Annotated in this window: 92 protein-coding genes, 2 pseudogenes and 1 riboswitch; of the genes and pseudogenes, 48 read left to right on the forward strand and 46 right to left on the reverse strand. The window is 63.6% G+C overall.

What is annotated here, in order from left to right:
- Nucleotides 1-2,432 (forward strand): autotransporter outer membrane beta-barrel domain-containing protein (locus tag LB515_RS23910; RefSeq protein WP_224709167.1); only part of this gene is annotated, 2,432 nt, incomplete at its 5' end.
- A 186-nt stretch (nucleotides 2,433-2,618) separates the two neighbouring features.
- Here the strand turns inward: LB515_RS23910 and LB515_RS23915 are convergent.
- Entirely contained in the window at nucleotides 2,619-3,629 is a 1,011-nt protein-coding gene (locus tag LB515_RS23915; protein WP_224709168.1) for a zinc-dependent alcohol dehydrogenase family protein, read from the reverse strand.
- Nucleotides 3,630-3,727: 98 nt separating this feature from the next.
- Here LB515_RS23915 and LB515_RS23920 point away from each other — a divergent pair, with 98 nt between their 5' ends.
- On the forward strand, nucleotides 3,728-4,657 hold the full coding sequence (locus LB515_RS23920) for a LysR family transcriptional regulator (RefSeq protein WP_224709169.1): 930 nt from the start codon (nucleotides 3,728-3,730) through the stop codon (nucleotides 4,655-4,657).
- A gap of 116 nt (nucleotides 4,658-4,773) precedes the next feature.
- On the opposite strand, the gene LB515_RS23925 is transcribed toward LB515_RS23920, so the two are convergent.
- Nucleotides 4,774-5,157: an SgcJ/EcaC family oxidoreductase gene (locus LB515_RS23925; RefSeq protein WP_140631592.1), complete on the reverse strand. Its 384-nt coding sequence runs from the start codon at nucleotides 5,155-5,157 to the stop codon at nucleotides 4,774-4,776.
- A gap of 34 nt (nucleotides 5,158-5,191) precedes the next feature.
- Between LB515_RS23925 and LB515_RS28365 the strand changes: the two genes are divergently transcribed.
- Both LB515_RS28365 and LB515_RS23935 read left to right on the forward strand, forming a co-directional pair.
- A complete protein-coding gene (locus tag LB515_RS28365; protein WP_411969165.1) occupies nucleotides 5,192-5,410 on the forward strand; it encodes a VOC family protein in 219 nt (72 codons plus the stop codon).
- A gap of 83 nt (nucleotides 5,411-5,493) precedes the next feature.
- Nucleotides 5,494-5,865 (forward strand): hypothetical protein, encoded by a 372-nt coding sequence (locus LB515_RS23935; RefSeq protein WP_224709170.1) that lies wholly within the window; start codon nucleotides 5,494-5,496, stop codon nucleotides 5,863-5,865.
- A 149-nt stretch (nucleotides 5,866-6,014) separates the two neighbouring features.
- Here the strand turns inward: LB515_RS23935 and LB515_RS23940 are convergent, their stop codons facing one another.
- From LB515_RS23940 to LB515_RS23955, 4 genes are all read right to left on the reverse strand, one after another.
- Complete coding sequence (locus LB515_RS23940; RefSeq protein WP_095768310.1) at nucleotides 6,015-6,773, reverse strand: slipin family protein; 759 nt, start codon at nucleotides 6,771-6,773, stop codon at nucleotides 6,015-6,017.
- Nucleotides 6,770-8,134, reverse strand: a complete 1,365-nt coding sequence (locus LB515_RS23945) for an NfeD family protein (protein ID WP_224709171.1) — start codon at nucleotides 8,132-8,134, stop codon at nucleotides 6,770-6,772. The genes LB515_RS23940 and LB515_RS23945 overlap by 4 nt, the downstream gene beginning before the upstream one ends.
- Nucleotides 8,135-8,349: 215 nt before the next feature.
- Nucleotides 8,350-8,655 (reverse strand): hypothetical protein, encoded by a 306-nt coding sequence (locus tag LB515_RS23950; protein WP_095768308.1) that lies wholly within the window; start codon nucleotides 8,653-8,655, stop codon nucleotides 8,350-8,352.
- 284 nt (nucleotides 8,656-8,939) lie between these two features.
- Complete coding sequence (locus tag LB515_RS23955) at nucleotides 8,940-10,373, reverse strand: MFS transporter (protein ID WP_224709172.1); 1,434 nt, start codon at nucleotides 10,371-10,373, stop codon at nucleotides 8,940-8,942.
- Between the two features lie 132 nt (nucleotides 10,374-10,505).
- Between LB515_RS23955 and LB515_RS23960 the strand changes: the two genes are divergently transcribed.
- Both LB515_RS23960 and LB515_RS23965 read left to right on the forward strand, forming a co-directional pair.
- On the forward strand, nucleotides 10,506-11,435 hold the full coding sequence (locus LB515_RS23960; protein ID WP_224709173.1) for a LysR family transcriptional regulator: 930 nt from the start codon (nucleotides 10,506-10,508) through the stop codon (nucleotides 11,433-11,435).
- A 468-nt stretch (nucleotides 11,436-11,903) separates the two neighbouring features.
- On the forward strand, nucleotides 11,904-12,131 hold the full coding sequence (locus LB515_RS23965; RefSeq protein ID WP_095768306.1) for a hypothetical protein: 228 nt from the start codon (nucleotides 11,904-11,906) through the stop codon (nucleotides 12,129-12,131).
- An 81-nt stretch (nucleotides 12,132-12,212) separates the two neighbouring features.
- Here LB515_RS23965 and LB515_RS28215 read toward each other — a convergent pair whose 3' ends face one another.
- The gene (locus LB515_RS28215) at nucleotides 12,213-12,335 is read right to left on the reverse strand and encodes a hypothetical protein (RefSeq protein ID WP_263483512.1); all 123 of its coding nucleotides are present in this window, start codon (nucleotides 12,333-12,335) and stop codon (nucleotides 12,213-12,215) included.
- An 835-nt stretch (nucleotides 12,336-13,170) separates the two neighbouring features.
- Between LB515_RS28215 and LB515_RS23970 the strand changes: the two genes are divergently transcribed.
- A complete protein-coding gene (locus tag LB515_RS23970; RefSeq protein ID WP_224709174.1) occupies nucleotides 13,171-15,165 on the forward strand; it encodes an acyltransferase family protein in 1,995 nt (664 codons plus the stop codon).
- A 378-nt stretch (nucleotides 15,166-15,543) separates the two neighbouring features.
- Here the strand turns inward: LB515_RS23970 and LB515_RS23975 are convergent, their stop codons facing one another.
- Nucleotides 15,544-15,897, reverse strand: coding sequence for a cupin domain-containing protein (locus tag LB515_RS23975; RefSeq protein ID WP_095768304.1), 354 nt, complete (start codon nucleotides 15,895-15,897; stop codon nucleotides 15,544-15,546).
- A 252-nt stretch (nucleotides 15,898-16,149) separates the two neighbouring features.
- Here LB515_RS23975 and LB515_RS23980 point away from each other — a divergent pair, with 252 nt between their 5' ends.
- The 4 genes from LB515_RS23980 (at nucleotide 16,150) to LB515_RS23995 (ending at nucleotide 18,807) form a co-directional block, all read left to right on the forward strand.
- A complete protein-coding gene (locus tag LB515_RS23980; RefSeq protein WP_095768303.1) occupies nucleotides 16,150-16,461 on the forward strand; it encodes a hypothetical protein in 312 nt (103 codons plus the stop codon).
- 152 nt (nucleotides 16,462-16,613) lie between these two features.
- On the forward strand, nucleotides 16,614-16,943 hold the full coding sequence (locus tag LB515_RS23985; RefSeq protein ID WP_095768479.1) for a hypothetical protein: 330 nt from the start codon (nucleotides 16,614-16,616) through the stop codon (nucleotides 16,941-16,943).
- A 145-nt stretch (nucleotides 16,944-17,088) separates the two neighbouring features.
- Nucleotides 17,089-17,421 carry a hypothetical protein gene (locus tag LB515_RS23990; protein WP_224709175.1) on the forward strand — a complete coding sequence of 111 codons (333 nt, stop codon included), beginning with the start codon at nucleotides 17,089-17,091 and terminating at the stop codon, nucleotides 17,419-17,421.
- Between the two features lie 105 nt (nucleotides 17,422-17,526).
- Complete coding sequence (locus LB515_RS23995; RefSeq protein WP_224709176.1) at nucleotides 17,527-18,807, forward strand: DUF763 domain-containing protein; 1,281 nt, start codon at nucleotides 17,527-17,529, stop codon at nucleotides 18,805-18,807.
- Between the two features lie 100 nt (nucleotides 18,808-18,907).
- Here LB515_RS23995 and LB515_RS24000 read toward each other — a convergent pair whose 3' ends face one another.
- From LB515_RS24000 to LB515_RS24010, 3 genes are all read right to left on the reverse strand, one after another.
- Nucleotides 18,908-19,504 (reverse strand): DUF6456 domain-containing protein, encoded by a 597-nt coding sequence (locus tag LB515_RS24000; protein WP_224709177.1) that lies wholly within the window; start codon nucleotides 19,502-19,504, stop codon nucleotides 18,908-18,910.
- A gap of 121 nt (nucleotides 19,505-19,625) precedes the next feature.
- A complete protein-coding gene (locus LB515_RS24005) occupies nucleotides 19,626-20,459 on the reverse strand; it encodes a GcrA cell cycle regulator (RefSeq protein WP_224709178.1) in 834 nt (277 codons plus the stop codon).
- Between the two features lie 113 nt (nucleotides 20,460-20,572).
- Nucleotides 20,573-20,971, reverse strand: coding sequence for a hypothetical protein (locus LB515_RS24010; RefSeq protein ID WP_141245380.1), 399 nt, complete (start codon nucleotides 20,969-20,971; stop codon nucleotides 20,573-20,575).
- 205 nt (nucleotides 20,972-21,176) lie between these two features.
- Here LB515_RS24010 and LB515_RS24015 point away from each other — a divergent pair, with 205 nt between their 5' ends.
- Nucleotides 21,177-21,809 (forward strand): helix-turn-helix transcriptional regulator, encoded by a 633-nt coding sequence (locus LB515_RS24015; RefSeq protein WP_095768299.1) that lies wholly within the window; start codon nucleotides 21,177-21,179, stop codon nucleotides 21,807-21,809.
- A 191-nt stretch (nucleotides 21,810-22,000) separates the two neighbouring features.
- Here the strand turns inward: LB515_RS24015 and LB515_RS24020 are convergent, their stop codons facing one another.
- Nucleotides 22,001-22,288 (reverse strand): hypothetical protein, encoded by a 288-nt coding sequence (locus tag LB515_RS24020; protein ID WP_224709215.1) that lies wholly within the window; start codon nucleotides 22,286-22,288, stop codon nucleotides 22,001-22,003.
- Between LB515_RS24020 and LB515_RS24025 the strand changes: the two are divergent.
- From LB515_RS24025 to LB515_RS24035, 3 genes and pseudogenes are all read left to right on the forward strand, one after another.
- A pseudogene (locus LB515_RS24025) lies at nucleotides 22,268-25,369 on the forward strand (tetratricopeptide repeat protein); the annotation flags it as partial. The gene LB515_RS24020 and the pseudogene LB515_RS24025 sit on opposite strands and share 21 nt — an antisense overlap.
- A 17-nt stretch (nucleotides 25,370-25,386) precedes the next feature.
- Nucleotides 25,387-26,199, forward strand: coding sequence for a tetratricopeptide repeat protein (locus tag LB515_RS24030; protein WP_224709179.1), 813 nt, complete (start codon nucleotides 25,387-25,389; stop codon nucleotides 26,197-26,199).
- 89 nt (nucleotides 26,200-26,288) lie between these two features.
- On the forward strand, nucleotides 26,289-26,933 hold the full coding sequence (locus LB515_RS24035) for a hypothetical protein (RefSeq protein ID WP_224709180.1): 645 nt from the start codon (nucleotides 26,289-26,291) through the stop codon (nucleotides 26,931-26,933).
- Between the two features lie 119 nt (nucleotides 26,934-27,052).
- On the opposite strand, the gene LB515_RS24040 is transcribed toward LB515_RS24035, so the two are convergent.
- The 4 genes from LB515_RS24040 to LB515_RS24055 all read right to left on the reverse strand — a co-directional run bounded on the left by LB515_RS24040 (nucleotide 27,053) and on the right by LB515_RS24055 (nucleotide 30,563).
- Nucleotides 27,053-28,066: an ABC transporter substrate-binding protein gene (locus LB515_RS24040; RefSeq protein ID WP_224709181.1), complete on the reverse strand. Its 1,014-nt coding sequence runs from the start codon at nucleotides 28,064-28,066 to the stop codon at nucleotides 27,053-27,055.
- Complete coding sequence (locus LB515_RS24045) at nucleotides 28,063-28,836, reverse strand: ABC transporter ATP-binding protein (RefSeq protein WP_224709182.1); 774 nt, start codon at nucleotides 28,834-28,836, stop codon at nucleotides 28,063-28,065. Before LB515_RS24045 ends, LB515_RS24040 begins: the two co-directional genes overlap by 4 nt.
- Nucleotides 28,833-29,627, reverse strand: coding sequence for an ABC transporter permease (locus LB515_RS24050; RefSeq protein ID WP_411969166.1), 795 nt, complete (start codon nucleotides 29,625-29,627; stop codon nucleotides 28,833-28,835). The genes LB515_RS24045 and LB515_RS24050 overlap by 4 nt, the downstream gene beginning before the upstream one ends.
- 327 nt (nucleotides 29,628-29,954) lie before the next feature.
- Nucleotides 29,955-30,563 carry a Ykof family thiamine-binding protein gene (locus tag LB515_RS24055; protein WP_224632127.1) on the reverse strand — a complete coding sequence of 203 codons (609 nt, stop codon included), beginning with the start codon at nucleotides 30,561-30,563 and terminating at the stop codon, nucleotides 29,955-29,957.
- Nucleotides 30,554-30,666, reverse strand: a riboswitch (TPP riboswitch). Its footprint overlaps the gene before it by 10 nt.
- 198 nt (nucleotides 30,667-30,864) lie before the next feature.
- On the opposite strand from LB515_RS24055, the gene LB515_RS24060 reads away from it, so the two are divergent.
- Entirely contained in the window at nucleotides 30,865-31,209 is a 345-nt protein-coding gene (locus tag LB515_RS24060) for a hypothetical protein (protein ID WP_224709184.1), read from the forward strand.
- A gap of 541 nt (nucleotides 31,210-31,750) precedes the next feature.
- Here the strand turns inward: LB515_RS24060 and LB515_RS28370 are convergent.
- From LB515_RS28370 to LB515_RS24085, 5 genes are all read right to left on the reverse strand, one after another.
- A complete protein-coding gene (locus LB515_RS28370; RefSeq protein WP_224610324.1) occupies nucleotides 31,751-31,942 on the reverse strand; it encodes a dihydrofolate reductase family protein in 192 nt (63 codons plus the stop codon).
- Between the two features lie 24 nt (nucleotides 31,943-31,966).
- Nucleotides 31,967-32,140, reverse strand: coding sequence for a hypothetical protein (locus LB515_RS24070; protein WP_224610326.1), 174 nt, complete (start codon nucleotides 32,138-32,140; stop codon nucleotides 31,967-31,969).
- Between the two features lie 232 nt (nucleotides 32,141-32,372).
- The gene (locus LB515_RS24075; RefSeq protein ID WP_224529611.1) at nucleotides 32,373-32,627 is read right to left on the reverse strand and encodes a DUF2934 domain-containing protein; all 255 of its coding nucleotides are present in this window, start codon (nucleotides 32,625-32,627) and stop codon (nucleotides 32,373-32,375) included.
- 108 nt (nucleotides 32,628-32,735) lie between these two features.
- The gene (locus LB515_RS24080) at nucleotides 32,736-32,945 is read right to left on the reverse strand and encodes a hypothetical protein (RefSeq protein WP_095768291.1); all 210 of its coding nucleotides are present in this window, start codon (nucleotides 32,943-32,945) and stop codon (nucleotides 32,736-32,738) included.
- A gap of 128 nt (nucleotides 32,946-33,073) precedes the next feature.
- Nucleotides 33,074-33,373 carry a DUF1236 domain-containing protein gene (locus LB515_RS24085; protein ID WP_224709185.1) on the reverse strand — a complete coding sequence of 100 codons (300 nt, stop codon included), beginning with the start codon at nucleotides 33,371-33,373 and terminating at the stop codon, nucleotides 33,074-33,076.
- A 214-nt stretch (nucleotides 33,374-33,587) separates the two neighbouring features.
- Here LB515_RS24085 and LB515_RS24090 point away from each other — a divergent pair, with 214 nt between their 5' ends.
- The gene (locus LB515_RS24090) at nucleotides 33,588-33,938 is read left to right on the forward strand and encodes a DUF982 domain-containing protein (RefSeq protein ID WP_095768289.1); all 351 of its coding nucleotides are present in this window, start codon (nucleotides 33,588-33,590) and stop codon (nucleotides 33,936-33,938) included.
- Between the two features lie 203 nt (nucleotides 33,939-34,141).
- On the opposite strand, the gene LB515_RS24095 is transcribed toward LB515_RS24090, so the two are convergent.
- Both LB515_RS24095 and LB515_RS24100 read right to left on the reverse strand, forming a co-directional pair.
- Nucleotides 34,142-34,363 (reverse strand): hypothetical protein, encoded by a 222-nt coding sequence (locus LB515_RS24095; protein ID WP_140541743.1) that lies wholly within the window; start codon nucleotides 34,361-34,363, stop codon nucleotides 34,142-34,144.
- Nucleotides 34,364-34,578: 215 nt separating this feature from the next.
- Nucleotides 34,579-34,878, reverse strand: a complete 300-nt coding sequence (locus LB515_RS24100; protein WP_224529617.1) for a DUF1236 domain-containing protein — start codon at nucleotides 34,876-34,878, stop codon at nucleotides 34,579-34,581.
- Nucleotides 34,879-35,128: 250 nt separating this feature from the next.
- On the opposite strand from LB515_RS24100, the gene LB515_RS24105 reads away from it, so the two are divergent.
- Nucleotides 35,129-36,022: a DUF1236 domain-containing protein gene (locus tag LB515_RS24105; RefSeq protein WP_224709186.1), complete on the forward strand. Its 894-nt coding sequence runs from the start codon at nucleotides 35,129-35,131 to the stop codon at nucleotides 36,020-36,022.
- A 285-nt stretch (nucleotides 36,023-36,307) separates the two neighbouring features.
- Nucleotides 36,308-36,655 (forward strand): exopolysaccharide production repressor protein, encoded by a 348-nt coding sequence (locus LB515_RS24110; protein ID WP_224529620.1) that lies wholly within the window; start codon nucleotides 36,308-36,310, stop codon nucleotides 36,653-36,655.
- Nucleotides 36,656-36,951: 296 nt separating this feature from the next.
- Here LB515_RS24110 and LB515_RS24115 read toward each other — a convergent pair whose 3' ends face one another.
- Both LB515_RS24115 and LB515_RS24120 read right to left on the reverse strand, forming a co-directional pair.
- Nucleotides 36,952-37,359 (reverse strand): hypothetical protein, encoded by a 408-nt coding sequence (locus tag LB515_RS24115; protein ID WP_140845421.1) that lies wholly within the window; start codon nucleotides 37,357-37,359, stop codon nucleotides 36,952-36,954.
- 348 nt (nucleotides 37,360-37,707) lie between these two features.
- Complete coding sequence (locus tag LB515_RS24120; RefSeq protein WP_224607803.1) at nucleotides 37,708-38,202, reverse strand: cytochrome b; 495 nt, start codon at nucleotides 38,200-38,202, stop codon at nucleotides 37,708-37,710.
- Nucleotides 38,203-38,445: 243 nt separating this feature from the next.
- Here LB515_RS24120 and LB515_RS24125 point away from each other — a divergent pair, with 243 nt between their 5' ends.
- Nucleotides 38,446-38,988, forward strand: coding sequence for a J domain-containing protein (locus tag LB515_RS24125; protein WP_224529647.1), 543 nt, complete (start codon nucleotides 38,446-38,448; stop codon nucleotides 38,986-38,988).
- A gap of 635 nt (nucleotides 38,989-39,623) precedes the next feature.
- Here LB515_RS24125 and LB515_RS24130 read toward each other — a convergent pair.
- The 5 genes from LB515_RS24130 to LB515_RS24150 form a co-directional block, all read right to left on the reverse strand.
- A complete protein-coding gene (locus tag LB515_RS24130) occupies nucleotides 39,624-40,466 on the reverse strand; it encodes a hypothetical protein (RefSeq protein WP_224709187.1) in 843 nt (280 codons plus the stop codon).
- Nucleotides 40,467-40,790: 324 nt separating this feature from the next.
- Nucleotides 40,791-41,042 (reverse strand): hypothetical protein, encoded by a 252-nt coding sequence (locus LB515_RS24135; RefSeq protein ID WP_224548515.1) that lies wholly within the window; start codon nucleotides 41,040-41,042, stop codon nucleotides 40,791-40,793.
- Between the two features lie 520 nt (nucleotides 41,043-41,562).
- Nucleotides 41,563-41,979, reverse strand: coding sequence for a TadE/TadG family type IV pilus assembly protein (locus LB515_RS24140; protein ID WP_224529651.1), 417 nt, complete (start codon nucleotides 41,977-41,979; stop codon nucleotides 41,563-41,565).
- Nucleotides 41,969-42,418 carry a TadE/TadG family type IV pilus assembly protein gene (locus LB515_RS24145; protein WP_224548500.1) on the reverse strand — a complete coding sequence of 150 codons (450 nt, stop codon included), beginning with the start codon at nucleotides 42,416-42,418 and terminating at the stop codon, nucleotides 41,969-41,971. The genes LB515_RS24140 and LB515_RS24145 overlap by 11 nt, the downstream gene beginning before the upstream one ends.
- On the reverse strand, nucleotides 42,415-43,665 hold the full coding sequence (locus LB515_RS24150; RefSeq protein ID WP_224709188.1) for a pilus assembly protein TadG-related protein: 1,251 nt from the start codon (nucleotides 43,663-43,665) through the stop codon (nucleotides 42,415-42,417). Before LB515_RS24150 ends, LB515_RS24145 begins: the two co-directional genes overlap by 4 nt.
- Nucleotides 43,666-43,945: 280 nt before the next feature.
- On the opposite strand from LB515_RS24150, the gene LB515_RS24155 reads away from it, so the two are divergent.
- Nucleotides 43,946-45,163, forward strand: coding sequence for a TadE/TadG family type IV pilus assembly protein (locus LB515_RS24155; protein WP_224709189.1), 1,218 nt, complete (start codon nucleotides 43,946-43,948; stop codon nucleotides 45,161-45,163).
- A gap of 39 nt (nucleotides 45,164-45,202) precedes the next feature.
- On the opposite strand, the gene LB515_RS24160 is transcribed toward LB515_RS24155, so the two are convergent.
- Together LB515_RS24160 and LB515_RS24165 are read right to left on the reverse strand one after the other, a co-directional pair.
- Nucleotides 45,203-45,433, reverse strand: a complete 231-nt coding sequence (locus tag LB515_RS24160; RefSeq protein WP_140845461.1) for a hypothetical protein — start codon at nucleotides 45,431-45,433, stop codon at nucleotides 45,203-45,205.
- Between the two features lie 72 nt (nucleotides 45,434-45,505).
- Nucleotides 45,506-45,739 (reverse strand): polymerase, encoded by a 234-nt coding sequence (locus LB515_RS24165; protein ID WP_140845413.1) that lies wholly within the window; start codon nucleotides 45,737-45,739, stop codon nucleotides 45,506-45,508.
- A 380-nt stretch (nucleotides 45,740-46,119) separates the two neighbouring features.
- Here LB515_RS24165 and LB515_RS24170 point away from each other — a divergent pair, with 380 nt between their 5' ends.
- The 4 genes from LB515_RS24170 (at nucleotide 46,120) to LB515_RS24185 (ending at nucleotide 50,362) form a co-directional block, all read left to right on the forward strand.
- On the forward strand, nucleotides 46,120-46,500 hold the full coding sequence (locus LB515_RS24170) for a cupin domain-containing protein (RefSeq protein WP_140845412.1): 381 nt from the start codon (nucleotides 46,120-46,122) through the stop codon (nucleotides 46,498-46,500).
- Between the two features lie 270 nt (nucleotides 46,501-46,770).
- Nucleotides 46,771-48,033, forward strand: coding sequence for a DNA polymerase IV (gene dinB / locus LB515_RS24175; RefSeq protein ID WP_224709190.1), 1,263 nt, complete (start codon nucleotides 46,771-46,773; stop codon nucleotides 48,031-48,033).
- Nucleotides 48,034-48,257: 224 nt separating this feature from the next.
- The gene (locus LB515_RS24180; protein WP_224529665.1) at nucleotides 48,258-49,496 is read left to right on the forward strand and encodes a patatin-like phospholipase family protein; all 1,239 of its coding nucleotides are present in this window, start codon (nucleotides 48,258-48,260) and stop codon (nucleotides 49,494-49,496) included.
- Between the two features lie 161 nt (nucleotides 49,497-49,657).
- Nucleotides 49,658-50,362 carry an SDR family oxidoreductase gene (locus LB515_RS24185; protein ID WP_224529669.1) on the forward strand — a complete coding sequence of 235 codons (705 nt, stop codon included), beginning with the start codon at nucleotides 49,658-49,660 and terminating at the stop codon, nucleotides 50,360-50,362.
- A 38-nt stretch (nucleotides 50,363-50,400) separates the two neighbouring features.
- Here LB515_RS24185 and LB515_RS24190 read toward each other — a convergent pair whose 3' ends face one another.
- On the reverse strand, nucleotides 50,401-50,631 hold the full coding sequence (locus LB515_RS24190; protein WP_095768274.1) for a hypothetical protein: 231 nt from the start codon (nucleotides 50,629-50,631) through the stop codon (nucleotides 50,401-50,403).
- Nucleotides 50,632-50,788: 157 nt separating this feature from the next.
- The gene (locus LB515_RS24195; protein WP_224709191.1) at nucleotides 50,789-51,232 is read right to left on the reverse strand and encodes an SRPBCC family protein; all 444 of its coding nucleotides are present in this window, start codon (nucleotides 51,230-51,232) and stop codon (nucleotides 50,789-50,791) included.
- 572 nt (nucleotides 51,233-51,804) lie between these two features.
- On the opposite strand from LB515_RS24195, the gene LB515_RS24200 reads away from it, so the two are divergent.
- The 3 genes from LB515_RS24200 to LB515_RS24210 are packed head-to-tail and all read left to right on the forward strand — an operon-like array spanning nucleotide 51,805 to nucleotide 56,300.
- Complete coding sequence (locus tag LB515_RS24200; protein WP_224709192.1) at nucleotides 51,805-53,229, forward strand: family 16 glycosylhydrolase; 1,425 nt, start codon at nucleotides 51,805-51,807, stop codon at nucleotides 53,227-53,229.
- 12 nt (nucleotides 53,230-53,241) lie between these two features.
- Nucleotides 53,242-54,987: a type I secretion system permease/ATPase gene (locus LB515_RS24205; RefSeq protein ID WP_224709193.1), complete on the forward strand. Its 1,746-nt coding sequence runs from the start codon at nucleotides 53,242-53,244 to the stop codon at nucleotides 54,985-54,987.
- Nucleotides 54,984-56,300: an HlyD family type I secretion periplasmic adaptor subunit gene (locus tag LB515_RS24210; RefSeq protein ID WP_224709194.1), complete on the forward strand. Its 1,317-nt coding sequence runs from the start codon at nucleotides 54,984-54,986 to the stop codon at nucleotides 56,298-56,300. The genes LB515_RS24205 and LB515_RS24210 overlap by 4 nt, the downstream gene beginning before the upstream one ends.
- A gap of 116 nt (nucleotides 56,301-56,416) precedes the next feature.
- Here the strand turns inward: LB515_RS24210 and LB515_RS24215 are convergent, their stop codons facing one another.
- Genes LB515_RS24215 through LB515_RS24230 form a run of 4 tightly spaced genes read right to left on the reverse strand, consistent with a single transcriptional unit; the run spans nucleotide 56,417 to nucleotide 61,474 of the window.
- Nucleotides 56,417-58,195, reverse strand: a complete 1,779-nt coding sequence (locus LB515_RS24215; RefSeq protein ID WP_224709195.1) for an ABC transporter ATP-binding protein — start codon at nucleotides 58,193-58,195, stop codon at nucleotides 56,417-56,419.
- The gene (locus tag LB515_RS24220; RefSeq protein ID WP_224709196.1) at nucleotides 58,192-59,211 is read right to left on the reverse strand and encodes a glycosyltransferase family 2 protein; all 1,020 of its coding nucleotides are present in this window, start codon (nucleotides 59,209-59,211) and stop codon (nucleotides 58,192-58,194) included. Before LB515_RS24220 ends, LB515_RS24215 begins: the two co-directional genes overlap by 4 nt.
- A complete protein-coding gene (locus LB515_RS24225) occupies nucleotides 59,208-60,317 on the reverse strand; it encodes a glycosyltransferase family 2 protein (protein WP_224709197.1) in 1,110 nt (369 codons plus the stop codon). The genes LB515_RS24220 and LB515_RS24225 overlap by 4 nt, the downstream gene beginning before the upstream one ends.
- A gap of 2 nt (nucleotides 60,318-60,319) precedes the next feature.
- Nucleotides 60,320-61,474: an acyltransferase family protein gene (locus LB515_RS24230; protein WP_224709214.1), complete on the reverse strand. Its 1,155-nt coding sequence runs from the start codon at nucleotides 61,472-61,474 to the stop codon at nucleotides 60,320-60,322.
- 458 nt (nucleotides 61,475-61,932) lie between these two features.
- Here LB515_RS24230 and LB515_RS24235 point away from each other — a divergent pair, with 458 nt between their 5' ends.
- The 4 genes from LB515_RS24235 to LB515_RS24250 are packed head-to-tail and all read left to right on the forward strand — an operon-like array spanning nucleotide 61,933 to nucleotide 65,939.
- Nucleotides 61,933-62,811 carry an ABC transporter permease gene (locus tag LB515_RS24235; RefSeq protein WP_224709198.1) on the forward strand — a complete coding sequence of 293 codons (879 nt, stop codon included), beginning with the start codon at nucleotides 61,933-61,935 and terminating at the stop codon, nucleotides 62,809-62,811.
- Nucleotides 62,808-63,650: an ABC transporter permease gene (locus LB515_RS24240; RefSeq protein WP_224709199.1), complete on the forward strand. Its 843-nt coding sequence runs from the start codon at nucleotides 62,808-62,810 to the stop codon at nucleotides 63,648-63,650. The genes LB515_RS24235 and LB515_RS24240 overlap by 4 nt, the downstream gene beginning before the upstream one ends.
- Nucleotides 63,647-64,789 (forward strand): ABC transporter substrate-binding protein, encoded by a 1,143-nt coding sequence (locus LB515_RS24245; protein ID WP_224709200.1) that lies wholly within the window; start codon nucleotides 63,647-63,649, stop codon nucleotides 64,787-64,789. Before LB515_RS24240 ends, LB515_RS24245 begins: the two co-directional genes overlap by 4 nt.
- The gene (locus LB515_RS24250; RefSeq protein WP_224709201.1) at nucleotides 64,782-65,939 is read left to right on the forward strand and encodes an ABC transporter ATP-binding protein; all 1,158 of its coding nucleotides are present in this window, start codon (nucleotides 64,782-64,784) and stop codon (nucleotides 65,937-65,939) included. Before LB515_RS24245 ends, LB515_RS24250 begins: the two co-directional genes overlap by 8 nt.
- Nucleotides 65,940-65,971: 32 nt before the next feature.
- On the opposite strand, the gene LB515_RS24255 is transcribed toward LB515_RS24250, so the two are convergent.
- Nucleotides 65,972-66,313: a hypothetical protein gene (locus LB515_RS24255; protein WP_224529709.1), complete on the reverse strand. Its 342-nt coding sequence runs from the start codon at nucleotides 66,311-66,313 to the stop codon at nucleotides 65,972-65,974.
- Between the two features lie 188 nt (nucleotides 66,314-66,501).
- Between LB515_RS24255 and LB515_RS24260 the strand changes: the two genes are divergently transcribed.
- The 5 genes from LB515_RS24260 to LB515_RS24280 all read left to right on the forward strand — a co-directional run bounded on the left by LB515_RS24260 (nucleotide 66,502) and on the right by LB515_RS24280 (nucleotide 70,588).
- A complete protein-coding gene (locus LB515_RS24260) occupies nucleotides 66,502-66,747 on the forward strand; it encodes a DUF1127 domain-containing protein (protein ID WP_181174876.1) in 246 nt (81 codons plus the stop codon).
- Between the two features lie 237 nt (nucleotides 66,748-66,984).
- On the forward strand, nucleotides 66,985-67,563 hold the full coding sequence (locus LB515_RS24265; RefSeq protein ID WP_224529713.1) for an OsmC family protein: 579 nt from the start codon (nucleotides 66,985-66,987) through the stop codon (nucleotides 67,561-67,563).
- Nucleotides 67,564-67,620: 57 nt separating this feature from the next.
- Nucleotides 67,621-68,847, forward strand: coding sequence for a flavin-containing monooxygenase (locus LB515_RS24270; protein ID WP_224709202.1), 1,227 nt, complete (start codon nucleotides 67,621-67,623; stop codon nucleotides 68,845-68,847).
- Nucleotides 68,848-68,858: 11 nt separating this feature from the next.
- The gene (locus tag LB515_RS24275) at nucleotides 68,859-70,136 is read left to right on the forward strand and encodes an NAD(P)/FAD-dependent oxidoreductase (RefSeq protein WP_224548435.1); all 1,278 of its coding nucleotides are present in this window, start codon (nucleotides 68,859-68,861) and stop codon (nucleotides 70,134-70,136) included.
- Nucleotides 70,133-70,588 (forward strand): MaoC family dehydratase, encoded by a 456-nt coding sequence (locus tag LB515_RS24280; protein WP_224632104.1) that lies wholly within the window; start codon nucleotides 70,133-70,135, stop codon nucleotides 70,586-70,588. Before LB515_RS24275 ends, LB515_RS24280 begins: the two co-directional genes overlap by 4 nt.
- Before the next feature lie 19 nt (nucleotides 70,589-70,607).
- On the opposite strand, the gene LB515_RS24285 is transcribed toward LB515_RS24280, so the two are convergent.
- From LB515_RS24285 to LB515_RS24305, 5 genes are all read right to left on the reverse strand, one after another.
- Complete coding sequence (locus LB515_RS24285; RefSeq protein ID WP_224709203.1) at nucleotides 70,608-72,161, reverse strand: alpha/beta fold hydrolase; 1,554 nt, start codon at nucleotides 72,159-72,161, stop codon at nucleotides 70,608-70,610.
- Between the two features lie 185 nt (nucleotides 72,162-72,346).
- Nucleotides 72,347-73,303, reverse strand: a complete 957-nt coding sequence (locus LB515_RS24290; protein ID WP_224548411.1) for a DMT family transporter — start codon at nucleotides 73,301-73,303, stop codon at nucleotides 72,347-72,349.
- Nucleotides 73,304-73,407: 104 nt separating this feature from the next.
- Nucleotides 73,408-73,689: a hypothetical protein gene (locus LB515_RS24295; protein WP_224709204.1), complete on the reverse strand. Its 282-nt coding sequence runs from the start codon at nucleotides 73,687-73,689 to the stop codon at nucleotides 73,408-73,410.
- A 213-nt stretch (nucleotides 73,690-73,902) separates the two neighbouring features.
- Nucleotides 73,903-75,096, reverse strand: a complete 1,194-nt coding sequence (locus LB515_RS24300; protein WP_224709205.1) for an NAD(P)/FAD-dependent oxidoreductase — start codon at nucleotides 75,094-75,096, stop codon at nucleotides 73,903-73,905.
- Nucleotides 75,097-75,113: 17 nt separating this feature from the next.
- A complete protein-coding gene (locus tag LB515_RS24305; RefSeq protein WP_224709206.1) occupies nucleotides 75,114-76,433 on the reverse strand; it encodes an aspartate aminotransferase family protein in 1,320 nt (439 codons plus the stop codon).
- Between the two features lie 556 nt (nucleotides 76,434-76,989).
- On the opposite strand from LB515_RS24305, the gene LB515_RS24310 reads away from it, so the two are divergent.
- Together LB515_RS24310 and LB515_RS24315 are read left to right on the forward strand one after the other, a co-directional pair.
- Nucleotides 76,990-77,871: a hypothetical protein gene (locus LB515_RS24310; protein WP_224709207.1), complete on the forward strand. Its 882-nt coding sequence runs from the start codon at nucleotides 76,990-76,992 to the stop codon at nucleotides 77,869-77,871.
- Between the two features lie 57 nt (nucleotides 77,872-77,928).
- Nucleotides 77,929-78,699 (forward strand): hypothetical protein, encoded by a 771-nt coding sequence (locus LB515_RS24315; protein ID WP_224709208.1) that lies wholly within the window; start codon nucleotides 77,929-77,931, stop codon nucleotides 78,697-78,699.
- A 33-nt stretch (nucleotides 78,700-78,732) separates the two neighbouring features.
- Here the strand turns inward: LB515_RS24315 and LB515_RS24320 are convergent, their stop codons facing one another.
- Nucleotides 78,733-79,713, reverse strand: a complete 981-nt coding sequence (locus tag LB515_RS24320; RefSeq protein WP_224610370.1) for a GlxA family transcriptional regulator — start codon at nucleotides 79,711-79,713, stop codon at nucleotides 78,733-78,735.
- Between the two features lie 301 nt (nucleotides 79,714-80,014).
- On the opposite strand from LB515_RS24320, the gene LB515_RS24325 reads away from it, so the two are divergent.
- The 9 genes and pseudogenes from LB515_RS24325 (at nucleotide 80,015) to LB515_RS24360 (ending at nucleotide 92,191) form a co-directional block, all read left to right on the forward strand.
- Entirely contained in the window at nucleotides 80,015-80,875 is an 861-nt protein-coding gene (locus LB515_RS24325; protein ID WP_140845386.1) for an FAD binding domain-containing protein, read from the forward strand.
- Nucleotides 80,875-81,351: a (2Fe-2S)-binding protein gene (locus tag LB515_RS24330; RefSeq protein ID WP_095768250.1), complete on the forward strand. Its 477-nt coding sequence runs from the start codon at nucleotides 80,875-80,877 to the stop codon at nucleotides 81,349-81,351. The genes LB515_RS24325 and LB515_RS24330 overlap by 1 nt, the downstream gene beginning before the upstream one ends.
- A 3-nt stretch (nucleotides 81,352-81,354) precedes the next feature.
- Nucleotides 81,355-83,619: a xanthine dehydrogenase family protein molybdopterin-binding subunit gene (locus tag LB515_RS24335; RefSeq protein ID WP_224709209.1), complete on the forward strand. Its 2,265-nt coding sequence runs from the start codon at nucleotides 81,355-81,357 to the stop codon at nucleotides 83,617-83,619.
- Between the two features lie 167 nt (nucleotides 83,620-83,786).
- The gene (locus tag LB515_RS24340; RefSeq protein WP_095768248.1) at nucleotides 83,787-84,032 is read left to right on the forward strand and encodes a MoaD/ThiS family protein; all 246 of its coding nucleotides are present in this window, start codon (nucleotides 83,787-83,789) and stop codon (nucleotides 84,030-84,032) included.
- Between the two features lie 984 nt (nucleotides 84,033-85,016).
- Nucleotides 85,017-85,193: a hypothetical protein gene (locus LB515_RS24345; protein WP_224548393.1), complete on the forward strand. Its 177-nt coding sequence runs from the start codon at nucleotides 85,017-85,019 to the stop codon at nucleotides 85,191-85,193.
- Nucleotides 85,194-85,196: 3 nt separating this feature from the next.
- Nucleotides 85,197-85,559 carry a hypothetical protein gene (locus LB515_RS24350; protein ID WP_224709210.1) on the forward strand — a complete coding sequence of 121 codons (363 nt, stop codon included), beginning with the start codon at nucleotides 85,197-85,199 and terminating at the stop codon, nucleotides 85,557-85,559.
- 173 nt (nucleotides 85,560-85,732) lie between these two features.
- Nucleotides 85,733-85,913, forward strand: a pseudogene (locus tag LB515_RS28375) (MoaD/ThiS family protein); the annotation flags it as partial.
- A gap of 97 nt (nucleotides 85,914-86,010) precedes the next feature.
- On the forward strand, nucleotides 86,011-90,309 hold the full coding sequence (locus tag LB515_RS24355) for a hypothetical protein (RefSeq protein WP_224709211.1): 4,299 nt from the start codon (nucleotides 86,011-86,013) through the stop codon (nucleotides 90,307-90,309).
- Nucleotides 90,293-92,191, forward strand: coding sequence for a hypothetical protein (locus LB515_RS24360; protein WP_224709212.1), 1,899 nt, complete (start codon nucleotides 90,293-90,295; stop codon nucleotides 92,189-92,191). Before LB515_RS24355 ends, LB515_RS24360 begins: the two co-directional genes overlap by 17 nt.
- A 226-nt stretch (nucleotides 92,192-92,417) precedes the next feature.
- Here the strand turns inward: LB515_RS24360 and LB515_RS24365 are convergent, their stop codons facing one another.
- Nucleotides 92,418-92,840, reverse strand: coding sequence for a DOPA 4,5-dioxygenase family protein (locus tag LB515_RS24365; RefSeq protein ID WP_224709213.1), 423 nt, complete (start codon nucleotides 92,838-92,840; stop codon nucleotides 92,418-92,420).
- Between the last annotated feature and the right edge of the window lie 122 nt (nucleotides 92,841-92,962).

The following is a 92,962-nucleotide window of genomic DNA, read 5'->3' on the forward strand; positions in this document are numbered from 1 at the left end:
GTGGCTTTGTGGCGTTCGGCAACGGCGTTGGCACGGCGACGGTCGACGGCGCTGGCTCGACCTGGACCAACACCGGCGACCTTGATGTCGGCGAATTCGGCACGGGCACGCTGACGATTTCGAACGATGGCACAGTCAGTAATGACTCTGGAACTATTGGCGCGCAAGCGGGCTCGATCGGTGCGGTGACCGTGGATGGCACGGGCTCGACCTGGACAAACAGCTTGAGTCTCGCTGTCGGGTCTGCTGGCGCTGGCACGCTGAACGTCTTGAACGGCGGTGGGGTGGGTGGCGACTCAGGCTATATTGGCTTTTCCTTAGGTTCTGCTGGCGCGGTAACGGTAAGCGGCGCCGGCTCGACCTGGACCGCCGGCTTGGAGCTTTTAATCGGCGGCTCCGGCACCGGAGCGCTAACGATTTCGAACGGCGGGGCGGTAAGCAGTGGCGGTGGCTTTGTGGCGTTCGGCAACGGCGTTGGCACGGCGACGGTCGACGGCGCTGGCTCGACCTGGACCAACACCGGCAACCTTGATGTCGGCGAATTCGGCACGGGCACGCTGACGATTTCGAACGGCGGTGCGGTTTCGGTCGGCGGCATCGTGACCATTGCCAGCCAGGCAGGCTCAATCGGCACGCTCAATTTCGGTGGCGTAGCCGGAGCGGCGGCATCGGCGACCGGCATACTCAATGCTGCGGCTGTCCAGTTCGGCGCAGGCACCGGTGCGATCAACTTCAACCACACCGACACGAACTACACCTTCGCGTCGGCGATCGGCGGTGCCGGCACGATCAACCAGATCGCCGGCAACACGAATCTCACCGCCGATTCTAGCGCCTTCACCGGCGCGACCAATGTGAGCGGCGGGCGGCTGGCCGTGAACGGTTCGCTGGCAGATTCGCTGGTGACGATCTCGGGCGGCATACTTGGCGGCAACGGCACGGTGGGCGGCATCGCGGCGCACTCGGGAGGCACCATCGCGCCGGGCAATTCGATCGGCACGCTCAGTGTCGCGGGCAATATCGACCAGGCGGCTGGTTCGATCTACCAGGTCGAACTGACTTCGACCGGCCAGTCCGATCTTATCCACGCGACCGGCGCAGCGACGATCGCCGCCGGATCGGTCCTCGACGTGGTCAAGACGGATGCCGCGCCTTACGTAGCGGGCACGCATTACACGCTGCTGCAAGCCGACGGTGGCGTCGCCGGAAACTACTCGCTCACCGGCGATATCGGCACGGCTTTCCTCGGCCTCGTCGACAGCTATGACGCCAATCACGTCTATCTCGATGTGGTCCAAAAGACCTTCGCTCAGGTTGGCCTGACGCCGAACCAGATCGCCACCGGCGGTGGCGCCGAAAGCCTGGGGGCTGGCAATCCGCTCTACGACGCAATCGCCGTACTGCCGACAGAGGCAACCGCCCAAGCGGCTTTCGACCAGCTCTCGGGAGAGATCCATGCCTCGGCCAAGGGGATGTTGCTGGAGGACAGCCGCTTCATCCGCGACGCCGCCACCAGGCGGATCAGCGCTGCGTTCGGCGATGCCGACGCAGCCGCATTGCCGGTCATGGCCTATGGTGAGGGCGGCCCCGAAATGGTCGCGGCCGACACCGATCGCTTCGCGGTCTGGGGCCAAGCCTTCGGCTCGTGGGGACATACCGGCAGCGACGGCAATGCCGCCGCCTTCGATCGTTCGACCGGCGGCCTCCTGGTCGGCGCCGATAGCCTAGTCGGGGACTGGCGCGTCGGTGCCATCGGCGGCTACAGCCATTCGACCTTCGACGCTGACGCTCGCCGTTCCAGCGGCGCCGGCGACAATTACCATCTCGGGCTCTACGGGGGCACTAACTGGGGCGCCATCGCCTTCCGCACCGGCGTCGCCTACAGTTGGAACAGCATCTCGACAAAGCGCGCGGTTGCCTTCAATGGCTTCGCCGATCAACTGTCGGCCGACTACCACGCCGGCACGGCACAGGTGTTCGGCGAACTCGCTTACAAGGCCGATGCCGGGCGCTTCAAGTTCGAGCCCTTCGCCAATCTCGCCTATGTCAGCGTGGACACCGACGGCTTCACCGAGAAAGGTGGCGGTGCAGCCCTGACCAGCGCAAGTTCAACCACCAACGCGACCTTCACCACGCTCGGGCTACGCACCTCGACCGGCCTGACGCTTGGCAACATCGAGGCGACCGCGCGTGGCACGCTCGGCTGGCGCCATGCATTCGGCGATGTCACGCCGACTTCGACTTTCGCCTTCGCCAGCGGCGATGCCTTTGCCATCGCCGGCGTACCTGTCGCCAGGGACAGCGTGGTGATCGATGCCGGTTTCGACCTGCCGATCTCGGCCAATGCCACGCTCGGCCTGTCCTACACCGGTCAGTTCGGCTCCCATACCGCCGACAACGGCGCCAAGGCCAACCTCCACCTCAAGTTCTGACGGCGAAAGGTGAGAAGGATCGGGTAGCATGAGAACGCTCGGTCGACCGAGCGCCCCTGCCGGCCGAATACGGCAAGGGCTCGGGCGGCGACGCGGATTGAAAACTCCCACATCTCCTGTCAGAGAAGTCGGCTTCAGGGAGATCGGCAGATTCATCGCTTTCGCCCACTCCAGCATCGGCTCTTCCTACCAATCCAAGCCGAACACCAGCTTGCCGAAATGCAGGCCGCCGGCGGCCATGTAGGTGTAGGCTTCGGTCGCCTCGTTTTGTGAAAACACCTTGTCGACGACCGGCTCGATCCGGGCGGCGCCGATGGCACGGGCGGCGTCGCGCAGGTCCGAGACCGATCCGGTGTTGTTGCCCACCACCTTCAGCGCCTTGATGATGATCGGCAGCAGATTGACCGTGGCCTCGGCGCCGGTGACAAAGCCGATGGTGAACAGCGTGCCGCCGGGCGCAGTGGCGTTGACGGCGCGCGCGAAGGTGGCGGTGCCGCCGGTCTCGACGACGAGGTCGGCGCCGAGGCCATCGGTCAGTTCCAGCACCTTGCCGTCCCAATCCGGTGTCGCGCGGTAATTGATCAGGTGATCGGCGCCGAGCGCCTTGGCCCGCTCGAGCTTCTCGTCCGAGGACGACGTGATGATGACGGTGGCCCCGGCCGCCTTGGCGAGCTGCAGGGTGAAGATCGAGACGCCGCCCGTGCCGAGCAGCACGACGACCGAGCCCGGCCCGACATCGGCGGCGCGGATGGCGTTCCACGCGGTGGTGCCGGCGATCGGCAAGGTCGAGGCCGCCCCGAAGGAGAGATGCGCCGGGACCGGCACGACCGAGTTGGCTGGCAGCGCGACATATTCGGCCAGCGACCCGGGCAATGAGATGCCGCGCATCTGCGTCATCTCGTGGGGACGCGGCCGGCCGCCGATCCAGCGCGGCTTGGCGTGGGCAACAACGCGGTCGCCAGTTTTGAATGTCGTCACGCCCTCGCCCAGCGCGACGATCTCGCCGGCGCCGTCGGCCACGGGAACGAGCGGAAAGACCGGGCCGGGATAATTGCCGCTCGCAACGGCGACATCGACGAAGTTCAGGCTCGCCGCACGCTGGCGGATCAGCACCTCGCCGCGTTGCGGTTCGGGCGTGGGGATGCTGGCGGCGCGGAAGGCGTCGAGCCGGGGTTGGCTGAGTTCGATGGCTTTCATGGGTTCACTCCGTGCGTGGTCGATGGACGATTGAGCGAACCTAGCTGCTGCGCTACTACTCGATAATCGTTGGACTTTGCATTTGAGTATTGCAAATCATGCAGCAATCAGTTGAGCCCTCCGCCCTTGCCGAAATGGCGGCCTTCGCGGCCGTCGCCGAGGCGCGCTCCTTCACCAGGGCGGCAGCGAGAGTCGGGCGCGACGCGACCATCCTGTCGCGCCGTCTCCAATCGCTGGAAGAGCGGCTGGGGGTGCGGCTGCTCCACCGCACCACGCGCAGCGTGTCGCTTACCGAGGCGGGCGCGGAATTCCTGTTGCGCGTGCGCGCCATCCTGGCCTCGGTCGACGAGGCCGAGGCGGCCGCATCGGCGCATGCCGCCGGCGGGCCGCGCGGCCTGCTCAAGCTGGCGCTGCCGGGGACCTTCGGGCGCATGTGGATCGGGCCGCTCTTGCCGCAATTCCTGGCGGAGTTCCCCGAGGTCCACATCGAGGCAGAGTTCTCCAACCGCTTCGCCGATCTCGTCGCCGAGAATTTCGACGTCGCCGTACGGCTGGGAAGCCTTGAGGACTCGCGTCTGGTGGCGCGCAAGGTGGCGACGCGGCGCCGGCTGCTCTGCGCCGCGCCCTCCTACCTCGCCAGAAGAGGCAGGCCGGAGACGCCGCAGGCGCTGCTGGAGCACAGCTGCCTGGGCTTCTCAGGCTTCCAGACCTTTCCCGCCTGGGAGATGACCGACCGCGAGGGCCGGCGCGTGCGCATCGAGGTTTCAGGGCCGTTGGTCAGCGACGACGCCGAGGTGCTGGTCGAGGCCGCCGTGCAGGGCGTCGGCCTGATGATGAGCACCGACTGGCTGGTCGGGCGCGAGCTCGCCGACGGCCGGCTGGTGCCGATCCTGGAGGACTGGACACTTGCCGACGAGGGCGCGGTCTATGTCGTCATGCCCTCGGCCAAGGGTCAGGCCGCCAAGACCCGCGCCTTCGCCGACTGGATCGGCAAGCGCTTCGCGCCTGAGCCGCCGTGGCGAAAGTAAGCGCGAGTTAGCCGGGCATTCGCGCCGGCGATCCCGAACGCCGCGTTCGCAGGACAAGGTTTCTCGCTCCAGAAGGGGATAGCCAGAAGGGGACAGGCAGTTCCGGCGGCCGCGCCCTACCCTTTTGCCGCCAGCAAATTCGCATCCCGCGCCAGCCGCCAGCGGCCGTCATTCTCCTTGCGCAGCAGCGTCAGCGTATAGCCGGACCGCCGCACCGGCTCGCCGCCGGGCGGTGTCGCCGTCATATCGATGCGGTTGCGGATATAGGCCCAGTCGCCGAGCAGATTGAGCTCGACGATCTCGCTATCACCGTCGATCTTGGTCTCGCCCATGCTCCTGGAGGCCGCGGCGAAGGCTTCCTTGCCGAAGGGCTCCTTGCCGGGAACCATGAAGACGACATCGTCCGTCATCAGACCAAGCACGGTCTCCAGATCGCCTTTCCGGCTCGCCGCCATCCAGGTCTCGACCACCTGGCGGATCGCGGTTGCGTCATCGGTCATCGCTTTACCTCCTTGCAATCGTCGGCGGTCGGATTTGTCGTCAATACCTGGTGCCATCGCCGTCGCCGGCAACGCCGCGGACGAACCCGAGCGCTATCGCCCGCGTCTTGCGACGAAGGAGGTCGCCCGGTTGCGCATGGCAGGCCTAAACTTCCGCAATGAAATCGTGACGAGGCCGGGCGGCTCGCAGATCTTGCTGGTCGACTCTTCCGGCAATCTGCTGGAATTGTTCGAGCCGGCCAAGAGCACTTAAGCGAGATCCATTCAGGAGAGATTGGCCGCTCGCCGACTTTCGCCAATCTCTATATGATGCCCGCCACGGTGGGGGGATCGACTATGAAAAGCGCACTGGCAATCGTCACACTTGCCCTTCTAGCCACCCCTTTCGCCCATGCCGCGCCTTGCGCCTGGTCCGCCCGGATGGAGGAGGACGAAGGCGGCAGGGTGATGACGGCTTCGGTGTGCGGCGGGCCGAAGGGCGATGCGCATCTGATGCTGGCCTGCTTCGATAAGCCGGTGCTGAGCTATGATCTCGGCGCCGCGGGCGGGCAGCTGGAGCCCGGCATCGGCGGATCCTTCACCTTCAAGGCCGGCGGCAAGAGCGTGACCAAAAAGCTCGAGCTCGAGGCGATGTACAATTACTTCACGGCAGACCTGTCCGGCCCTTCCGACCCGTTGCTGGCGCTGCTGCGGGGAAGGGCGAGGTGACGATCTCGGCCGACAAATACCGCACGGCGAGCTTTCCGCTGAAAGGCTCAGGTGCTGCGATCGGCAAGGTGCTGGCAGAATGCGGCAAGGGTTCGGGCGGCGAGGCTGATTGACTCTACCGACGAGGGAAGACCGGCAGCGTCAATGCCTCATTTGCCCTGGCCCTTCATGAACTGCCCGAGCAATTCCACCGGCAGCGGGAATACCACCGTGGACGAGCGCTCGCCGGCGATGTCGTGCAGGGCCTCGAAATAGCGCAGCTGCATGGCCTGCGGCTCGGCCGCAAGCATCCGGCCGGCCTCGACCAGCTTCGCCGCCGCCTGCTGCTCGCCGTCGGCGTTGATCACCTTGGCGCGGCGCAGCCGCTCGGCCTCGGCCTGCTTGGCGATGGCGCGGATCATGCTTTCATTCAGGTCGACATGCTTGATCTCGACATTGGAGACCTTGATGCCCCAGGCATCGGTGCGCTGGTCGAGTATCTCCTGGATGTCGCTGTTGAGCTTGTCGCGTTCGGCCAACATCTCATCGAGCTCGTGCTTGCCGAGCACCGAGCGCAGCGTGGTCTGCGCCAGCTGGTTGGTCGCGGCCATGAAATCCTCGACCTGGATGATTGCCCGCTCGGCGTCGACGATGCGGAAATAGAGCACGGCATTGACCTTTACCGAGACGTTGTCGCGCGAGATGACATCCTGCGGCGGCACGTCCTGCACCACCACGCGCAGATCGACCCGCACCATCTGCTGGACGAACGGGATGAGGATGATGAGGCCAGGGCCTTTGACCCCGGTGAAGCGGCCGAGCGTGAAGACCACGCCGCGTTCATATTCCCTCAGGATGCGGATGGCGGCCGCCAGGAAGATGATCACCAGCAGCGCAATGATGAGATAGGCCACGTAACCGACCATCATTTCACTCCGCTGTTGCTCGCATCGCGACGCCGCACGGTCAGCACGAGGTCGCTGACGTCGGTCACTTCAACGCTGTCGCCGGGTGCGACGGGTTCGTCGGCTCTCGCCCGCCAACGCTCGCCCAAAGCCAGCACATGGCCCTCGCCGCCCTGCCAGTCGATGATCTCGACGGGCAGGCCGCGCATCGCCTCGCCGCCGACGCGCGGCGGGTTCCTGCGCGCCGCCCAGACATAGGTTCCGGTGAGCAGCGCCAGCCCGAGCGTCAGCACGGCGGCGGGGCCGATGACCGCCCACGACATGGCAAAGCCCGGCCCTTCGATCCTGAGCAGCATGGCCGAGCCGAGCAGGAAAGCGGCGACGCCGCCCAACCCCAGCACCACGGTGGGGTTGAAGGCCTCGATGATCAGGAAGGCGATGCCGAGCAGCATTAGCGCCAGGCCGGTATAGTTGATCGGCAAGAGGTTGAGCGCATAGAGCCCGAGCACCAGGCAGATGGTGCCAATGACGCCGGGCGCCACGGCGCCCGGGCTGGTGAACTCGAAGACGAGGCCATAGACGCCGACCAGCATCAGGATGACGGCGGTGTTCGGGTCGGTGATGACGGAGAGCAGCCGTATGAACCAGCCAGGCTCCAGCGTCTCGACCGGCAGCCCTTTCGTCGCCAGCACTTTCTTGGCGCCGGCGACATCGACGGTGCGCCCGTCGGCAAGCTGCAGCAACTCGGTAGCGTCGCGGGCGACGAAGTCGATGACATGCTCCTGCAGGGCGGCGTTGGCCGACAAGCTCGCTGCCTCGCGCACCGCCTTCTCGCCCCAGTCGCCGTTGCGGCCGCGCATCTCGGCGAGCGAGCGGATGAGCGCGACCGCGTCATTGGTCACCTTGGCCATCATCTCGTCGCCGGGCGGCTCGGCGACGCCCTTCTGGTTCTTGTCCTTGTCGCCGCCCGGCAGCGACGGCAGCCCGCCTATCTCGACCGGCGTCGCCGCGCCCAGATTGGTGCCCGGCGCCATCGCCGCGACATGGGTTGCGTAAAGAATGTAGGTGCCGGCGCTCGCCGCATGGCCGCCGGCCGGCGCGACGTAGCCGATGACGGGCACGGGCGAGGCCAGAATGTCGGCGATCATCTCGCGCATCGAGGTGACCAGGCCGCCCGGCGTGTCGAGCTGAAGGATGAGCACTTCGGCGTTGCGTTGAGCAGCAGTATCGAGCGCCTCCTCGAGCTGCCTGGTGCTGGCCGGCCCGATAGCGCCGTCAATGGCAACGCTCAACGCGACCTTCCCGCTCCCGGTCGAGGAGAAGGAAGAAACGGCAGCCGCGGCCAGGAGGGCAACGGCGAAAAGGGCCACCCGCGCGAAGGTCACGCTCGAAGCTCCATGAGCACAAATATGGGTTGTGCCGTGGCGAAGTCCAATGGGCGTCGAAGGGCGCCTGCGCCAACCGTCGGCGGCTGCGGTTGGGCGCCTTGCTTCAGGCCAGCGAGCTGAAAGCGCTGCGCAGCGGAATCGGTTCTGAAGAGACAAATCGGAAAAAAACGCTCCCGGCCCGTGTCTGATCGCACGAGCCGGGGCGCGGGGCGTCAATAGTCGGAGCCGCCCTCGACGACGACCCGACGATGATGGTGCCGGTGGATCGAACTCGTGACGACCACGTCCTGACGACGGTGATGACGATAACGCCAGCTACGCTTGCCATTGTCATAGAAGGCGACCGTGCCGTGATGGCGGTGATGCAAGCGATGGCCCTCGTCATTGATGATGATGGCGGGGCGGTGATGATAATGATGCCTGTGATGCGTCCTGATGACGACATCGGCCTCGGCCGCCGAAGCGACCGCGGGTGCGGCGACGCAGAGCGCCAGGGCAGCAAGAAGCACTGTTTTCATTGCTTTATTCCTGATTCCTGAATCATCCCTTCGGCTGGGTAAACCGCTGCCTGTCGCTTTGGTTCCGGGGAGGACGACATGCGCCATCCGCTCCGGCGCGCGGTCGAGATCGGGTGGGAGGATGGGCCGGCGCCGCAGTGGGCAGGGGTTCGTTGGGGTAGCTGAGGCACCGGCCGAAGGCGGAATGGGCACCGCCGCGTGTCAGAATATGCTCCCCGTGCGGTGACGAAATTGCGCGATCGCGGAAGGGACGGCGTGGCGCCGAAGCTGCCGCTCTCCCCAGATTACGCGATCCGCCCTCTCCGCCCAGCCACCGCTATCGCGACCGCCAACGCCACCAACCCCGTGGCCGCCGCGAAGGTGAACACCATGCCGCCGGCGACCGCTACCGGCGCTGCCGTCGCGACATCCTTGGTGCCCACGGCGAAGGCGAACACCGCGCCCATCACCGCCGTGCCGGTAACAAGGCCGAGATTGCGCGACAGGCTCAGCATGCCCGACACCACGCCGCGCTCGGAGCTGTCGACGTCGGCCATGACGGCGGTGTTGTTGGCCGCCTGGAAGAGCTGGTAGCCGGGCGTCAGCAGGATGATCGCCGCCACGTAGCCGACGACACCGAAGACGCCCGGCAGCACGGCGAGCGCGACGCAGCCGGCGACCATCAGCACCAGCCCGGCCATGATCATCGCGGCAGCGCCGAGGCGGTCGACGACACGCCCGGCAATGATGCCGCAGAACGCCGAGACCACGGGCCCGATCGACATCACGGCTCCGGTCGCAGCGTCGCCGAGGCCCAGCGCACGCGACAGGAAAAACGGGCCGACGACCAGCGTGGCCATCATCACCGTCGAGACCAGCGCGTTCATGGCGAGGCTCGGCGCCAGCACCGGGTCGCGCAACAACAGCGCGAGCTTGACCAGCGGCGACGCTACCTTGGCCTCGGCGACGACGAACAGCGCCGCGCCAACAATTGCCCCGCCGAGCAGCGCCATGTTCAGACCACCGAAATGACCGCGCCCCATGGTCATGGCCAGCGCGTAGGCGGCAAGCGTGGCGGCAAGCAGCAGCGTCCCCAGCATATCGAAACGCGCGGCTCCCTTCGCCTCTGCGCGGTCGATGCCCGACCCTTTGTCGCCCGGTAAAAAGCGCCAGGCGGCCAGCAGCGCGACGGCGCCGAGCGCGGCATTGATGAGGAAGATCGAGCGCCAGCCGAGAGCTGCGATCAGCACGCCGCCGAGCGAGGGGCCAAGCGCCGTGCCGATCGCCGACATGGTGCCGAGCAGGCCCATGGCGCTGCCGGTGCGTTGCTTCGGCACCGTCTCGCCGACGAGGGCTATCGTCAGCGCCATCATCACCGCGGCGCCCAGGCCTTGCACGGCGCGGGCTGCGATCAGCATCGCCAGCGACGGCGCGAGCGCGGCGGCAAACGAAGCGGCGCTGAAAAGCGTCAGGCCGGCGATCAGCAGCAGCCGGCGGCCGACGACATCGCCGAGACGCCCGACGCTGACGATCAGCGCCGTGATGGCGAGCAGGTAGGCAAGCACCACCCACTGCACTGCCGGAAAGGACGCGGCGAAAGCCGCGCTCAGCGTCGGCAGCGCGACATTGGCGATGCTGGTGCCGAGCGACGAGACGAGCATGGCAAGCGACAGGCCGGCCAACGCGCCCGCCGTCGAATGGCGCAGGGGCGCAGCGCGGGTTTGGGCAATGTCGGCCATGATTTCTTCTCCGTCGGTTGAACTTGCGGGGAAGATAGGAGCGCGCATGACATGGCGGAACACGCAGCGTATGCACTTGAATAGTGCATCAGACGCCATGCCGCTTTGACGAATCCGTGCTATGGTCGCGCCATGTCGCGACCCGAGCTCAACCTGCTCGTCACGCTTGACGTGCTGCTTGCCGAAGGCAGCGTCGCCAAAGCCGCGCGGCGCATGAAGCTCAGCCCTTCGGCAATGAGCCGGGCCCTGGCGAGGCTGCGCGAGGCGACCGGTGACCCGCTTCTGGTGCGTGCCGGGCGCGGCCTGGTGCCGACGCCGCGCGCTGTCGAGCTCGGCGGGCAGGTCGGGCGGCTGGTGAAGGAGGCGGAAGCGGTGCTGCGGCCTGCCGAGCGGCTCGACCTCGCGCGACTTGGCCGCAGCTTCACGCTGCGAAACAGCGATGGTTTCGTCGAGAATTTCGGCCCGGCGCTGCTCGCCCGCGTGGCTGAGGAAGCGCCGGGCGTGCAACTGCGTTTCGTGCCCAAGCCCGACAAGGACAGCGGCCCGATGCGCGAGGGCGCGGTCGATCTGGAGACCGGCGTGGTGGGCGGTTCGACCGGGCCGGAGGTGCGCGCGCAGGCGCTGTTCCGCGACCGCTTTGTCGGCGTCACGCGGGCCGGCCATCCTTTGTGCGAAGGCCGGATCACCGCCGCGCGCTTCGCCGCCGGTCGGCACATATTGATCTCGCGCCGCGGCCTCGACCGCGGCCCGGTGGATGACGCCTTGCAACTCGCCGGGCTGACGCGGACAGTCGCGACCGTGGTCGGCGGCTTCGCCGAGGCGCTGGCGCTGGCGCGTGGCTCCGACCTCATCGCCACGGTGCCGGAACGCTATACCGGAACGCTGCGCGAGGGCCTGTTCACCTTCACGCTGCCGGTGAAGCTCGCCGCGCTGACGGTCTCGCTCTTGTGGCACCCGAGGCTCGACGCCGATCCGGCGCATCGCTGGCTGCGCGGGCTGGTGAAAGAGGTGTGCCGCCTTTCCTCTCCGCCGTTTCGCGAAGGCGAGGAACCCATGCCCTGATACGCGGCGGCACCGCGGAACCAACCGCGCGTTGCAGGCGAATGCCTTTATCATATTAGCCATTACTAACATGTACTATCGTACGCAGGACTAACCGTATCTGTCATGGAACCCGCGGCATAGTCAGCGCGTTGCCGGGCGCGTGAAATAGCCGGAGGCTCGCTTGAGCGAATTCAGGAAGTTCGCCTGCCCCCGGTGTCTGGGCGCCGGCAAGGTGTTCGAGTGCGAGAAACAGGTGGCGTCGAACGGCGCATGCTGTCCCTCTGGCGCGTTGCGCCACAATTGCCCTGGACAACGGGCTTCCTGCCAAGCCTGCAACGGAACCGGCCTGCGCGGCTACGGCGCGCCCTCTTCGATAGAGGACTAAACCCGGCCGGCTTCGCTTTCGCTACACCCGGGAGTCTTGCCTTTCATTCGTAACTTCTAATAAAATGTATAAGGGCGAGAGCGGAGCGACGGGCGCCCCGCATGACAATCTATCGTGTCGAGGAAATGGACGGCGAAGCCGTCGTCGCGGTCCATTCGGCCGCAGCAAAGACGCCTTTCGAGGCGGCTGAGAAGGCGCTTGGCCAGAAAGTCACTTTGCGCGCCGGCGCCGACAGATGGGTCCGCGTCGTCGATCTCACCGAGCGGCCGAAACCGGTCAGGCTCAGGCCCACGACATTCGAATTCAAGGCTATAGGCCAAAGGAAATAGCGCGCTCCGTTTTGCACTGGCGCCAGTGTGCACGAAGGGCGGCGAAGTCGCCGAGCAAACCGCCACGCACTTTTCCTGGCTTTAAGTGCTGGCGCCGCCCATCAGCGCGGCGACCAGGGTCGCCAGGAACACGAGCAGCCCCAAAGCGACCCGGTCCAGCCATGACCGCCGTCTGGCAAGAACCTCGAACAACCGTTTGGCCATCGCAACTTCCCCCATTCGGCGACACTGTATCACGTCTTTCATGAGCGGGTCATGAAGCGGCTCACAGATAGGTTCGATGCCGCTTTCAAGCGGAATCCCGTCGTCGCCGGGCATCAATGCTGTACTGCCGAATTGCACCCAAAAAAAGTCGGGGTCGAAGCGACATGCCGGTCGGCGAAAAATCAGCCTATTCAAGCGGATACGATATGCGCGGGGCTGCCTGGTGGATATCTGAAAAGCCCGGAATTCCGCCATTTCGTGGCTTTTCGCCGTGTCCCCGGCACGGCTGCAAAGCGTGCTTCGAGGACGAAAAGGCGGCTAAAAAGACGCTTCCGGGCCGCTGTCCGGCGGCGTTGACAGGGCACCGCGCCAATGGCACTCGGCAACCACTGGTCACGCCATGACCGTTGCTGTTGGGGACGGACGGGGTTTCAGCAGCTTGGCGGCGGCGCCGGACGGGCGGGCACCTTCGAGGTGTACCGCCCGCTCCTGGCCAGCCTCAATTTTCAAGCCGGATGTCGCGGGACCAAGCCGGAGCGTCACCGCCCCGATTCAACGCTTGACCGACAACGGCACCGCGGCCGCCAGTTCCCGGCGCCTGTCTGGCATCGGCCTCAAATATCGCCCAACCAGGCCTACCGACGGCATCGGCGCGTGATCGGATCGGATCTCAGAACGTAAAGTCCGAGGATGGCACTGCGGCCGTCACCGCCGAAAGCCTGTCACGCCCTCCCTTTATGTTGCACCGCGTTAGATTTGTTGCATTGCGATATGAGCCCGCAGGCGCAAGTCTTCCCCAAGGCGGGATACGAACGAGCTTGCGAGGTTCGTATTCGTGTCAGCATCAGCGCAGGATTTCCGGCCCGACATAGAAGGGTTGCGGGCGGTGGCCGTGGCGGGCGTCATCGCCTACCATTTCGGCCTGACCGCGCTGCCCGGCGGCTTTGCCGGGGTCGACATCTTCTTCGTCATCTCGGGCTATCTGATCACCCGCCATCTGGTCACCGAGATTTCCGGCACCGGCCGGCTCGACCTTCTGCGTTTCTACGCCCGGCGCGCGCGGCGTCTGCTGCCGGCGGCGCTTTTCGTCATCGTCGCCACACTTGCCGCCGGCGCGGTCATCCTGTCGCCGGAAGAACAGGCGCTCTATTCCAAGGGCGCCATGTTCGCCTCGGCCTATATGATCAATCTGTGGCTGATCCGCTGGTCGTTCGGCTATTTCGCCAATGACGCCGCGAGCAACCCGTTCATCCATTACTGGTCGCTGTCGGTCGAGGAACAATTCTACCTCGCCTGGCCGGCGCTGCTGATGCTGGCCGCCTGGCTGAAGCCGGGCAAACGCTCGATCATCATTGCAATCGCCGCGGCCGGCCTGGTCTCCTTTGTCCTCTGCGCCTGGCTGACGATCGTATCGCCACCCTGGGCGTTCTACTTTTCGCCGCTGCGCGCATGGGAATTTGCCGCCGGCGGCCTCGCATCGATGGTGCCGGCGCGGCTGTTGCAGGAGCGTCCGCGGCTGGGGCGGGCGTTGAGCCTGGCCGGACTGGCGATGATCGGGGTCGCTTATCTCACCTTCAGCGAGGACGCTCCCTTCCCCGGCTTTCTGGCGCTTCTGCCGGTGGCCGGCACTGTCCTTCTGCTCAAGGCGGGAGCGGCCGGCGTCAGGGACGGCACTCCTCGTTTGCGCAATTCCGAACGGAACTGCGTGAACGCCGCCCTGGCGCTGCCGCCTTTGCAATGGATCGGCAGGCTCTCCTATTCGCTCTATCTCTGGCATTGGCCGGTCATCGTCTATGCCGGCATGCTGGCGCCGGAGCTGACGCCTGCCGAGCGGCTCTATTGCCTTGCGCTGACACTCGCGCTGTCCATCCTCAGTTACCACCTCATCGAGAACCCGATCCGTCGCAGCGGCTGGCTGATGGCCAATGCGGCGCGGGCGCTGGTGCCGGCCCTCCTCCTGACCGGCACCGGCGTCGCAGCCGCTTATGGCAATGCCAGGCTCGCCGCGCATGATCTCGACCCGCGGCAGCGCATCATCGCCGCGAGCGCCGCCGAACCCTCCACGGCCCGCGCCAAAGCAGGCTGCGTGCTGGACTACGAGACGGTCACGCCGATCCCTTGTGTGTTCGGCGACGGCGGGCGCACCATAGCCCTGTTCGGCGACTCCCACGCCGACCACTGGTCGACGCCGCTGATCGAGGCGGGCCGGAAAAACGGCTACCGGGTGATGACCTGGCTGAAAAACTCCTGCCGCGCCTCGCGCATCAGCGTCTGGTCGTCCGAGCTGAAGCGCGCCTACGCAGAATGCGACCGCTGGCGCGAGCAGGCGATCAAGGAGATCATCCGCGCAAAGCCAGCGCTGGTGGTCATATCGGAACTGGCGCTGAGCAGCGGGCGCAAGATGGCGGGGCGCGACGGCGACACGGACGGTCAGGACGCCGACTGGCGGGCCGGCCTGCGCTCCACGCTCACCAGTCTGAGCCAGGCCGGCCTCAAGGTCGCCTTCATCCGCGACGTGCCATTCAACAACGCGAATGTCGACACCTGCGTGGCGCGGGCGCTTTGGCGGAACGAAACGCCCTCGCGCTGCGACCAGACGCGGGCCTATGCCGCCAACGACAAGATGGCGGCGGTGGAGCGCGATATTGTGGACAGCATCCCCAACGCTGCTTACGTCGACCTCACCGACCGCTTCTGCAGCGCCACCATTTGCCACGTCTTCATCGACGGCAAGCTCGCCTTCCGCGACCGGCACCATATGGCGACACCCTTCGCGAAATCGCTGGAGCCGGACGTGGAGAAGAGGGTGATTTCCAAAGTGGGAAGGTGATGCTGCCAATTTCCCCCTTGTGGGCTACGGCATGCACACATTTCGAAGCGGCTGGTCTTTGGCGATAGGATGCATGGCAGCTTGGCGCATGCATTGCCTTGTGTAGCGCTGGTCGACCCCCACTCCGTCTCGGCTTCGCCGAGCCACCTCTCCCCGATCGACGGGGTAGAGGAAAGGCGCCAAGCTTTTTGCCGTCAACGCCCGTCCAGCAACGCTCCCTTCATTTCCCTCCGGAGGGGGGAAAGGTGGCGCTGCGAAGCAGCGACGGATTGGGGGAACCACCTGGCAATCAAGCCTCGGCCTGAGCAGTCGCGCCAGTCACAGAGGTTGTGTGCGTAGCGTAGTCGTTGTGGGGAGAGATCAGCAGCTCATGCCCCCTCACCCCACCACAACGACAAAATGCTTCGTCACCGGCTCGAGGATCTTCCACGTCCCTTTGAAATCGGCCTCGACCACGAAAGCATCGCCAGGGCCGACCTCGACCGGCTCGCCGCCGTCGGGCGTGATGATGATGCGGCCGGCGATCATGTGGACGAATTCATAATCGGTGTAGGTGGCGTGATAGGTGCCGGGCGAAGCGCGCCAGGTGCCGGACATCACCTTGCCGTCCCCGGTGGTGTGCTGCACGGCCGTCTGCATGGTCGGCCTACCCTCCACGACGATCCAGCCCGGCAGGTCGCCGGCCTCGGCATGCTCGACGGCGCCGAATTTGAGAATGGTCTGCTTGGTCATGGGAGCTCCTGCGGTTGAGATTTACGTCAGGTGTGGCATAGCCGATGGCGCCAAGGTGCGCGAGTGATGCTGCGACATCGCGCGACGCGCTATTCCCGCTGGTCCGTGCGTCCTTGCGGGGGAGCGAGCGTTTTCCCGCATTTGCGAACGGGCTCGTCCCCGAGACAGGGGCCGCGCATTTTCCTCGGAACACCGGCCCCGTCGAAACCGTTTATCTCTCGAAGGGGCGTCCTGCAACTCAAGGAGGCAGCGATGAAAAAGCTTCTGCTTGCTTCGATGATCGCCATCGCCTCGGCGTTCGCGATCGCGCCGGCCAGCGCCGGCAGCGTGCAACTCGGTATCGGCGTCGGTCCAGGCTATGACGACGACTATTACGGCGGATACTACCCTCACCGCTATTACCGGCATGTCTACGATGATGACGACTACTATGTCCCGGATCGTGAACGTTATGTGGTCCGCTATCATAGCCGGTATTATGGCGATAATTGCCGGGTCAGGATCGTGAAGCACTGGCGCCATCACCACCGCGTCATCGAAAAAATCCGCATCTGCGAGCGCTGACCGAGCGGTGCCCATGATTGGCTGATCTCCTACTCGCGAGGGAGATGGCCGCCCGCCCATCCCCAGGGATGGGCGGGCGAATATTAGCGATTTGGAACATAACCTGCCTCCGGCGCGTTTATGGGGTGATCAACTCCAGGGAGGAGGTAGTCATGAAAACGCTCCTGCTCGCCTCCGTTATAGCCATTGCGTCGGCATTCGCCGTGATCGGCCCGGCCAATGCCGGACGCCTAGAATTCGGGATCGGCATCGGGGACGGTTATTACGACGACTATTACAACGATTACGGGCCATATTACGGTGACGACTATTACAGTGACCCCTACATGTACCGGCCGTATTACCACCAGTATTATAGCTACAGGCCGCATTACTATCGGAATTACTATCTCCGGCATCACAGGCGCTGCCAAGTCGAATATGTGAGACACTGGCGTCATCACCACCGGGTCTACGAGGCGATCCGCGTCTGCAGGTATTGAATCTCGCTGGCAACGAGGGGCTGGCTTGTTAGCCGTTTTTGCGACCTATCCTCGAAGGTGACCACGCGCTGCGAATATTAGCGATCGGGAACATACGCTTGCAGCGACCGTTTATTTGGTAATCGGCCTTCAGGAGGAGGTTGCCATGAGAAAACTCTTACTTGCTTCGGCGATTGCCATCGCCTCCGCCGCAGCCACGGTCGCGCCTGCGGATGCACAGTTCTTCGGGCCGTTCGGCGGCTTCAGCCCGTTCTTCGGTGTCCCGTTCTACGGCGGCGGCCCGTTCTACGATTACGGCGGCCGCTATTACGGGCCGCGCTACTACGATGACTACTATCCCGGCTACGTGGTCCGCTATCCGCACTACCGGTACCATCGGTATTACAGGCACTACTACATCTATCCCCATCGGTACCACCACAGGCATCATCACCGGCAACATCACAGGCATCACCACGGGTATTATTACCGGTATTAGCGGGCCGGCGGACTGATCTCCCTCCTTGTGGGGGGAGATCAGTCGGCGCCTTGCAAATTCCCGGCAAAATGCCATCTAATTCTCCGGCATCCACGGAGAACATCCTTGACGCAGCGAAGCGGCAGCGCCGACCTGCCGCTGCATGGCGGGCGGGTTCCGAAATGGCTGGGCGATCGGATGACGAAGCTCGGCGCAGTGCTGTGCGAGGCGATCGTCCATCATTACGGCCGCGATGAGCTTTTGCGGCGTCTGGCGCATCCCTTCTGGTTCCAGTCCTTCGGCGCCGTGATGGGCATGGACTGGCATTCGTCCGGCATTACCACCTCGGTCATCGGCGCGCTGAAACGCGGGCTTAACCCGCTCAGCAATGAGCTCGGCATCCATGTCTGCGGCGGGCGCGGCGCGCATTCGCGCAAGACGCCCGGCGAGTTGCTGGCGATCGGCGAGCGCGTCGGGCTGGACGGCGAGGCTCTGGCCACCGCCAGCCGGCTCGTCGCCAAGGTGGACAGCGCCGCCGTGCAGGACGGCTACGACCTCTACCTGCACGGCTTCATCGTCACCGATGACGGGCGCTGGGTGGTGGTGCAGCAAGGCATGAACGGCGATGCTCGCCAAGCACGCCGCTACCATTGGCTGTCGGAGGGGCTCAAAAGCTTCGACGACCAGCCGCATGCGGCGATCGAAGGCGAGCGCCAGGGCGAGATCGTCAACCTGACCGACCGTCGCGCCGAGAAAGCCCGCGGCGGCCAGATCGCGCTGCTCAAGACGATGAGCCCGGAAAAGATCCTGACCGAGCTGGCCGCGCTGGAACCGCGGTCGGAGCCTGAACCGACCGCGCAGCTGCTGCTGCCCAACCTCGTCATGCCGGCGCATCACGATGTGCGCGAAAGCGACGTCGTCATGCGCCGCTTGCATGGCAACATCGCCTCGGCCATCGAAAGCGGCCCGAAGGATTTTCCTGAATTGCTGCTGGTCCCCGGCGTCGGCCCGCGCACGGTGCGGGCTCTGGCCATGGTGTCGGAAGTGGTGCACGGCGCGCCCTATCGCTTCTCCGACCCGGCCCGCTTCTCCCTCGCCCATGGCGGCAAGGACCGCCACCCCTTCCCCGTGCCGCTGAAGGTCTATGACGAGACGATCACCGTGCTGAAATCGGCGGTGGGCAAGGCCAAGCTCGGAAGAACCGAAGAGTTGGAGGCGCTGAGGCGGCTGGACGGCGAGTCACGCCGGATGGAGTGGTATGTGACGGGGCCGAGCTTGAAGGAGATCGTCGCCGGCGAGATGGACCAGTCGCATTTGCTGGGAGGGCGGAGTGTGTTCGGGTGGGAGAGGGAGCCGGAGGGTGGCGAGGAGCCAACCTCCAAAACGCACACCGGACTCCGCAAATAACGTTGAAGGTCAGCACCTCTGCAAGTTCACGTCAGCAATCTCACATGGTGATTCACTTTGCTTTGCCAAGCTCTTGATTTGGCCGCGTCCATCTCGCCCCCTACCCAACCTTCCTCCCCATCATCCCGTAATGCACCCCCAGCAGGTCCAGCCCCACCTTCAGCAGCTTCACCACCACATCGCGGCCGTCGCCGCTGCGTTCGGCGATGGCTTTCACGGACTGGCCTTCGAGGCAGATCTTTCGCACCACTTCCGCCACATCCCAATGGGCCAGCGCAGCGGCAGCGTGGGCATACGCCCGGCCGGCTGACAGCACCCGGTCAGGGACGCCGCCGCCGATCCGGCCGCTATCGACTCGCTCGCTCCAGGATTGCGGCTGCAGGCCTTCGCGCTGGCTGCGCTCGAAATCGTCGCGAAAACGCCCTCCTGCCTCGCGCTGCTGGCGGCTGAGCGAGGTGATGCCGGTGAGCGGATCGACATTGCGCAGGCGCACGACGCCGCCGGTGGAGGTGTAGCCGCCGTTCGACACCTCGTAGACGCGGCGCGCCTCCGCCGTGCCCGGGGTGAGCCGTTGGCGGCCGAAGGCGTCCGTTTTAAGCGCGAAGTCGTGACCGACCTCGCGGCGGATGCGCACCTGCTCTGCCTCGCCCTTGGGGAGTTTTGGCGGCTGCGGTTTTTTGGCGGATTTGCGGGGCATGGTGCGGTCCTTGGGTTGGAATTCTAGAGATGTTGGCGCGAGGCACCCCTCATCCGACTCGGCGCAGAGCGCCGAGCCACCTTCTCCCACAAGGGGAGAAGGGAGAGCCTGCGCCCTCACATCACCTGCCGCGATGGCCGTGAAACCTTGCATGGTGATGGGCGCAGTAGGAGCGCGTGGCCGAGGTCGGCAGGCCGCAGCAGAGCATGTCCGATCCCAGGCGCGTGCCGACGGGATCGGCTTCCGCATCCTCGCGTAGCGCAAGATCGAGCGGCGCGCGGCAGCGGCCGAACAGGCAGTCGAGAAAGCGCATGGCCGCGACATGCGGCTGGCGGCCAGGGTTCACCGGAGGCGGCGGCGCCGGGAGCTTGTATAGATGCGCTTCGGATTTTTCGCGGGTGCCAGGAGCGAGCCAGGCAGGCGGAAGCGTGCGCGCGGGTTTGCGGGCGTTGGACTTTTTGGGCTGGGGCGGAATGCGGGCAGTGACGACATTCGCTTGCGTGACGGTTCCATCGACGGACAGGTCTGCGGGACAGCACTCCCCTCTGTCCTGCCCGTCCTCCGCAGCAGCTGCGCTGCAGCTGCGGAGGGTGGACCGGACATCTCCCCCGCGAGGGGGGAGATTGGCTGTGGCAGCGTCGGTGTCTTCCACTTGCCGCGCAAGCGCAGCCGGCTCGGAGAGCGTCACGCCTCCGGCCGCCGCCCTGCCCCGCCTGCCCGGACGATCCGGCCGGGCGTGCTTCCTCGGCCTGCCGCCGGCGCGGCCGCCTTTGGGATTGGCGAAGCCGATGGCGCTCAGACCGGCGTTGCGGTGGACGATGCCGATGATGGCGTTGCGCGAGACCGGGCTGCCGCGCAGCGCGCTGAAGCGGCCGGCGATGCGCGAGGCCGACAGCCCTTCCTTCAGCAAAGCGGCGATCTCGTCGATTTCCTTCTCGGTGTAGGCGGCTGCCATCTGCTCATTCCGTTGATTGCGAAGCGCTTGGGGCGAAGCGCCAGGCTTCAGGCCAGGCGCCAGGGTTCGGCCGCGAGGCCGTTTGGTGGTCAGGTCAGCGAAGGCGTTGAAGGTCAGGCGGCGCCGGCAGCGTTGTCTTGGCGCAATTCCGGACGGAAAACCGCTTCGCACTTTTCCTGGAATTGCTCTGGCGCCGCGCCGGTCAGTCGGAGAAGAGCGGCCTCGGCCGCAGCCCGCGTCAGGCCCGACACCGCGCGGCCCGTCTTCCGGTCGAACAGGATGACGGTGCCGTCCTCTGTGCGGATGCAGCTTATGCCCGAATTGGGGGCCGGAGCCGGGGGAGGAACGGCTCCGGCCGTTCCGGTGAACCGGGGTGCGGGCGGTTCAGCCGGATCCGGGGCGAGCGCCCCGGAATGCGCCCGGACCGGGGAGGAGGACGGTCCGGACGATTGGAATTCGACAGGCGATTCGAACGGGAAAGACGGTTCGAATTGGAAAGGCAACGCGTTCATGCCGCCTCCTTTTGCGTGGCGGCGAACGCGTCGATGCTCCGCCAGGAATCGATAAGCCCTGAGATGCTCGTCGGCGGCACCGGAATCATCGGCTGTGCGGAAATGCTTGCGGGATGTTCATTCATGCGCTAAGCGTACGTTATGTACGAAATACGCGCAAGCGAAATCGTACACTTTGGACGATAATTTTCAGGCATTTTGTACGATGATGGATTCTCGGCACAGATTGCAGCAGGCGCGGGCCCAGGCCGGCTATGCCTCGCCCAGCGATGCGGCGCGGGCCTTGCGCGACATCAACAAGAACACGCTGATCAGCCACGAGAACGGCAACCGGCCGCTGTCGCGCAAGGCGGCGGAGAAGTACGGCCGGCTGTTCGGCGTCGATCCCGGCTGGCTCTTGTTCAACGGGGATGGCGCAGAGGCGGCGCCGGTCAATTTCGCCCCCTCGCCCGTCACCATCGATGTGCCGATCGTGTCGTGGATCAGCGCCGGCGAGCTCGGCAGCCAGGACAGCGTCGTCAATCTCTCCGACTATCCGACCATCCCCACCGCCGACCTCGAGGAAGGCGAGTGGATCGCGCTGCGCGTCGACGGGCCGTCGATGAACAAGATCTCGCCGCCGGATTCGATCATCTTCGTCAACCTGCGCGACAAGCGGCTGGTGACCAATGGCTGCTACGTGATTTCAGACGAGACGGGACGCGCCACCTACAAGCGCTGGCGCCCGAACGACAACCCGCCCTTCCAGCCGGCATCCTACCTCGACATTCCGCCGCCGGAGCTGGAGGGGGCGATCACGATCATCGGACGGGTGAAGCGGTCGATGATCGATATGTGAGGGGATAGGCCGGTGTCGTCCGGCAAAGGTCACGATCCTCCGCCCCTTTTGTCCTTCTGTCCTTCTGTCCAACCAGGCCAAGCGCATAAATTCAGCCCTTGCAATTTTTGCTTGCATTGAGGAACAAAAAGAGAACTATATAAGCGTCCGTCGCAGCAGCCGTGGTAACTCCGGGGGGAGGATCAACAATGTCATGCCGCATCGCCGCGTTTTTGCGCGTGCTTGTTGGTGAGGTTTTGCGCGGGCCGCTGATAGTCCTGGCGGGGATGCTGGTGCTTGTCGGGCTGACCGAGCCAGCGCTCGCTGTTGTCAAGGACCCTGCCCTTTGTTTTGGCGACGAAAAAAGCGCCGGCGATGCCAAAGTCGCAGCCGACCGCCGCATAGCAGCCTGCAGCGTGATTGCCGAGGACGTCACGGGGGCATCCCCTTTGCGCGCCAAGGCTTATTTCTTCAGGGCCATGGCCTTGGACGACGAGCAAGACTGGGATGGCGCGATCGCCGATTATGGCGAGGTGATCGCGCTCGATCCCAAGCAGACTTCGGCCTATTTCAATCGCGGCACCGACTGGTCCAACAAGGGGGACGACGACCGGGCGATCGCGGACTTCAACATGGCGATCAGCCTGGAGCCGTCCGACAGCCAAGCCTATTCCAGCCGGGGCTCGGCCTTCCTGCACAAGGGTAAGGTTGACGCGGCCATCCTCGACTTCCAGCAGGCGATCGAGGCTGATCCGGGAAACGGCAGGGCGCATGCCGAACTCGGCTCCGCCTTGGCCGCGACGGGCGAGCAGGAAAAGGCGATCGCCGCATATGACGAGGCGATCCGGATCGATCCGACGGACGTGACCGCCTTGGTCAACCGCGGCATCGCCCACGCTGCCAAGGGCGGATTCGACCGTGCTATTGCCGATTACGACACTGCGCTGGGCATCGACCCCAGGAGCGCCGACGCCTATGCCAAACGCGGCGCTGCTTGGGCCAACAAGAAGGAGTGGGTTCGCGCGATCGCCGACGCCAACAAGGCGATCGAGCTCGATGCTGGAAACGTCGACGGCTATTACTACCGAGCCGTCGCCTGGGCGGGCAAAGGCAACGACGAACGCGCCATTGCCGATTTCGGCCAGGTGATCGCACTTGATCCGAACGATGCCGGAGCCTGGTTCGCCCGTTCGCTGATACGAGCCCGGCGCGGCGACGCTGCCGGCGCGGCGGCCGATTGCAGGAAGGCCATCGCGCTCAAGCCGGAGAAGGCCGGTGATTGTGATGCGGGACCCGCCGACGCCGAGATGCCTGCGGTGGAAACGGCGTCCAAACCGGATCTTTCCGCTTTGACCAAGCAGTTGGAGGCCACTGGCAGGCAGATCCGTTCCAAAGATGCTGCCGCGCAAATCCAGGATGCATTGAAGCAGCAGGTCTCCGGCGACGTGCCGGGCGCGATCGCTTCCTTCGGCTATGCCATATCACTCGATCCCGACAACGCCGAGGCCTATTACGACCGGGCGGTCGCCGCGGCCTCGCAAGGAGACGATGCCCTTGCGGCGAGCGACTGCCGGCGCGCCGTCGAACTGGACCCGAAACGTGCCGACGCGTGCGCCGCGCTCATGGCCCAAACCGTTCCGGTCGCCACCACACAGGACCAGGCTGCCCAGGATCAGGCCGCCGCCAGGATATTGGTCGAACGCGCAGGAGCGCGTCTGGCAAAATATGGCGTCGACGGCGCACTGCTCGATTTCGACAAGGCGATCAGCTTCGATCCCAAAAATGCCGACGCTTATCTCGGCCGCAGCCGCGCCAGGACGCTCAAGGGCGACCAGGCCGGCGCGGCGGCGGATTGCCGGCGCGCCGTCGAACTGGATCGCGCACGGTCGGGAAGCTGCGACCAGCAGGCTGCCGGTGATGAGGGCAAAGCTGCGCCGGCGGCAGACCTGGAGCAGCCAAGACCGGCGATCGTCAGTCCGAAGTCTGCGACCGCGGCTTTTGGCATGCCACCGGTCGTGCTGAATTTCGCCGCCACGGACGACCTTGCCGAGAAGTCTATCGAGGCGAGAGACCCGCATGAAGTGGAACTGATCCTGGGCGGCGACGCCTGGCTGGACATGGGCCAATATGATGAAGCGATCGGCGCCTATAATGGGGCTATCGCGCTCGATCCCGACAACCGGTTCGCCTATTTCGGCCTGGGCAACGCGGCTGTGAACAAACGCGCCTACGCCCAAGCGATTGCCGATTACGACACGGCCATTAAACTCGCCCCTTCTTTTACCACGGCCTATCTTCGCCGGGGTCTTGTGAAGATAATGTTGGGTGACGTGGACGGCGGGCTCGCCGACTGCAACAGAGCCGCCAAACTGGACCCGAAGGCGCGCGAAGCTCACTACTGCAAAGGCTTGGCCTGGCAGGCAAAGGGCGACGCCGGGCGCGCCATCGCCGCCTATTCGGTCGCCATCGGGATCGATGCCAAGGATGACGCCAGTTACTATGGGCGCGGCATGGCGCGCGCCGGACGGCAAGACTATGACGGCGCCATCGCCGACTTCGACCAAGCGCTCCGGCTCGACCCCGGCAATTCGGATTATGCCGCCAGCCGCAGGGCGGCTTTGGAGGCCGGCGGAGAGGCGCCCGAGCCTGCCGGCGACGCCTCCAAAGCGTATGGCTCCGATGTCGCGGTGGTTATTGAACATGCCGACCAGCTAACCAAGCAGCACAAATTCGCTCGGGCGCTTGTCGAATACGGCAGGGCCATCGAGCTCGCCCCGGACGATGCCCTTGCTTATTATCACCGGGGGATGGCCAAGGCGCAGTCCGGCGACAACGACGGATGCAGGCAGGATTACGAAAGGGCCGCCCAGCTCGATCCCAACAATGCCGACATCGTCGCCACGTTGGCCGCTACGGTGGCGGCCAAAGGTGAAACGGAGCGCGCTATTGACGGCTACACGAAGGCCATAACGCTGAAGCCGGGCGATGCGTTCTTCTATTCATTACGCGGCGACACCTTCAAAGATATCGGCGACTATGATCGCGCCGTCGCGGACTATGAACAAGTGATCAAGCTTGACCCCGACCGCGACGATATCGGCGGCCGGCGCGCGGAAGCAGTCGCCGCGAAAGCCGAGCAACAGGCGATCCTGCAAGCCAATCGAAATATGTCGGACACAGAAATTGCGCTGGCCGCCTTCACTGCGGGAAGCGACTGGTTCGCGAAAGGTGACAACAACCGCGCCTCCGCCGACTACAATTTAGCCGTCAAGCTCGCTCCCGAAAACGTGGTCGGCTATTTCGGCCGCGGCAATTTGTGGTTCCGCCTGCAGAAATACGATCGGGCTATGGCCGACTACAACAAGGCCGTGCAGTTCGATCCGAGCTTGGCCAATGCCTATGTCCGCCGCGGCCTGACATGGATGAAGAAGGGCAATTTCGATCTGGCCATCGCCGATTGCGAACGGGCGATGGGCATCGACGCGAAGTCGCGCGATGCGTATTTTTGTAGAGCCCTCACCTTTGAGACCAAGGGCGATCCCGAGAAAGCCATTGCCGACTATGGCCGGGCGATCAATCTCAAGCCGCAGGACGCCCCATGTATGTGGCGCGCGGCAAGCTTTTGGCGGACAAGAAGGACTACGGTCGCGCCATCGCCGATTTCGACAAAGCACTCGGCCTGCAGCCAGGCAATGCCGACGCCCGCAAGGGCCGCAAGCTGGCACTGGCCGCGAAGGCAAAGACGTCAGGCAAGATCGAGAGCGGAGCGGCGACCTCGGCAGGCAGCATTCCATCCGCAGCCAGGGCGGCTTTCAACGAGGCTCAGGTGCTGGACAACAAAAACGACTATGACGGCGCCATCGCGCAGTACGGCAAAGCGATTGCGCTGTTTCCCGCCTTCCGGGACGCCTATGTAGCGCGCGCCATCCTTTGGGAGACGAAGGGCGATTATGCCCACGCCATCGCCGATTACAGCCAGGCTATAGCCATCGACCCAGACATCGGCGACACCTACAGCGATCGCGGCCGCGTCCTCAGCTACCAGGGAGACTATGACGGAGCATCGGCGGACTACGAAAACGCCGTCCGCCTCGATCCAACGAACGCAAGGATCTATGCCGGTCGGGGCGCGTTCCGCATGAAGCTCCATGAAGACACAGGAGCACTCAGCGATTTCGAGACGGTGCTTAGACTCGATCGCAACAATGTTTTCGGTTACTCGGGCCGCGGCACGATCCGCGCCCGCAAAGCGGACTATGACGGCGCGATCGCCGACCTCAACCAAGCGATCAAGTTAAGGCCAAATTTCGCTGCGGCGTACAAATCGCGAAGCGCGGTGTGGGAAGCCAAGGGCAATCGCAAGCGTGCGGAAGCCGACCGCAAGAAGGCGCTAAGTCTCGGGGCAGAGTGAGCAGGGTGTCGGAGCACAGGCGGATGTCACCTTGGAAATGGTTGCAAGTGGCGGCGGTCGTCCCCGTCAGCATCGTTGGGGCTGAAGTGATGCCAACGATGTTCGGCGGCGGCAGACATCATCACCATCAATCAGTGGAGATGCCGCCCCGGCCGGTAACCACCGCCGACATCGATGCCGAAATCCAGAAGCAGGATCTCCAGATCTTCGAGGCTATCGCCCGCGAATTTCCGGACGACTACGACGCGATGTTGCGCAAGATCACTGCCGCGGCCCAGACCGGAAACCAAACAGAAGTGCGCAATGCCAGCAGGCAGGCGGTCGCCGATCTGAGGCACAGATACGCACCGCTCCTACCTTCGGCGCCGGACAGCAACGTCTCGGAAGCGCTTTCGGCGCAACTCGACATGCTCAATCATGTCATGGCGCGCGAAACGCCGACCACCTGCAACAATTACCTGCGCAACGGGCCGGACGCGATCAGCGCGCCCGGCCACGATTTCCGGGCTGACCTGGACAGGATCGGCGCCACCCTGTTCCGCGCCTTCGGCGCCGCCAAAAGAAGCGGCCTACCGGCGGCAGTGCCCAGCGATCAGGACTGGTCGCTGGTCGCCGACGTTTTCACAAAGATCGGCGGCACGTCGGCCGAGATGGAGGCTATCTCGAACATCAACCAGGACTTCCCGGGTCTGTGCCCGGCCATGGCGAAAAATTCTATGAGGCCGCCCTGGTAATGCATGGCGAACCCGGGTGGCACATTAAGACCGCGCTGCTTCTTGCCATCGTCGAGAATTAGGCACCGCACCGGATTTTCCGAGCAGGTTCCAGCGCGACACTGCGTTCCAGCGTCCTCTCAGGCACCCAGAAACTCGTTGCTGAAAAATGCCCCGAGATCCGGCTTCTGCTTCAGCGCCTTGCCATCGCCATCCAGTAGGATCCCCGAGGCGAACAGATACCCGTCCATCGCCTCCATCTTGGCCTTGTCCATCGTGCCGATGGCGCCGTCCGCGCTTTTCAGGAAGTGCCCGTCGTTCAGCGCCTTGAGCGAGGCGTGCACCAGCGCCGGGTTGGTCAGCGTATCCTTGTTCGCGGCGATCAGCAGCTCGCCCGCCTGCTGCGCATGGTCGACGGCGAAGGCGTAGCCGCGCCGCGTCGCCTGGACGAAGGCCGCGGCCGCCTGTCGGTTGGCGGCGAGGAAGGCGTTGCTGGAGACGATCAACGTGGTGTGCTCGTCCGGCACGCCATAATCGGCATAGCGGAAGCTGCGCTGCTTGAGCCCCTTCAGTCCGGCCTCGACGCCTTCCCAGGTCGAGACCTCCAGCGTGAAATCGACCGCGCCGTTGGCCAAAGCCTCGTAAGCCGAGGTACCCAGCGTCACAGTGGAAAACTCACCTTTGCCGCCGTCATGGCGGATGATGGTCGAGATCAGCGCGTTCTCCCAGGCGCTGCCGAAGCCGCCATAGGTCAGGCCGTCGAGATTTTTCGGAGTCTTGATGGCGGCGCGGTCGGCGTTGAAGACGACGCGGCCGGTCTCAGACTGGACGACGGCGTAGACGGCCTTCAAATCCGCGCCCGCGCTCTTTTGCGTGAACAGGCCGAGCGAGCCGGAAATGCCGAAATCGGCGACCTGGCTGGCCACCAGCGTGCCCGAGCCGGTGTCGGCATAGGGCAGGATTTCGACCTCGATGCCCGCATCGCGGTAAAAGCCCTTGTCGCGGGCGACGAACAGGCCGATGTGATTGGTGTTGACGGTCCAGTCAAGCGCGACGGTGATTTTTTGCGCGGCGGCCCGGGCACGTGCAGCAGTCCCGGCAAATGGCAGGCTGGCGGCCAGAAACATCACTTGGCGGCGCGTGAAATCGGTCATCGGTTTTCTCCATCGGATGGTCGGGAAATCGGTTCGGCGGCGCCGAGCAAAATGTCGAGGATGCCGGCCTCGATCGCGGCCGCCTTGCGGGCAAACGCCGTGCTCTCGGTGCGCGGACGCGGCAGCGGCACAGCCATCTCACGCACCACGCGCGCGGGCCGCGCCGACAGCACATAGATACGGTCGGACAGAAGCACCGCCTCGCGCACGTCATGGGTGATGAGCAGCGCCGTCCAGCGATGGTTTCGCCACATCGTCTCCAGCCAGCGCTGCATGGCCGCGCGGGTGAGCGCGTCGAGCGCGCCGAACGGCTCGTCGAGGAGCAGCATGTCGCGCTGCTGCACGACGGTGCGCAGCAATGCCGCGCGCTGGCGCATGCCGCCGGACAGCTCGGCCGGCCAGGCGCGCTCGAACCCGGCAAGGCCGAACTCGGCGAACAACGGGGCCACGCGCTCGCGCGCCGCGCGGCGCTTCATGCCCTGCACCTCGAGCCCCAGCGTCGCATTGTCGATGACGCGCCGCCACGGCATCAGCGCATCGCGCTGCGGCATGAAGGCGAAGCGGGCGCCATCGAGCGGCGCGCCGTCGAAGCGCATCTCGCCCTCGCCCCGGATCGCGCCGGTGAGTAACTGGAACAGTGTCGACTTGCCCGCGCCGGAGGGGCCGAGGATCGAGACGAACTCGCCCTCTTCGACATGCAGCGAAATGTCCGCCAGAACCTCGAGCGCGCCGAAGTTTTTTCGCATGTTGCGGAGCTCGAGCCGGGTCATGGCCGGCCCTCTCGGGAAGGCTTGTCGCCATAGCGCCCCGCCCTTTCGCTCTTTGCATTTTCCCAGGGCATGGCGAGACGCTGGGCGAGCACGGCGAGGCCGAACAGCGTGAGCGTCAGCGCCGAGCTGACCGCGACGGCGGCGAGCACCAGGTCGGGGCGGAAATTGTTCTTGGCGCTGAGCATATAGATGCCGAGCCCTTTGGCGGCACCCGCATATTCGGCGAAGATGGCGCCGACCACGGCATAGGTGATGGAGATGCGCAGTCCGGCGAAGAAATAGGGCAGCGCCGACGGTAACCGAGCGAGCCAGAAGATGCGCCGGCGCCCTGCTCCCATGGCGGCGAGCATCTGGCTGATTTCCTTTGCCGTGGCGGCATAGCCCTGGACCAATGCCACCATCATCGGAAAGAAGGTGACCAGCGCCACGAGCAGGATCTTCGGCAACAGCCCGAAGCCGAACCAAAGCACCACCAGCGGCGCGATCGCCACCAGCGGCAAGGTCTGGCTGGCGATCAGGAGCGGGAACAGCGCGCGGCGCAAGGGGGCAAAGAAGTCAACCAGCGCCGAGAGGATGAAGGCGGCAACGAGCGAGCAAGCAAAGCCCGCCAGCATGGCACGGATGGTGGGAAGCGTGTTGTCGGCCAGCGCCGCCCGGTTCTCCCAGGCCTGCGCCAGCACGCGCGAGGGTGCAGGGAGCACGGTAGGGGCGATGCCGCCAAGGCGGGCGTAGAGCTCCCAAGCGACGAGAAGGAGAGCGAATGCGAGGGCAGCGGGGAAGATCTTGGCGATGGCGGACGCTACAGCTGATCTCCCCACTTGAGGGGGAGATGGCCGGCAGGCCAGAGGGGGGCGCGAAGGAACGCCAGCTTTCGAAAGTTGTGCGAAAGCAATTGGCGAACGCCGCGCGCGCAACCAGTTGAGAGGCCGGCGGGACAGCACCCCCGTCTGCCCTGCCGGGCATCTCCCCCGCAAGGGGGGAGATTCGCCGTCACCTCTGCCTTCGCCAATCGCCGAAGGTTCCCCTCTCTCCTGCGAGATGGGACTGGGGGCATCTCCCCCACGCGATGGATCAAGCCAAACAGCCACGACATCTACCTCGATAGATCGAGCTTGCGCTCAAGCCGCGGTCGGGCTGTTCGCCGAAATGGTGATGTCGAGCGTCACGTGACCGGCGCCCGGCCCGAAGCGGCAGAAGGCTTCGTTCAGCGTGGCGAACACCGCGCCGGCGTCGCCGCGCAGCTTGGTGCAAAAATGCTTGGAGCGTTCGAAGACGCCCGACTGTTTCAGGAAATCGATGCAGCCATAGATCTCGTCCATGTGGTCGCCGGTGCCCATCACATAGAGCGAGAATTGCGCCGCCACCGGCTGGTTGGTCGAAAGCGTGGCCCCGACGGCGCGCAGCGCGGCGCGCTTGCGGTCGTCGAGCGGGATCGCCGGGCCGCCGATCTCCTCGGAGCGGCAGATCGGGTCATCCGGCTCGCCGGGGCAGCCGCGCGAGACGGCTGCCGACAGAACACAGTGCCTGCCGCTTTTGGCGGCCGCCACGAACAGGTCGCGCATGGCTGGGAACAGCACCTCGGGCGGCCCGACCAGCAGCGTCGAGATATCGTCGGTTTCGATCCTCAGCCTGTCGCGGTAAGGATCGAGCGCGCCAAGCGCGCCAAGGATCACGCCGACGAAATCGTCGGCCATGGGATAAAGGGAAATCTGTGCGCCGGAAAACATGGCCCGCCTCGCTCCGCTGGTATTATCCAGATCAGCTTTAGGGTCCGGAGGCTTGCCGCCACCATCTCAGCCCCGACCGTACGGAGCACCCCTGTGGATGGCGGGGTTAAAGCACTGTTTACGGTGCTGGGAAAGCGGTTTTTTGCGGTGTCAGTTGGGCCAGGCGCCCATCTCCCTATGGGAGATGCCGATGGTTATAACCGTTTAATCTAACCTATTTTGTCGTTCAAATTGTACGAATCTCGCTTGATTGCTTTTCGTACGTAAAGTACGATACTTCCCTTCCTTTGAGGGGATTTGCTTGAACACCGCGAACCATGCCGCTTTTGCCGACCTCTCCCATCCGTTGTTGTCGCCTTTGCCGCTCGCCGAGCGCGAACGCCTTGCCGGCGCCTGGCGCGTGGCCAGCCAGGACATCGCCGACGACATCCGCTTCATCCGCCAATATCTGAAGGTGATCGCCGAAAAGGAGGAGCGGCTTTCGACCGGCGCGCTGGTGCATGGCCGCGCCTATGTCGAGGCCTGTGCCGCCTGGCTGCCGGAAACGGCGGCGCGGTATTTGCGCAACCTCAGGCTGATCAGCGAATGCGAAAGCGCGATGATCGCCGCGGGGGTCAGGTTTGCCCGATCGAGCGATGCGTGGTGAGCGTTCTGATCTCTTTCGTTAGAGAAGGGAAGGAACTCCAAGGCCGCCAGCGACGCGAACAATCATGTCGCTGCAACCCTTGGCTCTAAGCCTCGAAAAATGCATCGTTTCACACAATCGCCAATTGGTGGACGCGGGCGAGGGGCCGGGCGTTAATTCTGCGCAGGCGAAGGAGGGTAAAGCCGTATAACAGGGAGGAATTCGTTTTGATGGACCAACAAATCGACATCGGCATACAGTCTGACGATCAGCCCTACGAAGTCACTTCATTCGCCCGCAAGCATGGCCTGACGGTCCCGGTTGCCGACGCGGTCCTTTTCGCCAAAGGTCCGTCGCCGTCACGCGCAGCTTGCGACATGGCAGCGCTTGCCTTCCTCTGCGCGGTCGCGCGATACGCCGGAAAACAAGGGACGCGATAGCCTCCTCTTATAGCTTAATTGCAACCCGCATGCCGCCGGCCTGGCTGCTGGCGGCAGCGATGCCGAGCGTGCCGGTCAGCCGGCCGCCATGGTCGAAGCCTTCGCTCAGAGGTCGTGACGGTTCAGCGGGGAGCGTAGATGCGAAGCATGGTGCCGTTATCGTAAGCGGCCGTCACGAGGACGTTTAGCGCGTCCGTCAAACCGCTGAATAGCGGTTTGCCACCGCCATAGGCGATCGGCCGAGTCAGGATGACATACTCATCAATCAGACCTGCCTTCGACAGCGCCTGAGCGAACTCTGCGCCGCCCCGCAATAATTTCGCCGCCGGGTGGCTTTTTCAATTTAGCGATTCCTCGTGCAGGTCACCTTTCGCAATAGTGGACTCTGGCCAAGTTGCCTTTTTCAGCGTTTTCGAAAACACGACCTTGGGGATGACGTTCATCGGCGCGGCATAGGCATCCTCGGATTTTTGCCAGTACGGGCCCATTTCCTCGTAACTCACGCGGCCCATGATGTGTGTGCCAGCGCGACTGATGCGATCGAGTTTCCACCGCTTGAGCTCTGCCGTTCAGGAAAACCGCCCGTCGACATTCCTACCGGCCCTACGCCATATCCGTCGACCGACATGGTCATGATCAAGACGACTTTGCGCATGGTCGGTATATCCTCCGGGCACAGTTCTCTCACGGAGCGTCGCACCGTCACATGATCCGGTGGAAAGGGGTGCAGGCCTTGGCTGGCGGTCAGCCCTTGGTCTTCTTGGCGGGGGACTTTGCCTTGGCCGGGCCCTTGGCGGGCTTCTCCGCCTTGGCCGCTTTCGGCTTGTCGGCCTTGGCGGCGGCGGCCTTTTTCGGGCTCTTGGCTTTCGGCTTGCCGGCCGCATCGACTTCGGCCGTCGCCTGATCCCAATGCTCCTTATGAGCGCCTTCGGGCCGGCCGGCCTGCTCCCAGATCTCGTGCGCGCGCTGGCGAATGCGTTCGTGCCTGTCGTCCGTCACTGTCGCCTCCTGATGTTGGGACGGTTCCCCGGCGCGAACATTAGCCGAATTTTCGCGTGTCGTCTTCGGTATCACGAACAAGCGACCCGACCTGGACGGCAATTTCGCTCAGTGTCCGTCGGTAACGACCGCGATGCCCAGATGCGCTGCCTTTTTTGTAATCAATCCGGCTAAATCCGCGTCAGAGCGGTCGGTCCCCGTGCGCTGGCGCAGCAGGGTAATCGCCTCGTGCATCGACAGCAGGCCAGTCCTATGCTCGGCCAAAAGCTTGTCGACTTGGCGTGCGATGTCAGGTGATTCGACGTGTGGATGATGCATGGCAACGACTCCTTCCGCGCTTCGTTGCCTCCCAAACCACTGCCCTATCTTAGGCCTTATGCCCGGATGCGAAAAGAGCCCGATCCTTGCCCAGTGCTTCGGAGGATCGGGCTCTTCCAGGGCTGGATCTACTCGATCACCTGAACAACGCGGCGCGTGCCGGGATCGATCAGCACCGTATGGTCGTTGACGACCGCATACCGGTACTGGACGTCCGGAACCTGCTGCAACTCGACGGTGTCAGGCACGGTCGAGCCGACGCCAAGCTCAAGGCCGAGCACATTGACCGAGGCGATCGGATGCTTGTGGACATATTCCTTGACCACGGTCTGCTGCTCGGGGGTGACGATCACCTCGTCCGCGGCCGCGATGTCGATGCCGGCCATCAGAGCCAAGCCAGCGACAGCTGGAATGAGGGTGGTTTTCATCGTTTCTCTCCTGTTGCGTTGGTGAGCTCCGCCCTGCCTCCGCAGGGGCGGAAACACGAGCAGGTCGAACATGGGAGCTCGGGGGGCAAACGCTGCCGGCGGGGTGTTGTTCCGTCAGCGGCGACTAATTGATTTGGCGGAACCTTCGCATCGGCTCCGCATTGGAAGGCATTGAAACTGCCCAAGTCTTTGAAATCCTAAGGATGCCGCAGTCATGCAGGAAGGCTCCATCAGAAGCGACATCGAACTTCGCCCCCCCGTGGCCATCGCGGTGGGTGCCGGCTTCAAGCGCGAGATCGCCTCTCTTACCGCTATGCAGAACTTTCTCAAGGAATGGCCCCAGGCCATGCGGGGCGGCAGCTACGCCAACGCATTCCGCGCCTGTGAGGCGGCGCGGAGCGGAGAGATCGATCTCGACAAGGCGCGACAGGCGTTCCTGGTCTTCGCGCGGAAGGCCGGGATCGAATGGACGGGCGCCGATCCCGTCGCGGTGCTGCGCGAAGCAAAGATCAGGCGAATCCGGGCACGCGAAAGCCGGGCACCAAACCGGCACGTGCCTGGCTAGGCCCAGCCCTCGACGCGTTCGGCCCCCATGTGATCGGCGTTGTCATGCAAGGTGATCGGCGTTGTCATGCAAGTTTTGGGATTTGGCCGGCCGATCCTGGGAGGAAGCTCGGCGCCTCCTGGCGTCCATCGTGCCTGCCGACCGCCGCCTTCCCGGCTGACGGTCGGGCTGAAACGATCCGGGATCTCGACTGGTAGCCGCTGTCAGTTCGGTGCCGATTCGCCCAGCGCCTCGGCAACGAAGGAGGCAGCGATCAGATCGTCGGCCTCAATGCGTAGGGAGCCCTCGCCGCCCCCCATGATCGCCGCGACCTTCTGGAAAGCCTTCATTTCATGCTCGGTGATCCGGGCGTCTTGCATCCTGGCTTTGAGATGGGCAACACGCATCCCGAGCGAACGGGATGTTCCGATTTCTCGTTTCGACATGTTGGTAAACTCCTCCTCGCCCCGCCGTACTGTTCGCCACCGCCCGTATTTTCACGTTGCCACTGGTTTGTGTTGTCTATGAGACAACGTGAACCAGAGCCGGTAACTCAAGCGCTGAGGGAAGGTTCCGTTAGCACATGGTAACAAAATAATAATCGGTTAATGGCCCGTCGCCGTAACCAGGCGGCGGGCCATCCGATTTGATGCGCTATCGATCAATCGAGGACCTTGACGATCTTGCGGGTACCGGGGTCGACGATCACCGTCCGGTTATCGACGACGACGTAACGGTATTTGACGTTGGGCACTTCATGTAATTCGACCGTGTCGGGAAGCGTGCTGCCGATATTCAGCTCGACGCCCGGAACCTTGACCGAGGCCAGCGGCTGTTTATGCACGTATTCCTTGATGACGGTTTCCTGCTCCGGCGCGATCACGACATCCTGCGCGGCAGCCGCGCCGATACCAGCAAGCAGCAGGAAGCCAGCGGCGGCGGAGGTGAGGTGCATTTTCATTGGTCGTCTCTCCTATGTGGATCTGAATCGAATCGCCTGAATGCTGCGCCTGCGATTTTCCACAGCGGGTCGGCATTGCCGTAACGCCGTTCGCCTACCCTTGTTCCTGCAAAACTGGACCGGCGCCTGCAAAAACAACTGCCGCCGTGTTCCGCGACCATCGCCTCCGACCGTGGCAACAATTTCGGAACAATGCGTTTCGGGCTGGGTTACCCATCCGAAGGGACCGACTTTCCGAGGAGAAAATCCAATGAAACACCTGCTGATCACAAGCATGATCGCGCTCGGCGTCGGTTGCGGCGCCGCGATGGCGCAGACCGAATCCGCGCAGCCGAGCGGCGGCGACAATAATTGCACGGCCGGCACGGCCGATTGCCAAAAGGGCGGCAAGGCGGGCGGCCAGGCCCAGGGTGAGATGAAGTCGCAAACCCAGCAGAACGCCCAGGGCAAGGCCGGCGCAAACACCGAAGAGCAGGCTCAAGGCAAGACCAAGATGAAGACCGAAGAGCAGGCTCAGGGTCAGTCAGGCGCCAACACTGACCAGAACGCCCAGGACAACACACAGCTGAAGAAGAAGCAGCAGGCGCAGGGCAAGACTGGCACCAGCACCGAACAGAACGCCCAGGGCACCACCAAGATGCAGACTGAGCAGAACGCCCAGAGCAAGACCGGTACGACGACCCAGCAGAATGCCCAGAACAAGACGAAGAACCAAACCGATCAGCAGGCTCAGGGTAAGACCGGCACGACCACCGAGCAGAACGCTCAGGGCACCACCAAGATGCAGACTGAGCAGAACGCCCAGGGCAAGACCGGCACGACCACCCAGCAGAACGCCCAGGGCAACACCAACGTCGAGACCGACCAGAACAAGACGGCGTCGATCAATAACGTGACGGTGGAACAGAGAACGCAGATCACGCAGGTCATTCATGAGAGCCATGTGGAACCGGTTCGCGACGTCAGCTTCGATATCTCCGTCGGCGTCGAGGTGCCGCGCCACAAGGTGCGTCTGCACCGTCTGCCGGCCCGGATCGTCAAGATCGTTCCGGCTTATGAAAACTATGAGTATTTCGTCTTGGCCGATGGACGCATCGTCATCGTCGACCCGGACACCTACAAGATCGTAGTGATCCTGAGCTGATCCGGTCAGCATAGCGGATAAGGGCCCGCCCAGGCGGCGGGCCTTTCTGCGTGGAGAGGCATCTTAAACCCGGCAGGCAGTCGCCCGCATGCGCTGCGGTCCATTAGGCATGACTTGAATGTCGCCGGCTCGGGAACGATCCGGCGCAATTGCCAGTTGTCACAGCGGAAGTCCTGCGTCCGTGGTCCCTGTCGGGGCCGGACGAAAGGGCAATGGGGCCGCCGGCAAACCGTTCAAGCTTGCGGTCCACCCGGAAAAGGTGCATGGGTCAAAATGGGTAGAGATATGGGCGAGATCGCTGATGGCCGAATATGGTCGCGGCGCTCGGTTGGGCAAATGTATTTTCCGCAGTTTCTTGTGGGAATGGTTGGCACGCTTCTAGTGATCCTCGGCTGGACCTTCATGTCCACGGGATCTGTCTGGATGGCGATCGGTTGGACATTCCTGGCGGCCGTGGCTCTGCAGGCCGGCTATTTCGTGGCCGTGCTCTGGCTCGTGCACAGTGAGACCCGCGTAACCGACGAAGGCAAAGCGGACGTAAGCGCGGCACCCGCCAAGATGCCCGGACCGTTCGAGCGCGATGGCATCATCCACGCCCTCATCTTGCGGCTGTTCCCGAAACTGCTTCCCTGATCGTTTTGCGTCAGTTCCGGCCGCGGACCGATCATCTATTGCTTGTCGACAGGCATCCACGCCGCGATAGCCCGGCACGTTGCCTCTTCAATTCGACCGCAAAAGCCATGCTACACCTCGGCGCCAGGGCCCGAGGCGCCATCCGTTGCATCGGAGCCGATAGACCGCCACTAGCTTTGCATCGGCGATGGGCCGCCATCAACAAAATCGATGCGGCGCAATCAAACGCCGGCTGCAGCTCTCCTTGATCGGAGGCTGTAGCCGGCGCGCCTGAAATCCCTGCTCGGTTCGCTCAGCTAGCGCGCGGTGGCCGGTGAGGCCGAGCGCACCGTTTCCGTCGACGAGAAGACGACGAAGCCGAAGACCAGCACCGCGGCGGCCACGATCAGCGAGCCGATTGCCACGACCGGCTCGATCTCCGGGTGGCCTCCCGCCAGCATCCAGTAGAGCGCCGGCAGCATGATCACGATGCCGACCGTATAGAGGCCGTAATGGATCATGGCGATGCGGCGCTCGGCCTTGGCCGGGTTGAGCGCATAGTAGCCGCCGAAAATGGCGCTGGTGACCCAGCCAAGAAGGTTGATGTGAGCATGCGCCGGAAAGGCACCGTGATCGCCCGAAATCGCCATCTGTAGTCCGGCGGCGACGCCCAGGACGAGAAAGACGATGGCCGTCTTGAAGAAGAGTTCCGATACCCGTGGCATTTGTTGTCCTCCCAATGCCTCTGTAAACCCGACTCTGCGCAGTCTACATCGTGCGAGCGATATTAGCCATGACGCACCTAAGTCGGTGCGGCCTTCGGGCGAAAGCCGCGAGGTTTGGCGGCGGTTTTGCAAAAAAATGGCTCGCCTCTTTCGAAGCGAGCCGAAAAGGGAGCCGGGCTTGAGGTCGGCTCCATCCAGGTTGCCACCTGAATTCCAAGCAGAGCTAGCGTAACAAAGCCCGGAATTTATTCCACCGCAACGGGGCAAAGGTTTTTCCGACACGCGACCGCTAGCCTTTGCCGATCGGCCATCGCACAGAAGACGCCGCCGGCCAGCATATCTCCCCAATCAGCCGGCGGGCGAGAGCATGCGCTTCAGCGTCCCGTCCCTCAGCCAGAACTGATGGTAGAGCGCCGCCACGACGTGGACAGCGATCAGCACGATGAATGCCGGCTTGGCAAGCGAATGAATGTCACCCCAAGGGTCCCCCAGATAGAACGCCAGAAGCCCGATTGCCGGCGTCGCCAGCAACAGCACATAGAACAGGCCGTGCGATACATGCGCAGCGACCCGCATCCATCTCGATCCATGACCGGCGGGGGCCGGCGCGCCGGATACCAGCCTGAGGACCAGTCGAACAAGCACAAGCGCAAGAACGGACAGACCGACCCAGTAATGAGCTGAGCCCAGCGCCTGGTCGGTGGCCGATGCCGGCTGGCCGTCTTCGGCGGCGTCCACGACGACCGTCATGCTCTCACCGAAGAAGAGCTGAAATAAAACCAGCGCTGCAATCAGCCAATGCAGCGCGATCTGAAAAATTGAATATCCACGTCTGGTTTCCATCGCGACCGTTCCCTGAATACAAGGCGTCCCACGCCTTAACGTTGTTGAATAGTCGCGAGGACGATGGCCGAATTTGGCTCGAAAGCTCCCGCAATTGTGGCCACAATCTTACATTTTCGTATGGCGAACATTCGCGCCGGCCTTGGTGGTTCGAGACTGGGACCGGCACCTTGCAAGCGCGCAGCATTTGGGCAATGCTTGGGCTTGGGGGAATGGTTTCCGTAATTTCGGAAGCGCGATTACATGTTCATCGACTACTACGAAGTTCTGGAAATAAGCCCGAACGCCAATTCCGAGACCATCGAGCGGATCTTCCGCTACTTTGCCATGCGCTATCACCCCGACAATCGGGAAACCGGCAATGAATCGCGCTTCAGCGAGATCGTTGAAGCCAACAATACACTCCGCGACCCCGTCAAGCGGGCTCAATACGATATCCTTTACCGCGAGCATCTGGGTCTTCGTCATGAACTCACCGAGGGAGCGCGCGACGGCGGCGGCATGGAGCGGGATTCCGTCATCCAGGCCAATCTGCTGTCGCTTCTCTATGTGAGGCGCCGGCGGGACGTCAACAATCCGGGCATCGGCGACGACGAACTCGAGCGCCTGTCCGGTTGCCCCCGCGAGCACCTGGAGTTCCACCTGTGGTACCTCAAGTCGAAGGGCTTCATCGGCAGGACGGAGAACGGCACGTTCGCGATCACCGTGGAAGGCATAGATCACGCCGGGGTCAAGCAGGGCCGGAATCGCCCTGACGCCACCCGCCTGCTCGATCACGCCGAATGAGCCGGTTTGCGTCGCCCTGATCGTCAAAGGTCCGCCTGCTGGCCTGAACCAGCGGCGGGCACGACGAAGGAACAGCTACATCCCGCAGGAATCGACCGTCCTCTCCTCACCTCCCCGTATCTGGGCGGTTCCACCGGGCCGCGGAGCATGCCACGCGCCTTGGAGGGCAGAACAGCGTCGGTGACTTAGGCACTGTGCGCCCTCGAATACAAGGCGACTGAGGTCTGGCGCACTGCCGCAATTGGCACGGCTTGCGACGGCAAAGGCAGTCGCGAATGAAGGCACCGCTGGAGCTTGCTCTTGTGTGATGCAGTCCGTTCCTGGCCGGTGCGAGATCAAAGGGATTGCCTGCCCGCCGTGCCGGCAATAAACATGTCGCAGCACGACATATTATCCCGCGGCGCGCAGTAGAGCGTCCGCAAGCCGGCGTCTCGGTTTCGACCGCCGGCCACCCGGAAAACAGGTGGCAACCTGGTGCGGGATCAGCACCCGGCAATGGGGCTCCCGCTTTGGCTCGTCTCGACTGGGGCGAGCCATTTTTCTGCCGGAGACGGCGCGCCCGTCGCCCTGTCAACAAAAAACCGCCGGGCGAGGCCCGGCGGCTTTCGCTCGCCCTCCGGTCGGTTCGTCCGGCCTTATGGGGTTGTTGTGGTTGTCGCCGTGGCCGCGGCTTGCGCGTCGATCTTGCCCGCCAAAGTATCCTTGGCCCAGGCGGTGACGTCGGCGTCGACTGGCTTGTTGGCCATGTCGGCAAGGGCAGCGTCCAGCGACGCATCGGTGGGAGCCGGCGCGTTGTCAACCGCGGCCTGCGCATCGGCGATCGCCTGGGCATCAGTGGTGCTGATCGTGGCGTTCTGGGCGTCAATCTGTCCCTGAACGTCGGCGATCTGCGCATCGAGAGCCGCCTGCTGTTCGGGCGTGAAGCCGGTTGTGTCGGTCGCGTTGAGGTCGGCGAGTTGCTGAGTGAGGTCGGCCAGCTTGCTCTGGTCGGCGGCCAGTTGGGCGTTTGCCGCGTCGAGGTTGGCCTGGGCGTTCTTGGCTGCCGCGGCCTGCGTCACGTAAGCCTGGACGCCGGCGAACTTCTTGCTCTTGGAATTCATATAAGCGTTGATGTTGCGCTGCAGCGAGTTCAGCCGGCCGAGCTTGGCGTGAATGTTCTTGTCCTTGGGCGTGGCAGACGTGGTCGTATCGTCAGTCGTCGCGTCATCGGTCGAGTTGTCATCCGACGCGCTGGCATCGGCGCTCTTGTTGTGGCCCGGAGCCGAGGCCGAGTTGCCGTGCGAGGCGCCGCTCTTGCCGCTGCCCCCGCCATTTCCATGACCGCCACCATTACCGTTACCGCCGCCGTTTCCGTTGCCGCCGCCATGGCTGCCGCCATTGCCGTGGCCGCCGCCGTTACCGCCGGCGCCGGCAAGCGCGGGGGCGGTCGCAAGCGCGAGAATGGCCAGGGATGCCAGAAGTGTCTTTCGCAATGTCATTGTGCTTCTCCGCAGATGAATCGTCACTATGGCCCAACCGCTAGGCAGCCTCTTATGAGAATTTCCTAATGGCGTCGGATAAACTTTAAGCAACTGCGGTCGCGAAATGAGAGCATAGCCGCGGCCTCTCCGCAATTTTCCCAAAACACCAGGTTAACCCGTTGAAATTTAAGGTAAATACAAAGGGCTTAGCATCTGTGGGCCGTTTGGAACAAAGAAGGCCCTTGTCTCGCCAGACCATGGTCCCAAGAGGCAATTGCCGCCGCGACAATCCCCTGCAATCGGGATCACCTGCGCCTTTGGAACCCTGCCGAAAGGTCGGGGTTAAACAAGCGAAGGGACGTTGCCTAAAAGGACAGTCACCATGAAACGAATTCTTCTCGTTGCCGCCTTTGTTGCTTTGTCCGGTGGTCTGGCGACGGCGCAGTCGGGCACGACATCGGGCAGCTCATCGACATCGTCATCCACCACAACGACGATGCCCAGCAGCCAGGGCACAGACACGACCACGACGAACTCGACCAATTCGAATTCAGCGAAGGACTGCGCGCCTGGGCAACAGACCGGCAGTGCCAAGCAGGCGGCCCCTGGCCAACAGGATACGAGCGCCAAATCCAACGCTCCCGGCCAGATGAAAACCACAACGGAAGGCTGCTAGCCACCAGGCACAAGCGGGCCTGGCTTTTTGCCGGCCATCAAGCGGAAGGATTTGGATCTTCCGTGCCATCAGTCTCGGTCGGCGTGCCGGTTGCCGTCTCCGGCTCCTGACCCTCGCCCGAACCGGTCGGGGAAAGCACGGTCAGGTCCATTCGGGCGATCCGGGATGCGGATTTTCCTTGGGCATTCGGCTCGCCTATGTCCGTCTCAAAGACCGAGGCTTTCGCGAGGTGGCCGACGCTTTCGGCGCGCTTGCCCGGGAAAGTTTCCGACGCCTGGGGTCTGCTCGCTTGATGCACGGCGCCTGGGCCGTGCTGGCTTCCAACAAGAGAGGTCATGGCTGCGCTCCTGATAGTGGATGGCAGCAACCCCTAGCATTCCTGGCTGGCGCCAGCCTTGCAGCTTTTTAGAGAATCCTAAGGTACATCCGTTCGTCCCCCTAGCTGCTGACCAGGGGCACGGCTACCGAGGTAGTGTAGCTGATCGGGTAATTGCTGAAATAGGGAAAGCTGATGACAAAGGCATAGCTGGCGTTGACATGTGCCATGCGGAACCCGCCGCTCGCCGGATCGGTGGTGATGGTGACGTTCACATTCCGCAGGCCAAGCGCCTGAAGCTTCTGTGTGGCGATGGCCTGGATGTCGGCCTGCGTCAGCGTGTTGTTGAGCTGCAGGGAGCGCGCCGAGGCTTCGAGCGCGTAGCGCACGCTGGATACGCTGTTCATCGACCAGCCGAAGGCGAAGATGCCGAACAGGAGCATGATGAGAAAAGGCGCGACCAGGGCGAATTCGAGACCGGCGCCGCCCGCCTCATTAGCCGCAAATGCCGAAAGCCGGAGCCTTTGTTTAGCGCACACGGACCACCTGCACATGGCCGATCGCGGTATTGTCTGGGTATGGACCAAAGGTGAAGGGCGGGATCCAGGTGCCGGATGCCTGAATCTGGACGTAGACGGACGGCGCTTTCGGTCCACTGCATAAGGTCGACGCATCGACCACGGTGGTCCCACACTTATAGATGCGACTAATCGTAACCTGCGCGTCGGAAGGCTTGTTCTCCCAGCTCGCCAGCGCGACAGTCTGGGTCGCGCTGTCGTCAGCGGAGCCAGCCATCACGAGGTTGGCCGCCGTTTTCACACCGGCGCGCATCGACAGCGAACCCGCGACATAGGACCAGCCGTCCATGATTCCGAGCAAGGCCGCGCACAAGACGGGCAAAACAAACGCGAGTTCCACCGCGGCGATGCCCGATTCATCGCGAATGGCTGGCATCAATCGACGGGCAGCGGATTTCACTCGACCACCGCAACCGACTGAGCGGCCGGGATGTCCTTCATCCCGAGGCTCGAGCAGTCCTGGTTGATGGTCGAGTTGCCCGACCACTGGAAGGTGTCGGCAACGATCTGGGTGCAACCGTTCACCCCCGAGAAATTGCCGAGATAATTGACCTGTTGCCTGGGAAAATAGATTGCGCCGGTCAAAAGCGAGTTCGCGGTGCCGTTGAAAGTGCTTTGCGCCGCCGTCCCCGTCCGGTCGCCATAGAACAGCACGCCGGAATAGGTGCCCGTAGTCGGGGCGGCCAGCGTCACGGTGGCGTTGCCGTTCATGCTGACAGTGTTGCTGCCGGCCATGAAGATCGTAACGTCGCTGCCTTGGATGACGGCACCCGCATTGATCTTCAAGTCGCCCTGGACGACGTAGACACCGGGGGAAAGCGTGATGTTGCCGTTGAGGCTCATGCCGCTGCAGTAGGTCCCGGGCTGGATCGTTTGCGTCGTCTTGTTGCCGTTGATCTTCTGGCATGGGGTCGTGGTCGCGGGAGCCGGCAAGCTGGCGAACGGATCGGCCGCCGGCAGCGCCTGGGTGATCGGGGCCTTGCAGACCATCGGCACCGGATTGTTCAGCACGACGCCGCCGGCCGAAATCAGGCAATCGGCCTGAAGCCCCGCCGACCCCTGCACCTTGATGGCATCGTTGGCGATCGAATTCGCCATGATGACGCAGCCGGCCAGTTTGACGCTGGTGCTGCCGGAGAAAAGTGCTGCCTGGGAGGCCGACGGATTGAGCGCTTCGATGCAAGCTTTGGAGGCGTCGGTGATCAGCGCCACCGCCCTCGCCCGCTCCGGTACTTTTGTCTGAGTGAAGATGGACGTGAAGATCCGGTCGAGATCCTGGTTGAGGATAACCTCGACCGCCTTCTTGGCCGTGTTCGGTCCCGACGCCGGCGGGGTGTTGACGACGATGGTGCCCGCGCCAAGGCCATTCGAGGCTGCCGATGACGCGGCGGCGGCGGTGATGGCATCCGTGTTGGATCCGGCGATCTTTTCCAACGCGCCGGCATAGGCGGCCGCGTCGGCGATCGCCTGCAGCTTCAGGCTCGAATAGTACCAGTAGGAGGTCTCGACGCCGAGCCCGGCGCCGCCGACGACGACCGGCAGGGTGAGCGCGAAAATGGTGGCGACATTGCCGCTCTTGCCTTCGCAAAAGCGTCGAGAGCCGCGTCGAGAAAAAAGATTTCTGATGAACCGACCTGAAAAGGCCATGGCCGAGCGCACCCAAGCTATCCCAGCCGTTACGTCATCATTGCCGTATGAACGAATGCCTAATTATTTCGCTCGATTTTTGCCGGTGGGACCCTAGCGCTCCGCTGCCCCCGCCTTGCGCCGCACACACTAAGACTTAAGGCCTATAAAGCCTCGGACTTAAGGTTTAAGCGTCGGTAAAACCGTGCATTTTAGCTCTCTCTGCATTTTATCTATTTTGGAAATCGACCGTAGAGACGGCGCGCATATCACTCTCGGACATATGACGAGGGCGAGCTCCATGTTGGGACGTTTTTTGGCATCGAGGCGCGGCAACTTTGCGATCGCAGCCGCGGTCGCCATGGTGCCGCTTATGCTTGGCGTGGCGGCATCCATCGACCTGATAGGCACGAGCGACGACGCCGCGCAGTTGCAGAACTCGCTGGACGCGGCCGGCTTGGCGATCGGCACGAAATACCTGCCAGGCATGTCGGCAAGCGACGTGCAGCAACTCGGCCAGACCTTCTTCGCCGCCAATATGAGCGCAGCCGACGCGCAGGAACTATCGGGCAGCCTCGCCGCCTTCCAGGCCAGCGCGAGCGGCGATCCGGGCGCCTATTTCATTTCGCTGTCGTCGAGTATCAGCCGGCCGGCCTTCGTCGCCGGCATGCCGGCCTGGCAGGCGACGCGCACCGCCTCGGTCAAGCTCAAACCCGGCGCGCAAGCCTGCGTGCTCGCGCTCAATCAGCACGCCGACGGCGCGGTCAACCTGCAGGGCTCGACCAATGTGGCGATGAACGGCTGCGTGATCGCGGCCAATTCAGACGCGCCCGACGCCGTCAATCGCGGCGGCTCGGCGATCGTCAGCGCCGGCTGCGTCTCGACGGTCGGCGGCACGCAAGGGCTGACGCCGCCAAACGCCACGCTTTCCTGCGGCGCGCCGCATGAGAACCAGTATGCTTCGTTCGATCCGCTGGCCGACGTCGTTCCTCCCGCCTACACGCTCTGCCTGCCGGTGCCCAATGGCAAAACGGTGACGCTCTCGCCGGGCACCTATTGCGACAAGACCTTGTCGGGAAAGATCACCCTCAATCCCGGCACCTACATCATGCGCAACGTCACCATAAAGCCGGGCGGCAACGGCAGCCTGAGCGGCCAGGGCGTGACGATCTTCCTGATGGAGAACTCACAACTCTATATCAACGCCAACGAGCAGGTGAACCTGTCGCCGCCCACCAGCGGCGCCTACGCCGGAATCACCATCTACCAGGGTCACGGCAACACACAGGCGCTGACGCTGAACGGCGGATCGGGCTCCGTGGTCAGCGGCTTTATCTACGCCCCGGACGCCGTCATCACCTATGCCGGAAATTCGGACATGAACGCCCAGGGCAGTTGCCTGCGGCTGGTCGGCGATACGATCTCGATGACGGGGAACTCGGCCGTGAAGTCGGATTGCACGGCGGAACTCGGAGGCCGGGCGGCGTATGCGGGCCGGATGATCACCCTGGCGAAATGAGCACCAACCTCCTCCGCCAGGAGGAGGACGAGATTGCGCCTAGCCGACAATATCCGCGCCCGCTCGCTCGTCGAAGAGCACGGCGCAGCCGCGCTTGAGCGCGACCTGTGTCAAGGCGTTGGCCGCGTCCTCATCCGACGAGACGAAATCGCCGGTCAGGACGCGCAACTCCTCGACGGCCCTCGACATCGGCACGATACGGCCGGCCGAACGGTCGCTCACGCAGGCGTCGATGACGCACAGAAGATCGATGAGTTCGAAATTGTCCATGGCGGCCTCCGCCAGCGCCATCCCTTCGCTCCGTCAACGGCCCGGGGCGCGGACTGGTTCCCGCGCCCGGCTTCATCCGCGCGGCCTGGCGGGCGCGAGCTTGAGATCGAAGCGGGCCGGCAGGCATGGCTCGAGGCAGGCTCGGCGCAGCGATCCGGTCGCAATCGTATCGACCGGGAGAAGGATCACCATACGGGCCTGGCGCTCGGGCCAGAGCGGCCTGCCGAAGACGAAGAAGACGCCGCCGACCAGGCCGGCCAGAAGCAGTGCGGCAAACAGATTGGCGATCATCTTACCGGGTTGCACGGCTGGCAACTCCAGGAGCGGTTTCAGGGGAAAGGCGTGCCCGCCATATCGCAGGAATAGCGGGCACGCCGTGGTCAACCGCCGATGAAGGGACTTTGTCCGGCGGCTTGCTAGCCAATGATTTTGGTGCCGTCGTTGTTTCCTGAAAATAGGCGTGTCGGGCCTCTGCGTTCGTGCAATGGGACTTCGGTCCGAAGATGGCCGGGGACCGTCGCCCGAGGGTCTGGAATATCCGCCTTCCACGACAATGCGCCAAGCGTTCGGCTGAGCTAGCGGTCACCTCAATTAATTAGCAATCGCTCATAATAAGGCTTATGAATACACTCGCGGTCGCCGACGATCGCAACGTCAGGCGCCGCTTCACACATGGGAGGGATACCATGGCCGAAGTTGCAATGAAGGTGACGAAACTCGAATCCAAATCGCACAACAATCCCGATGAGGTCCGCGCGCCCGCCAAGACGCGTGTCGAGATCGTCCGGCTCCCGGGCTATACGCTCGGGCGGATGAACATGCAGCCGGGCTGGAAATGGTCCGAATGCGTGAAGCCGGTGGTCAAGACCGACAGCTGCCAGGTCTCGCATGTCGGCTATGCCGTGTCCGGCTCGATCACCGTACGGATGACCGACGGCACGCAAAAGACCATCGAGGCGGGCACTTCCTACACCATCCCGCCCGGCCACGACGCCTGGGTGGAAGGCAACCAGCCGTTCCAATGCATCGAGGTGCTGAGCGCCGAAGAATACGCCAAGCCGGCATAGCGCAGACAGTCGCAATTTACGTTCAGAAGCGAAGGAGGGATCGCCTCGCGAGGCGATCCCTCCTCATGCTGCGGCGGCGTGTCCCGCGCAAAGGTCATGCGCACAACCGGCGCTCTATCTGTGGCTGCGCCCCCAGTTGTGGAAACCTGCACGGCCAAGCGTGGTGGCTTGACAGAGAGCTTCTTTTGTTCTCTTTATGTTCCGTTAATTCCCCTTACAAAAGACGCAGCTAATGCTGCAATGCCACACAAATGGCCATGGGAGCGCGCGATGGCCGCCACGAACACCGCCGCGGCCGCCACCATCCTGCACGCCGACCTCGACGCCTTCTACGCCTCGGTCGAGCAGCTGCTCGATCCGTCCCTGCGTGGCAAGCCGATCGCCGTCGGCGGAGGCGTGGTGCTGGCGGCCTCCTATGAGGCGAAAATCTTTGGCGTGCGCGGCGGCATGCCGGGCCGCAAAGCGCGCGAGCTCTGCCCTCAGCTCATCTTCGTCGGCGGTCATTTTTCCGAATACCAGCGCCTCGGCGACGCCGCGATCAAGGTGCTCGACGACTTCACGCCGGCGGTCGAGCGCATCTCGATCGACGAGGCTTTTGCCGACGTCGCAGGCTGCACGCATCTGTTCGGATCGCCGCAAGAGATCGCGCGAAAAATCCGCGAGCGGGTGAAGGCCGAGCTCGGCCTGCCGATCTCGATCGGTGTGGCGCGGACCAAGCATCTGGCCAAGATCGCCTCGCAGGTAGCCAAGCCCGAGGGGCTGGTAGTGGTCGAGCCCGGCATCGAGCTCGCCTTCCTGCACGACCTGCCTGTCACGCTGATGTGGGGTGTCGGCCCGGCGACCAAGGCCAGGCTGGCCGAGATCGGCGTCGAGACGATCGGGCAATTGGCGCGCACCCATAGCGGCGCGCTGGAGCGGCTGATCGGCCATGCCGCCGGCCAGAAGCTTGCCGCGCTCGCCTGGAACCGCGACCCGCGAAAACTCGAGGCACACCGCCGCGCGCATTCTGCCGGCGCGCAATCGGCGCTCGGCAGGAAGCCGGCAGTGCCGCGCGTCTTCGTGCCGACGCTCCTGCATCTGGCCGACCGCGTGGCCAGCCGGTTGCGCGCCAAGGACCGGCCCGGGCGCACAGTGACGGTGCGGGTTCGCTTCGCCGATCTGCGCGCTGTGAGCCGCTCGATCACGCTCGACCAGCCGATCCAGGCGACCGCGATGCTGGCGGAGATCGCCGAGGAACTGGTGCGCGGCGTGCTTGCCGCCCATCCGGGCGAGAGGGACATCTCGCTGCTCGCCATCTCTGTCTCGCATCTGGAGGAGCATGCCGAGCTGCAGCTCGAACTGCCGCTCGGGCTGGCGGACGAGAAGCTGAGGCCCGGCAGCCGCAAAGGCCTGGCGCGCTTCGGCGCCGACCGGGCGGTGGACAAGATCCGCCAGCGCTTCGGCAAGGAGGCGGTCGGCTACGGCACGGTAGCGCTGGAAGGTCCGCGCTCGGTGCCGGACGGGTTTAGGGAATTGGCCGAGAAGGAGCTGTGAGTGGCTGAGGCATCTCCTCTGGCGCCATTGGAGATTGACGAAAGCCTACGCGCCGTCCGTGCGCTGCGTACCAACCGCTTCGGGTAATCTCCCCGTCCGTCGGCGCGGGCCGATTTCCAATCTGTGAAGTTACGCGTTCCCCCACTTGCAAGAATGTCGGTGCTGGGCTCGATTGCGCATAGCCAGGCTTAAGGACGCCGGACGGACAGGCAAAGGGGGCCGCGATGGAGCCGATTGCGGCTGGATCACCACCGGACGCGGATGGCGGCGCGCCCGAGCGCTATGATCTCGGCCTCTGCCTGTCGGGCGGCGGCTACCGCGCCATGCTGTTTCATGCTGGCGCGATATGCCGCCTCAACGAGGCCGGGCTGCTCCAGAAACTCGACATGGTAAGCTCGGTCTCGGGCGGCTCGATAGCCGCCGGGCTGCTGGCGGTACTTTGGCCGCGTTTCGCCTTCGTCAACGGTGTCGCCGCCAATTTCGATATCTATCTGAACAGGATACTGGAGTTCTCGCAAGTCTTCCTCGACGCGCCGGCGATCTTCAAAGGCCTGCTCAACCCGCTTTCGAGCGCGGCGCGCGAAGTCGCCGCCTGCTACGAGAGACATTTGTTCGACGGCTCAAGGCCGATGCTGAAGAGCCTGCCGGAAAAACCCTGGTTCGTGTTCTGCTCCAGCAATCTCGGCACCGGCTCGCTGTTCCGGCTGTCGCGGCGCTATATCGCCGACTATCGCATCGGCGTCGCCTACCAGGCCGACCTGCCGGTGGCTCTCGCGGTTGCCGCCTCCTCGGCCTTCCCGCCTTTCCTGTCGCCGCTGCGGCTCGACCTCACGCCCTTCGCGTGGAAGAACGACAAGCTCGACCCCTCTGTCGGCCCGCCGGTGCCGCCTTCGCGCGCCGTGCTCACCGATGGCGGCGTCTACGACAATCACGGCATCGAGCCGGCGCTGAAACGCTGCCGCTGGCTGCTGGTCAGCGACGCCGGCGCGCCGTGGCAGGCTTCGAGCGCCGGCTATCGGAACTGGTTCTCGCAGTTGAAACGCGTGCTCGACACCACCGACAACCAGGTGCGCTCGCTCAGGCGCCGGGATCTGGTGGCGCGCTTCCAGGCGGCCAAGGACGCCGACGATCGTGGCCTGGCCAATGACGCGACCCGGCCCGGCTATGCGGCGACGCGCGGCGTCTTCTGGTCGATCGCAAGCAAGCCCGACACGGCCGAGCCGACCTTCGTGCAGACCGCCGCCACCGCACCTGCCGATATCGGCACCTCGCTGCATTTCCTGGGCAGCGAAGAGACGGTCGATTTGGTGAACTGGGGCTATTGCGCCGCCGACCAGGCGCTGCGGGGCTGGTACGAGCCGGCAGTGGCTGCGGGCAAGGGCGTGCCGCTGAAAGCGGGCGACGTGAAGCCCGGCCGCTGCGCTGTGGTGTCGAAGACGCTGATGAGTATGTTCAAGGTTTGAGGGTGCTCGAACTGCCAATTTCCCCCTTGTGGGGGAGATTGGCAGTTCCGCCGCCTTCGCCAATTATCAATCGCCTTGGCGCAATCCAATCCGGTTCATCCCCTGCCCTGCGCATGCTAACAGGGTCGCTTTCAACCCAAACACCCGGGATGGACAGCGACATGGCGATAGACAAAGTAGCTTTGGTGACGGCGGGCGGCAGCGGCATGGGCGCAGCGGCGGCCAGGCGCCTGGCGGCGGACGGATTCAAGGTCGGCGTGCTGTCCTCCTCCGGCAAAGGCGAAGCGCTGGGCAACGAGCTCGGCGGCTTCGGCGTCACCGGCTCCAACCAGTCGAATGAGGATCTGAAGCGCCTTACCGATGGCGCGGTGGAACGCTGGGGCCGCATCGACGTGCTGGTCAACAGCGCCGGCCACGGGCCGCGTGCGCAGATCATCGAGATCAGCGACGAGGACTGGCACAAGGGCATCGACACGTATTTCCTCAACGCCGTGCGCCCGACCCGGCTGGTGACGCCGGTGATGCAGAAGCAGAAGGGTGGCGTTATCATCAATATCTCGACCGCGTGGACGTTTGAGCCGAGCGCGATGTTCCCAACGTCGGCCGTGGCGCGCGCCGGGCTTGCCGCCTACACCAAGATCTTCGCCGACACTTATGCCCCCGACAACATCCGCATGAACAATGTGCTACCGGGCTGGATCGACAGCTTGCCGGCGACGAACGAGCGCCGCGACAGCGTGCCGATGAAGCGCTACGGCACTTCGGATGAGATCGCAGCGACGATCTCGTTCCTGGCTTCGGACGGAGCCGCCTACATCACCGGACAGAACATCCGCGTCGATGGCGGCATCACAAGAGCAGTGTGAAAGGAGCGGTGTGAGGCAAAGAGGACGCCGCCCCTAGATCATCCGGGCCTGCGGGAATTGAGAACCCACAGAAAGACTATCGAGGCGACCAGGACGATCGAATTGCCGACCACGATGTTCCAAAAACGTGTCGGATCGTCCGCCAGAGCGACCCAATGCAACTTGCCGCGGACTTCGCCTGTCTTGATGCCGCAGGCAATGTTGTAGATCGCGATGGCGGCGAGCGCCGCCATCAGGACAAACAGGTCGTTGTTCTTGTTGCGATCCATGGAAGCGGCTTTTAACAGCACTTGGTGAAATTTTGCTTACCTTGGGTAAGGCGGCGGCCGGAAGACCGACCGCCGCCCGCTCTCATCTTGACGCAATTCCAGAAGGTTACGGCGAAGGCGCCGGAACCTACGCACTTTTCCTGGAATTGCTCCGACCTTACTGGTTGATCTCGGGCTCGACGAGCTTGGCCAGGTTGCGCAGCGATTCCTGCCAGCCGAGATAGCAGGCCTCGGCGGGAATGGCGTCCGGGATGCCGGCCTGGGTGATGTTGATCTCGGTGCCTACCGAAACCTTCTTCAGGATCACGGTCACCTCGATCTGGCCCGGCAGGTTGGGATCGTCGAAGCGGTCAGTGTAGCGCAGTCGCTCGCTCGGAACCAACTCGACAAATTCGCCGCCGAAGGAATGGCTGTCGCCGGTGGTGAAGTTGCGGAAGGACATCTTGTAGGAGCCGCCGACCTTGCCCTCGAACTCGTGGACCGTGCAAGTAAAACCGTTTGGCGGCAGCCATTTCGCCAGCGCATCGGCCTCGACGAACGCGCGGTAAACCTTCTCCGGCTTGGTCGCCAGGACGCGGTGCAGTTGAATGGTGCTCGGCATGTCTCGATATCCTCTCTTCGTTGATCGATGCCCCAAGGACGGGCAGCCCTCAGCCGATCCGACAGAGGCTGTCAAATTTTGTGGCCCGCGGCTACCCTGCACCCTTGCAGCGAGGCGGCGGACATGAGCGCTTCGATCAGGCTGGGCATCGTCGGTGGCGCAGGCTGGCTGGGCGCAATGTGACGCGATGTGCGACGTCGTTGGCCATCGCTGTTCGTTCGGTCGATCGCTTTTGTCGAGCAAACCGAAATCGGATTCCGGCTCGAATATCCAACGTCGAACATATGGCGACTCAGCCCTTGCTCACCGCGCGCAGCCGCGCTGGTCGATGGCGGTCACGCGCGGCATCTTGCCCATATTTCAGCATGAGCCTCGCAATATTGAGTAAAATTGAGTAATTCGGGGTGTAATTATCGCGCATAAATTGTATTAGAAACCCCTTGTTATGTCTATTTCTAATCATTATCGATCAGCGGTAATTTTTTATCTGTACTGTGACGCGAATCCTTGGAACCATAGGCCGGCTTGCAGGTTGGCCTGAAAATCAGCCGCCACCAAGAAAGGAGTGTCCGATGAGTTTCGTCGTCAACGCGGTAGGCGTTCCTCTTTATTATAGCGGCGCTTCCAACCATTGGTTTTCGGCAACGTCCGGACCGACATTCAACGGCAGCAGCGGCAACGACTCAATCTGGGCCTCCAGCGGCGTCAACGTCACCATGTATGGCGGCCAAGGCGACGACATCTATTACCTCTATTCGGCGGGCAACAAGGTGGTCGAGTACGCCGGACAGGGCATCGACACGATCAACACATGGATGAGCTACACGCTGCCGGACAATGTCGAGAACCTCGTCGTCACCAACGCCCACAACTATGCCTTCGGCAATGCACTGGACAACATCATCACCGCCAAGGCGGGCGGCCAGACGATCGACGGCGGGGCGGGCAACGATGTGCTGATCGATGGCGGCGGCGGCGCGGATGTTTTCATCATCGCGAAGGGCAACGGCAGCGACTCGATCGTCAATTTCGCCTCGAACGATGCTGTGCGGCTCGATGGTTACGGATTCACTTCGTTCGCCGCCGTCCACAATGCCATGATCCAGGCGGGGCCCAATGTGGTGCTGAACCTCGGATCGGGCGAAATCCTCGAATTCAAGAACACCACGATCGACAAATTCCAGCCCAACCAGTTCCAGCTGCCGATCGACAAATCCGGCATGACGCTGTCCTTCAGCGACGAGTTCAACACGCTGAACCTGCACAACAGCCAGGGCGGCACCTGGGATACCAACTTCTGGTGGGGGGCGCCGAACGGCAGCACGTTAACGCGCAATGGCGAGCTGCAGTGGTATATCGACGCCAATTACGCCCCGACCAGCTCGGTGCATCCGTTCAGCGTGCAGGACGGCATCCTCACCATTACCGCGGCGCAGGCGCCGGCCGACATCAAGCCGCTGATCAACAATTACGAATACACCTCCGGCATCCTGACCACGCATGACTCCTTCTCGCAGACCTATGGCTATTTCGAAATGAGGGCCGACTTGCCGGAACACGCCGGCGCCTGGCCGGCCTTCTGGCTGCTGCCGGAAGACGGCTCCTGGCCGCCGGAGCTGGACGTGATGGAGATGTACGGGCAGAAACCGAATTCGCTGCTGATGACCGCGCACACCAATCAGACGGGCCAGCACACCACGGTCGGATCCACCGTGAACGTCATGGACACCGCCGGCTTCCATACCTATGGCCTCCTTTGGACCCCGGACAAGCTGGTGTGGACCTATGACGGCGTGCAGGTCGCGCAAGCGGCGACGCCGTCCGACATGAACAAGCCGATGTACATGCTGGTCGATCTCGCGATCGGCGGACAAGCCGGCGCGCCGCCCGACCATCTCGCCACGCCGGCCCAGATGAAGATCGACTATATCCACGCCTATACGCTGGATGAGCTGCAGCAGAGCCATTTGAACGTCACGGGCGAACACACAGCCTAGGCGGTCGAGCCAATGTCACAGGAGAGCGCTCCGGGTGCGATCAGGCAGGCCGGCGTGCGGCCGATGTTCCTGCGCGCCGTAACCGATGTCGGGCTGTTCTCGCTGCTCATCAACCTTCTGCTCCTGGTCATCCCGCTCTACCTGCTCCAGGTCTATGACCGGGTGCTGCCCTCCTCCAGCGTCGAGACGCTCGTGTATCTGTCGGTCATCGCGGTCGCGGCGCTCGGTTTCCTCGGCTTTCTCGACGCCGTCCGAGCCGTCTACACGCAGCGCGTCGCGGCGACGGTCAATGACAGGCTTGGCGCAAGAGCGTTCGCCGCTTCGCTCGGTTCCGGCAATGCGCCGTCGCCCCTCACCGACCTTGCCTCGGTCTGCGCCTTCATCCGCTCGCGCGGTGTCTCGGTGCTGTTCGACCTGCCCTTTGCGCCGGTCTTCCTCGCCCTGCTCTACCTGATCCATCCGCTGTTGTTCTGGGTCACGCTCGGCGGCGAGGCGCTGCTCGTCGTGCTGGTCTTCGCCAACCAGCTTGCCATCGGCAGGAACGATGCGCTCTCGGCGGAGCGTTCGGCCTTGGCCAGCCGGGCCGAGCAGGTCTTTGCCCGCAACGCCGACACGCTGCGCGCCATGGGCATGGTGGAAAACGCCGCGCGCGCCTGGGGCCGGCATGTGGCGGAAGCGCTTGTCCTGCATGACCGCTCGGCCGGCGCCAACGCCGTCTTCAGCGGCGCTTCGAGAGCGCTGCGCATGATGCTCCAGCTGGCGATCCTCGGCACCGGCGCCTGGCTGGTGCTCAAGGGCGAGATGACGGCCGGCATGATCTTCGCCTCCTCGCTCGTGTCGTCGCGCGCGCTGCAGCCGCTCGACCAATTGATCGGCTCCTGGCGGCAGCTCGGTGAGGCGAGGCGTGCCTGTGCGCGGCTGGGGACCGCGCTCGCGGCGCAACCGGCAGAGACGCGCAAGCTCGTCTTGCCCGACCCGACCGGTGCGATTTCGGCGCAGGATCTTTTCTTCATTGCGCCAAATGCCGCCTTTGGCGTCGAACCGATTCTCAAGCGATTGAGTTTCGCGATTCAGGCCGGCGAAGCGGTGGCGATCGTCGGCCCGAGCGGTGCCGGAAAGTCGACGCTGGCGCGCCTGCTCGTCGGGGCCGCCCAGCCGAGCGGCGGTACGATCAGGATCGACGGCGCGGAGCTCAGGACGTGGGACGAAAACCAGCTCGGCCGGCATATCGGCTATCTGGCGCAGGAGGTCGAGCTTTTCCCCGGCTCGATCGCCGACAACATCGCCCGCTTCGACGCGCAGGCCGATGACGCCGCGATCGTGGAGGCGGCAAAGCGCGCTGAGGCGCATGAGCTGATCCTGTCGCTGCGTGACGGCTATCAGACGACGATCGCCGGGACGCTGTCGGGCGGCGAACGGCAGCGGATCGGACTGGCGCGCGCTTTCTACGGCAATCCGCGCATCCTGGTGCTGGATGAGCCGAGCACGCATCTCGACGGCGCCGGAGAGACGGCACTGGAAGCGGTGCTCGCGACGGCCCGCGCTGCGGGCGTCACCACGATCGTGATCACGCATCGCCCCTCGATCGCCACGGCTTGCGACCGTGTGATGGTCTTGCGCGGCGGCGCGATCGAGGCGTTCGGACCGAGCGCCGAGGTGCTGCGCCAGCCGGGCAAGCAGCGGAACACGGTGGTCACAGGATCGTTCGCGCCGACCATCCGCGCCTCGCACGGCATCGCCACGGGTCCTGGACGATGACGCTGAGCCTCATCATCGAAAGCCGTCCGCGCACCGACTTCCGGCGCACGGCCTTCGCCGGCTATGCGGCGATCGCGCTGATGGTCGGCGGCTTTGGTTATTGGGCGGCGAGTGCGCCGCTGGCAGGCGCGGTGATCACGCAAGGCACGATCGCGGCGACCAGCGGCAACATCCTCATCCAGCATCGCGAGGGCGGTATCATCAAGCAGTTGCTGGTGCATGAAGGCGACCGCGTGCGGGGGGGCCAGGACCTCATCCTGCTCGACCGGACCGCCGCGGAAGCCGATCTCAACCGGCTGACAAGACAATGGATCGCGCTCAAGGCAAGCGCGGCGCGGCTGGAGGCCGAGCGCGACGGCCTAGCCACGCTGGCGCCGATCGCCGACCCCGCGCCGGCGCCGTTCCAGCAGGAATTCGAAAACCTCATCCGCGAGCAGCAGAAGGAATTCGACGCCAGGCTTGCGCGATTCCGGTCGGAGCAGTCGATCCTGGCGCAGCGCGTCGCCATGCATCGCGAGTCGGTCAAAGGGCTGAACGCGCAGAAGGCCGCAATCGAGCAGCAGGCCGAGGTGGTGAAGAAGGAGCTCGGCATCAAGACCGACCTTCTGAACCGGGGCCTTACCGACCGCAGGGAATATTCGCAGCTTTTGCGCTCGGAGGCCGACCTCGTCGGCCAAGCCGGCGCGCTCGAGGCGGACCTCGCCTCGGCCAGCACGCAGATCGTGGAAGCGGAGGCGCAGACCGAACGCGCGACCACGCAGCGCGTCGAGGAGGCGCTGACGAAGCTCGACGATGTGCGCATCAACCTCGCCGACATCGAGGAGCGGATGCGCGCCGCGCAATCGGTGCTGAAGCGCACGACAATCACCGCGCCGGCGGCCGGCATCGTCGTCTCCTCGACCTACAATTCGCAAGGCAGCGTGGTCGCGCCCGGCGAAAAGATCATGGAGATCCTGCCCACGACCTCGGGCCTGGTGGTCGACGCCAGGCTGCGGCCGAAGGACATCGACCAGGTGCATGTCGGCCAGCAGGCAAAGCTCCGGCTGTCGGCGCTCAACGCGCGCCTGACGCCGGAAGTCCCGGCCACGGTGAGCGAGATCTCTGCCGACCGGTTGATCGACGAGGCCACCCACGAACCCTATTTCCGTGCCAGGCTGAAAATCGCTGATGCCCTGCCCCCCGGCGTGAAGGCGGACCAGCTCTATCCCGGCACCCCGGTCGACACCTTCATCAGCACCGGCAACCGGACCTTCTTCGAATATCTGGTACGCCCGATGATGGACTCGTTCGCACGGGCGTTCAGGGAAAGGTAGGGCAGCCCTTCCGGCCGCCTCGGAACGCCGCTTTGCGCCAGAACCGTCCTCGCTTCGGCACATAGGAGGAGGAAGTGATGACGAAGAAGATGCGGGCGAGCCCCTGCTCGGGCTCCTCACTCCGGCCGATACAACTCATCCATACTAAGCTTCGCCATCTCAGTGAACGGCGCCTGTTTCTTCACTCTACCATGCTCCAGGATCACCAGGTCGTCGCAGAACGAGATGGTGCTGCGGTGGTGGCTGATGACGATCGTGGTGCGGCGGCCGGCGCGCGACTTCAGCGTCTCGACGATCGCCGCTTCCGAAAGCCCATCCACCGCGTTGGTGGCCTCGTCGAGGATCAATATGTCGGGGTCGCGTACAAGAGCGCGGGCGAGCGCGATGCGCTGCCTTTGCCCGGCCGAAAGGTTCACCCCGCGATAGCCGACCACCGTCTGGTAGCCTTGCGGTAGCGTTTCGATGAAGCCGTGCGCCTCGGCAAGCTCGGCGGCGCGGCGGGCCTCCTCGAACGTCGCCGTGTCCTTGCCATAGGTGATGTTGTCGAGGATCGTACCGTCGACCAGCTCCAGCTCCTGGCTGGCCAGAGCGATGTGGCGGCGCCAGTCGGCCGGATCGATCTCGCCGAGCGGCGCGCCGTCGACGAGGATCTTGCCTGCATCCGGCTCGACGAAGCGACAGAGCAGGTTGACGATCGTCGTTTTGCCGGCGCCGGAGCGGCCGATCAACGCGGTCGAGTGCCCGCTCACGATGTCGAAGCTCGCCGCGTGCAGCACCGCCGCGCGCTGCTCCTCATTGGCATAGCTGAAGCTCACGCCCTCGAAGGCGATTTTTTTCGTTAAGGTGGCGAACTGCCGGCTGCCCCCGGGCGGCGCGGGCTTGCCATCGGGATCGAGCAGCCAGGTCACCTCTTCCAGCGAGCCGGAAAGACCCTGCAACTGGCTCCAGGTCATCTGCAAGGCTCTGATATGCGGCTGCAGGCGGTAGAGCAGGATGAGGAAGGCGGCGACCAGCGGGAAACTCAAGCCCGCAAGCCAGGCGCCGATCACCACCGCCAGGAACAGCATGGCGTGCAGAACTTCGGTCAGCGGCCCCAGCGCGCCCTGGCGGTTTGAGAGCAGGAAGGCCGCGCGCCGCACGCCGTCGGATGCCTTTTCGAACGCCGCCTTCTCACGCGCCTCCTGGCCGAAGATGCGGATCAGCCGGCCAGCATGGACGAGATGCAGCATTTGCGAGGCCAAGGCGCTGTTGCGCGCCGAAACATTGCGGCTGGGTGCCCTGAGATGCGCCGACAGCGCCATATGCGCCGCTTGCACCAGCGCCAGCCCCAGCATCACCAGGAGCGTCATCGGCCACGAGAGCAGCAACAGAAAGGCGAGCAGGATGAGCGCCGCCGAAGCGCTGACGATCGCGCTGAGCATACCTTGGATGGCATCCGACGCCCGCCAGGATTCGCTGGAGATGATGTTGAGCAAGCGGCCCGGGCTTTGCCTGAGAAAGAAGGTGTAGCCGACATTGAGCAGCCGCTCGGCCAGGGCGCCGCGTATCGCTTGGCTCGCCTTGCCGTAGATATGAGCGGTCAGCACCGAATTGGCGAAAGCGAGGAGGTTCTTGAGCAGGATCGAGCCGAGGATCGCGGCCGAAATCGTAATCAGCCGCTCACGCTCGCCTAGCCCGGCGCCGACCTTCTGCAGGAGGGCGGAGAGGCCGGCCATGCCGGTCGTCTCGCCATGGCCCATGATGATGCCAAGCAGCGGGATGATCAGCCCGATGCCGAGCCCTTCGAGCGCGGCACTTGCAAGTCCGAGCACGACGACGATGGGCATCAGGCCGAGCTGACGCCGTCCGAGCGCGCGCTGCAATATCGACAAGATAGGGGCTTTGGGTTCGATCATCGCGCGCCGGCCTCGGCCCTGGCCTCGGTGGTTTCTTGGGCGGGCCGCTCCTGCCGGTCAGGCCGCCCGGCCAGCACCAGGGCCATGAACTTCGCCGCGCCCGCCAGGTTCATCAGCACGATCGGCCAGTGCGACAGGCTGAGCTCCTGGTCGAAGCGCGGACCGCCGAAGAGCTCGCGCGTGGCCGCCCGCGTTGCCCAGTAAAAGTGACGAAGCAGCCACGGGGCGCGGCGCATATGTTTCAGGCAGAGCGCACCGTTGCCGAAATGATAGTCGCGGTGCAGCCGTTCGATCGCCCCGCGGTCGCGCCTTCCATGATGGTGGAAGATCGTCATATCCGGCACATACTCCACCGCCATGTCGGCCAGCATGGCGCGCACCAGGTAATCCGTATCCTCGGCCGAGCGCAGCGCTCCGCCGGCGCCGAAGCGTTCGTCGAAGGGACCGATCAAGGCGGCAACATCGCGATGCATGGTCATGTTGCAGCCGAGCACGAAGCCGCCCGGATGGACGGCGCGCGTCAGCCGCTTGCGCTTTTCGCAGCGATTGATGGTGAAGGGCAGGTCCCCGGCGTCGCCGATCTCGACGCGGCCGCCGCGGATCAGCCATTTCTCGCCACTCGCATAATGCCGCTCGAGATCGACGAGATAGTCGCGGTCGAGCCGGCAATCGTCGTCGACGAAGACCAGCACGCGCCCGCGCGCCCGCGCCATCCCGGCATTGCGCGCCGCCGCCAGTCCGGGCCGTGGCTCACAGATAGCCGTCAGCGCTATATCGGACGCCGTGGCGATCCGCGAGAGATAGTCGGCCGTACCGTCGCGCGAGCCATTGTCGACCACCACCAGCTCGGCGGCGAAGGCAGGATGCGTCCGGCAGGCGGCGCGGATCGAATCGATGCAGGACTTCAGCACCGCCGCGCGATCACGCGTGCAGACGATGAAGGAGACCTCAAGCCGCTGGTTCGGGCCGGGGGGCGAGCGTAGATGCTGCAGCAGCGGATGGCGATCGGCGTTCATGCCGCCCCCATCTGATAAGGCGCAAGCACGGACGCCGCCGGCGCGGATTTGAGGCGATAGGCGACCCAGTCCGCGCGTTTGCCAGCCCATATCGAAGCCTGGCTCAGCCAGGGCGCCCAGGCGCCGGCGCGCAGCGCGTATTTCTCGCGGCGGCGGATGACGTCCCACTTCGCCGTCAGCGTCAGCAACTCATGCGCCAACGCCGGCCGCTGCTGGTCGTTGACGAGCTGGTAGAGGAAATAGAACAGGTTCAGCGCGCCGGCCTCGAAGCTCGGCCGCGATGCGGCCGGCAACTCGGCGACCCGCTCCTCCAGGCTGCGGATGAACGCGGCCGCGCGGCGCACAGTATCGAACGAAACACTGTCGCCAATGGCGCGCAGATCCTGCGTTTCGTCCGCCAGCCCCTCGCGCTCGAGATTTTCGCCGACAATCCGGAGGTGCGTGCGCCGCATCTCGCTTGTATGCAAGCTGGTCACGCTGCCGGGATGCAGGCGGTAGACGAGAAGACTTTCCGGCATCAGCGCCGCCGGATAGCGGTCGGCCAGCCGCCGGAAGAGATCGAAATCCTCGGCATGCCGGTAGCGGCCATCGTAATACAGGTCTGCCTCGCCGATGACCCGGCGGTTGTAGACCACCGTCGGGTGCATGAAGATCGTGAAGAACTTCGACAGCACCGGGAGGAGACCGAGGCGGAACACCGGATCCATCCTGCCCCGTGCGACGCGGCCGTGCAGCAGCGTGTCGACAAGCGAGCCGCAGAAGCCGAGTTCGGGCCGCGCGGCAAACAGCGCCGCCTGGCGCGACAGGCGCCAAGGATAGGCAAAATCGTCGGCATCCATCCGCGCCACCAACTCGCCCCGGGCGATTGACAGCCCCTCGTTGAGGCTGGCGACGAGGCCGCGATTCTCGCGCGAGATTATGGCTACGCGGCCGTCCGCCTTGCGGAAGCGCTCCAGGATTTCCAGCGACCTGTCGGTCGATCCGTCATTGATGGCGATGATTTCGAGCCGATCGTAGTCCTGCCGCAGGATCGATTGGATTGCAGCGCCGACATAGAGCTCGGCATTGTAGATCGGCAGCACGACGGAGATGAGCGGGCGTGTCATTGTCAGCTCCGGTCCGTCGGCTGCAGATCGAGCGCCGCTTCTGCGCCGGGATATGTGGCGCCGAACCGCCGGGTCTCGCTCGGCGCACGAGCGCGTGGCCGCGCGATGTAGGGGAAATAGCGCTTGAAGCTGTTGAGCGGCTTTTCGAACAGCACCCAGGACAGCGAAGCGACAATCAGCGTGGCGGCGCCCGCGACCAGGAACCGGCCCGGCCCCTCCTCCGAGACGTTGAGCGGGATCCACGGCTGCGCCTTTACGGTGTAAGCGAGGAGGATCGCGTGATAGAGATAGACGCCGTAGCTGATGCGGCCGAGGAAAAGCAGCGGAGGCAGTTCGGCCAGCCAGCCGAGCGTGCCCGGAAGGCCGTTCGAGCACATCGAGACGATCGCCACCAACGGCACCAGCGGCAGCACCTGCACCAGGAGCCAGCGCGGCCATTCCCATGTCGAGTTCGCCGGCCCCGGATCGGACAAGACGACGAGTAGGAAGAGCGCCACGAAGGCCGGCCAGCCGAACCGCATCCAACGCGGCAGGCCGGCGCCCCTGGCGCGACGTACGGCAAGCAGCGCGCCGCAGGCAAGGGCATCCATCGAGGCCGGCGGCAACAGGTCTCGGGCCAGCGCCGGGCTGGCGGCGATCGGCCAGTAGAAGCGGTAGGCGAGCGAGAAGCAGATGAGGCCAATGGTGATCGCCTCGATGCGCCTGCGCGGCGCCAGGAGCACGATCAGCGGCCAGGCGATGTAGAACTGCTCCTCTATGCTGAGGCTCCAGAAATGGCAAAGCAGCCAGGGCGTCCAGTCGTTGCGATGCGCGTACCAGAAGTTCGACAGATAGAGCGCGTGCCAGACGAGCGACGATCCAGCCTGCTCAAGATCGGTAAACCAGACGAAGGCCAGTACCGCGAAATAGGGCGGGAATATTCGGATCGCGCGTCTGGCATAGAAGGAGCGCAGCGCCGATCCAGCCGCGAATTGGTCGGCGTCGCGTGCCTCCAGCAAAAGCCTGGTGATCAGGAAGCCGGAAAGCACGAAGAACAGCCGCACTCCGAGATGACCAAGGAAGGACGTGCCGCCGGGCGCGAAGAAATGCGAATAAAGCACAAGCGTGACGGCAGCAGCCCGGAGCGCGTCAAGCTGGAGGTCGCGACCGCCGGGCATCATTCGCAGCCGCTGGTGCTGACGACATGGCCCGGGCCGGCGGCCGCAACATCCGTGCCGGTCAACGGAAAACGCAAGCGTGCCGACTCCCTAAACCGTATATTCGCCTACGCTAAAGGACTGCGGCACAAAATGGTGCGGTGCAACACAGAATAGTTATCAGCCTGAATGAAAACGTGACCGTTCGTTCCAGGAAATGACACGTCTATGCCGCTATTCTGCCTTTTTTGGCGAAGCGGCAGGCTCCAACCAATGCGGATGCATCAAGCTCTTCGAAGCTTTTGGAGAACCGCTCAGACAACGCCACAATGTAGCCCGGCGACATACCAAAAGGGGTTACCCTCCTCGGTTCCATCTCTCTGGCTCAATCACCGCCTGTAGACATCGCGGCGGCAATGAAACAATCTTCACTGCGGGAACAAAAGCGCTTCGAAGAAAGCGCGGACCTTCGGGTGCGCATGAAAAATCGATGGACCTTGTACGATCCACGCCTGGCCTGGATGCTCGTTGCACCGGTGCTTCTGCTGCTGATCTTCTTCCTGGTGCTGCCGATCGCGGTGATGGCGGCCTATACGTTCTTCACCTTCGTCACTGCCGGCGTCGAAACCAGCGCGCTGACCACCGTCAACTGGCAGGAATTCTTCAGCGACAGTTATTATTCCGGCTTCCTGCTGAAGACGTTGAGGGTCGGCGCGATCACCGCGCTGCTGTGCGGCGTGCTCGGCTACTTCCCGGCCTATTTCATCTGGGCCACGAGCTTCAGGCACAAATGGCTGCTCTTGCTCCTGCTCATCGTGCCGTTCTGGATCAGCTTCACCATCCGCACCTTTTCCTGGATCAACATCCTAGGCGAACAGGGCGTCGTCAACGTCGCGCTGCTCAAAATGGGCATCATCAACGCGCCGCTGCCGATGCTCTACAACGAAGGCGCGGTGATCCTGGGGCTGCTGCATTTCCTCCTGCCCTACATGATCCTCAACGTCTATGTCAGCCTCGAGGGCATTGACCGCACGCTGATCTCGGCGGCCCGCTCGATGGGCTGCACCAGTGCGCAGGCGTTCCGCGAGGTGACGTTGCCCCTTTCCCTGCCGGGTCTCGCGGCGGGCCTGCTGCTCTGCTTCGTGCTGGCGGCCGGCAGCTATGTGACGCCGCAGCTCTTGGGTTCGGGCCGCGACGCGCTGTTCGGCAATTTGATCTATGACACCATCATGAGCGAATTGAACTGGCCGCTGGGCGCAACGCTGTCGATCGTGCTGTTCCTCGTGCTCGGCTTCTTCGCCGCGATCTACACCCGCTACATGGGTATGTCGCAGATCGTGAAGGGGTTGGGCGGATGAAGGCTGCGCGGCCGAACAAGGACGGCAAATGGGCATGGCGGCTGACCGGCTTCGTCACGCTCTGCGTCTACGTCTTTATGTTCGCGCCGATCGCGGCGACCGTCATCTTGTCGTTCAACGCCTCGATGTTCGGCGGCTTCCCGATGACCGGCTTTTCGCTGCAATGGTACGCCAAGCTGATGAACAATGACGCGGTGCTGACGGCTTTCCGCACCTCGCTGTGGATCGCGCTGGTGACGGCGGCCGTCACCACGGCCATCGGCGTCGTCACGGCATTCGCGCTGGCGCGCTTCGACTTCCGCGGCAAGCAGGCGCTGAGCACGCTTGTGATCCTGCCGGCGCTGGTGCCGGAAACCATTCTCGGCGTCGGTCTTCTGGTGCTGATCAAAGCGATCGACCAGCCGCGCACCATGCTGCTCCTGGTGCTCGGCCATATCCTGCTTGCGGTGCCCTATGTGGTGCTGATCGCGCAGGCGCGCATGGTCGGCATAAGGCGCGCCTATGAGGAGGCGGCGCTCTCGCTCGGCGCCTCGCGCTTCTCGTCCTTCCGCGAGATCACGCTGCCGCTGCTCATCCCGGCGGTCGTCGGTGGCGCGCTGCTCGCCTTCACCATTTCGTTCGACAACACGTCGGCCAGCCTGTTCTGGCGGCCGGCAGGCGTCGAGACGATGCCTACCCAAATCCTTTCGATGCTGAAAATCTCGATCAGCCCGGAGATCAACGCGCTCGGCACCGTGATGATTGTGGTGACCGTCGGCATCCCGCTGATCGGCGGCCTGCTGATGCAAGGCCTGACAAAACTGAGAAGACGCGGCGAACCCAAGGAGGAAGCACGATGAAACTGACCACCACCAAGCGGCTGGAGCGGCTGCACGACCGCTATGTCAACGGCGATCTCAGCCGACGGACGTTCCTGAGTCTGACCGCGGCTGCCGCGGCCTCGGCCGGCCTCTCCATGCCGTGGATGAGCCGGGCGCTTGCCGCGGTCGAGCAGGTGCGCTTCGACGGCTGGGGCGGAACGGTGCAGGACGCGATCGACAAATATGCCTTCCAGCCCTACACGACCAAGACCAAGATCAAGGTGGTGCAAGGCACGTTCGGCGACGAGAACGAGATCATCACCAAGATCAAGACGGCCAAGCCCGGCGACTTCCAGATCGTCCACTCGTCCGGCGTCAACTACTACATCAAATATATCAATGCCGGGATGAACTCGGAGATCAACGAGGCCAACATTCCCAACATGGCGAATGTGCTGCAGCCGATGATCGAGCCGTTCCGCAAGCTGACGCCGAAGCTATCGGCCGTGCCTTACGATTACGGCACCACCGGCATCGCCTACAACACCAAGGTGATCTCGCCGGAGGAAGCCAAGGAAAAGGGCGCCGGACTTCTGCTCGACAAGAAATATGCCGGCAAGGTCGGCGGCTATTCCGACATGACCACGCGCGTCTGGTACGCGGCTCTCGCCACCGGACAAGACCCCAACAACCTCAAGGACATGGACGCGATCTGGGCCAAGGTGCGCGAGACGCGCGACCTCGCCAAGAAATTCTGGAGCTCCGGCGCGGAGCTTATGGACCTGCTTTCCAAGGGCGAGATCGTGGTGACCGACGCCTGGTCGGGCCGCGTCGCGGCGCTGCAGGATCAGGGCCACCCGATCGGCTATCTCGATCCGGCCGGCTCCTACGCCTGGATGGAGGATATGCTGATCCTGAAAGGCTCGCCGATGGCCGAGTGCGAGGAGCTGATCAACTTCATGCTCGATCCGGCGACTTCGATCGCGGTTGCCGAAGGCCAGAGCTATCCGCCGTCGCTCGACCCGAACAAGGTCAAGCTGACCGACAAGATCGCGAAGCTGCCGGCCTTCGATCCGACCGGCACGATGAAGGCGTTGACCTTCGCCGATCCGGTCTATTGGGCGAACAACGAAGACGCCTGGACCAAGCAGTGGAACAGGATCTCGAAAGGTGCCTGACAGCCAGGGCACGACACTCAATCCCCGGCCGGCCTCGGCCGGGGCGGAGGGCGCGAGCGCGGCCGCCGGGGCGAACAACCCGGCGGTCGAGTTCCGCAACATCGAGATAGCCTACGGCAAGTTCGTCGCGGTGCGCGATTTCTCGCTGTCGATCGGCAAGGGCAGCTTCGTCACGCTGCTCGGCCCTTCGGGCTGCGGCAAGACGACGATCCTGCGCTCCATCGCGGGGCTGGTCGATATTTCTGCCGGCCAGATCATGATCGGCGGCCGGCGGGTCGACGGCGTGCCGATCTACAAGCGCAATATCGGGCTGGTGTTCCAGAGCTATGCGCTGTTTCCGCACAAGAGCGTATTCGACAATGTCGCCTTCGGGCTGAAATACCGCAACGTCGCCAAACCCGAGATCAAGCGCAAGGTCGGCCAGGCGCTCGATATGGTGCGGCTGCCGGGCAGCGAGAAGAAACTGCCCTCGCAATTGTCGGGCGGCCAGCAGCAGCGCATTGCGCTGGCGCGCGCCATCGTCTTCGAGCCGCAGGTGCTTCTGCTCGACGAGCCGCTCTCGGCCCTCGACGCCAATATGCGCGAGGAGATGCGCGTCGAGATCAAAAAGATCCAGAAGGAAACCGGCATCACCGCCATCTTCGTCACGCACGACCAGGAAGAAGCGCTGTCGATGTCGGACCGCATCGTGGTGATGAATGCCGGCTCGGCCGAGCAGATCGGCACGCCGGAAGAGGTCTATGAGCGGCCAGCCACCGCCTTCGTCGCCGACTTCCTCGGCAAGGCCAACATGCTGTCAGGCACGGTGAGCAGGTCCGACGGGCCGACCATTGTCACGCTCGCCGGCGGCCAGACGGTCAATGTGCTTTCACCCAAGGCGCTGCCGCAGGGAAGCGCAGTCACCGTCGTGGTGCGGCCACAGAAACTGTCGGTCGCTCGAGCGAGCGCCAACCGGTTGCCCGGCCGGGTCGTGTCGGCCTCCTATCTCGGCGGAAGCGCCATCTACGAGGTCGACATAGGCGGCAAGGCGAACATCCGCGCCAACGCCCCGATCGACGGCCGGGTGCTGCGCGAAGGCGAAGCGATCGAGCTCGGCTTCGACGCCGACGACTGCGTCTTGCTGGACGAGACCGGGCTGCGGATTTCCTGAAGGCCGCGACTGCTGCTGCCCCGCAAGGTGCCTCAGTTTGAATTTTCAGGGAACAACACAATAGATCGGTCGCCATGACCAACATGGAGGCGACCGGTCGCGTGGTTCAGCCTCAAGTGATACAAATAAGGCACCGACATCCCCTCGGGAAGCGCGCCGGCTTGTTCCATTCGTCCGAGTTCGGCCATGGATTTTCGCAAAATCTTCTCGATCTCGGACGTGCGGCGGCTGCGCTCGGCGAATAGAGACCGTTCGAGCAACTCGGGGCGGCGGTTGGCCACGGCTGCAAACAGTACTCTGAGATCGTCATAAGATCGGCCATCAAGTTGCTCCAACGCGGCAACAAACGGCTCAAGCAGGCGATGCCGCCTCATTCCTCGCGCTCTCTTCTATACGACCCGCGCGTCCCCAGCCGCGCCTAACTCGATGTTCCTGCAAGCCTACAAAATCTCTATTTCCACGGCAATTTCGACGCCCGCTCCAACGCTCGTTCCCCGGTCGTAAGCCACAAGTCCGGCCATCGACGACGCGAACGGTCGCGCCGCAAAAGATGGAGACGACGATGACGACTTTGGAACACACCCCCCATGAAACCAGCCGATCGGGTCTCGGCCCGATCAATTTTGCCGGCCGTGCGCTGCGCCTTGTCTACCGTGCAATGAGGATGCGCAGCGACCGCGCCGCCATGCAGGCCATGCCCGACTATCTGCTGAAGGACATGGGTATCGCCCGTTCTGAAATCGATCATTACACCTCGATGCGCTACGCCTCCGACGCCGGCGGGATGGACATCCGCAACGCCCATTGATCGCCGATGGCGATCGTCGCCACGCCGTCGACAGGCCCCGGGCTTCCGCACGCCCGGGGCTTTTGCGTTCCGGCGCATTCGGGTCAAGACACTTCGTTACAAACGATACGTCCAACGCAATTTCCACGGTAGGCGTATGAAAAATTCCACGGTCGCATCCACTCTCGTTCAAACGCTCCATCGGCAAACAGAGGCCGTCACGGCAACCAAGCCGCAAACGAACCTTTGGAGATGAAGATGCAACCCAACACCAAACCTGCACGGCTTCCGCTCAATGGCGTCGACACGCCGAACCTTTTGGCGACGATCAATTTCGTCGCCGGGCAGCCGGAGCTCGCCAAGTTCCAGTTCCGCGCTCACAACGAGTGGATCGAGGGCACGCACAGCAAGACCGTCATGAACGGCTTCTTCGGCGCCGGACAGGAGCAGAAGCACGAGAAGCCGCATTATGCCGATGCCGATCATCCGGCGATCTTGTGCGGCGCCGACAATGCGCCGACCCCGGTCGAGTGGCTGCTGCACGGGCTGGCGGGCTGCCTGATGGCGGGCGTCGCCAACATCGCCGCCGCGCGCGGCATCAAGCTCACCAAGGTGAAATGCTCGGTCGACGGCGACATCGACCTGCGCGGCATTCTCGGCATCTCCGACGAGGTCCGCAACGGTTTCCAGAACATCCAGGTGTCGTTCGAGATCGAAGGCGATGCGCCGGCCGAGAAGCTCCAGCAGCTGGTCGAGCAGTCGCGCGCCCGTTCGGCCGTGTTCGACGTGCTGACCAAAGGCGTGCCGGTCACCGTCGGCATCAAGACCATCCAGTAAGCAGGCCGGCGGTCCGGAACCGATCCGGGCCGCCGCCTCCCGAGACGGAAATGAACCATGAGACGCTCGGACGTCGTCATCATCGGCGCGGGCCAGGCCGGGCTTGCGCTCAGCCATTGCCTCGGCCAGGCCGGCATCGACCATGCCGTGCTGGAGCGCGGCCGCATCGGCGAGCGCTGGCGTTCGCAGAGCTGGCGCTCGCTCAGGCTGCTCACGCCGAACTGGCTGAACGCCTTGCCCGGCTCGCCCTATGAGGGCGGCGATCCGGACGGCTTCATGACCAAGGAGGCTTTCGTGGAAAGCCTGGAACGCTACGCCTGGGAATGGCATGCACCCGTCGAGAGCAATGTCGAGGTCATCGCTGCCAGGCGGACCGTCGAAGGCTTTGCCTTGCGCACCAGCGCCGGCGAGCTGTTGGCGCGAGCGGTCGTCGTCGCGACGGGACATTGCGACCGGGCGGTCATCCCTTTTTCGGCTGAGATGCTTCGCGGACCGCTCAGCATCCACACTTCGCAATATCGCTCGCCTGCCGAGCTGCCGGGCGGCGGTGTGCTGGTTGTCGGCGCCTCGTCCTCCGGCGTGCAGATCGCCGACGAGCTCGTCCGCGCCGGGCGGCGCGTGGTGCTTTCGGTCGGCAAGCATACACGCCTGCCCAGAACATGGCGCGGCCAGGATATCTTCTTCTGGCTTTGCGAAATGGGCTTGATGGCACAGCGCCAGGAAGACCTCGCCGATCCGGAAGGCGCCCGGCGCCAACCATCGCTGCAGCTCGCCGGCCGACCGGACAGGGCAGATGTCGACCTCGCCACGCTGCAGGCGCTCGGCGTGGAACTCACCGGGCGGGTGCATGGCGTCGGCGACCGCGAGATCGGCTTCGCCGGCGATCTTGGCCAGCACATCGCGGCAGCCGAAGCGAAGCAGGCGCGCCTACTCGACCAGATCGATCGCTTCGCGGGTATGACGACACCGTACCGGCCCGAGCCGGTGGCGACGCCGGCGACGTGCGCGGCGCGGCTTTCGCTGACGGACGGATCGATCCGCAGCATCGTATGGGCAACCGGCTATGCGCGCTCGTTCGGCTGGCTGGAGCCGCTGGCGCTCGGCGCCGATGGCGAGCTGGCGCATCAGGGCGGCGTCACCAGCGTGCCGGGTCTCTACGCGCTCGGCTTCCGCTTTCTGCGCAAACGCGATTCCAACTTCATCGGCGGCGTCGGCGCGGATGCCGAGGCGATCGCCGCTGAAATCTCCCGTTATCTCGATTGCAACGCCCGCAAGGCGGCCTGAGGACATTGAACATGGCAAACAACCTCATCTCCCTGATGGCCGCTCCGAAGCATGGCCATTACGACGCTATCGTCGTCGGCGCGCGCTGCGCGGGCGCGGCGACGGCGATGCTGCTTGCGCGCGCCGGCCTCAAGGTGCTTGCGATCGACCGCAAGCCTTATGGATCCGACATGCTGTCGACGCATGCGCTGATGCGACCGGCCGTGTTGCAGCTTTGGCGCTGGGGTCTGCTCAAGCCGCTGCTCAAGGCCGGCACGCCGCTCATCGAGACGACGACCTTCCATTATGGCGACGAGGAGATCACCATCCCCCTTGCCGCTAGCTCGGACCTCCCCGGCCTCATCGCGCCGCGGCGCACCGTGCTCGACCGCATCCTGGTCGATGCGGCGCGCAAGGCCGGCGCGGAGATCCTGCACGAGGTCGCGGTCGGCGGTCTCTTTGCCGACACGCGTGGCCGCGTGCGCGGCATCGAGATCCGCGCCGCCGGCCGTACTGCCGTGCGGGTCAGCGCCGATATCGTCGTCGGCGCCGATGGCATCGGCTCGCTGGTGGCAAAATGCGTCGACGCCCAGCCCTTGCGGCGCGGCGCGGTGTCGGCTGCCCATGTCTATGGCTATGCGCCAGTCGAGCCGGGCGCCGGCTATCACTGGTACTTCCGCGACGGGATCGCCGGCTCGTTAATCCCGACCAATGACAGCCTCGCCTGCATCGTCGCTTCGGTGCCGACAGGCCTGTTCGACCAGCGCTTCCGCCTCGGCCACGCCCGCGCCCGGATGGATGTGCTTGAGACGCTTTCCCCGACACTGGCAGCACAGGCGGCCCGGGCACCCAAGGATGCGCGCCTGCAGGCGTTCCGCGGCGTGCCGGGCTATATCCGCCAGCCGCACGGCCCGGGCTGGGCGCTGGTGGGCGACGCCGGCTTCTTCCGCGATCCGATCACCTCGCACGGCATTTCCGACGCGCTGCGCGACGCCGAGAGCCTCGCGCGGGCAATCCTCAGTGGGTCCGAGGCAGCATTCGCGGTCTGGCAGCAGCAGCGCGACATGATCGCCAACCAGATCCTCGACACCACGGACGCCATCGCCGGCTTCGATTGGACGCTTGACGATCTCGGCGAGCGGCATCGCCGATTCAGCGCCGTCCTGAAGGCCGAGGTGCAGGCGCTGGCCGGGCAACCCATGCCGGCCCGCCGCGCTACCGCATCGAAGCCCTCGACCTATCGAGCGCCGGCCAACCAGGACGGGCCGCCGGCCGATTTTTCCCGCAACCGAACTGGAGCAAGACCATGACTGTGCATGTGATGAAGGACGGGTGGATCGGTGTCATCAAGGGCCGGCCAAAGGTGGGCGCCTTTGCCGAACGCTCGCGGCGCACGCAGCCGCAGGATATCGACGCCTTTGCCGAGATGACCGGCGATCGTAATCCGCTGCATTACGACAAGGCGCTGGCCGAGGCTTCGGTCTTCGGCAAGCTCATCGTGCAGGGCGGCGTCACGTCCGGCATCCTGAACGCGGTGGTCGCGGAAGACCTCCCCGGCCCCGGCTCGGTGTTCCTCGAAGTCTCGTGGAAATTCGTCAAGGCGGTCGGCGTCGGCGAAATGATCACCGGCCGCGTCGAGGTCAAGGACGTGCGCGCCGACAAGCCGATCACGAAGCTGGAGACATCGGTGCGCAACGAAGCGGGCGAGCTTTGCCTCACCGGCACGGCGACGGTGTTCACCGTGCCGCTCATCGGCGGCTGAGGGCTTCGCGAGTGCCCGGTTACCCGCCCGCCGTCTCGGCGATGAAGGCGCGGACGTGGTCTATGAACTCCTCGAAGGCGGGCTCGCCTTCGAGGAGGATGTGGTTCTGGCTATCGAGCTCGATGAAGCGCGCGCCGGGAATGCCGGCGGCCATGGTGCGGCCCGACTCCACCGGCGCCACGTTGTCGTCGCGCGCGTGCAGCACCAAAGTTGGCACACGCACCTTTTCCAGCAAGTCGCTGACATCGATCACCGAAAAGGCGTTCTGAAGACGCCAGGCATCGTCGGGCGAGACGGTGCGCAGCATCAAATCGTCCATCCAGGCGAAATGCTCGTGCGTGGCGCCGGGAATGAACATGGAGCAGAAGGCCTGGCGAAACATCGGGTTCGGCTTGCCCCAGCTCTCGCGCATCAGTGTCGCCACGGCCTCGCGCGTCGCGATCTCGCCCGCGTCGCCGCGCGCCCGCCAGCCTTTCACGTAGCCGCCGTAGAGGATCATGCCCGACACTCTCTCGGGGTGGCGGATGGCATAGGCGATCGAAACCGCGCAGCTCTGCGACAGGCCGAGCAAGGTGAAGCGGTCGAGCCCGGTTGCGTCGACTACGCATTCGAGATCCGACACCATGGTTTCGAACGAGATGTCGACGACGTGCCTTTGCGACAGGCCATTGCAGCGCTCGTCATAGCGCACAAGGCGGTTCTGGCGCGACAGTTCCCGCATCCAATGCCGCCAGATCGGGCTGTCCCAGTCGAAGGTGAGATGCGACATCCAGTGCGCGGCGCGCAGGATCGCCGGGCCACTGCCGGTGCTGGCATGGGCGAGCCTGGTGCCGTCGAGAGCCCGGCAGAACTGCACGGCGCGGCCGGGATCCTGCGGCGACGCAGTAAGCCTCGACGGCGCCTGCCGCGGCTTGGACGAAGCAGGTTGCTGCGCGCGGCCGGTGGCTTGAGCGGCGATCGACCGGACCTTTTCCTCCAGCGCCTCGATCTCGGCGGCTATACTGGCGTCGTCGGGCGCCAGGCGGCGCAGGCGCTGGGCGAACGGCAGCGCGCGGCGCGGCTCATTCCCCAGGCGCTCGACCAGCTCGCGCAGGATGCCAAGCTCGACGATCTCGACCTCGCTGGCGATGGCCTGCCGCCAGGCTTCATAGTCGAAGCAGCGTTCGAGCGAGAGGTCGACGAGAAAGCCGCCTCGGATCGAGGCCAGGACCGCTTCGAGCTCCTCGGTCGAGCGTGATGAAAGATCGGCCTTCACCAGCGGCGCCAGCCGCGCATAGTCCGTCTCGACATTGAGCGCGACAGCATTGCGATCGGCGGCAAGAACGGATTCGTCGGCGCCCAGCACCTGGCGGATCTTGGACAGGCTCCAGCGCAAGGCGCCGCGCGGATCGTCCGGGATGTCCCAGAACATCTCGCACAGCCGCTCGCGCTGGTGCTGCCTGGCGGTGACGGCGAGGTAGGCGAGCAGCGCCCGCGTCTTGCGGGATGGCGGCAGGTGAAGCGGCTCGCCGTCGCGCGTGACCTGAAAATCGCCAAGCACGCGCAGTTCCAGCATGTGCTGACCGCCGTTCATGCGTCCACGCGCTTGTCGATCGCCATGATCCCCTTCGGCCTTGGCCGACGCTGCGAAGGGGCAGCCAATAGCAAAATTGGCTAATTTAGGAAAGCTTGGTCCGGACGGCTCACCGCCCGAGGAACCAGACCGACTTGGCGGCTCGGGCAGCCGCAGATATCGATCAAGGCGACGTGGCCGCTCGTTCACGCCTTTGCCGGAACCGGCCTCGACTTGATCGCCGTCGCCAGCACGACCCCGACCACAATGAAGGCCGCGCCGAGCAGATCGTAATCGTGCAGGCTCTCGCCGAGCAGCAGGTAGGCGAGCACGGCGACGAACAGGGTCTGCAGATAGAGCAACATGCTTGCCCGGCTAGCGCCGAGCGTCTCCACGCTTTGGTTATAGAGATAGTACATCAGCGCGCCGCCGGGACCCGCCAGATAGGCAAGCGCGAGCAGGCCGTCGGCATTCAAGGCGGAGCGCTCGTCGTTGAAGATTTCCCAAAGGTGGAACGGCAGCGCCACCAGCGCGCCGGCGCCAAGCAGAAGGACCACCAGCGGCAGGAGCTCGAGGCCGAATTTCGAGCGGCGCAGCAGCACCGTATAGAGCGCCCAGCAGAAGGCGCTGCCGACGATCCACAATTCGCCGATGTTGAAGCGCAGTTGCACCAGCGCGTCCAGCTTGCCATGCGCGACGATCACCAGCATGCCGGCAAGTGCTGCAACCGCGCCGAGCGACTTCCAGAGCCCGAGCGGCTCGCCCAGCACGAGACGCGCCAGCACCATGGTCATGATCGGCGACATCGCCATGATGATGCCGGCCGTGGTGGCGTCGGTGTCGTTCAGACCATGGTAGATCATCCCTTGGCAGAGCGTCAGGCCGATGGCGCCGACGGCGACGATCTCCAGCGGCCGCGATTTGAGCAGCGCCAACATCGCGCCGTGATGGCGGTGCACGATCGGCAAAAGAATGAGGCAGGCGAGCGCCAGCCGCCAGAAGCATAGCCCCCAGGGCGGCATTTCCGGCGCCACCCACTTTGCCGCGATATAGACGCCGGCCGAAAGCAGCCAGCACAACACGGCGGCGGGATAACCAGCCAGCGACGGTATCGCTCGAGCGACCGGCGCTTCCGCCGGATGCGCTATCGGTATCGCCTGCATCGCATGTCCCCCACTCCATGAAGGTCAGTCCAGTCGCGGCCGACAGTCTATCTCATGACGGGAGTGTTACATAGCCGGCCCGGCAAAAGCGCACGCGGCAGGGATCAATGCGACGTGTCGCCGGCAAAATGCAAACGATCCCAGGCCGAGCCGACGCGACCGTGGAACTGCGATGCGAAGCGTTTGGCCTCGATGTCCTCGAGGCCGTCCTCGACAAGGGCCTCGATGCTCCGCCGCAGCAAGGCGAGCTGCATCTGCCGCGCATGTCTTGCGTCGGTTTCGCGCATGATGGCCGTGACGTGATATGCCACGACCGGCTGGCCAAGACAGGACAGGAGCGCGCCTGACCCTGCCGTCGCTGCAGTGACTGCTTCCTCGATATTCATTCCGGCGCTCCTCATCAAAAGATGCTGGGCGCCTCCCCGGCAGAATGGCGACGGTATCAGTCGCTTCTTTTCTCATTTCGGCCGGTCGTGAACTCTTCGCTCGCGGCCGAAATCAGTATCCTCCAGAAACCTATTAAAGGCGACCGGATAGTTAATTCATGGTTAACGGGGACGCTCGCATCTTACGCGTCAGGGGCCAGCTTGATGCATCGGTCAGTGACCGAGGACGTTGCGCTCGGCCGACGGCGCCAGGCTCTGCGAACCGGGCACCGAAACCGGCGCACCCTGAAGCACCCAGTCGGCCGCGATCTGGCCGATCACAGGGGCGAGCTGGATGCCATAGCCGCCGGCGCCGGCAGCGGTGATCAGCGTCGGCTCCGAGGCATCGAATGGTCCGACGAAGGGGCGATGGTCGGCAGTGACGGGATAAAGGCCCGCCCACCCCCGGCCGAGTCGCGCGCCCGGCAGGTCGGGCACGCGTTCCAAAAGCAGCTCGGCCAGATCGACCTTCGACTGCTCCTCGCACTGGTCGTTGTAATTGTCGGGGTCCTCCGGCGCGATCGAATTCACTTTGTGGATTTCGGCGATCAGCTCGCCTGGTTTTTCGTGGCGGAAGTTGAGCCCGCTGCCTTCGCCGTTCACGAGGTCCATCACCATCGGCATCGTGTAGCCGAGCGGCTCGTCAAGATGGATGACGACGGCCTCGTGGCGCTCGGGCCAGATGTGGAGGCGCTGGCCGAAAAGCGCGGCGACCTGCGGCGCCCAGGCGCCGCCCGCATTGACCACGACATCGCAATCGATCAGTCGTCGCTCGCGATCGATCAGTCGTCGCTCGCGATCGACCGGGCCGCCATCCGTTTCCAGCGTGTAGCCGCCCGGGCGCCGTTGCACCCCGACCAGCTTGCGGTACTGACGGATTTCGCCGCCCTTGGCGCGGACGATGCCCGCAAGGAAATTGCACATCTCATGTGGATCGAGAAAACCGTTGTCGGGCCCGAACAATCCGCCTTCGAGCCCGTCAGGATTGATGTGCGGAACAAGATCCCTGAGCTCGTTCGCGCGGACGAGACGCGACCTCAGCCCCGCCTCGGCCTGGATCTCGACCGATCTCGCGAAGAGCTCCATCTGACTGGTCGTACGCGCCAGCCGCAGATAGCCGATATGGTTGAAGCGAAGCCCTTCGCCCTCCCATTGGCGGAACCGGCGCAGCGAATGGACGCGCAGCATGATCTCGAACGGGTCGGTCAGTTGCGATCCGACGACGCCGACGGACCGGCCGCTCGACCCCGAGGCAATCGAGTGCGCTTCAAGCACGGTCACGCGCGCACCCTGCTCGACGAGGTTGAGCGCCGTGCACATGCCCAGCGTGCCCGCGCCGATCACCACGACATGAGGAGAAGCTGTCATCTGTGGTCCGCCTGCTTTCACAACTGCGCGGCGAGGTCGCCCAAGGTATCGTCGATCGCTTGAAGCATGGCGCCGGCATCTTCCTCGGTCATCGGCGTCGACAACGCGAACAGGCCGTAGCTGGCGGACAGGACGCCGCGGCCAAGCAAACCCTTGTGGAAGGTGTCGAACTTCCTGTGCTCGACCGGCCCTGGGTAGATCGAGCGGTAATCCGTGACGGGATGCGACGTGAAATGAACCTTGAACAGCGAGCCGAGGCCGACGCATTGGCCGGTGAGCCCATGCTTTTCGAATGAGGCCGTGACGCCGTCGCGCAGGAACGCGCCCAGACGATCGAGATGAGCAAAGCTCTCTATTGTCAGCGCCCGCATCGAGGCAAGGCCGGCGCGCATGGTCACCGGATTGGCGGTGAAGGTGCCGCCATGCGGAAGCGCCGGCTTGCCCCCGGTCGGGTCGAACACCGCCATGACATCGGCGCGCCCGCCCACGGCGCCCACCGGGAAACCGCCGCCGATGATTTTTCCGAGCGCCGTCAGGTCCGGCTCGATGCCCCACAAGCCTTGCGCGCCGGACCATCCAAGCCGAAACGAGATGACCTCGTCGAAGATCACCAGCGCGCCCGCCGCATGGGCGGTCTCGACCATGGCCTGAAGATAGTCACGACGCGCCGGGATGAGGCCGGCACGGTTGGGCATCGGGTCGATCAGCACCGCCGCGATGTTGTCGCCCTCGGCGGCGAAGACGGCGCGCAGCGCCTCGCTGTCGTTGAAGGGCACGGCGATCACGTCCTCCAGCACGCCGCGCGGCGTGCCCTTGGCATAGGGCGTGGATCTGGGCAGATCGCCCCAATTGGCGGGCGATGAGTCCAGGCTGACTTCAGCGAAATCGTAGGATCCGTGATAGGCGCCTTCGATCTTGACGATCTTCGGCCGCGCGGTGAAGGCGCGCGCGGCCTTGATCGCCATCATCACGCCCTCGGTGCCGGAGTTGGTGAAGCGGATCTGGTCGACGGAGGGCAGCCGCTCGACCAGCAGCTCGGCAAGCTCGATCTCGCTCAGCGTCGGGGCGCCGAAAGCGGTGCCGAAGGGCAGCTGCTCGACGACGGCCGCGGTGACATCGGGATGCGCGTAGCCATGGATCATCGCGGTGAAATTGTTGATGCAGTCGTAATAGGCATTGCCGTCGACGTCCCAGACCCTGCACCCCTCGCCGCGCGCGGCGTAGATCGGAAACGGATCGACGAAAACCGTAGTGCGCGTATTGCCGCCCGGCATCACCTTCCTGGCGCGCTCGAACAGGGTTTTCGATCCAGGCATGGCGTCGGGATAATGCGGCATGGCGTTCCGAAGGCGAATTCGACTGTTAAAACAGCGGCGCGCTGCTCGTCACGAAGCTACGGCTCGTTTGCGCGCCGGCGCAATCGGCCAGACCGGTCATGCGACCCGACCAGGGTCATCGCGGACCCTCATCATTTTGCGCAGCAGCAACCGCGCGCTTAGACTGCCCGACATTGATCAGCTCGCCATCGAGAAGTTCTGCTCCGAGACGATCAATCATGACATCTAGTCCATTTGGATGATGCATCCTGCCCCTAAAGGCGTACCTGGTATAAGCAGCCCGTCAACTGCGCAAAATACAAGTTGTCCAAACTGTAGATGGAGTTCAACACGGAGCGAACCGCCAAGACCGAAAATCTTAATTTTGCGCACGCACAGCCGCTATGACGTGTTTGTTTCTTGAGCATCGCGAAGAATACCGGCAGACAGAGGACCGTGGCCAGTGACGTCCATACATGGATCCTACGAGGAGTTCGAAGATGACCCGCGCCCGGCGTGGGTTCGCTTCAGCATGCGCCACTGGAGGTGGAGCGCCATTCCCGGATGCATCCTCCTCTTGGCGGCGGTATCTCCCCCAGACAACGGCGCCGAAATCCAGCAACAGATCGCGGCAGCGCGAGGCGAACTGGCGTCGACAAAAGCGCAACTGGGCCTGAGTCAGGATGCCGAGCGCACAGCAAGCGCCCAGGCAAGGCTGTTGGCCAGCACCTCCGCAGAGCAGACAAAGGCCCTGAAAGAGGCGAACCAAAGCAACGGAACCCTCAAACTCGATCTGGAAGCGGCGCAGCGCGTCATCAAAGACTTGAAGGCACAGTTGATTTCTGCAAACGAAGCACGCAACGCTGTGGAAGCGTCCCTGGCCGAGGCAAATCAATCGGTTGCCGAAGAGCGCCATAAGGTCGAACAATTCGAGCACGAACTCGCCATGGCTCGCCAGGCCGGCGAGGCCGATCAGAAACGCGCAAATCTGGCTGCGGCCGAGCGGGCCACCGCCCTAAAGGACCTCCAGCTGGCGGTTACTGCCGCAAAGCATGTCAACGAGGCATTGGATCTGGAACACACGCGCGCGGTTTCGGCCGCAAGCGATGCCGATGACGCCCGTCGGGAAAGAGACGCTGCAAAACAGGCATCTGCCGACTTGAACGCAGCGCTGGAGCAGGAGCGTCAAAAGCTGACCGACATGTCCGTCGCTCTCACCGCTGCGCGAAAGGCGATCGACCTGGTCAAGGCGCAAAGTGCGCGCCGCACAGCGCAGATGGAGCGCGCGCCCGGGTTGCGTTCCGCCGCGGTTCCACTTGCCAGCCAAAATGGCCAAGCTGTCCGCCGAACAGGCTTGCAGGATAAGAACAGAGCGAAGATCCCAAGATCCCCGAAACGGGTTCTGGTGGCGACGACAATCACTCTCCCCGACGCGTTGCTTCCGACCCCGCCTCCATGATGATGGTCGGCAGTACATTTGGATTGGCACGAACGCATGCCCAGGAGGGGTCCTGAAATGGGCAAATACGTGGCGGTCGCCTTGATGATCGCAGCCGCTACCGGACCGGCGGCCGCCCTTGATGTCGGCGGTGGCGGCAAGGTCGGCGGCATTGGCGTCGGCGCTGGCGTGAGCGCCGGATCACAAGGTGTCTCCGCTGGCTTGGGGGCAAATGTCGGCGGCTTGGGCGGCGCAAGCGTTGGCGCGTCGGTGAGCTCAGGCGGCGTCAGCGTTGGCGCGTCGGCAGGCGCAGGAGGGGCGAGCCTTGGCGCGTCCGCGAATGCTGGTACCGGGTCCATCGGCGCCAGCGTTTCGACGGGTGACGCTGCAGGCAACGCAAGCGCCGGCGTGTCGACGGATGCCGGCACCGCAACATCAGGCACCGGGGACACCGCGCCCCCCGACAACCCCACCGTTTTCTCCCCCAGAAGCGCGACAACCGCGATCAGCCTGCCATCCATCCTCAAACCCTCCAGCACGGGTGGCGGGGAGTTCGGGCGGTTTAGAGCGGGCTATCCTTTTGCGCCCCTTGTATCGTTGAAAGCAAAGCCAGGCACGCCGCCCAAAATCGTGAGCGCTTGCCGCGCGGCGATCATGTCGGCCACGACGCCGCTTGGTGCTGTGCGCGTATACGCGGTTAGTGCCGGTCCGATGCGCCAACACAAAGCCGGTCTGGCGGCGCCGATCGAGGTGCGAATAAACTATGCGCTTCCAGGCGGCATCCAAGTGCGACAAGCGAAGGTCCTGTGTCGCCTTAGTGCGACGGGGAAGGTCATCGCTGTGACATAGAAACCAGCTTGCCGAAGTCGTGCACAGGGACCGCTATCTGGCGATGTCACTCGCCGCTGCCCGGTTCGGGTGCCTGAGATTGGTCGGCGTGATGCCGGCCTGCTGGCGGAAGACACGGCTGAAATGGCCGGCATTGGCAAAGCCGCAGCGATAGGCGATCTCGCCGATCGCGAGGTCGCTGCCTTCCAGCAGCGACCTGGCGTAGTGCACCCTGAGCGCCAGATAGGCGGCCATCGGGCCGATGCCGAGCTCGGCGCCGAACAACCGCTCGAGCTGGCGGCGCGAGCAGTTCTGCCTGGCGGCGATCTCGGCGATCGGGATCGGCTCCTGAAGATTGCTTTCCATCAGGAGCAGCGCCCGCTTCACCGCGCGGCTCGCGGCCGCTGGAAAAAGATCGCCGACCGGCTGCACGTCGCGGCTGGAGCGGATGCGGTCGAGCACCAGGATCTTGGCCGCCTTCTCCGCCGCCTTCCGGCCGATGAATTGCGAGACGAAATAGCCGGCAAGGTCGGCCGCGCCCGTGCCGCCGGCGCAAGTGGCGCGGCCGCGGTCGACGGAATAGAGGCTGTCGGCATGCGCGTTCACATCGGGGAACTCGGCGCGAAAATCCTTGATGTGGAACCAGCTGACCGCGGCGCTGTAGCCGTCGAGCAGGCCGTAGCGCGCCAGCACGAAGCTGCCGGTGCAGAGCGCGGTGAGCGGCACGCCCTTCTGCGCGGCGCGCAACAGGAACGCCTCCTTTTCCGAACTCAGCTTGCGGCTGGTGTCGAGCAGGCCGCCGACCACCACGACATTGTCGAAATCCTCCGGATTGCCCATCGCTCTCGTCGGCAGCAATTCGACGCCGCAGCTGGCGCGGATCGGCAGGCCGCGCTCGCCGACGATCTCCCAGTCGAACTCGATCCTGCGGCTGCGGTCGCCCTCGTCGCCGGCGAGTCTCAGCGTGTCGATGAACAGCGACAGCGGCGACAAGGTGAAATCGCGCACCAAAAGAAATGCGAACTTCCTGGCCATGTTTTTGCGAGCCGACGCCCCTGCCTTGTCTCAAAGCCATTTTCGACCATTCCGCACGGTCGGCGCTGCTTCGCCAACGCCGCCACGCAAGCGATAGGCGACGCGCGTGGCGTTAATCGCATGAATGGCTCCGCCTGGGCGATTGCCGCATCCGGCTCTGTCGCGCTGCCTGCCCCTGGCCCGCCCTCTGGGCGCATCTGGAATAGGGCTCTGGCCCAACCCGGACATGCACGAACGGGATGGCCATTATAACCAGACGCTTTATAACGGGCGATCCGATTATGACCACCAAGGGGAGACGATGCGTTACATACGTCCGCTTTCAATCGAAGATGCCGTTGGCGAGCTCGCCAAGGCAGTAGGCCCGGCCGCGATCCTGGCCGGGGGCAGCGACCTTTTGGTGAGGATGAAGGGCGGCTTCATCGAGCCCGAGCTGATCGTCGACATCAAGGCAATCGGCGGCCTAGCCGACATCGCCGAGACGGCCGACGGCTTCCGGATCGGCGCCGCCGTGCCCTGCGCGGTGCTGGGCGAGAACAAGGCGCTCAAGCAGGCATGGCCGGGCGTGGTCGAGGCGGCCAACCTGATCGGCTCCAAGCAGGTGCAGGGCCGCTGCACCATCACCGGCAATCTTTGCAACGCCTCGCCCGCCGCCGACAGCGTGCCGGCGCTGGTCGCGGCCGCGGCACAAGCAGTCGTCGCCGGGCCTTCGGGCAAGCGCACGATTGCCGTGGAAGCCGTGCCGACCGGACCCGGCCGCACGTCTCTCGCCAAGGGCGAGATGATCGAGGCGATCCTGCTCGACAAGCGGCCTGAGCATGCGGGCGACGCCTATCTGCGCTTCATTCCGCGCACCGAGATGGACATCGCGGTGGTGAGCGCCGGCGTGAACCTGACGCTCGACGAGAAGGGCGCGATCAAGACCGCCCGCGTGGCGCTCGGCGCCGCAGCGCCGACGGTGCTTCTGGTCGAGGAAGCCGGGCAAGTGCTGGTCGGCTCGAAGCTCGACGAAGAGACGCTGGAGCGGCTGGCGAAGATCTGCTCCGGCGCCTGCCGCCCGATCGACGACAAGCGCGGCACCATCGAATTCAGACGGAAAGTCGCGGGCGTGCTGGCACAGAGAGCCGCAACGACCGCCTACAAGCGTGCGGGAGGCAAATAATGGCCGGTATAGCTGTATCAACCACGATCAACGGCGACGCCGTCGAGTATCTGTGCCAGCCCGACGAGACGCTGCTCGACGTGCTGCGCGACCGGCTGGGGCTCACCGGCGCCAAAGAAGGCTGCGGCACCGGCGACTGCGGCGCCTGCAGCGTCATCGTCGACGGCAGGCTGGTCTGCTCCTGCCTGGTGCTGGGCGCGGAAGCCGAGGGCCGCAAGGTCGAGACCATCGAAGGCATGGCGCATGGCGACCAGCTGCATCCGCTGCAGCAGAAGTTTCTGGAGCATGCGGCCTTGCAATGCGGCATCTGCACGCCGGGCTTCCTGATCGCGGCCAAGGACCTGCTGGAGAAGAACCCCTCGCCCACCGAGGAGGAAATCCGCTTCGGGCTGGCCGGCAATCTCTGCCGCTGCACCGGCTATGACAAGATCGTGCGCGCCGTCCAGGATGCGGCAAACGTGATGAAGGGAGCGTAATCCATGAACTTCGATCCGCGCTACTCCGGACGCAATTTCTCCTCGGTCGGCACGCGACCGGTCCGCCCCGATGGCGTCGACAAGGTGACGGGACGCGCCCGCTACGGTGCCGACTTCAACATGGCTGGCCAGTTGGTTGGCCGCGTGCTGCGCAGCCCGCACGCGCATGCGGTGATCAAAAGCATCGATACGTCGAAGGCGGAAAAGCTCGCCGGCGTGAAGGCGGTGATCACGGCCAAGGACCTGCCCGACCTCACCGATGGCGATGCCGCCATGTACGACATCCTCGACAACTGCATGGCGCGCAAGAAGGCGCTCTATGACGGCCATGCGGTGGCCGCGGTGGCGGCGATCGACGCCCGCACCGCCCGCCAGGCGCTAAAGCTGATCGAGGTCGACTATGAGGTGCTGCCGCATGTCACCGATGTCGACGAGGCAGCCCAGCACCATGCGCCGCTGATCAACGATCAGGTCTATACCGAGGGCCTGGAGGAAAAGCCGGCCAAGCCCTCCAACGTCACCAAGCGCACCCAGTTCGGCCATGGCGATGTCCACAAGGGTTTCGCCGAGGCCGATTTCATCGTCGAGCGCTCGTTCAAGACCGAGCAGACGCATCAGGGCTATATCGAGCCGCATGCCTGCGTTGCAAGCGTCAACCCGGACGGCACGGCGGATCTGTGGGTCTGCACGCAGGGCCATTTCGTCTATCGCCAGCATTGCGCCCAGTTGCTTGGGCTCGAAGCCTCGAAGCTGCGCGTCACCTCGTCGGAGATCGGCGGCGGTTTCGGCGGCAAGACCCATGTCTGGGCCGAGCCGGTGGCGCTGGCGCTGTCGCGCAAGGCCGGCCCTCCTGTAAAACTGGTGATGACCCGCGACGAGGTTTTTCGCGCCTCGGGCCCGACCAGCGCCACCTCGATCGACGTCAAGATCGGCGCCAGGAAGGACGGCACGATCACCGCGGCGGAAGCGACGCTGCGCTATAGCTGCGGCCCCTATGCCGGCTCCTGGGCCGAGATCGGCGCGATGACGGCCTTCGCCTGCTACAAGCTCGAGAACGTCAAGACGGTCGGCTACGAAGTGCTGGTCAACCGGCCGAAGACCGCGGCCTATCGCGCGCCCTCCGCGCCGATGGCGGCCTTTGCCGTGGAAAGCGCGGTGGACGAGCTCGCCAAGGAGCTCGGCATGGATGCGGTGGACTTCCGCATCAAGAACGCCGCGCAGGAAGGCACGCGCTCGTCCTACGGCCCGGTCTACGGACCGATCGGCATCGGGCCGACGCTGGAGGCGGTGAAGAGCCATCCGCACATGAAGGCGCCGCTGAAAGCCAACCAGGGGCGCGGCATGGCCTGCGGCTTCTGGTTCAACTTCGGCGGCCAGACCTGCACGGATCTGAACATCGGCATGGACGGCACGGTGTCGCTGGCCGTCGGCACCGTCGATGTCGGCGGGTCCCGCGCCTCGCTGTCGCTGGTGGCGGCGGAGGAGCTCGGCATCGACTATTCCAACGTCAAGGCGATCGTCGCCGACACGTCCTCGCTGGGCTACAACGACATGACCGACGGCAGCCGCGGCACCTTCTCCTCCTCGATGGCGACGATCTCGGCCGCCCGCAACGCGATCAAGATTCTCAAGGATCGCGCCGCGCAGATGTGGGACATCCCGGTGGAGGACGTGACCTGGGAAAAGGGCCATGCGATCGCCAAGGGCGAGAAATACGGCAACCTGTCGCCGCTGTCGCTGAAGGACATCGCGGCCAAGTCGGGCACGACCGGCGGGCCGATCGCCGGCCATAGCGAGCTCGTCGCCGACGGCGCCGGCGTCTCCTTCGCCACCCATATCTGCGACATCGAGGTCGACCCCGAGACCGGCGCGACCCGGGTGATCCGCTATACGGTGGTGCAGGACGCCGGCAAGGCGGTGCACCCGACCTATGTCGAGGGCCAATACCAGGGCGGTGCCGCGCAAGGCATCGGCTGGGCGCTCAACGAGGAGTATATCTACGGCAAGGACGGGCGGCTGCAGAATGCCGGCTTTCTCGACTACCGCATCCCGGTCTGCTCCGACCTGCCGATGATCGACACGCAGATCCTGGAAATTCCCAACCCCAACCACCCCTATGGCGTGCGCGGCGTGGGCGAGACCTCGATCGTGCCGCCGCTGGCGGCGATCGCCAACGCGGTGTCGAACGCGGTCGGCGTGCGCATGACCCACATCCCGATGTCGCCGCCGCGCATCCTGGCGGCGCTGGAGGCGGAGCGGGAGGGCTGAATCCAAGCTAGGGCAAGGTGTGTTGAGATTCAGGTCAAGCCGAGCCGAGAATGATGGCTTCCGAGAACCGGAGCGGAGCGTACTTGACGTACGTGAGCACCGGAAGCGCAGGAAGCCTTCATTCGCAGGCCGGCCTCACCTGAATATCGACGCACCTTGAGGCGGTGATGGTTGAGGTCACCCTCTGGGGCTCGCTCAGCGCCGTCGCCGGCGGCAAGGCCAAGCACGAGATCGAGGCCAAGGACATAAGGGAGCTGTTCCGCAAGCTGGCGGAACAGTATCCCGGGATCGAGCCGTGGATCGATCGGGGAATTGCCGTGGCGATCGACGGGACGATTTACCGGGATACGTGGAGCAAGGAACTGCCGGAGGGGGCGGAGATTTTCTTGCTGCCGCGGCTGGCCGGGGGGTGAGTGAACCGGCGGCTGGCCGTCACGACGCCTACCATTGGCTGTCGAGCCGCTCACGCAGTTCCCGCTGCTGTTTGATTTCGGGCGGCGACGAATCGACAGAACCGCTGCAGCACGCAGGCGCCCCAGACACCGGCGAAGATATCCGCAGCCACCTCCAGCCGCGGGTTTCCTTGGCTGGCGCCATGATATCGGCACTGTCGAATTGAAACCGGCATGTCCGGCGACCGTGCCGGCCGCTTGGGGTGGCGCTTACCGTCTAAGCCCGAAAAAGCTCAAGATGGCGAGAATGACGACGACGAGGCCGATGAGATAGATAATGCTGTGCATGGCACATCCTCCTATGGAGGATTAATAATTAGCATGCGCTAATGTTCCCGGCGGGCGGCTGCTCCAAGCGTCCTTCGTTCGGCAGGCGCCCTGTCTCCAGTCCGTGCCCCCCTCGGTCAGGCTCGCGGGCACCACCCGCTTTCGAGCCGCTCATGATTATCGGGCTGGTTATCGGTTTGGCCGGTCTTCCCGCACAACGTTGTAGAGAAGAAGCCCCGCGGTCAAAGACACGACCGCACCCAGCATGTCGGGTCCGGTCAGCCCCGAATAGTACACAAAAGCGAATGCCAACTCGGCCATGGTTCCACCTGGGTGTGCGATCCTTGCTGAGAGAACCCTTAGCGCGCGCTAATGTTCCTATGGTTCGGAATGGATCTGAGAAGTCCAGACCCCGCCTGCCCATGATAGGCGCCGAAGAACGTTGGGTTCCACAGATGGGCCCTCTCTCCGACTGAGGTCCCATTCGCCAGCGCATTGGTCCATCGCGCGAAACATAATCCCTGCAATCTCATTAGGGCTGCGCTGACGAGCAATCAGTCCCTTCATCGTCAGTTGGCTGGATCGCCCGCCACCTGCTCCCAGGTGGTGGGCATCCGAAGAAAGAACAGGGGCTGGGGACAGAGGTGGACAATGTCGATTTCCGAGGAGTTGCGGGACGTGAGTCTTCGCTATGAATGCCCGAATTGCCGCCGGCCGATCATCAGGAACGGTTCATGGTTCAAGTCGGTGAGCACCTTCCGGTGCGATGCCTGCAAGACGAAGCTCAGGCTTGGCTATTCGGCCAAGCTGGCGCTCTTCGAACGCCACGGCAAGGCGGCGTTTTCGGGGGTGTGACCTATGCGGATGAGTGCCCGCGAACCTTTTGCCGAGCAGCAGCTTCCTTTCCGAGAGCGGTGGGAGATGCCCCCGACGGCCGTAAACGACAACAGCGCGTTCCAACACGGCGATCTTTCCAATCTCGTCCCGGCCGATGACGGCCTTGCAAGGATCACCGCGAAAGCGGAGCGGATGGGCATTGCGGCGGCCGTGGCGATCGGCCTTTTCATCGGGCCGGTCGTGTTCACGTGCCTGATGCTGAGCGTGTGGAACGCGGCGTTGGACAGCAACGGAGGCAAGTATGATCGAGACTTCCAGGATCCTGGAAACCAAAGTGGCGGGCTTGCAAGACAGGCTGAGAGAAGCCAAGCTCAGCATGGATGACATGCTGGCCTTTCAAAAGGTCGCGGACGTGCTGGACAATGGCCATGGCGGCATCGACGTCGACGACCTGATCGCGCTTTCGTTTGTGGTGGAGGATGAGGGTTGAGGGCGTAGGCGAGGCCCCAAGCTGGGGGAAGCCATCGCCCGGCGCCATCGCCGGAGGCTAAGGCCACCAGATCGAGGCCAAGGACATCAGGGAGCTGTTCCGCAAGCTGGCGGATCCCGGGATGGAGCCGTGGATCGACCGCGGGATCGCGGTGGCTATCGACGGGAACGATTTATAGGGATACGTGGGGGAAGGAGCTGCCGGAGGGGGCGGAGATATTTCTGCTGCCGCGGCTGGTGAGGAGATAAGCTGGGGACGCAGACCCCTTCGCACTTGGCAATCTCGCATAGGTAGTATTGCATCCGACGCTTATCCACGAAATTTCCCCTATTAGGCGCGCGCCGGATGGCAGGGTATAAATCGACCCAGATAAGTAAGCCGGCGAACGAAGTCGAATTCGAGGAAAATTGCGTCGTACTTTTCAAAGCGATACTTAAAGACCCAAACGTTGAACGCCTTGGTACGCGAGGGCAAATCCAGGACGGGGTTGATATTGTCGGGCATCGAGATTGCGACCCTAAAAAAATTGTTGGAATCCAATGTAAGTTAAAATCGGGAAACGCAAAACTAACCAAAAAAGAAGTTACCGACGAGATAAAAGTTGCGTTAGAATACGACCCGCCTTTGAGCGAATACTTTATTGTCTCTACGTCAAAAAACGATACACGGTTAACTCAATTAGCTCAACACATAATGCAGGAACAAGCAGCCTCCGGCCGGGTTGTTCAAATCGAGATTTGGGGTTGGGATACTCTACAGGAGAATATTAGACAGCACGAAGCGGCGCAGTCTGCTTTCGACCCCGGATTTAGCCCCAGCATTGAATCGCAAAATCGCAAACTAGATATTCTGATAGCGGGCCAAGAAAACCAAGCTTCGCATGAGCAGGTGGCAGCGCTCGCCAAGAGCATCGATAGGCTAGGCGCGGACACCCAAGCGCGGCTCCCAGCCAAATATGCCGATCGCGAATTGAAAGAAGGCCTGTCTAAGATACTTCAGCTACGGGGTTTCCAGATAGCGAACGTAGCAGGCGCGCTCGCTGACCTCGCAGACAGGGTTATAAGTGGAGACCTGTCGCTCGGCGCAAACACGATTCGGGCGGAGGTCTGCGATCGTGCTGCGCGTGCCAATGCTACGGCGGACAGGCTTGTTGATGCGAAACGGTACCGGACCTTTGCAGCGGAGCTTGATCCTACCCGCGACTTGTTCATCACCGACGCATTATTGAAGGGTGCCGAAGGCGATCCATCAGCGACGTTGCGCGAATTGAAGCTGCGAAGCGATCCTGAAACGCGCTCGACTTTGTTGACGGCTATCGTTCAGCAGCTCGGAGCTGCGTCGGCCCTTCAATGGGTGCGTTTAGAGCGTATTGGGCCAGCAGATTTGACCGCCGCCGGCGCCGTAAGCTTAGTAGTCACAGAAATAGATGAAAGCGATTTCGAGGCTGCGTTCGACCACGTTGCTGAAGTGCCCGAGGCATATTTTCACGAGTGCCCGGTGCTTCACTTGTTACGTGCCCAACTCACACTTGCATCCATCCTGCCGGCTGATCAGAAGGGAGCTCTCTTCCAGGGGCTGCCCTTAGACCCCAAAAGCCTCCGACTCGCGAGCGGACCCAAAGGTGAGGACAGGATAAAGGAGGCAGACGCCGACATTCGAAGCCTGCTCGCCCAAACGGACGAACTTGGCCTTGAGGAACTGGGAAACCTTCTTCGAGAATTCGATCTCTGGCTTCGACTCGAAGGAAGCCAAACACGGGATGAGGCCCTGAAACAACTCTCGGCTGAAATCTCTGATCCCAACAAAACTTTGCACCGGGTACGCCTGGCGCTCGCCTATGATGTTTCCTTTAATCAAGATGCCCTCAGTCGCCACTTACTAGCGCGTAAAGAGCTTGGCGGCTGGACCGCAGACGAACGGTTTGCGGCCTTCCTGATGGCCTACCACAGCCATGACCCCCGTAAGATTCGTGAGTTTTTTGAGAAACATCACGACGATCTTTTTGCACAGACCGATTTGGTAAGGAGCGCGCTCGCCGCAATCGAGATCGAGATTTTTGCCCGCACAGGCTCTCTGGACGATGCACGCCGCCTAATCGCATTGCATCGAGGACCACATCTAAACGGCGATCAGGCACGCGATCTTGAGGAACTTGTTGATCACATAGAGAAGGGGGACGAGGTTGAGAGCTTGCGACATCGCTATGCTGAATCGAAATCTCTGCCCAACTTGCGATTTTTGCTAGCAGCTATCCGAGTCCGGGGCGAGGCCAAGCTATTGGCTGAATACGCGCCGATTCTAGCGAAAGAAACTAAGTCGCAGGAGGATTTCGACCTCGCAATCAAATCTCTTTTCAGGAGCGAACGATATGCTGAAGTGGTCGCGATTGCCGAAGAGTTGCCAGACCTTTTTGCTCTGGACGACGAGTACGCTGCAATCAAGGGCTGGTCGCTCTTCCAGCTAGGGTCGATTGTCGAGGCTCGGACGATTGCACGCGAGCTTCTGACAAGACGGAAGGTCGCAGGCGATCGAGAACTCGCGATCAACACCGCTATCGAGACCGGCGATTGGGGCAACTTACAGGCTATCCTAGCACAGGAAGCTTCTCGCGCGGATGCGCTTCCGACACATGACCTTCTCCGCCTTGCTCGCTTAGCTTTGGAGGCTGGCAGCCCTTACGTCGACCATTTTCGTGATGAAGCGCTTCGCAAGGCTCCCGATGATCCCCAGGTCAACCTCGCAGCGTACCTGCTGGCAACGGGACGCGGCGAAGAATACAAAGGATCGAAACCCCGAGAATGGTTTCAGAAGGCCGTTGATCATTCCGGTAGCGAAGGTCCGGTGCAGCGTATGTCGATCAAGGAGGTGATCGATAGAGCGCCGGGTTGGGAGGAGCACACCGAAAAAATCGATCAATTGGTGCGGCATGCAGAAATACCACTGTTTATTGCCGCAAAGGGTGTTCGCCGCCAGTTACTCGACCTGACCCTAGGGCAGGCTCTTCGTAACTCTGATCCATACGATTTGCGTATCAACTATCCGGTCTTTGCCTTCTCAGGCTCGCGCCCTCGCTACGATCTCACACTGGCAAAGACTGTGGCCTTTGACATCACCGCATTGATAACACTCGACTATCTCGGGTTGGCAGAGGAGGCGCTGGCATTCGTACACCGGCCTATCATAGCGCCCAAAACGCTGAGCATGCTGTTCATAGATAGGCAGTTTCTCAAAGTCCAACAGCCGTCGGAAATGGCGAAAGCGCGGCGGATTCAAGCTCTTATCGCATCGGGACGCGTGACGGTTGTTGCCGATAGCAACGGGGATCGTGCGGCCGCAAAGGAGATCGGTCGCGACCTTGCCGCGCTGCTCTCTGTGGCGCAACGTGATGGGGGTTTGGTCGTCAGAAGTGCACCCGTCGCGAAACTTGGCACGTTTCTTGAGGATACGGCTGACATGACTTCCCACCGCAGCGTCCTGACAGATACGTTATCGGTTCTTTCCTTCTTGTCTGGCTCCGGCAACCTAGACGCGGAAACGAAGAGAGCTGCGGAGGCCTACCTCACCCACGTAGATGTTGGTTGGGAGACTCCACAAACAATCACTCCCCAATCGACGCTTTATCTAGATGACTTGGCCGTTGTGTACCTCGATTATGTAGGGTTGCTAGATGTTTTGACCCGATCAGTTAAGGCGGTGTTTGTTCATGTCGACTTGGACACGAGAACAAGGGAAACTCTACAGCATGGCAAGCACGTAGATGACTTGCTTAGCGCTATCGAAAGGATTCGGGCAAATGTCAGCACAGGCGTGGAAGCAGGGCGGCTCACCTTCTCGGCTCGGCACAGAATCGACAACGGGAATGATGAAGAGCACGAAAGGGACGAGACCTTCGACTCCTCACCAACTTTGGACCTCGTGGCCGACCTTTCACAAATCGAGGTTGTGCTTTCTGATGATCGGTGTCTCAACAAACGTCCGGCTTGGGTAGACAGTTCCAAACGCAGTGCATACTCGGCCTCAACGCTCGACATTCTCGCAGCTTTGAAGGACAGCGGCCGAATTGACGCTCAAGTTTACTGGCGCAGCCGCCATAGACTGAGGGAAGCTGGGTACTATGCCGTTCCATTTGAAGCGGACGAACTGCTGCATCACCTTGCCGCCGCTCCTGCAGTCGTTGATGGGAAGATAGCTGAAACGCCCGAGCTAAAGGCGCTGTCGAAAAGTCTGACGCTGCCCCAAATAAACAGTGCTTTTGTCCCTGAGGAGGTCCTGTGGCTTATCAGTGCCCGGTTCGCAGCCTGCTCCGCCATCAGGGAGATTTGGAGTAAAGCGGATGACATTGACCGGGCGGAAGCGTGTGCCAACTGGCTCATCTCATTCTTGCCCGATCCTTTGGAATGGTGCGTGGAACCTGGGAATGAGCTGGCCTGGGCCGCTTCCCGGCAACAGCTCGCAGTCCAATCCGGGCTCATGATGATTTTCGTCTCTGGGACACGCCAGAGACGGCGCCGATATTTCGAATGGCTCGACAAAGCACTCATTGAGCCGTTGCGACACAATCATCCTGAAATCTGGGATGAAGTCCTCGATTTCCTGAAGGCGCACCTTGTTAGGTTAGCAGAGGTCGATGAAGATGAGCCGTGACGCGATTGACCTGCGGTTTGCGCTTCTGGTCAACCCTCTCCCATCAGAAGTGCGCAGCAAGCTTCTGTTGGATGAAGGTTTTTGCGCGAATTTTGGAATCGAGCCCCAATTCTGGTTCCCACTTAACGATGTTAGCTCGGTAACTTCCGACAGCTTGCACCAAGCACTGCGAGGGGCCATTGCGGGCAAAAAATCGGCTTTCCTGAAAACTCAGAGCGGCCCGGATATCCGCGCGGAGTTGGGTATGGGCGACGAAGGACAAGCCACACTTGTGATAGATCAGAAAGGATTCGCTTTTTCCGACGCCGATCTTCTGAGCGACGAACGCGACACCCGCATCAAAGCGCTGACGCGTGTCTTCGCAGCAAAGCCTCTTCGGGGCGACGAAGAGGAGAAGTGGCTGGCGATTGCGGGCGAAAGAGCGCTCACCGACCGCGAATACGTGACACTTAAGACGGCATTAGCCGCTACCCCTGAGGCGATCAAGACGCAGTTGCGGGCCGCGCAGGAGTTGGATGTCGATTCCCTCATGCCAGATGAACCGGACTACTTCGGGCGACTTATCGCGCCGCTTAGCGACTCAAGGGACCTGGAAACATTCAACAGGTCCGAACTCGCCACAGCGCGTAAGAGCCTAGTAGAACGGCAGCCTAAACGAGCATTGCGGCGAATAGCATTTGCCGCGCTATGGCAACCACTAATTCCTTTTGAGATCTTGGCCTCGATTGGCTCCTCAGATATCTCGTCACTGCTTGAGGCGAATGATCCGTTCAGCCTCTTGTGCGGCTTCGAGTTGTGTAGGCAGCTGCTCCAGTCGGACCCAGCATTCGTCGAGCTTGGCACCTCATTCTTAAACAAGCTGCTGGTCGATCCCATTGCAACCACCGACCGTTGCAACATCTTCTGCGCAATGACACTAGTTAGCACCATCAATTTACGACGGGTTGCGAGGGCGTCGAATGCTCCCGTTTTTTGGGTTCGATTGGCAGCGCTTGCCCACGCGGGAGTATTGACGAATGCGCTGTACGATTTACCCAGCTCCGAAGATTTCTTGAACTGGGCAACGGAGAAATTCTCTTCGACCTATTTGTGGCACGGAGTGATTGATCGACGAGATGCACCGCGATGGAGGCCAGAATGGATCAGTCCCGACCACCTCTTTGCGGAGCTTGTTGGCCGTGCGCTAGGAGCACTTGCAACGATCCCCGCTACCGAACGCCCACCTACGTGGGTTGCTGCGATTGAGGCTGCAGTGGCGCGCCTTGAGGAGTCAAAAAAAGTCATTGCAGCGTACTTCCCTGGACCTTTTGACGATTTCAGAGAGTATCCGTTGGTTTCATCCCAGATGGATGTCTTCAATGACGTTGAGTCCAATCTGGAGGCAGCATGGGCGTTGGATGAAGTCCCTGGAGTAGTCGCGCTCGCGAATACGGCTCAGCCATCACAGCGCTTCATTGCGAATGTCCTGCGCATTCTCAACCAGCCTGTTGACGAACCGATCGCTAAGGTGGATGAGCTTTCCTTCCTGGGACTTGGCGCGCATGTCTCTGCTATTTCGCGCAGCGAGCCGATTGCGGAGGCTGTCATCAACCGGTGTATCTTCTTGGCGAGAAATAGCGAGCCAGCAACAGCGCCATCGGACCTGTTCATGATAATGGCAGAGGCTTGCGCGGCCCACGCTGACCCGCAAAAGCACCGTGAGCTACTCGGCGCGACGGCCACAAAACTGTGCTTTGCGATCAATGATAGCCAAGCCCTATCCGGCATCGGTAGCATACTTGACGTACTCGGACGCCGAGACGAACGGCTAATTCCAGCTCTTTCTAGGGCACGGGCAATCATTCGTGCCAAGCTGGCTGTTGACCCTCGGAAATTGAGTTGAGGCTGCAGTGCCGGGACTGCCCATCGCACGGTAGGGCTGATCGCACCGCGCTGATGCTTGGCGCGCCGGGCAGCATTATGTCTACCGCAGCCATTCCTGCACTCATGCCCCGGGCATGGCTTTGCTGGGCGACGCGTGCTGATCCGGGGCGCTGTAGCTTTTCGGCGTCGCTGCCAAGTTCGGCGCGAGCACAAATCGTTTACCAGGTAACGAGAGCCCCGCCCCCTCACACCCCCAGCGTCGGGTGCGTATTCACCTCCAGCGCCTCCTCCGCCTCGTCCTCCTCGCCCAGCACCTCGCCATGCACGCCGAGCGCGCGGCCGATCCAGATCGGGTCGATCAGGTGGTCGCGCTTGGGGTTGGTGGTGTTGGGGTGGATGAGGATGCTCAGGCCGCCGTGGTTCAGCATCAGCCAGGGGACCAGCGTGGCGAAGATTTCGGTGGCGAAGGAGACCTGGTACATGGCCTGCTCGTGCGGGCCGACCGGCTCGTCGCGCCAGTTGCCGAGGCGCACGCGAAAACGCTCGCCGATGCGCTGGCGCAGCCATTCGGCGTGCCGGCGCTGCGCCTCATCTCCGTAATAGATGTGAGCGTGATAGCTGGCGATTTCCGAAAGCGGTCTCGGATCGTGCGGCCTGGCTTGATTCATCGCGATTCTCCCCTCCCCGATGGTTCCAGTCTGTCGTGAGGAACTCTAGAGCGTTTCATAGCTTGATTGAATCAGAAGGGATTCCCGGTCGGTCGGATTTGTGATTCAAGATGCTGGCTGGA

The organism is Mesorhizobium sp. CA15, from assembly GCF_020165215.1.
GTDB lineage: Bacteria > Pseudomonadota > Alphaproteobacteria > Rhizobiales > Rhizobiaceae > Mesorhizobium.

Excerpts from the sequence above, each read along its gene's own strand:
- LB515_RS24055 (WP_224632127.1), bottom strand. The coding sequence starts at position 30,563 with ATGTTTTCCGGCGCACAGATTTCCCTTTATCCCATGGCCGACGATTTC.
- LB515_RS24115 (WP_140845421.1), bottom strand. The coding sequence starts at position 37,359 with ATGCCACGGGTATCGGAACTCTTCTTCAAGACGGCCATCGTCTTTCTC.
- LB515_RS23985 (WP_095768479.1), top strand. The coding sequence starts at position 16,614 with ATGAAAACGCTCCTGCTCGCCTCCGTTATAGCCATTGCGTCGGCATTC.
- LB515_RS24110 (WP_224529620.1), top strand. The coding sequence starts at position 36,308 with ATGGGCGAGATCGCTGATGGCCGAATATGGTCGCGGCGCTCGGTTGGG.
- LB515_RS24315 (WP_224709208.1), top strand. The coding sequence starts at position 77,929 with ATGGGCAAATACGTGGCGGTCGCCTTGATGATCGCAGCCGCTACCGGA.
- LB515_RS24260 (WP_181174876.1), top strand. The coding sequence starts at position 66,502 with ATGACGACTTTGGAACACACCCCCCATGAAACCAGCCGATCGGGTCTC.
- LB515_RS24245 (WP_224709200.1), top strand. The coding sequence starts at position 63,647 with ATGAAACTGACCACCACCAAGCGGCTGGAGCGGCTGCACGACCGCTAT.
- LB515_RS23965 (WP_095768306.1), top strand. The coding sequence starts at position 11,904 with ATGACAATCTATCGTGTCGAGGAAATGGACGGCGAAGCCGTCGTCGCG.
- LB515_RS24170 (WP_140845412.1), top strand. The coding sequence starts at position 46,120 with ATGGCCGAAGTTGCAATGAAGGTGACGAAACTCGAATCCAAATCGCAC.
- dinB (WP_224709190.1), top strand. The coding sequence starts at position 46,771 with ATGGCCGCCACGAACACCGCCGCGGCCGCCACCATCCTGCACGCCGAC.
- LB515_RS24045 (WP_224709182.1), bottom strand. The coding sequence starts at position 28,836 with ATGACCCGGCTCGAGCTCCGCAACATGCGAAAAAACTTCGGCGCGCTC.
- LB515_RS24000 (WP_224709177.1), bottom strand. The coding sequence starts at position 19,504 with ATGCCCCGCAAATCCGCCAAAAAACCGCAGCCGCCAAAACTCCCCAAG.
- LB515_RS24360 (WP_224709212.1), top strand. The coding sequence starts at position 90,293 with ATGAAGATGAGCCGTGACGCGATTGACCTGCGGTTTGCGCTTCTGGTC.
- LB515_RS24120 (WP_224607803.1), bottom strand. The coding sequence starts at position 38,202 with ATGGAAACCAGACGTGGATATTCAATTTTTCAGATCGCGCTGCATTGG.
- LB515_RS24185 (WP_224529669.1), top strand. The coding sequence starts at position 49,658 with ATGGCGATAGACAAAGTAGCTTTGGTGACGGCGGGCGGCAGCGGCATG.
- LB515_RS23990 (WP_224709175.1), top strand. The coding sequence starts at position 17,089 with ATGAGAAAACTCTTACTTGCTTCGGCGATTGCCATCGCCTCCGCCGCA.
- LB515_RS24210 (WP_224709194.1), top strand. The coding sequence starts at position 54,984 with ATGACGCTGAGCCTCATCATCGAAAGCCGTCCGCGCACCGACTTCCGG.
- LB515_RS23940 (WP_095768310.1), bottom strand. The coding sequence starts at position 6,773 with ATGATGGTCGGTTACGTGGCCTATCTCATCATTGCGCTGCTGGTGATC.
- LB515_RS24125 (WP_224529647.1), top strand. The coding sequence starts at position 38,446 with ATGTTCATCGACTACTACGAAGTTCTGGAAATAAGCCCGAACGCCAAT.
- LB515_RS24325 (WP_140845386.1), top strand. The coding sequence starts at position 80,015 with ATGCGTTACATACGTCCGCTTTCAATCGAAGATGCCGTTGGCGAGCTC.
- LB515_RS24035 (WP_224709180.1), top strand. The coding sequence starts at position 26,289 with ATGCCAACGATGTTCGGCGGCGGCAGACATCATCACCATCAATCAGTG.
- LB515_RS24330 (WP_095768250.1), top strand. The coding sequence starts at position 80,875 with ATGGCCGGTATAGCTGTATCAACCACGATCAACGGCGACGCCGTCGAG.
- LB515_RS24090 (WP_095768289.1), top strand. The coding sequence starts at position 33,588 with ATGCAGGAAGGCTCCATCAGAAGCGACATCGAACTTCGCCCCCCCGTG.
- LB515_RS24355 (WP_224709211.1), top strand. The coding sequence starts at position 86,011 with ATGGCAGGGTATAAATCGACCCAGATAAGTAAGCCGGCGAACGAAGTC.
- LB515_RS24200 (WP_224709192.1), top strand. The coding sequence starts at position 51,805 with ATGAGTTTCGTCGTCAACGCGGTAGGCGTTCCTCTTTATTATAGCGGC.
- LB515_RS24270 (WP_224709202.1), top strand. The coding sequence starts at position 67,621 with ATGAGACGCTCGGACGTCGTCATCATCGGCGCGGGCCAGGCCGGGCTT.
- LB515_RS24205 (WP_224709193.1), top strand. The coding sequence starts at position 53,242 with ATGTCACAGGAGAGCGCTCCGGGTGCGATCAGGCAGGCCGGCGTGCGG.
- LB515_RS24235 (WP_224709198.1), top strand. The coding sequence starts at position 61,933 with ATGAAAAATCGATGGACCTTGTACGATCCACGCCTGGCCTGGATGCTC.
- LB515_RS24230 (WP_224709214.1), bottom strand. The coding sequence starts at position 61,474 with ATGCCCGGCGGTCGCGACCTCCAGCTTGACGCGCTCCGGGCTGCTGCC.
- LB515_RS24320 (WP_224610370.1), bottom strand. The coding sequence starts at position 79,713 with ATGGCCAGGAAGTTCGCATTTCTTTTGGTGCGCGATTTCACCTTGTCG.
- LB515_RS24280 (WP_224632104.1), top strand. The coding sequence starts at position 70,133 with ATGACTGTGCATGTGATGAAGGACGGGTGGATCGGTGTCATCAAGGGC.
- LB515_RS24160 (WP_140845461.1), bottom strand. The coding sequence starts at position 45,433 with ATGGACAATTTCGAACTCATCGATCTTCTGTGCGTCATCGACGCCTGC.
- LB515_RS24040 (WP_224709181.1), bottom strand. The coding sequence starts at position 28,066 with ATGACCGATTTCACGCGCCGCCAAGTGATGTTTCTGGCCGCCAGCCTG.
- LB515_RS24130 (WP_224709187.1), bottom strand. The coding sequence starts at position 40,466 with ATGACATTGCGAAAGACACTTCTGGCATCCCTGGCCATTCTCGCGCTT.
- LB515_RS23950 (WP_095768308.1), bottom strand. The coding sequence starts at position 8,655 with ATGAAAACAGTGCTTCTTGCTGCCCTGGCGCTCTGCGTCGCCGCACCC.
- LB515_RS24340 (WP_095768248.1), top strand. The coding sequence starts at position 83,787 with ATGGTTGAGGTCACCCTCTGGGGCTCGCTCAGCGCCGTCGCCGGCGGC.
- LB515_RS23925 (WP_140631592.1), bottom strand. The coding sequence starts at position 5,157 with ATGACCGATGACGCAACCGCGATCCGCCAGGTGGTCGAGACCTGGATG.
- LB515_RS23935 (WP_224709170.1), top strand. The coding sequence starts at position 5,494 with ATGAAAAGCGCACTGGCAATCGTCACACTTGCCCTTCTAGCCACCCCT.
- LB515_RS23980 (WP_095768303.1), top strand. The coding sequence starts at position 16,150 with ATGAAAAAGCTTCTGCTTGCTTCGATGATCGCCATCGCCTCGGCGTTC.
- LB515_RS24265 (WP_224529713.1), top strand. The coding sequence starts at position 66,985 with ATGCAACCCAACACCAAACCTGCACGGCTTCCGCTCAATGGCGTCGAC.
- LB515_RS24225 (WP_224709197.1), bottom strand. The coding sequence starts at position 60,317 with ATGACACGCCCGCTCATCTCCGTCGTGCTGCCGATCTACAATGCCGAG.
- LB515_RS24180 (WP_224529665.1), top strand. The coding sequence starts at position 48,258 with ATGGAGCCGATTGCGGCTGGATCACCACCGGACGCGGATGGCGGCGCG.
- LB515_RS24255 (WP_224529709.1), bottom strand. The coding sequence starts at position 66,313 with ATGAGGCGGCATCGCCTGCTTGAGCCGTTTGTTGCCGCGTTGGAGCAA.
- LB515_RS24095 (WP_140541743.1), bottom strand. The coding sequence starts at position 34,363 with ATGTCGAAACGAGAAATCGGAACATCCCGTTCGCTCGGGATGCGTGTT.
- LB515_RS24350 (WP_224709210.1), top strand. The coding sequence starts at position 85,197 with ATGCGGATGAGTGCCCGCGAACCTTTTGCCGAGCAGCAGCTTCCTTTC.
- LB515_RS24275 (WP_224548435.1), top strand. The coding sequence starts at position 68,859 with ATGGCAAACAACCTCATCTCCCTGATGGCCGCTCCGAAGCATGGCCAT.
- LB515_RS24085 (WP_224709185.1), bottom strand. The coding sequence starts at position 33,373 with ATGAAAACCACCCTCATTCCAGCTGTCGCTGGCTTGGCTCTGATGGCC.
- LB515_RS24335 (WP_224709209.1), top strand. The coding sequence starts at position 81,355 with ATGAACTTCGATCCGCGCTACTCCGGACGCAATTTCTCCTCGGTCGGC.
- LB515_RS24105 (WP_224709186.1), top strand. The coding sequence starts at position 35,129 with ATGAAACACCTGCTGATCACAAGCATGATCGCGCTCGGCGTCGGTTGC.
- LB515_RS24010 (WP_141245380.1), bottom strand. The coding sequence starts at position 20,971 with ATGAACGCGTTGCCTTTCCAATTCGAACCGTCTTTCCCGTTCGAATCG.
- LB515_RS23955 (WP_224709172.1), bottom strand. The coding sequence starts at position 10,373 with ATGGCCGACATTGCCCAAACCCGCGCTGCGCCCCTGCGCCATTCGACG.
- LB515_RS24305 (WP_224709206.1), bottom strand. The coding sequence starts at position 76,433 with ATGCCGCATTATCCCGACGCCATGCCTGGATCGAAAACCCTGTTCGAG.
- LB515_RS24195 (WP_224709191.1), bottom strand. The coding sequence starts at position 51,232 with ATGCCGAGCACCATTCAACTGCACCGCGTCCTGGCGACCAAGCCGGAG.
- LB515_RS24240 (WP_224709199.1), top strand. The coding sequence starts at position 62,808 with ATGAAGGCTGCGCGGCCGAACAAGGACGGCAAATGGGCATGGCGGCTG.
- LB515_RS23960 (WP_224709173.1), top strand. The coding sequence starts at position 10,506 with ATGTCGCGACCCGAGCTCAACCTGCTCGTCACGCTTGACGTGCTGCTT.
- LB515_RS24080 (WP_095768291.1), bottom strand. The coding sequence starts at position 32,945 with ATGCATCATCCACACGTCGAATCACCTGACATCGCACGCCAAGTCGAC.
- LB515_RS24190 (WP_095768274.1), bottom strand. The coding sequence starts at position 50,631 with ATGGATCGCAACAAGAACAACGACCTGTTTGTCCTGATGGCGGCGCTC.
- LB515_RS24070 (WP_224610326.1), bottom strand. The coding sequence starts at position 32,140 with ATGGGCCGCGTGAGTTACGAGGAAATGGGCCCGTACTGGCAAAAATCC.
- LB515_RS23915 (WP_224709168.1), bottom strand. The coding sequence starts at position 3,629 with ATGAAAGCCATCGAACTCAGCCAACCCCGGCTCGACGCCTTCCGCGCC.
- LB515_RS24300 (WP_224709205.1), bottom strand. The coding sequence starts at position 75,096 with ATGACAGCTTCTCCTCATGTCGTGGTGATCGGCGCGGGCACGCTGGGC.
- LB515_RS24150 (WP_224709188.1), bottom strand. The coding sequence starts at position 43,665 with ATGGCCTTTTCAGGTCGGTTCATCAGAAATCTTTTTTCTCGACGCGGC.
- LB515_RS24215 (WP_224709195.1), bottom strand. The coding sequence starts at position 58,195 with ATGATCGAACCCAAAGCCCCTATCTTGTCGATATTGCAGCGCGCGCTC.
- LB515_RS24100 (WP_224529617.1), bottom strand. The coding sequence starts at position 34,878 with ATGAAAATGCACCTCACCTCCGCCGCCGCTGGCTTCCTGCTGCTTGCT.
- LB515_RS24220 (WP_224709196.1), bottom strand. The coding sequence starts at position 59,211 with ATGAACGCCGATCGCCATCCGCTGCTGCAGCATCTACGCTCGCCCCCC.
- LB515_RS24030 (WP_224709179.1), top strand. The coding sequence starts at position 25,387 with ATGTATGTGGCGCGCGGCAAGCTTTTGGCGGACAAGAAGGACTACGGT.
- LB515_RS24285 (WP_224709203.1), bottom strand. The coding sequence starts at position 72,161 with ATGAACGGCGGTCAGCACATGCTGGAACTGCGCGTGCTTGGCGATTTT.
- LB515_RS24290 (WP_224548411.1), bottom strand. The coding sequence starts at position 73,303 with ATGCAGGCGATACCGATAGCGCATCCGGCGGAAGCGCCGGTCGCTCGA.
- LB515_RS24005 (WP_224709178.1), bottom strand. The coding sequence starts at position 20,459 with ATGGCAGCCGCCTACACCGAGAAGGAAATCGACGAGATCGCCGCTTTG.
- LB515_RS23975 (WP_095768304.1), bottom strand. The coding sequence starts at position 15,897 with ATGACCAAGCAGACCATTCTCAAATTCGGCGCCGTCGAGCATGCCGAG.
- LB515_RS28215 (WP_263483512.1), bottom strand. The coding sequence starts at position 12,335 with ATGGCCAAACGGTTGTTCGAGGTTCTTGCCAGACGGCGGTCATGGCTG.
- LB515_RS24015 (WP_095768299.1), top strand. The coding sequence starts at position 21,177 with ATGATGGATTCTCGGCACAGATTGCAGCAGGCGCGGGCCCAGGCCGGC.
- LB515_RS24295 (WP_224709204.1), bottom strand. The coding sequence starts at position 73,689 with ATGAATATCGAGGAAGCAGTCACTGCAGCGACGGCAGGGTCAGGCGCG.
- LB515_RS24365 (WP_224709213.1), bottom strand. The coding sequence starts at position 92,840 with ATGAATCAAGCCAGGCCGCACGATCCGAGACCGCTTTCGGAAATCGCC.
- LB515_RS23920 (WP_224709169.1), top strand. The coding sequence starts at position 3,728 with ATGCAGCAATCAGTTGAGCCCTCCGCCCTTGCCGAAATGGCGGCCTTC.
- LB515_RS24155 (WP_224709189.1), top strand. The coding sequence starts at position 43,946 with ATGTTGGGACGTTTTTTGGCATCGAGGCGCGGCAACTTTGCGATCGCA.